The 115,343-nt window shown below is 43.6% G+C and carries 103 protein-coding genes, 1 pseudogene and 1 riboswitch; of the genes and pseudogenes, 70 read left to right on the forward strand and 34 right to left on the reverse strand.

Annotation, left to right across the window (positions count from 1 at the left end; translation table 11 throughout):
* Positions 1–118: 118 nt before the first annotated feature.
* Positions 119–1,024 (reverse strand): annotated as a pseudogene (locus ACINWC323_RS0118845) (LysR family transcriptional regulator).
* A 96-nt stretch (positions 1,025–1,120) separates the two neighbouring features.
* Here ACINWC323_RS0118845 and ACINWC323_RS20460 point away from each other — a divergent pair.
* Positions 1,121–1,246: a hypothetical protein gene (locus tag ACINWC323_RS20460; RefSeq protein WP_009510212.1), complete on the forward strand. Its 126-nt coding sequence runs from the start codon at positions 1,121–1,123 to the stop codon at positions 1,244–1,246.
* Between the two features lie 265 nt (positions 1,247–1,511).
* On the opposite strand, the gene ACINWC323_RS13970 is transcribed toward ACINWC323_RS20460, so the two are convergent.
* The gene (locus tag ACINWC323_RS13970) at positions 1,512–2,405 is read right to left on the reverse strand and encodes a LysR family transcriptional regulator (protein WP_009510107.1); all 894 of its coding nucleotides are present in this window, start codon (positions 2,403–2,405) and stop codon (positions 1,512–1,514) included.
* A gap of 94 nt (positions 2,406–2,499) precedes the next feature.
* On the opposite strand from ACINWC323_RS13970, the gene ACINWC323_RS13965 reads away from it, so the two are divergent.
* A complete protein-coding gene (locus ACINWC323_RS13965) occupies positions 2,500–2,952 on the forward strand; it encodes a PACE efflux transporter (RefSeq protein ID WP_009510171.1) in 453 nt (150 codons plus the stop codon).
* A gap of 65 nt (positions 2,953–3,017) precedes the next feature.
* Here ACINWC323_RS13965 and phoR read toward each other — a convergent pair whose 3' ends face one another.
* The 3 genes from phoR to ACINWC323_RS13950 form a co-directional block, all read right to left on the reverse strand.
* Positions 3,018–4,376 (reverse strand): phosphate regulon sensor histidine kinase PhoR, encoded by a 1,359-nt coding sequence (gene phoR, locus ACINWC323_RS13960; RefSeq protein ID WP_004776329.1) that lies wholly within the window; start codon positions 4,374–4,376, stop codon positions 3,018–3,020.
* A gap of 9 nt (positions 4,377–4,385) precedes the next feature.
* The gene (phoB, locus tag ACINWC323_RS13955) at positions 4,386–5,096 is read right to left on the reverse strand and encodes a phosphate regulon transcriptional regulator PhoB (RefSeq protein WP_004776327.1); all 711 of its coding nucleotides are present in this window, start codon (positions 5,094–5,096) and stop codon (positions 4,386–4,388) included.
* Between the two features lie 251 nt (positions 5,097–5,347).
* Positions 5,348–6,025: a TetR/AcrR family transcriptional regulator gene (locus tag ACINWC323_RS13950; protein ID WP_009510135.1), complete on the reverse strand. Its 678-nt coding sequence runs from the start codon at positions 6,023–6,025 to the stop codon at positions 5,348–5,350.
* Between the two features lie 314 nt (positions 6,026–6,339).
* On the opposite strand from ACINWC323_RS13950, the gene ACINWC323_RS13945 reads away from it, so the two are divergent.
* Positions 6,340–7,167: an SDR family NAD(P)-dependent oxidoreductase gene (locus tag ACINWC323_RS13945; RefSeq protein WP_005282314.1), complete on the forward strand. Its 828-nt coding sequence runs from the start codon at positions 6,340–6,342 to the stop codon at positions 7,165–7,167.
* A gap of 375 nt (positions 7,168–7,542) precedes the next feature.
* Here ACINWC323_RS13945 and ACINWC323_RS13940 read toward each other — a convergent pair whose 3' ends face one another.
* From ACINWC323_RS13940 to ACINWC323_RS13920, 5 genes are all read right to left on the reverse strand, one after another.
* The gene (locus ACINWC323_RS13940) at positions 7,543–8,910 is read right to left on the reverse strand and encodes an MATE family efflux transporter (RefSeq protein WP_009510125.1); all 1,368 of its coding nucleotides are present in this window, start codon (positions 8,908–8,910) and stop codon (positions 7,543–7,545) included.
* A 100-nt stretch (positions 8,911–9,010) separates the two neighbouring features.
* Positions 9,011–10,165: a pyridoxal phosphate-dependent aminotransferase gene (locus ACINWC323_RS13935; RefSeq protein ID WP_009510318.1), complete on the reverse strand. Its 1,155-nt coding sequence runs from the start codon at positions 10,163–10,165 to the stop codon at positions 9,011–9,013.
* A gap of 268 nt (positions 10,166–10,433) precedes the next feature.
* Positions 10,434–11,741, reverse strand: a complete 1,308-nt coding sequence (locus ACINWC323_RS13930; protein ID WP_009510109.1) for a DUF445 domain-containing protein — start codon at positions 11,739–11,741, stop codon at positions 10,434–10,436.
* A gap of 16 nt (positions 11,742–11,757) precedes the next feature.
* On the reverse strand, positions 11,758–12,315 hold the full coding sequence (locus ACINWC323_RS13925; protein ID WP_009510279.1) for a CC0125/CC1285 family lipoprotein: 558 nt from the start codon (positions 12,313–12,315) through the stop codon (positions 11,758–11,760).
* A 37-nt stretch (positions 12,316–12,352) separates the two neighbouring features.
* Complete coding sequence (locus ACINWC323_RS13920) at positions 12,353–12,892, reverse strand: DUF924 family protein (protein ID WP_005227995.1); 540 nt, start codon at positions 12,890–12,892, stop codon at positions 12,353–12,355.
* Between the two features lie 269 nt (positions 12,893–13,161).
* On the opposite strand from ACINWC323_RS13920, the gene gshA reads away from it, so the two are divergent.
* From gshA to ACINWC323_RS0118850, 9 genes are all read left to right on the forward strand, one after another.
* Positions 13,162–14,739 carry a glutamate--cysteine ligase gene (gene gshA, locus ACINWC323_RS13915; RefSeq protein WP_032881210.1) on the forward strand — a complete coding sequence of 526 codons (1,578 nt, stop codon included), beginning with the start codon at positions 13,162–13,164 and terminating at the stop codon, positions 14,737–14,739.
* Between the two features lie 53 nt (positions 14,740–14,792).
* Positions 14,793–15,299, forward strand: coding sequence for a disulfide bond formation protein B (locus ACINWC323_RS13910; protein WP_005227992.1), 507 nt, complete (start codon positions 14,793–14,795; stop codon positions 15,297–15,299).
* Between the two features lie 177 nt (positions 15,300–15,476).
* Positions 15,477–18,878 (forward strand): type VI secretion system Vgr family protein, encoded by a 3,402-nt coding sequence (locus tag ACINWC323_RS13905; RefSeq protein ID WP_009510315.1) that lies wholly within the window; start codon positions 15,477–15,479, stop codon positions 18,876–18,878.
* Between the two features lie 7 nt (positions 18,879–18,885).
* Positions 18,886–19,419: a hypothetical protein gene (locus ACINWC323_RS13900; protein WP_009510191.1), complete on the forward strand. Its 534-nt coding sequence runs from the start codon at positions 18,886–18,888 to the stop codon at positions 19,417–19,419.
* A gap of 2 nt (positions 19,420–19,421) precedes the next feature.
* Positions 19,422–21,866, forward strand: coding sequence for a hypothetical protein (locus ACINWC323_RS13895; protein ID WP_009510111.1), 2,445 nt, complete (start codon positions 19,422–19,424; stop codon positions 21,864–21,866).
* 2 nt (positions 21,867–21,868) lie between these two features.
* The gene (locus tag ACINWC323_RS13890) at positions 21,869–22,399 is read left to right on the forward strand and encodes a hypothetical protein (RefSeq protein WP_009510199.1); all 531 of its coding nucleotides are present in this window, start codon (positions 21,869–21,871) and stop codon (positions 22,397–22,399) included.
* Between the two features lie 248 nt (positions 22,400–22,647).
* Positions 22,648–23,388, forward strand: a complete 741-nt coding sequence (locus ACINWC323_RS13885; protein WP_009510309.1) for a lysozyme inhibitor LprI family protein — start codon at positions 22,648–22,650, stop codon at positions 23,386–23,388.
* 77 nt (positions 23,389–23,465) lie between these two features.
* Positions 23,466–23,960 carry a hypothetical protein gene (locus tag ACINWC323_RS13880; RefSeq protein ID WP_032881244.1) on the forward strand — a complete coding sequence of 165 codons (495 nt, stop codon included), beginning with the start codon at positions 23,466–23,468 and terminating at the stop codon, positions 23,958–23,960.
* Between the two features lie 111 nt (positions 23,961–24,071).
* Positions 24,072–24,551 carry a hypothetical protein gene (locus ACINWC323_RS0118850; RefSeq protein WP_249364856.1) on the forward strand — a complete coding sequence of 160 codons (480 nt, stop codon included), beginning with the start codon at positions 24,072–24,074 and terminating at the stop codon, positions 24,549–24,551.
* Between the two features lie 156 nt (positions 24,552–24,707).
* Here ACINWC323_RS0118850 and ACINWC323_RS13875 read toward each other — a convergent pair whose 3' ends face one another.
* On the reverse strand, positions 24,708–26,054 hold the full coding sequence (locus tag ACINWC323_RS13875; protein ID WP_004776311.1) for a PGAP1-like alpha/beta domain-containing protein: 1,347 nt from the start codon (positions 26,052–26,054) through the stop codon (positions 24,708–24,710).
* Between the two features lie 261 nt (positions 26,055–26,315).
* Here ACINWC323_RS13875 and ACINWC323_RS13870 point away from each other — a divergent pair, with 261 nt between their 5' ends.
* From ACINWC323_RS13870 to urtE, 7 genes are all read left to right on the forward strand, one after another.
* Positions 26,316–26,924 (forward strand): YqiA/YcfP family alpha/beta fold hydrolase, encoded by a 609-nt coding sequence (locus tag ACINWC323_RS13870; RefSeq protein WP_009510137.1) that lies wholly within the window; start codon positions 26,316–26,318, stop codon positions 26,922–26,924.
* The gene (gene parE, locus ACINWC323_RS13865) at positions 26,921–28,804 is read left to right on the forward strand and encodes a DNA topoisomerase IV subunit B (protein WP_009510201.1); all 1,884 of its coding nucleotides are present in this window, start codon (positions 26,921–26,923) and stop codon (positions 28,802–28,804) included. Before ACINWC323_RS13870 ends, parE begins: the two co-directional genes overlap by 4 nt.
* A 256-nt stretch (positions 28,805–29,060) precedes the next feature.
* Positions 29,061–30,341 carry an urea ABC transporter substrate-binding protein gene (urtA, locus tag ACINWC323_RS13860; RefSeq protein WP_009510133.1) on the forward strand — a complete coding sequence of 427 codons (1,281 nt, stop codon included), beginning with the start codon at positions 29,061–29,063 and terminating at the stop codon, positions 30,339–30,341.
* Between the two features lie 80 nt (positions 30,342–30,421).
* Complete coding sequence (gene urtB / locus ACINWC323_RS13855; RefSeq protein ID WP_009510242.1) at positions 30,422–32,044, forward strand: urea ABC transporter permease subunit UrtB; 1,623 nt, start codon at positions 30,422–30,424, stop codon at positions 32,042–32,044.
* Positions 32,045–32,048: 4 nt separating this feature from the next.
* On the forward strand, positions 32,049–33,119 hold the full coding sequence (gene urtC / locus ACINWC323_RS13850) for an urea ABC transporter permease subunit UrtC (RefSeq protein WP_009510289.1): 1,071 nt from the start codon (positions 32,049–32,051) through the stop codon (positions 33,117–33,119).
* Positions 33,120–33,947: an urea ABC transporter ATP-binding protein UrtD gene (urtD, locus tag ACINWC323_RS13845; protein ID WP_009510103.1), complete on the forward strand. Its 828-nt coding sequence runs from the start codon at positions 33,120–33,122 to the stop codon at positions 33,945–33,947.
* A 9-nt stretch (positions 33,948–33,956) separates the two neighbouring features.
* The gene (urtE, locus tag ACINWC323_RS13840) at positions 33,957–34,655 is read left to right on the forward strand and encodes an urea ABC transporter ATP-binding subunit UrtE (protein WP_009510140.1); all 699 of its coding nucleotides are present in this window, start codon (positions 33,957–33,959) and stop codon (positions 34,653–34,655) included.
* Between the two features lie 245 nt (positions 34,656–34,900).
* On the opposite strand, the gene ACINWC323_RS13835 is transcribed toward urtE, so the two are convergent.
* From ACINWC323_RS13835 to ACINWC323_RS13825, 3 genes are all read right to left on the reverse strand, one after another.
* Positions 34,901–35,641, reverse strand: a complete 741-nt coding sequence (locus tag ACINWC323_RS13835) for a hypothetical protein (protein WP_009510218.1) — start codon at positions 35,639–35,641, stop codon at positions 34,901–34,903.
* A gap of 83 nt (positions 35,642–35,724) precedes the next feature.
* A complete protein-coding gene (locus ACINWC323_RS13830) occupies positions 35,725–36,273 on the reverse strand; it encodes a GNAT family N-acetyltransferase (RefSeq protein ID WP_009510113.1) in 549 nt (182 codons plus the stop codon).
* Between the two features lie 135 nt (positions 36,274–36,408).
* The gene (locus ACINWC323_RS13825) at positions 36,409–37,146 is read right to left on the reverse strand and encodes an outer membrane protein OmpK (protein ID WP_009510184.1); all 738 of its coding nucleotides are present in this window, start codon (positions 37,144–37,146) and stop codon (positions 36,409–36,411) included.
* A 369-nt stretch (positions 37,147–37,515) separates the two neighbouring features.
* Here ACINWC323_RS13825 and ACINWC323_RS13820 point away from each other — a divergent pair, with 369 nt between their 5' ends.
* Positions 37,516–37,890 carry an HPF/RaiA family ribosome-associated protein gene (locus tag ACINWC323_RS13820; protein WP_005227968.1) on the forward strand — a complete coding sequence of 125 codons (375 nt, stop codon included), beginning with the start codon at positions 37,516–37,518 and terminating at the stop codon, positions 37,888–37,890.
* A 184-nt stretch (positions 37,891–38,074) separates the two neighbouring features.
* Here the strand turns inward: ACINWC323_RS13820 and ACINWC323_RS13815 are convergent, their stop codons facing one another.
* A complete protein-coding gene (locus ACINWC323_RS13815; protein ID WP_009510246.1) occupies positions 38,075–38,338 on the reverse strand; it encodes a hypothetical protein in 264 nt (87 codons plus the stop codon).
* Between the two features lie 166 nt (positions 38,339–38,504).
* Between ACINWC323_RS13815 and ACINWC323_RS13810 the strand changes: the two genes are divergently transcribed.
* The 4 genes from ACINWC323_RS13810 (at position 38,505) to ACINWC323_RS13795 (ending at position 42,480) form a co-directional block, all read left to right on the forward strand.
* Positions 38,505–39,050 carry an ankyrin repeat domain-containing protein gene (locus ACINWC323_RS13810; protein WP_005282353.1) on the forward strand — a complete coding sequence of 182 codons (546 nt, stop codon included), beginning with the start codon at positions 38,505–38,507 and terminating at the stop codon, positions 39,048–39,050.
* A 31-nt stretch (positions 39,051–39,081) separates the two neighbouring features.
* Positions 39,082–39,849 carry a transporter gene (locus tag ACINWC323_RS13805; protein WP_009510291.1) on the forward strand — a complete coding sequence of 256 codons (768 nt, stop codon included), beginning with the start codon at positions 39,082–39,084 and terminating at the stop codon, positions 39,847–39,849.
* Positions 39,850–39,928: 79 nt separating this feature from the next.
* The gene (gene dsbD / locus ACINWC323_RS13800; RefSeq protein ID WP_032881217.1) at positions 39,929–41,782 is read left to right on the forward strand and encodes a protein-disulfide reductase DsbD; all 1,854 of its coding nucleotides are present in this window, start codon (positions 39,929–39,931) and stop codon (positions 41,780–41,782) included.
* 2 nt (positions 41,783–41,784) lie between these two features.
* Positions 41,785–42,480, forward strand: a complete 696-nt coding sequence (locus ACINWC323_RS13795; protein WP_009510316.1) for a glutathione S-transferase family protein — start codon at positions 41,785–41,787, stop codon at positions 42,478–42,480.
* Between the two features lie 39 nt (positions 42,481–42,519).
* Here the strand turns inward: ACINWC323_RS13795 and ACINWC323_RS13790 are convergent, their stop codons facing one another.
* Positions 42,520–43,707, reverse strand: coding sequence for a GGDEF domain-containing protein (locus ACINWC323_RS13790; RefSeq protein ID WP_009510273.1), 1,188 nt, complete (start codon positions 43,705–43,707; stop codon positions 42,520–42,522).
* Positions 43,708–43,981: 274 nt separating this feature from the next.
* Positions 43,982–44,893 (reverse strand): alpha/beta hydrolase, encoded by a 912-nt coding sequence (locus ACINWC323_RS13785; protein WP_005227960.1) that lies wholly within the window; start codon positions 44,891–44,893, stop codon positions 43,982–43,984.
* Between the two features lie 204 nt (positions 44,894–45,097).
* Between ACINWC323_RS13785 and ACINWC323_RS13780 the strand changes: the two genes are divergently transcribed.
* The gene (locus ACINWC323_RS13780) at positions 45,098–45,535 is read left to right on the forward strand and encodes a DUF2147 domain-containing protein (protein WP_005227959.1); all 438 of its coding nucleotides are present in this window, start codon (positions 45,098–45,100) and stop codon (positions 45,533–45,535) included.
* Between the two features lie 67 nt (positions 45,536–45,602).
* On the opposite strand, the gene ACINWC323_RS13775 is transcribed toward ACINWC323_RS13780, so the two are convergent.
* Positions 45,603–45,953, reverse strand: coding sequence for an arsenate reductase (locus ACINWC323_RS13775; RefSeq protein ID WP_009510144.1), 351 nt, complete (start codon positions 45,951–45,953; stop codon positions 45,603–45,605).
* A gap of 437 nt (positions 45,954–46,390) precedes the next feature.
* Positions 46,391–47,215 carry an exodeoxyribonuclease III gene (locus tag ACINWC323_RS13770; protein ID WP_005227948.1) on the reverse strand — a complete coding sequence of 275 codons (825 nt, stop codon included), beginning with the start codon at positions 47,213–47,215 and terminating at the stop codon, positions 46,391–46,393.
* A gap of 41 nt (positions 47,216–47,256) precedes the next feature.
* Between ACINWC323_RS13770 and pyrE the strand changes: the two genes are divergently transcribed.
* The gene (gene pyrE, locus ACINWC323_RS13765; RefSeq protein WP_005209496.1) at positions 47,257–47,907 is read left to right on the forward strand and encodes an orotate phosphoribosyltransferase; all 651 of its coding nucleotides are present in this window, start codon (positions 47,257–47,259) and stop codon (positions 47,905–47,907) included.
* A 58-nt stretch (positions 47,908–47,965) separates the two neighbouring features.
* Here the strand turns inward: pyrE and ACINWC323_RS13760 are convergent, their stop codons facing one another.
* Positions 47,966–48,610: a hypothetical protein gene (locus tag ACINWC323_RS13760; RefSeq protein WP_009510157.1), complete on the reverse strand. Its 645-nt coding sequence runs from the start codon at positions 48,608–48,610 to the stop codon at positions 47,966–47,968.
* 53 nt (positions 48,611–48,663) lie between these two features.
* Positions 48,664–49,128: a hypothetical protein gene (locus ACINWC323_RS13755; RefSeq protein ID WP_009510310.1), complete on the reverse strand. Its 465-nt coding sequence runs from the start codon at positions 49,126–49,128 to the stop codon at positions 48,664–48,666.
* 910 nt (positions 49,129–50,038) lie between these two features.
* Between ACINWC323_RS13755 and ACINWC323_RS13750 the strand changes: the two genes are divergently transcribed.
* The 3 genes from ACINWC323_RS13750 to ACINWC323_RS20345 all read left to right on the forward strand — a co-directional run bounded on the left by ACINWC323_RS13750 (position 50,039) and on the right by ACINWC323_RS20345 (position 52,535).
* The gene (locus ACINWC323_RS13750; protein WP_032881220.1) at positions 50,039–50,470 is read left to right on the forward strand and encodes a DUF2231 domain-containing protein; all 432 of its coding nucleotides are present in this window, start codon (positions 50,039–50,041) and stop codon (positions 50,468–50,470) included.
* Positions 50,471–50,472: 2 nt separating this feature from the next.
* Positions 50,473–51,780 carry a PQQ-dependent sugar dehydrogenase gene (locus ACINWC323_RS13745; protein WP_009510150.1) on the forward strand — a complete coding sequence of 436 codons (1,308 nt, stop codon included), beginning with the start codon at positions 50,473–50,475 and terminating at the stop codon, positions 51,778–51,780.
* Positions 51,781–52,250: 470 nt separating this feature from the next.
* Entirely contained in the window at positions 52,251–52,535 is a 285-nt protein-coding gene (locus ACINWC323_RS20345; RefSeq protein ID WP_249364857.1) for a hypothetical protein, read from the forward strand.
* 55 nt (positions 52,536–52,590) lie between these two features.
* Here the strand turns inward: ACINWC323_RS20345 and ACINWC323_RS13740 are convergent, their stop codons facing one another.
* Positions 52,591–52,788, reverse strand: a complete 198-nt coding sequence (locus tag ACINWC323_RS13740; RefSeq protein WP_009510178.1) for a DUF3565 domain-containing protein — start codon at positions 52,786–52,788, stop codon at positions 52,591–52,593.
* A complete protein-coding gene (locus ACINWC323_RS13735) occupies positions 52,789–53,241 on the reverse strand; it encodes a MarR family winged helix-turn-helix transcriptional regulator (protein WP_009510230.1) in 453 nt (150 codons plus the stop codon). It abuts the gene before it with no gap.
* Between the two features lie 177 nt (positions 53,242–53,418).
* Here ACINWC323_RS13735 and ACINWC323_RS13730 point away from each other — a divergent pair, with 177 nt between their 5' ends.
* The 9 genes from ACINWC323_RS13730 (at position 53,419) to lpxC (ending at position 63,378) form a co-directional block, all read left to right on the forward strand.
* Positions 53,419–53,901 carry a glutathione peroxidase gene (locus tag ACINWC323_RS13730; protein ID WP_009510248.1) on the forward strand — a complete coding sequence of 161 codons (483 nt, stop codon included), beginning with the start codon at positions 53,419–53,421 and terminating at the stop codon, positions 53,899–53,901.
* A gap of 227 nt (positions 53,902–54,128) precedes the next feature.
* Positions 54,129–55,073, forward strand: a complete 945-nt coding sequence (gshB, locus tag ACINWC323_RS13725) for a glutathione synthase (protein ID WP_005227926.1) — start codon at positions 54,129–54,131, stop codon at positions 55,071–55,073.
* Between the two features lie 226 nt (positions 55,074–55,299).
* Complete coding sequence (gene murG / locus ACINWC323_RS13720; RefSeq protein ID WP_009510197.1) at positions 55,300–56,397, forward strand: undecaprenyldiphospho-muramoylpentapeptide beta-N-acetylglucosaminyltransferase; 1,098 nt, start codon at positions 55,300–55,302, stop codon at positions 56,395–56,397.
* Positions 56,398–56,410: 13 nt separating this feature from the next.
* A complete protein-coding gene (gene murC, locus ACINWC323_RS13715) occupies positions 56,411–57,856 on the forward strand; it encodes a UDP-N-acetylmuramate--L-alanine ligase (protein ID WP_009510142.1) in 1,446 nt (481 codons plus the stop codon).
* 47 nt (positions 57,857–57,903) lie between these two features.
* Entirely contained in the window at positions 57,904–58,830 is a 927-nt protein-coding gene (locus tag ACINWC323_RS13710; protein WP_009510155.1) for a D-alanine--D-alanine ligase, read from the forward strand.
* Positions 58,831–58,836: 6 nt separating this feature from the next.
* Positions 58,837–59,694: a cell division protein FtsQ/DivIB gene (locus ACINWC323_RS13705; RefSeq protein WP_009510313.1), complete on the forward strand. Its 858-nt coding sequence runs from the start codon at positions 58,837–58,839 to the stop codon at positions 59,692–59,694.
* A 61-nt stretch (positions 59,695–59,755) separates the two neighbouring features.
* Complete coding sequence (gene ftsA, locus ACINWC323_RS13700) at positions 59,756–61,018, forward strand: cell division protein FtsA (protein WP_005227908.1); 1,263 nt, start codon at positions 59,756–59,758, stop codon at positions 61,016–61,018.
* A gap of 164 nt (positions 61,019–61,182) precedes the next feature.
* Positions 61,183–62,364 (forward strand): cell division protein FtsZ, encoded by a 1,182-nt coding sequence (ftsZ, locus tag ACINWC323_RS13695; protein ID WP_005227906.1) that lies wholly within the window; start codon positions 61,183–61,185, stop codon positions 62,362–62,364.
* 111 nt (positions 62,365–62,475) lie between these two features.
* Positions 62,476–63,378: a UDP-3-O-acyl-N-acetylglucosamine deacetylase gene (lpxC, locus tag ACINWC323_RS13690; protein WP_005282399.1), complete on the forward strand. Its 903-nt coding sequence runs from the start codon at positions 62,476–62,478 to the stop codon at positions 63,376–63,378.
* 98 nt (positions 63,379–63,476) lie between these two features.
* Here the strand turns inward: lpxC and ACINWC323_RS13685 are convergent, their stop codons facing one another.
* Positions 63,477–63,917: a DciA family protein gene (locus ACINWC323_RS13685; protein ID WP_005227903.1), complete on the reverse strand. Its 441-nt coding sequence runs from the start codon at positions 63,915–63,917 to the stop codon at positions 63,477–63,479.
* Positions 63,918–64,022: 105 nt separating this feature from the next.
* On the opposite strand from ACINWC323_RS13685, the gene ACINWC323_RS13680 reads away from it, so the two are divergent.
* From ACINWC323_RS13680 to recJ, 11 genes are all read left to right on the forward strand, one after another.
* Entirely contained in the window at positions 64,023–64,727 is a 705-nt protein-coding gene (locus tag ACINWC323_RS13680) for a M23 family metallopeptidase (protein WP_009510127.1), read from the forward strand.
* Positions 64,728–64,932: 205 nt separating this feature from the next.
* Positions 64,933–67,650 (forward strand): pyruvate dehydrogenase (acetyl-transferring), homodimeric type, encoded by a 2,718-nt coding sequence (gene aceE / locus ACINWC323_RS13675; protein ID WP_005282403.1) that lies wholly within the window; start codon positions 64,933–64,935, stop codon positions 67,648–67,650.
* A gap of 2 nt (positions 67,651–67,652) precedes the next feature.
* Positions 67,653–69,620, forward strand: a complete 1,968-nt coding sequence (locus ACINWC323_RS13670) for a 2-oxo acid dehydrogenase subunit E2 (protein ID WP_009510101.1) — start codon at positions 67,653–67,655, stop codon at positions 69,618–69,620.
* 136 nt (positions 69,621–69,756) lie between these two features.
* Entirely contained in the window at positions 69,757–70,044 is a 288-nt protein-coding gene (locus tag ACINWC323_RS13665) for a hypothetical protein (RefSeq protein WP_009510183.1), read from the forward strand.
* A 34-nt stretch (positions 70,045–70,078) separates the two neighbouring features.
* Positions 70,079–70,220, forward strand: a riboswitch (yybP-ykoY riboswitch).
* An 83-nt stretch (positions 70,221–70,303) separates the two neighbouring features.
* Entirely contained in the window at positions 70,304–70,879 is a 576-nt protein-coding gene (locus ACINWC323_RS13660; RefSeq protein WP_005227893.1) for a TMEM165/GDT1 family protein, read from the forward strand.
* A 156-nt stretch (positions 70,880–71,035) separates the two neighbouring features.
* Positions 71,036–71,842: an oxygen-binding di-iron domain-containing protein gene (locus tag ACINWC323_RS13655; RefSeq protein ID WP_032881251.1), complete on the forward strand. Its 807-nt coding sequence runs from the start codon at positions 71,036–71,038 to the stop codon at positions 71,840–71,842.
* A 127-nt stretch (positions 71,843–71,969) separates the two neighbouring features.
* The gene (locus ACINWC323_RS13650) at positions 71,970–72,335 is read left to right on the forward strand and encodes a YkgJ family cysteine cluster protein (RefSeq protein ID WP_009510272.1); all 366 of its coding nucleotides are present in this window, start codon (positions 71,970–71,972) and stop codon (positions 72,333–72,335) included.
* A 141-nt stretch (positions 72,336–72,476) separates the two neighbouring features.
* Entirely contained in the window at positions 72,477–73,943 is a 1,467-nt protein-coding gene (guaB, locus tag ACINWC323_RS13645) for an IMP dehydrogenase (protein ID WP_005227887.1), read from the forward strand.
* Positions 73,944–74,071: 128 nt separating this feature from the next.
* The gene (gene glmM / locus ACINWC323_RS13640) at positions 74,072–75,409 is read left to right on the forward strand and encodes a phosphoglucosamine mutase (RefSeq protein WP_009510131.1); all 1,338 of its coding nucleotides are present in this window, start codon (positions 74,072–74,074) and stop codon (positions 75,407–75,409) included.
* 12 nt (positions 75,410–75,421) lie between these two features.
* Complete coding sequence (gene pdxH / locus ACINWC323_RS13635; protein WP_009510264.1) at positions 75,422–76,072, forward strand: pyridoxamine 5'-phosphate oxidase; 651 nt, start codon at positions 75,422–75,424, stop codon at positions 76,070–76,072.
* Positions 76,073–77,773, forward strand: coding sequence for a single-stranded-DNA-specific exonuclease RecJ (gene recJ, locus ACINWC323_RS13630; protein ID WP_032881224.1), 1,701 nt, complete (start codon positions 76,073–76,075; stop codon positions 77,771–77,773). It begins immediately after the preceding gene.
* Positions 77,774–77,820: 47 nt separating this feature from the next.
* Here the strand turns inward: recJ and ACINWC323_RS13625 are convergent, their stop codons facing one another.
* Entirely contained in the window at positions 77,821–78,588 is a 768-nt protein-coding gene (locus tag ACINWC323_RS13625) for a putative porin (RefSeq protein WP_009510210.1), read from the reverse strand.
* A 418-nt stretch (positions 78,589–79,006) separates the two neighbouring features.
* Between ACINWC323_RS13625 and prfB the strand changes: the two genes are divergently transcribed.
* The 5 genes from prfB (at position 79,007) to ACINWC323_RS13600 (ending at position 83,792) form a co-directional block, all read left to right on the forward strand.
* Positions 79,007–80,102, forward strand: a protein-coding gene (gene prfB / locus ACINWC323_RS13620; RefSeq protein WP_126687562.1) for a peptide chain release factor 2 whose coding sequence is annotated in 2 segments (ribosomal slippage) — positions 79,007–79,078 and positions 79,080–80,102 — 1,095 coding nt in all. Because the reading frame shifts where the segments join, the coding sequence is not laid out codon by codon here.
* 161 nt (positions 80,103–80,263) lie between these two features.
* Positions 80,264–80,566, forward strand: a complete 303-nt coding sequence (locus ACINWC323_RS13615) for an ArsR/SmtB family transcription factor (RefSeq protein WP_005403396.1) — start codon at positions 80,264–80,266, stop codon at positions 80,564–80,566.
* A gap of 26 nt (positions 80,567–80,592) precedes the next feature.
* Positions 80,593–81,657, forward strand: a complete 1,065-nt coding sequence (locus ACINWC323_RS13610; RefSeq protein WP_009510266.1) for an alkene reductase — start codon at positions 80,593–80,595, stop codon at positions 81,655–81,657.
* Between the two features lie 108 nt (positions 81,658–81,765).
* The gene (locus tag ACINWC323_RS13605; protein ID WP_009510282.1) at positions 81,766–83,085 is read left to right on the forward strand and encodes a 3-deoxy-D-manno-octulosonic acid transferase; all 1,320 of its coding nucleotides are present in this window, start codon (positions 81,766–81,768) and stop codon (positions 83,083–83,085) included.
* Positions 83,082–83,792: a 16S rRNA (uracil(1498)-N(3))-methyltransferase gene (locus ACINWC323_RS13600; RefSeq protein WP_009510152.1), complete on the forward strand. Its 711-nt coding sequence runs from the start codon at positions 83,082–83,084 to the stop codon at positions 83,790–83,792. Before ACINWC323_RS13605 ends, ACINWC323_RS13600 begins: the two co-directional genes overlap by 4 nt.
* Here ACINWC323_RS13600 and ACINWC323_RS13595 read toward each other — a convergent pair.
* Together ACINWC323_RS13595 and ACINWC323_RS13590 are read right to left on the reverse strand one after the other, a co-directional pair.
* On the reverse strand, positions 83,772–84,752 hold the full coding sequence (locus ACINWC323_RS13595; protein ID WP_009510227.1) for a mechanosensitive ion channel family protein: 981 nt from the start codon (positions 84,750–84,752) through the stop codon (positions 83,772–83,774). The genes ACINWC323_RS13600 and ACINWC323_RS13595 overlap by 21 nt on opposite strands.
* Positions 84,753–84,878: 126 nt before the next feature.
* The gene (locus ACINWC323_RS13590; protein WP_009510238.1) at positions 84,879–85,448 is read right to left on the reverse strand and encodes a DUF805 domain-containing protein; all 570 of its coding nucleotides are present in this window, start codon (positions 85,446–85,448) and stop codon (positions 84,879–84,881) included.
* A 352-nt stretch (positions 85,449–85,800) separates the two neighbouring features.
* Between ACINWC323_RS13590 and acs the strand changes: the two genes are divergently transcribed.
* Positions 85,801–87,744, forward strand: a complete 1,944-nt coding sequence (gene acs / locus ACINWC323_RS13585) for an acetate--CoA ligase (protein WP_009510129.1) — start codon at positions 85,801–85,803, stop codon at positions 87,742–87,744.
* Positions 87,745–88,009: 265 nt separating this feature from the next.
* Here the strand turns inward: acs and ACINWC323_RS13580 are convergent, their stop codons facing one another.
* Complete coding sequence (locus ACINWC323_RS13580) at positions 88,010–88,552, reverse strand: cysteine hydrolase family protein (protein ID WP_009510293.1); 543 nt, start codon at positions 88,550–88,552, stop codon at positions 88,010–88,012.
* Between the two features lie 105 nt (positions 88,553–88,657).
* Between ACINWC323_RS13580 and ACINWC323_RS13575 the strand changes: the two genes are divergently transcribed.
* On the forward strand, positions 88,658–89,071 hold the full coding sequence (locus ACINWC323_RS13575; RefSeq protein ID WP_032881253.1) for an Lrp/AsnC family transcriptional regulator: 414 nt from the start codon (positions 88,658–88,660) through the stop codon (positions 89,069–89,071).
* Between the two features lie 78 nt (positions 89,072–89,149).
* Here the strand turns inward: ACINWC323_RS13575 and sfnG are convergent, their stop codons facing one another.
* Positions 89,150–90,256: a dimethylsulfone monooxygenase SfnG gene (sfnG, locus tag ACINWC323_RS13570; protein ID WP_009510224.1), complete on the reverse strand. Its 1,107-nt coding sequence runs from the start codon at positions 90,254–90,256 to the stop codon at positions 89,150–89,152.
* A gap of 25 nt (positions 90,257–90,281) precedes the next feature.
* The gene (gene msuE / locus ACINWC323_RS13565; protein ID WP_005282455.1) at positions 90,282–91,022 is read right to left on the reverse strand and encodes an FMN reductase; all 741 of its coding nucleotides are present in this window, start codon (positions 91,020–91,022) and stop codon (positions 90,282–90,284) included.
* Between the two features lie 351 nt (positions 91,023–91,373).
* On the opposite strand from msuE, the gene ACINWC323_RS13560 reads away from it, so the two are divergent.
* On the forward strand, positions 91,374–92,024 hold the full coding sequence (locus tag ACINWC323_RS13560; protein WP_009510123.1) for a response regulator transcription factor: 651 nt from the start codon (positions 91,374–91,376) through the stop codon (positions 92,022–92,024).
* A 121-nt stretch (positions 92,025–92,145) separates the two neighbouring features.
* On the opposite strand, the gene omp33-36 is transcribed toward ACINWC323_RS13560, so the two are convergent.
* Entirely contained in the window at positions 92,146–93,093 is a 948-nt protein-coding gene (gene omp33-36 / locus ACINWC323_RS13555; protein ID WP_009510167.1) for a porin Omp33-36, read from the reverse strand.
* A gap of 690 nt (positions 93,094–93,783) precedes the next feature.
* Here omp33-36 and blaOXA point away from each other — a divergent pair.
* From blaOXA to ACINWC323_RS13540, 3 genes are all read left to right on the forward strand, one after another.
* Positions 93,784–94,620, forward strand: a complete 837-nt coding sequence (gene blaOXA / locus ACINWC323_RS13550) for an OXA-294 family class D beta-lactamase (RefSeq protein WP_009510276.1) — start codon at positions 93,784–93,786, stop codon at positions 94,618–94,620.
* Positions 94,621–95,148: 528 nt separating this feature from the next.
* On the forward strand, positions 95,149–96,870 hold the full coding sequence (locus tag ACINWC323_RS13545; RefSeq protein WP_009510217.1) for a GGDEF domain-containing protein: 1,722 nt from the start codon (positions 95,149–95,151) through the stop codon (positions 96,868–96,870).
* Between the two features lie 57 nt (positions 96,871–96,927).
* Positions 96,928–98,640: a P-loop NTPase fold protein gene (locus tag ACINWC323_RS13540; RefSeq protein WP_009510303.1), complete on the forward strand. Its 1,713-nt coding sequence runs from the start codon at positions 96,928–96,930 to the stop codon at positions 98,638–98,640.
* A 27-nt stretch (positions 98,641–98,667) separates the two neighbouring features.
* Here the strand turns inward: ACINWC323_RS13540 and uvrA are convergent, their stop codons facing one another.
* The gene (gene uvrA / locus ACINWC323_RS13535; protein ID WP_005282485.1) at positions 98,668–101,499 is read right to left on the reverse strand and encodes an excinuclease ABC subunit UvrA; all 2,832 of its coding nucleotides are present in this window, start codon (positions 101,497–101,499) and stop codon (positions 98,668–98,670) included.
* 244 nt (positions 101,500–101,743) lie between these two features.
* On the opposite strand from uvrA, the gene ACINWC323_RS13530 reads away from it, so the two are divergent.
* The 4 genes from ACINWC323_RS13530 (at position 101,744) to ACINWC323_RS13515 (ending at position 104,801) form a co-directional block, all read left to right on the forward strand.
* Entirely contained in the window at positions 101,744–102,346 is a 603-nt protein-coding gene (locus ACINWC323_RS13530; protein WP_009510189.1) for a TetR/AcrR family transcriptional regulator, read from the forward strand.
* A 4-nt stretch (positions 102,347–102,350) separates the two neighbouring features.
* A complete protein-coding gene (locus ACINWC323_RS13525) occupies positions 102,351–103,328 on the forward strand; it encodes a zinc-binding dehydrogenase (RefSeq protein ID WP_009510105.1) in 978 nt (325 codons plus the stop codon).
* 68 nt (positions 103,329–103,396) lie between these two features.
* A complete protein-coding gene (locus ACINWC323_RS13520; protein ID WP_009510148.1) occupies positions 103,397–103,750 on the forward strand; it encodes a DUF1304 domain-containing protein in 354 nt (117 codons plus the stop codon).
* Between the two features lie 319 nt (positions 103,751–104,069).
* Complete coding sequence (locus ACINWC323_RS13515) at positions 104,070–104,801, forward strand: hypothetical protein (protein WP_009510308.1); 732 nt, start codon at positions 104,070–104,072, stop codon at positions 104,799–104,801.
* Positions 104,802–104,838: 37 nt separating this feature from the next.
* On the opposite strand, the gene tenA is transcribed toward ACINWC323_RS13515, so the two are convergent.
* Complete coding sequence (gene tenA, locus ACINWC323_RS13510; RefSeq protein ID WP_009510209.1) at positions 104,839–105,519, reverse strand: thiaminase II; 681 nt, start codon at positions 105,517–105,519, stop codon at positions 104,839–104,841.
* A 172-nt stretch (positions 105,520–105,691) separates the two neighbouring features.
* Here tenA and ACINWC323_RS13505 point away from each other — a divergent pair, with 172 nt between their 5' ends.
* The 4 genes from ACINWC323_RS13505 to ACINWC323_RS13485 all read left to right on the forward strand — a co-directional run bounded on the left by ACINWC323_RS13505 (position 105,692) and on the right by ACINWC323_RS13485 (position 110,781).
* A complete protein-coding gene (locus ACINWC323_RS13505; protein ID WP_005227830.1) occupies positions 105,692–106,774 on the forward strand; it encodes a DUF475 domain-containing protein in 1,083 nt (360 codons plus the stop codon).
* Between the two features lie 157 nt (positions 106,775–106,931).
* Entirely contained in the window at positions 106,932–108,293 is a 1,362-nt protein-coding gene (locus ACINWC323_RS13500; RefSeq protein ID WP_009510287.1) for an MFS transporter, read from the forward strand.
* A gap of 51 nt (positions 108,294–108,344) precedes the next feature.
* Positions 108,345–108,920 (forward strand): single-stranded DNA-binding protein, encoded by a 576-nt coding sequence (gene ssb, locus ACINWC323_RS13495; RefSeq protein WP_009510314.1) that lies wholly within the window; start codon positions 108,345–108,347, stop codon positions 108,918–108,920.
* 427 nt (positions 108,921–109,347) lie between these two features.
* A complete protein-coding gene (locus ACINWC323_RS13485) occupies positions 109,348–110,781 on the forward strand; it encodes an amino acid permease (RefSeq protein ID WP_009510317.1) in 1,434 nt (477 codons plus the stop codon).
* 69 nt (positions 110,782–110,850) lie between these two features.
* Here ACINWC323_RS13485 and pdxR read toward each other — a convergent pair whose 3' ends face one another.
* Positions 110,851–112,350, reverse strand: a complete 1,500-nt coding sequence (pdxR, locus tag ACINWC323_RS13480) for a MocR-like pyridoxine biosynthesis transcription factor PdxR (protein WP_009510320.1) — start codon at positions 112,348–112,350, stop codon at positions 110,851–110,853.
* 154 nt (positions 112,351–112,504) lie between these two features.
* Here pdxR and gabT point away from each other — a divergent pair, with 154 nt between their 5' ends.
* Entirely contained in the window at positions 112,505–113,797 is a 1,293-nt protein-coding gene (gabT, locus tag ACINWC323_RS13475) for a 4-aminobutyrate--2-oxoglutarate transaminase (protein WP_009510100.1), read from the forward strand.
* Positions 113,794–115,242, forward strand: coding sequence for an NAD-dependent succinate-semialdehyde dehydrogenase (locus tag ACINWC323_RS13470; protein ID WP_005282516.1), 1,449 nt, complete (start codon positions 113,794–113,796; stop codon positions 115,240–115,242). The genes gabT and ACINWC323_RS13470 overlap by 4 nt, the downstream gene beginning before the upstream one ends.
* The last annotated feature ends 101 nt before the right edge of the window (positions 115,243–115,343 follow it).

Genomic DNA, 115,343 nt, shown 5'->3' on the forward strand with positions numbered 1-115,343 from the left:
AAATGATAAGTTCAGGCATCAGGATGTGAGATATGACAGGAGTTGTATCTAGTGAAAGGAATACGAAAAAGCCCGACAGGATGTCGGGCTTTTTCATTTTATTTTTTTAGAGTGCTGTTTAATTGATTGGCTTGGCATTGTAAAAAGCATTAATTGAGGCGGCACAGTGGTCAATCAGCAGGTCTTCATCCTTTTTCCAGATCAGTTTCACTTCACTGAGTGTGTTCTTGTCCTGAATTGGAATAAGCCTGACATTACTCGGCAGAATCACTTTAAATTCTTCAGGCACAATACAAATGCCAAAGCCATTGGCGACCAGTTCCAGTTGAGACCTTTTTCTTGAATAAATTCGGGTTCTTTTTGGAGAAAAACCATTGACCAGGCATAAGTTGGCGGCCAGATAGCTGAGACCACCACGCGCTTTATGCGGTACAGAAACAAAATTTAATGACGCTAATTCACGTATCGAAATACGTTCTTTTTCACTTAAAACCGGATCGGCAATATGGGCAGCCACATATAATGGGGCAGTGTATAAGCTAATCGAATTGACCTCATCTAAATTGTGATAAATCGGCGGCCGGATAAAACCCAGATCAATGGAACCATTTAATAGATATTCCAGTTGTAACTCAGAAGATAGAGTATTCATTTCGATATCAATATTATGGGTGTCACACAGCTGTTCAAAGACTTCCAGTTTATTCTGATCTAGTACGATACTGCTGGAATGGGCAATTTTAATAATTCGGCCTTCACCCCGACTGATACTTTGGGCACTGACAATGGAACTTTTTAAATGATCAAGATTGGTTTTTAAACTTTTATACAGTGCTTCGCCTGCAACCGTAAGTTTTATCTTCTTTTCAGAGCGATCGAAAATCTCAAAGCCTCATTCTTCTTCTAAATTTTTAATTTGCCTGCTCAGTGCTGATTGGGCGATAAACAGCTTCTCCGAAGCGGCAATAAAGCCACCGGTTTCGACAATCGTGATTAGATAATTGAATTGTTTGAATGTCCACATATCTCAAAATTAGATCAGTGCCTGCTTTTTCTATATTAGATGAGATGGAAGAAATCTTATATCTTTTTTATAGATTCTTGATTCAGGTGGCTGAAAATGACGATGAAAAACAAGATTGTGACCTTGATTGCTGCAGTAATGATTTGTTTACTGGTGCAGAGCTATGACCATTATATGGGCATACAGCCGATCTCACAGCAGACTGATTTATCAGGAGATTAGATAAACCTTCGCATCATGTTTGATGTCATGACCAATTTTATAAATGAGATGAGCGCATGGCGATGTACGTTTTTGCTTACACTGATTAGAGGAAATGTCCCATTTTCAACCCAAGCTCAATTGCCTAATATGAACTCATCAGGAACAGGAAGTTCCAGAACATAAAACAAAAATGATAAGTTCAGGCATCAGGATGTGAGATATGACAGGAGTTGTATCTAGTGAAAGGAATACGAAAAAGCCCGACAGGATGTCGGGCTTTTTTTTATTCTATATTGATTTGTTTGGTCCAGAGTTCAATCAGCATCTGAATGGTCTGGCTTAGAGGTTTGTGGCTCGGCCAGATGGCATGAATCGGCATATCCAGTCGATTGGTGGTGTCATGAAATTCCAGTCGAACCAGACTGCCTTGAGCAAAATGTTCTTGCACGATCGAAAGTGGAAAATTTCCCCAGCCAAAGCCCTGTTCCACCATATTAATTGCCATCAATAAACTATCGCTATACCAGTAAGAATCAGAGACCAGGACCCGACTATCCGGGAGAGGGTAGTGTTTGCTGGCGATAATAATCTGTCTGAGTTCAGAGAGCATGGTCAATTCATTTTTATGATTGTCCTTGAGCTGTTGTGCACTTTGAGGAGAAATTGCTGCAACAAATTTTTCAGTCCCCAAGAGTCGAAAGCGCTCATTCCGGTCGAGCTCGGATGAGCTATAGGCAATGTACAGATCGATTTCATTTTGATGTAAGCGCGCTTTTAATTCTTGTTGTGGGGCACTGACCATTTCAATGTCCAGTAGCGGATAGCGTTGCAGCAGTTGGGCAATAGCAGGCAACAAAAGTTTCTGGTTGACGTCTGCAGCCACACCAATTGCAATACGGGTTTCCAGTCCTGTTGAAAGTTCAGTTAAATGCATTTCCAGCTGGCGCAGTTTAGTCACAATCAATCGGACGTGTGGCTCGATGGATAAGGCAATGTCAGTGGGCGCAAGATGATTTTTACTGCGTTCAAATAATTTTAAATTTAGTTCTGCTTCTAAATTGGCAATCGCCATACTGACGGCAGAAGGTACCCGGTTCAGTGCCCGGGCAGCCGCTGAAAAATTACCTCGATCAATAATTTCAAGAATCAGATCGAGCTGTTCACTGGTTAATTTCATTTTAATTCTCTTGTCAGTTGTACTGATAACGATTGACTTTTTTTATCAAAATTAAAGCGTAAAATCCACTCATTATTGATTTTAAGGTGTGGTCATGCAAGGAACCAAGAGAAGAGTCACTTATGTGTTTTTCTATGAAGTTTTTAGCTTTTTTATCTGTGCAATGGTGCTGGCAGTGCTGTCAGGTACCACCATTAGTCATACCGGGCCTTTGTCGATCTTGATTGCAGTCATCGCCGTAACCGTGAACTTTTTTTATAACTATGTGTTCGAGATGTGGGAAAAAACCCAAACCTCGAAAAAGCGTACCGTGTTAAGACGTATTGCGCATGCGATTGGATTCCAGATTGTGCTGGTGATGATTTTGATTCCGTTGATTGCATGGTGGATGCAAATCAGTTTAGTTAAGGCGTTCTTGCTGGACTTCAGTCTGATGGTGCTGATCCCATGTTATACCTTTGTTTATAATTACTTTTTTGATCATATCTTTGGCTTACCTAGTCATTTGCTCGAGTCGACAGAGCTTAATGCAAACGCCAGCCACTGATTGCTATGATCCAGAATTGAAAAAGCCGATCCAGAAGGGTCGGCTTTTTTTATTGAAGCTAAAATTTATAGCATGCGATACAGACGTTCTTTCGGGAAGATCGCGGTAAAGGTTGAGCCTTCATTTTCTTTAGAGGTGATTTCTAGATGTGCGCCATGTTGCATCAGGACATGTTTGACAATGGCAAGTCCTAAACCTGTACCACCAGTTTGACGGCTACGCGCGCTATCGACGCGATAGAAGCGTTCAGTCAGGCGAGGTAAATGTTTTGGATCAATGCCGATGCCATTGTCCTGTACGGTAAAGGAAGCATGGTCACCCGCTTCATGCCAGCCAATGGTGATGATGCCTCCAGGCGGTGTATATTTAATTGCATTGGTAATTAAATTGCTGAAGGCACTGGCAATTTCAATGTCCGAGCCAATCAGGTCACAATGGCTATCAATATCCAGATTTAAAGTATGTCCATAATCAAGATTGTAGGCACGCGCATCATCAAAGATCTGGTTCATCAGATTGGCCATATCAATAATCTGATTTTTCGCGACTTTCTTGTTATTTTCCAGATTGGATAACAATAATAAGTCATTGACCAAGGCATTCATCCGCTTGGTCTGGGATTGCATTTGCGTGAAAGCACGTTTCCAGCGTGGGGTAATATCGTCTTGATCGGTAAAGGTTTCGATATAACCACTGAGTACGGTCAGCGGCGTACGTAATTCATGTGAAATATTATCGACAAAGTCTTTACGCATTTGTTCCAGATTATGGACGCGTGTGGTGTCATGTGCGACCAGCAAACGACTTTCACCCCCAAAACGGGTGAGTTTGACGTGTACATAACGTTCTTCTTCCATCTGCGCTTGCAGACGAATGCCATCAGGGGATTGATCTGGATTATTAAAATATTCAATAAAACTGGGCTGGCGTAAAATCGACAATAGGTTACGTCCGCGGTCCAAAGGACTAATCCCTAACAGCTTCTCGGCTGCGGGATTCCACCATTCGATTTGATGTTGGTCATCAATCAGCACCACGGCTTCTGCCAGAGCAACCAGAGAAGACTGGGCACGGTCAATGAGACCAACCATTTCTGCCTGAACAATGCGTTCCTGACGTTGAGCGCGATAAACATTGAACAGCAAAGCGCCCCAGATCCCATTTAAATTGGGTGGAACATCATAGGGACGGTTTGAAATCCATTCATTGACCAGATAAAGCGAGCGGAGCTGCAGGGCAAAAAACACCACAAAAGCAATAAAAATACAGCTCCAAAAGTAGCCAACCCCAAATCCAATTAAGCTTGCAATCAATAAGAAAAAAAGTAACAGCCTTAAATCTTGTTTTGCAAACGTCCATAAACTGCTGTAGCGAAAACGCTGGTGTTCACGTGCCAGTTCAGGGACCGGATAAGGTTCGTACATAAAAGATTTTTAACCTACTGCTAAATCGGCTCGTGTCGAAAAACGGTAACCTGTGCCACGAACCGTTTGCACAAAGCGGTCAACACCAAAAGGCTCTAGCACTTTGCGTAAACGACGGATATGCACGTCAATGGTACGGTCTTCAATATAAACATTGCCACCCCACACCTGATCAAGCAGCTGCGCACGTGTATAAGCACGTTCCGGATGGGTCATAAAGAAGGCCAGTAAACGATATTCGGTTGGACCCATGTCTAAAATACTGTTGCCAAAGCTAACACGCTGACTGACCGGATCGAGTAACAAGCCATTGGCATCAATCACTTTTTCTCCGCTCAGTGCATTGGCACGACGTAATACCGCCTTGATACGGGAAACCAGTTCACGTGTCGAGAAGGGTTTGGTCATGTAATCATCTGCACCGGCATCCAGACCTTGAACTTTATGGTCTTCTTCACCACGTGCAGTGAGCATGATCACAGGAATTTCAGACAGGTTCTCATCGCGTTTCAGGCGACGGCATAAGTCTACACCACTCACCCCCCCCGGTAACATCCAGTCCAGCAAGATAAGTGCAGGACGCTGATCAACGATAATCTGATGCGCCTGTTTGGCATCCTCGGCTTGTAAACATTGGAAGCCTGCCATATCCAAAGAGGTATGGATCATTTCGCGGATCGGTAACTCATCATCGACAATTAAAATATAGTCATCTTTCACAGCGCAATACCCTTAAAATCTGTAACGGTTTAACCGTTTTGTTGTTATGACAGGCTTATTACAAAGATTAATTATGACAATATCATTGCAAAAGAGGGAATAAAGTCGAATTTAGCAATAAATTGTGACAATTGTGGGGCAGAGTCATGACCATATGATGACAACTTGCCTGAGCATAAAGCAAATGAATTCATTGAGTTAATCAATCTGTCATGCGATGGTTGTGGCTGTCACAAAACTGTAAAACGATTTTAATTTTTTTGTGAGGTTGTTTCGATAAAGGACAAGAACACAGCACAACAGGCAGAAAGCACATCCTGCAGCGGCTGTTTAAAGCCCTCGGAAACCCAGCGAATAATAATATGGGTCACATAACCATTCAGGCCGGTTGCCATTAACGACACTTCTTCGGTGCTTTGCGGGGCATTGGGCATGGTAATCATCACAAAGCCCTGAATAATACGGTCAAACTGGGTCAGGGTTTCCTGAATGGTGGCCTGATTATGCAGGTCCTGCACCAGCATGGCATCGATATAAATAATCCGTGCCATACGCGGATCATCCTTAATCGCATTTAATAAGGCGGATAAACCGGCATTGACCATATTTTTAGGTTCAGGTGCTGCCATCAGTACCGCCTGAGTGAGGCAGGTCTGCATTTTTTCGATCATTTTCAGGAATACGGTCTGGAACAGATCTTCACTTTTCTTAAAGGATTCATAAAAGTAGCGTTCAGTCAGCTTGGCCTCATTACAGACATCCTTGACCGTGACCGAAAAGAAGCCATGGGTACCGTAAGTCGCAATACCCGCTTCAATCAGTTTGTCACGACGTGCCTGCTTGCGCTCAGTTAACGAGAGACCTTTGAATTGACGCTCTTTGGTTGCTGCCTTTTTTTTCTTGTCTGTCGCTTGCTCTGGAGTTGCCATTGAAAAACCGTTCCCTAAAACGTTGCTAAATCGGATATCACGTACTTTTTTACATTGCTGTCATTTGCTGCCGATCTAGCATAACCAAATTTTGAAAATATGCCTTGTCTCTTTTACACATCTTCGGTCAAGAATGTAAATAGGCCTATTATGACATGTTAGGTGTCGGTTATTGCCATTTGTCATAAAGCTTGACTGTACTATATTGACAACCTGTATTGTCAAAATTATATTGGTTACAGGTTAAACAGCACATGACAACGCATGATTGGGGCGAATATTGTGCATATCATTCGCAACACAAAGGATAGGCAATGAAAAATTTTAAAAATAAAGTCGCAGCGATCACTGGTGCTGGTTCTGGGATTGGACAACAACTGGCGATCTTGTTAGCGAAACAGGGCTGTCATTTATCGTTAAGTGATATCAATGAAAAAGGTTTGGCTCAAACCGTTGAATTGGTGAAGCCATATCCTGTAACAGTCACCACAAAAGTACTTGATGTCTCAAACCGTGATGCGGTAAAACAATGGGCGCAAGAGACGGTGCAGGATCATGGTTCGGTTAATATGATCTTCAATAACGCAGGTGTCGCACTTGGCTCAACGGTCGAAGGCGCAAGCTATGAAGATTTGGAGTGGATCGTTGGCATCAACTTCTGGGGCGTAGTGTACGGCACCAAAGAATTCCTGCCGTTTATCAAACAAACCAAAGATGGTCATATCATCAATATTTCAAGTATCTTTGGCCTAACCTCGCAGCCAACTCAGTCTGCTTATAACGCCACCAAATTTGCAGTGCGTGGTTTTACTGAGTCCTTACGTCAGGAGCTGGACATTGAGAAGAGCGGTGTCAGCTCACTCTGTGTCCATCCGGGCGGTATTCGTACCAATATTGCCAAAGCAGCAAAAATGAATGACAGCTTGAAGAGTCTGGGTATGGACCCGAGCAAATCGATCAAGCAATTTGACAAGTTCCTGCGTACCCCACCAGAAGAAGCAGCACGTCAAATTCTGAATGCGGTACAGAAGGACAAACGCCGTCTGTTAATTGGTACTGATGCGCGTATTGTGGATTCATTCCAGCGTTTATTCCCGACGGGTTATCAACGTATTGCAGCCCTTGCAACCAAAATGATGTAAGTCATTACTGCAGAAAAAAGCCATTCTTTGTGAATGGCTTTTTTATATCTGTCAGAACAAGCAGATATTAAACAATCTGAGTTCGGTTGAATTTCTCTCTAACCTATTGAAAATGATTAGCTTGGTGGAATCTTGCTATGTTCTCACCCAATTTTAGGATCAGCCACTACGTCTTGCACTTCAGTTGAAATATATTTCAACTTTGTTCAGGCTCGCCCTACTTTTGTTTTGGCAAAAGTAGGCAAAACCATGGTCATCTACAAAACCTGTTCTATTCTTGGATTTATTAAAATATATCGCAAAAACATTATTTTGTTTACACCACGCAGGTTGTAGATGACGTTTCCGAGTACCATATTCAGCCTCGCGCTCAGGTTAAATAAGGACTTTGATTTTTGATTTCTTCCAGAAGAATTGATAATAAAAGCCTTGGAAAATACATAAGCTGACGAAAGACAGCGCATAGGCAATCCAGATTCCGGTTAAGCCCCACAACGAACTAAACCAGTAGGCACACGGTACTTCGATCAGGAGAATGGTAAAAATATTGATCAGCATAGGAACATTGACCGTACCACTGGCACGCATGATCGAGGCAAAAATCGCACTGGCACCAAAGAATAAAATTGACCACAACACAATAAATAACAGTTGCTGCCCCAGTACAATCACGCTGTGATCGGTAATAAACAGCGCCATTAAATATTTAGAGAATAAATAGGCCAGAATAATCAAGGTCCCCGTAAACAGGAAATTCATGCCCAAAGCTGTACGGGTCACTTTGGCCAATAAATCAGGTTGACCTGCACCAATCGCTTGAGCCGCAAAAATCGAAGCGGCAATCGAAATCGACAAGGCTGGAAACTGGATATAGTTCAGTACCTGATTCACGGCACCATAGGCTGCGGTGGCATGCGCGCCATAATGATTAATCAGGCCGATAATCACCAGACCAGCTAAAGAGGTCGTCACCATCTGGATGCCGGTTGGAATCCCGAGTTTTAGAATTAATTTACTCAGCTCGGCATCATGACGAATATGTTGCAGTAATTGTCGATCAATCTTTAAGGGATGATTTTTATGGTTCAGATAAACCGTTAAAAAAATCAATACCAGGGCATAGCCCAGAATGGTGGCAATTGCGGGTGCGACAATTCCCAATGCCGGGAAACCAAAATAACCTTTCAGTAAAACGGGAGTGACTGCCAGACCGATCAGACTGGTCAGACTTAAGGCAATCAGGGGAGTGACGCTATCGCCGACACCACGCAGAATCGAGGTATAAATAATATAAACAAACAACAGCGGACTACCGACCAGCATCCATTGCACATAAGGCAAGGACAGATGCATCACCTTGGGATCAGTGCCCAGTAATTCCAGAATGTGCTTGGCAAATACCAGACCGAGTACGGCAATAATGCTCCCGCCGATCAAGGTCATAAACAGGGTCGAACCAATCACACAGCGGACTTTTTCAAGGTTTTGTGCGCCCCAGGCCTGTCCCACCAGTACAGTAGTACCCGCTGAAATACCGATCACGAAAGCCAGCAGAAAAAACAGGATCGGGAAGAATACGGAAACAGCGGCAATGGCATCTACGCCCATCATTTGACCGACAAAGATAGTATTAATCGTACCCGACAGGTTTTGTAAAATATTGGTGGCAATCAAAGGCACCAGAAACAGAAAAAATGTTTTCCAGAGATTGGGTTGCATCACCAGCGGTTGACGTGGAGTCATTCAGTTTCCTTCACCCTTCAGCCTGAAGCGTATCTATTTTTTCCAACATAGCATCATAAGTGATGCTGGGAACTTTATCGTTCGGTTTATTTTTTGTTGATCAACACTGTAAGAGGATTTCACCGGCACGTTGTAGGGTTTGATCGGTCTTGGCAAAGCAGAAGCGGATCAGGCGCAGTGATTCTGGCGCTTGTCGGTAAAATACTGAAATGGGAATCGCCACGATTTTATGTTGCTCGGCAAGGAACTGGCACATCTCGACATCATTTAAGTCTGGACGAATATTGCTGTAATCCAGATTCTGGAAATAGGTACCTTGAGACGGGGTAAATTGAAAACGTGAGTGTTGAAGCTGGGTATTAAACAGATCGCGTTTTGCCTGATAAAAATGAGGGAGCTCTTGAATATGCTCAGGGTGCTGTTGCATGTAATCGGCCAGCGCTAATTGACACGGCATATTCCCACAGAAATTGGCAAACTGATAAATCTGGCGGAACAGTCGCATCAGCTGCGGAGAGGCCACGCAATAACCGGTTTTCCAGCCAGTGACATGGTAGGTTTTACCAAAAGAGCCAATCACAAAACTGCGATCGCGTAATTCAGGAAATTGCAGTGCGCTAAAGTGTTTTTGTCCATCAAAGACCAGATGTTCATAGACTTCGTCTGAAAGCACCACAATATTTTTATCTTGAATCAGTTCAATCAGTTGTCGCCAGTCTTGTTCTGACCAGATTGCACCAGTGGGGTTATGCGGTGTATTGACAATAATCATGCGGGTTTTGGCATTGATACTGTCTTTGACTTTTTGCCAGTCCACCTGAAAAGACGGTGCTTCCAGATTGATATGAATGGATTTTCCACCAGCCAGTTGAACTGCAGGCGCGTAGCTATCATAGCTTGGATCGAAAATAATCACTTCATCTTCTGCATGGATGCAGGCTTGAATGGCACAAAAGATCGCAATGGTTGCGCCTGACGTGATAGTGATTTCAGTGGCAGGATCAAGTTGCAATTGATCGCGTTGTAAAAACTGTGTGGCGAGCTGTTCGCGCAGGGCCAATACCCCATCCCCGGCGGGGTACTGGTTATAGCCTGAGAGTGTGGCTTGGTTCAGCGCATCCAGCAGGGCAGGTGGCGCCGGGAAATCGGGGAAGCCTTGGGACAGGTTGAGAGCGTTGAGCCGGTGTGCGAGTTCAGTCATGATGCTAAAAATGGTCACGCCTTGGCTTGGGAGTTTTGACTGAAGTTGCAACATGATTGAAATTACCTAATTAAATTTTAATGAATTATTTATTGTGGCGATGTCTTGCCGAGTACTCACCTAATTTCAGGATAAGCCTTCAGCTGGAGTTACTTTGGTTTTGCCCAAAGTAACCAAAAGCATTGTCATTCGCAAAACCTGTTCACTTCTTGCATTGTTTCGATTACCTCGCAGAAACAACATTGAATTGAAACCACGCAGGTTGCGAATGACTTATCCCGCGTATCTTATTTAGAACAGGGAACAGGTTTTTTATTCGATATCACAAAACATTTTCCACAATAGCACGAATTACACCGAGTGCTAAACCAATAAAGGCACCGACAATCACGCCGTTAACGCGGATCATATGCAAGTCACCGCCAACCTCACTTTCGATTTTGGCAATCATTTCTCGTGAATCCCATTCATGGATACGTTCACTGATATAACGAATGATCTTGTCGCTATACTGCTCACTGAAATTGATCGCCAAGCCGACCATTTTTTCATTTAATACCTGACGTACTTTTTCATTCTGGATCAGGCTTTCACCCAGTTGTTGGATCGCCGCCTGTAAGTTGGTGGCAATGCCGGAATCTGGCTGCATTAAATCGGTCTTGATCGCATCACATAGAATCGCAACTGCACCACTGATAAAGTTCAGCACTTGTGGGCTATCCAGCAAGGCATCTTTGCCACGATTTAAACGCTGGCTGGCTTCACTGTCGGGTTCTGCCAGTTGCAGCATCAGATTGTGTGTGGTGGTTTCAATATCCTGACGCCATGGATGATCAGGATTGGCCAGCATCGACTCAACTTTTTCTATCAGCGAGTCAATGGTACGTTGCTGGACGTCAATCCCGATCCAGCTGGCGCCTTTGGCCAGTTTCCAGACACCAAGCTCCTGAAACAGTTTACGTGACAGGTCACGTGCTTCCTCTGGATGCGAGACCATCCATTCATGCGCCAGATCCAGTCCGCGTTGTAATACATCCTGATGGAAATCATTTTCCAGCACTGCACGAAGCATTTCACTGGCCAGCTTATTGACCTTGGTGCTTCTGACCCATTGCACACTGTTATTCTGGACAAAATGTGCAATTTGATCCTGACTGACAAATTCAAAGATTCTTGGCACGGTGTGCTGAATCATCTGCACCACCTGCTGGTTATTCTTTGGACTGGCCAACCATTGTCCTACCGCCAGACTGATATCGGCATTTTGTAAACTGCGTTCGACAATCTGTGGTGACAGGAAGTTTTCCTGCACAAAACGTCCCATCGACTCGGCGATACGTGCCTTATTCCGCGGAATAATTTCAGTGTGGTCACGTAATAACTTGGGTAAAGGCATTCTGCCAAAGGGGTTGCGGAACAGTACCGTAACCGCATACCAGTCGGCTAAGCCACCCACCACACCTGCTTCTGCACCAAGCATGAAAATATGGATGAGCCATTTATATTCAGGGAGAAAATGCGCCGCGACCATTAAAGCAATCCATGACACCACGGCAATAATCAGGGCCATGGTGGCGAAGTATTTACTTCTTTGCAGGCTAGGTACGTGGATTTCTTCGACTGAACTCATTGAGCCATCCTTTTAATTACTTTTTATTTTGAGGTGGTGCAGGCGGCTGCAACACGTCTCCTGTTGGACTCAAACCGTATTTTGACCCCAAAGATTGCAAAATCAGTTGTGCATCAAAGGCATCTGGTGCTTGCTGCTGAGTCTTGAAACACTCGATAGTATACGACACTTGGATTGGATCAATATTGACCACTTGTGGGATATCGTAGAAGGGATCCGGCCAAAAGGCGGGATGACGACGATAGTAACCATAAGGATAATACGACGGTGTCGGATAAATCACGGCCTGACGTGGCGCTTTATGCCGGGCATTACTCGGGTCATCCACTACAGTAAAGTAGCGGAAACCATTTTTAACCGTGGTTTGCGCTGCCTTAAGCAGGGTAATTTCCTCTGCTGTACCATAACTCAAATTATTATCCGCCTGAAAACCGACACGGTAAGTTTTGTTATTTAACGGATAAGCGGTGAACTGACCCAACTGGTCAAAGGTTCGGGGCTTGGCAGGGACGGTTGCACAGCCTGCAAATGTCAATGCGAGCAGAAGCGGTGTGCACATTAATAACGATTTCATATGCAATTCCTAATATCAGTGGTCGAGGGAGATCGACCTAGAAGCTACTATTGGGCTGGGTTAAAAACTCTGTTTCCTCTGGGGTAGAGTCTCGCCCTAAAATTTTATTGCGATGCGGATAACGACCAAAACGATCAATAATCACTTTATGCTTTTTCTCAAAGTTTAAATTAATTTCATTGCCGAGGCGCTGGAATAATTTGAGGGCAAATTCATGGATGCGTCTGGATTCGCTATGCATAAAGGGCATATATAAGAATGAGCGCTGATCAGGACTGAGTTGCGCATCGAGTTGTAAACTAATCGCTTCTTGTGCCAAAGCCAAGGCTAGGCTGTCGTAAGCAAAGGCCTGTGCCTGATCGCGGTATAAGTTACGGGAGAACTGGTCAAGCACGATAATTTCGGCCAGACGGCCTTCGGGCGTTTGCCGCCATGACCACAGTTCCGCCTGTGCGGCCTGTTGATGAATCTCTTGAAATGACTCGCGAATTTTTGCATCAAAATCATCGCTTTTGGCAAACCAGAGGGAGCGGTGTTCCGGGTCAAACCAAAAATTCAGAATGTCTTGCGCTTGCATGGGCGAGTCTCCTCTAGAAGATTTATTTTTCAATAAAATCACAATTTGAGCGTGTCTTATGTAACAAGATTGTGATAAAAATTGCCAGACTAAACAGGGATTTCTGTCGCAAGCATTTTTCAAATGTTCACAGAGCCTAGATGACTAGATCACAATTGTCGTTATAATTGGCTGAGTCGAAGGGATTGGCATTGTCATGATGCCTGTATGGTCGACGAAGTCGCTACCTTTGATGTGGTCGGCTGATCTTGAATAAGCGAGCCTATAATATGAATCAACCCAGCACACTTACTTCCTCTGTGATACCTACTTGGGTAGATGCATCGCTACTAAAAGGGATGTTACGCGGGATTGAGCGTGAAAGTTTAAGGATGCAAAGTAATGGATTTTTATCACAAAAAAATCATCCACAAGCTTTGGGTTCAGCACTGACACATCCACATATCACCACCGATTATTCAGAAGCCTTAATGGAGTTTATTACGACGCCGCAAACCACCATTGCTGCAGCTTTAAACGAATTAAGCGATATCCATAGTGTGGTACACCAGCAACTGGAAGCCGGTGAACGACTGTGGCCGTTATCGATGCCGTGTATGCTGGATGATAACGAAGAAAATATTAAACTGGCGCAATATGGCTCTTCCAATATTGGCCGTTTTAAAACACTTTACCGCCGTGGACTGGGAGTTCGTTATGGTCGCCGTATGCAGACCATTTCCGGCGTGCATTATAATTTATCTTTCCCAGACTCGTTATTTATTGCCTTACAGCAACATGAGCAAAATCCACAATTAAAACAGCTTAGCCTGCAAGATTATCGTAGCCATCGCTATTTTGGCCTGATCCGGAATTTTATCCGTTTAATTCCTCTGGTCATGTATATGTTAGGCGCAAGTCCCTCCGTATGCCGCTGTTTCCTGACAGGACGTCAACATCATTTACAGCCCTTGGTGAAAGGAACTTTGTATTTACCTGAAGCGACCGCCTTGCGGATGGGACGTCTGGGGTATCAGAACTCGGCACAGAAAGAACTGGGGATTCACTACAATGACCTGCATGATTATCTGGATGGCTTGCAGAAAGCGGTGCATACCCCTTATTCGGATTTTACCAAGTTAGGCCTGAATGATGAACAGGGTGAGCCAATTCAGATCAATGATCATGTGCTTCAGATCGAAAACGAATATTATAGTCTGGTTCGCCCAAAACAGGTGCCTCAAGCCGGTGAAACCCCTTCGCAGGCATTGAAAAACCGTGGTGTCGGTTATGTCGAATTGCGTGCAGTGGATGTGAATCCGTATAGCCCGATTGGTATTGATGAAGTTTCGGCCGGTTTTCTGGAGAGTTTGGCACTTTATTGCTTATTAAATGAAAGTCCAGATTTGTTTGCGAAAGAGCAGGAACAGATTGACCGGAATCAACTGGAAGTCGTGAATCGTGGCCGTGCAGCAGATGCACAGATCGAAGAAGGCGCCAGCTCGGTTTCATTAAAAGACTGGGCACAACGTCATTTAAATGCAATTCAAGACTGCGCAGCCTTATTAGATCAAATGGATGCAACCCGGCTGTATCAGGATGCGATCCAGATCATGCAGCAACGTTTAGATGATGTTGAAGACACCCTTTCTGCGCATGTGATTGCAGATACCTTGCAACATGGCGGTACCTGGAACTTTGGCAGTGTGATGGCACAGCACCATGTCGATCATTATGACCAGCATCCACTTAGCGAAGAAACCAAACAGTACTTTGCGCAGCTGGCAGAAACGTCATTGCAAAAACAGGCGCAACTTGAACAAGATAACGACATGAGTTTTGAACAATATCTTGCACAATACCGCTAGCCTGTTGATTGATCAGCAGGTCAACAGACCCTAATATTTTTAGAGGATTTCCCATGCGTTGGAATTACCGCTTAGTGAGTGCATTGTTGGTACTGACGAGCATTATTGGTATCTCATTTGCGTTGTATTTAGAACATGTGCAGGGTCTGGACCCTTGTCCACTTTGCATTTTCCAGCGCCTTGGTTTGATCGGTATGGGGCTAGTTGCACTGGTGGCCTTTATCCATAATCCTGTTTCAAGCGGATTCAAACGTTTTTATGCTTTTCTAGCGACCTTATCGATTGGCTGGTCGGTTGGTGTGGCAGCACGTCATGTGTGGTTACAAAGCTTGCCACCGGATCAAGTGCCAAGCTGTGGCCCAGGTCTGGATTATCTGGTAGATGCATTACCGATGAAAACCGTGTTGCAGGAAGTGTTGTCCGGTTCGGGTGAATGTGCGGTGGTGGACTGGACCTTCCTTGGTCAATCATTACCGGTGTGGTCTTTGCTTTATTTCAGTTTGATTTTATTGATCTGCCTATGGCAGCTATTTAGAAACTACAACGGCACAGCAAAATAATAACATCCTTGTTTGTTTATTTGCTAAAACCTGAAATATGGCAACATATTTCGGGTTTTGTTTTCTGCATTTCTCAACAGTTTGTGCTATTTTGTTGGCCAAAAGATTTTTTTGTGGACAGATAGGTCTGTTTTTTGTAAAGTTCAGCCGATTCCCCGTACGATCTGATTATAAAAAATGCTTTTTAATATATTTAATGTATTAGAAAAAATAGGGCTAAATGCACAGAAACGTGCCATTCACGTACAATTTTCTAATAATCTACTGAATAATCAAGTTTTTTTACAACGCATACAAGGCCAGCATCAACTCAATGTCGGGCTGGAAGCCGAATTGATTTGTCTGTCGACCAATGCCCAGATTTCTTTAAAACAATTTATAGGGGTTCAGGTCGCCGTGGATCAGGTCACTGATTCAGGACAGCTGTTCCGAACCACAGGAATCGTAACGGAAGCCAGTTACGGGCAGAGTGATGGCGCACTAACCCTGTATAAGCTGACACTTAAAGATGCGACCAGTTTATGGCATAAACGCCGTAACAGCCGTGTTTTTATGAATAAAACTGTTGTCGAGATTACTGAAGTTTTATTCAAGGAATGGCAGCAAAGAAGCGCACTTTTTGCGGCAAGTCTGAGCCTTGATCTGAATGGTTTAAGTCAGAATTATGATATTCGGCCATTTGTGATGGGGCACAATGAATCTGATTATGCCTTTCTCACTCGCTTGTGGCGCAGTGAAGGCATTAGCTGGCTAATCGATGAAGCCGAGCTGTTTGTCCCGCATTCAAGTACGCCCATAAAAGCGCAAAAGCTCAGATTAATGGATGACAATAGCGAATATCAGGCTTTGCCTCGACGAAGTATTCGTTATCACCGTAGCAGCGCCACAGAATTTCAGGACAGCATTACCGGCTTTGTGGCGGTGCGTAGCTTGCAACCGACGGCCATACACCTGCAACGCTGGCAACCCGATGCCTTGGCTCAAGAAGAAGGCGCAGGTTCAGTGGTTACTACTCATAACCATTCTGAAAGTTTTGATTCCGCCAGTTTGAGTCTGGAGCAGGCGTGGCATATCAGCCCGGCCTGGATGCAGGACTTAAAGGGTGAAGACCAAGCCACGGCTTCAGGCGGTAGTCAGTTAGAAAAACTGAATCAGCAACTCAATGATATGTATGCCAGCCAAGCCAAATATTTTAAAGCGTATAGTAGTGTGCGCGACAGTCAGGTCGGGTATTGGTTTAATCTCAGGGAACATCCTGAAATTGATCAACACGAAGGGGCCGATCAAGAGTTCCTGATTATTGCCAAGCATTTTTATAATCAAAATAATTTGCCCAAAGATCTGCAGCAACAGGTCAGTCAACTACTTAGCCAGAGTCGTTGGGATCAACATGGCGATGACGAGGCAGAGCGTCAGGGCAATGAACTGACCTTGATTCGCCGTCAGATCAAAATCATTCCTGAATATGATCCAGAGTTGCATCGTCCGGTTGCCTATCCGCAGCGTGCCAAAGTGGTCGGGCCTGAAGGAGAAACCATCTATGTGGATGAGTGGGGACGGATCAAGGTTCGCTTTCTGTTTACCCGCAGTGAGGATCATGGCCATGATGGTGGAGCAGGCAGTAATGACAATGACACCGACTCCGCATGGGTAGATGTGCTCACACCTTGGGCAGGGGAAGGCTATGGAGCACGCTTCTTGCCGCGTATTGGTGAAGTGGTGGTCATCGACTTTTTTGATGGCAACATTGACCGTCCTTTTGTGACTGGACGCATCCATGAAGCACAACGCTCCCCGACCAAGTTTGACGTTAAGGGACAACTGCCTGACACCAAAAAACTCAGTGGGATTCGCAGTCAGGAAGTCAATGGCAGTGGCTTTAACCAGTTGCGCTTTGATGATACCACCGGGCAAATCAGCACCCAGCTACAAAGTAGCCATGCAGCATCCCAGCTGAATCTGGGTAATTTAAGTCATCCCAAAACACAAGAAACCAGTGATGGACGTGGGGAAGGCTTTGAGCTCAGGACGGATGCCTGGGGTGCGGTGCGGGCAGGTAAAGGCATGCTGATTAGTACCTATGCCCAGGAACAGGCGGTCGCCGATCATCTGGAGGCTGCTCAAGCACAATCCTTGCTGTCGCAGGGCTATGACAGCATGAAAATGCTCAGCGAAGTGGCTGCAAAGCAACAAACTGATGCGCTGAATGTGATTAATCGTTTACCGAAGTTTATTCAGTCATTGGAGCTTAAAACCACGGGACAAGCACTGGATAGCACCTTAAATCTATTTAAACAAGGAATGAGTCAAGACCCGATTCATGCCTTAAAGGATTGCGGTGGTTTTATTGAAGATATTGGTGCACTCGGGGGCGATACCAAAGGCGCAGTGGAAGAGTTTAATAGCTTCTTTAGTGATGCCAAAGATGCGGTTGACAATCTAAAACAGTTTATCGAAAACGTCGAAGAGCATGGCGCTGATCTTGTGAAAGGCAAGCTTGCCAGTATTAAAGACCGAATTGAGCAGAATCCGTTCGAGAGTATTAAAGAAGTTGGTAAAGTCTTGGCCAATGTCGATATTAAAGATTTTGAGCTGATGAGTACCTGTGGGACTTTTAGTAAAGGGAGCAAGTTAGATATTACACCTTCTAAGGCATTGAGTTCATTACAGGGTTTTATGGAGGGCTATACCCAAGGTCTGGAAAGCAGTTCTGATGCCAAGCAGCAAGAACAAGGCAAGATTTTCAGACAGGCGCTGATGTTGTTGGCATCTCCGAATGGGATTGCATTAACGACACCTGAAAATATTATTTTGCAGGCTTCTCAGGATATTGCCGAGAGTGCCAGTGGTTCAATTAACCTGAGTGCACAAAAGAATATTATCGGACATGCACAGGATAAGATCAGTCTGTTTGCAGCACAAAAGGGCTTTAGAGCGTATGCAGCAAAAGGCAAGTTGGAGTTGCAGGCGCAGGATGATGCAATAGAGGCGATTGCAAGGAAGGTGATTAAACTGATTTCTACTGAGGAAAAGATTGAAATCACCAGTCCGAAAGAGATTGTCCTGACAGCAGGTGGTTCTCAGCTGAAGATCAATGCCAACGGTGTGTTTTCAACCACAGGCGGTAAGTTTGAGAGTAAGGCTGGGCAGCATCTATTTACGAGTGGCGCAACCGTAAATGCTGAACTGCCAAAAATGCCAGAAAGTGGAATCTTTAGCCGTCGATTCGATTTTAGCGAGTTGGTTAATGCTGATTTATTGAAAGATGGATTTAAATATAAAGTTATTAATCACGCTAAGAAAACAGAATACATCGGTTTTCTTGATCAGTTCGCAAGGACGGGGCGGATCTTTAGTGATAATCCTGACAGCGTCGAAATTCTTTTACTTGGTAAGAATGATGACAGTTCAGATAAGCTACAACTGGTTGAAGAAGTGATCAAGGAAGGGCAAGGTCATGGTTCAGATGAGGCCTGTTGTGGTGGTGATGATGATCATAACCATGAGCACGATAGTGATGATCATAATGAAGATGCAGATTTAAAAGCAGATTTTGAAAGTTTTGGACTTAAGGATTAATTTAATAATGAACACTGTAAAGTTAATGATTGGTGCATGTATTTTGCTAAATAGTATAAATTTACATGCAGAAAGTGCTAAAGAATGTATGAAATATTGGGATGAAAAGCCTGTTGTATCTATTAAAAAAATGGGTGAAGTAGAATGTGAACATATATGGGATTATGGAAAGAGTAATACTAGTCAAAATAGATTGAAATTATTAAGTCAACTAAATTTAAAATCAAAGAATAATCAATGGATGTCCACAGGAAATTGTGCCAAAGTTGTATATAATAAAAACAATTATTATATTTATCGAGCTTATTATAAAGAAGATAAAGATGAAATATGGATTGCTTATAATAATAAAAATGCATTTTCTTACTTTAGAAAAGTAGCTACACCCCAGAAAGAAAATGAGAGTTCTCGCGTAGAGCTAAGTTGTGCAAAGAGTGGAGATTATGAAGAGGCAAAAACTGTTTTAAATAGCTATTTAAAGAATAATACATTAGTAAATATGAGTTTTTATAAAGTGGGTGATTGGTATAAAGAGAATTGATTATGAAAAAAACAATTAACTTTAAAAAGTCAAGTAAAAGTTTTGAAACTAATTTAGCAGGATTTATTGAAGCTGTTAGCTTTAAAGAGTCGTCATCAGATTTAAAATTACCTCTCAATCATCCATTTAATATGGAATCAGCTAGTATTGTAAATAAAAGTGGTTTTATGGGGTTGTTTCAATGGGGAGAAGAGGCTTTATACGATTTAGGTTATTATCTAGGGGATCAAGGTATTTCTTATGCTGATATCAAGAATGCAGATAAAAACTCGTCTTTACGTACAAGTTGGAAAAATCAATTTAACTCTAATAACTGGGTAGGTAAGTGGTCTGGTAAGAGGAATATCAACTCAAAACAAGATTTTCTAAAAAGTCCTGAAACCCAATATGAAATTATTAAGGAGTGGGTCAAATATTTATGTAATCAACTTAGAAAAAATAATTTTAATGAACATTTTGGTAGAACTATTCAGAATGTAGAAATTACAGAGTCAGGTGCAATTGCAGGAATGCATCTTGTTGGAATTGGAGGCCTAGGTGCCTTTTTAGGGATTTCAAAATTTAAGGGTATAAAACAAGTAGATGGCAATGGAACTCATATTAAGAAGTATATTGAGGATTTTGGTGGATTTGATTTAGAACAGTGTTGTAATAGAAAAATTTATATTAGCTTAAAAGATGTAGATAAAAATATATTGGCAAATAAAGAGGTCGTGGTTGTTTCTAATTATATGGGAAAGAGCTTCTCGGGTGAAACCAAAGTAAAGGTTAAGAGTGATGAGAATGGTAATCTTCCTGTTATTGTTAGACATCCTAATACAGAAATAAAAATTGTTGCTGATGGAAAAGAGTCGAATAGTATTATTCAAAAAGCAAATGAAAAACAAAAAGCAACTTTAAGTGATTTTAAAGTTACAAGCCATTCAGCAACTTTAGCGACAGATAGTACGCCTCAACCGAGACCTCAGGTTAATAAAACACCTCAAGAAGTAAGAAATGAACAGGGACAATCTTCGACTTCTCAAGAGGCAGAGGCAACTCCTGCATCTAAGGATGTAAACTTTAATATTGAAATAGTCGAAGGAGATTCTGGTAAGGCAATCTCTAATATGAATTTTTTTCTTACATATAAAGGTAATATTAAAAAACATACAGCTGATAGTCGTGGGGTCAAGCAAGGTATTATTGCTGAGGAAGGACAAGATGTTGAGGTTTCAGTAGAAGGTGATGGGCAGAAACAGGTAATTCATCATTTTCAAGTTACTACGGCATTAAAAAGTACAACGGTCAAAGTGAAGCTTCCAGTACATTCTTTTAATATCTCAGTAACTCAAGACGGCAAACCTGTCCCTAACACATTATTTAGTCTCTTTTACCGAGGTCGAGAAATACCGAAAAGAACAAATAATCGCGGTGTAATGAGTGTGCGAATGTTAACCGGTTTTGTTTTTGGCTTTGGTATAAAAGGAAAAAGTCTAGTTTTAAGTCGTGTCGAAAAATCAAGTTCAACTAAGCCATTTACTGTAAATGGTAGCGCTGTGCAAGCATCGAAACTATATGAAGCTGCAGATGCAAAACGTAAACAGGCTGAGGATCTAAAGAAACAGCAACAGCATAAAGAAGCTCAAGAAAAGAAAGCAAAAGAAGAAGCAGAAAAAGCAAAAACTGAAGCAGATAAGAAGAATCAAACGAAGCAAAATAATACGTATACTGAAAGTGGAGGAAAGCCATTAACAACGGTGAGTAATCAATCACCGCCAACAAGCGATACGACTCGATATCATATTTATCATGATGGAAAAATCAAAAGAGAGAATAAAGCGGCAACTGGTTTTGCTGAGTTCATTTATTATGACCAAAATGGTAAGACTCATAATTTAGGGAAATCTAGATATGTAGTTGCTAAAAGATGGGATAAAAAAGATGTTCATGGTAGTGGAAATATTTTCTTAGTAGATGTTAGGTCTTTTTCATCATATCGTAGTGGAAATGTTGGGTATAAAATGTTAATGAACTCCCAGCAACAAAGATACTATTTAGGTGGTGTCGAAATGGCTGCATTTCTTGGTGGCTTATGTAAGTCTGGTTATGATGATATTTCATTTAATGGTTTTAGTACGTCTAATGGATCACCAGGAGAAAGCTCTTCGCATATCAATGGAGAGGCTGGAGATATAAGATATTTGAGGAAGGATAAAAAAGCTGAACCTGTTATTCTACAAGATGAAGTTTATGATCATCAACGAAGTTTGGAGCTTATAAATAATTTTATAAGCTTTGGATGGGGACGTTCTAAATTAATGATAAGTGAATATTTTACTAATGTAACTGCGGGAGTGAAAAGTAACTATATTTTTCCAAAGTGCTTTCAGTTGAAAAGTAAAAAACCAAGACATAATAATCACTTGCATATGCAAGGGCTTTCGGCTTATATAGAGGATATTTGATTTTGAAAAAGGCTAGTTTATTTCTATCACTAATATTATTAGTTAGTTGTGCAAAAAATGAAGTTCATGCTTTAGATAAAGATAGTTTGGATTTTCATAAATTGAATGGGATTTCTTTGGGAAGTAATTTAGAAGACTTTGTAAAAAAATACAAAGGAGATATTTTAGTTCAAAATTACAAGGATATTAGTAATGTAGTAGGCTGTGAGAATTCAAAAAATATTATTATAGATAATAATGAGACAAACTTAGATGTTAATAATAAAGGTTTCATAACAGCGATAAATACCACGAATCCAAGAGTGATAGATGCAAATGGAATAAGTGTTGGGCAAGATTCAAAAAAATTACTAGAATTGAAATCGATTAATAAATTAAAGAAAATAGATAACCAAGAAGGTGGTTCTTATTACGAATACAAGTTGGTTTCACAGGACTCTAAATTTTATTATATTTATACTGCTAACCAAGATGATAAGATTGACTCCATTGGATTGTTTTCTAAGGATCATATAAATTGCTATGAGGATTAAGTGTTTTATATTTTGTAAGGAAAGAGTTTTATACTAATGAATAATTTTTTATTTGCCACTATGTTTTATTTAGCTTCATGCAATATCAAAGGGGATATTCATGAGGAAAGTATGTCATAATATTAATTTTTCTGAAATGCTTATTATGAATAAAAATTTCTCGTTATCATTATACTTAATTTTGGTAGTGTATGTTTTTTAAAATGTTGGAATGGTGAATAGCAATTGCTTACAAAAAGGAATAGGTGATGCAAGGCATTAATATTAGTTTTCTTAATGTATTATTAATTTTTGGTTTGAGTGCATGCTCAAATGCTGCAGATTATAAAAATCAAAGATTAGATGGGAAAACTATATATGGCAATAGTGAGCATGATTTGAATAGTATATATTCTGATATTAAAGGCTATATTAGTGACAATAAAAAAGAAGTTGACTATCTTGTTGCAACTCAGCGTTCTTGGCTGAAAAATAGAAATTTAAAATGTAGTTTTAATGGAAGAGAAGCAAATAATGAAAACTATAAGTGTCTAAGTGAATTTAATAATTCAAAAATTAAAGACTTGAAGAAGTCATATTTGGATTTTGATAGTTTAGAAGGAAGCTTAATAAAACCATTCAATTATAAAGATGGTGTTGTAAAAGAATTGGAAGTTGGTGGGTGTTATTGTGCTGAAAATACAATTAAAATTTTAAACAACAAGATTTATGTATATCAAGCTTGTGACAAAAGTTTAAGTGAACCACGTATATATAATGTGGTTGGTAAGACAAAAAATGAATTTTCAGTAGAATATCAAATTGATACTAATAAAAATAAAGTTCAAGAATTTAACTTGGTCTTTCTCACTAATGGTAAAAATGTTTGGAATATTGTTCCCAAAGTTTTTAGAAAAGAAGACTTATTGAAATTAAATTTTAAAATTCGTTATACAACTGATGTTAGTTTAAAGAGTAAAGATGTGAATTGTGATGATCATGATGAGTAATAATTTTTATTAAATTTTAGCCTTTTTTGTAATATAAATTGAGTGGGTAGGCTGTGAAAGTTTTTAATCATGAAAAAATGTATTTAGTTATATTGATGCTAATCCCTGTTTTAGGTTGCTCAAGTAGTTCATCAGTTGCCAAAGAATTTAATAAAACAGAGGGAAATGTTAGAGTAATTAAATATCCTATATCATCAAATTTTTATTCAGAATGTAGAGAAAATAAATCTGAAAAAGAATGTAGAAAAATAAGTAATATAAAAGATTATTCTTATCAGTCAACGAAAATTTTAGATGAACTTCCATTGGAAGGGAAAATTTTATCAGATAGTAGGATAAAAGATCTAAATGTAGATAATTTTAGATTTATATCTAAAGGTAATGATATAGTTTACTCTATAGCTGAAAAATATGTAGATACAGATGAGGAGGCTAAATCAGAATTTTATTTGATTAAAATTAAGCCAAAACTAGAAATAGAAAAAATAGGTAACTATTACTCAATTGATAGCTCTAGGATAATTAGTTATAAAGATGAGTATGGAAAAGTATTAAAGAAAAATTTAAAATAAAAGTATTATTATATTGTGTTTATATTCTAATGATTTTGTTTTTTATTTTTATAATGTTATGAATATAATATTGCTGTTAATAAATGGCTTTTAAATAATCGGTGTTTCCTAATGGTAAATAAAGTCTTTTTAAAATTATGCATGATTGGTCTAGTTAGTTTGTCATCTTTCTGCATTTCAGCTGCTAATACGAAAAATGAAGTAGAGTGTTTTTTGAGTTCAAAAGATCTGATAAAAAATTTATATGCGACTTTTCCTATCGATGGGAAAAAAGTTGTTGAAAGTTCTGACAAAAAAATAATATCTAAATTCTTTTCGAGTGATCTAACTAATATGTTGTTAAGTGATTATAGGTGTAGAGAAAAAACTGGTGGTGTATGTAATATAGATTTTAATATATTAAGTAATTCTCAAGATGATCTTGGAGAGTTTAAAATATTGCAAGCAACAAACAATGTTGTGACTGTGAAATTTGATACGCCAATGCATGGAGAGTTTATTGATTTTTATATAGAAAATAAAGGTCTTTGTAAAGTAATTAAAGATATAGAATATAATAATACTAACTTGTTAAATATTCTAAAAAAATAATATAAATTTCTATCTAAAGAATCCGATAAAGATCAGAAATTTAATTCAGATAAAAAAGGTGAGTATGTTAATTAAAAGGATGTTCATAATCCGATTAAGCTTGTTACAAATTTTGACAGGAAAAGCTCAGCTAGAACCTAACTGAGCTTTTATCTTTTAGGTCTCAACAATCCCTTCTAAGTCATCAAAGGTATAATTGTTCGGTACATTGATCATATGGGTCTGTACGCCAGCTTCCACTTTCTCTCTCGCATCAGGATACAACCAGCGTGTAATCTGCTCGGCTACGCTCGAGTGATACTGGATTTCAAAATGGTTCAGCCCGTAGAAAACAGCTTTATGCGTATCGGGTAGCTTGAGTTGAAAACGTGGATTTGGATGTTCGCCTAAAGCACTTTTGACACTGACCAGATAATCACCAATCACAGAGAGTGCTTTATTACGCAGCTTCTCAAATTCTAAAGTTCCTGCAATCAGGAACGTATTGATATGTGATGGGAGTGGCGCAGGCTTACGATTGTCATCTGCAAAACCGATACGTGCATCATTATGTTCCCAGTCATCATCACGAACGCTACCGTGACGCAGATCCAGAATACCGTTACTGCGCACATTAACCAATTGACCAATTAGGCTGATAAATGGAAATGCACCAAGTTTATCCTGTAAGACAAAGCCAAAACGCTCCAGTACTGCACCATGATGTGGTGAACCAATACAGACCAGGTTCTCGACCATATGCACCCATTGATACAGATTCTGTTTGCCATAAAACAGGGCACTGCGGGAAACCAGACCGCCCATACTGTGCCCAATCAGGTCAATACTGGTAATACGCGGATTACGCTGGACCAGATCTTCCAGCGTATTGGCAAAACTACGGCCATTGGCGGAAATCCGGCGACCTGTATTGTAGTTCAGATACAACATGGTGTTGTTATCACGTTGAGCCAGTAGGCGCTCGCCAATCCCGCCATAACGATGATTGGACCAGGTCAGATGGTTCATGCATAAACCATGCGTCAGGATCACCACACGGCCGGTTAGTTCCCCCTGCTGTAAAGAACCATAGTGATCATAAAGCACCATGGGCAAGGCCATTGGATTATGCTGCTTTAAAAAGAAATCGCCGAAGATGCCATTCAGGGCACCGACTGCAAAATGTAAGGTCGGTGTCAGCGGTTTATCATGCAGGATTGGAAATTTAGCGATAATGCGGCGTAAATTAGGGGCAAGAAAATGACTGCCGTATTTTTGCAGGGCCACATAAGAAAACTGGTAGAACTTTTGCAGTTGCGGGTGCTTTTGTAAATTCTTAGCTTTTTGTGCACTTAAACCGAGCGTTGTCCGTAATACTTCAGTTTGTACCAGTTGCACCAATTCGTGTACCCCGCTGAGGCTGGTACTGACCAACTGGGCCAAACCCTCCAGAACATCGGCCTGACTCGGGGGCGTACGGTCCCACTTGCAGTAGGTTTCATGCAGCGGTGTTAAACTTGGCATATTGTTTTCCCCATCCTTGATATATACCGAAGATTTGAAGTGATTCACTTGATACTGTTTAGGTAAACTACAACAAACGTTTACATCTTATGTCTTTCATAACTAATTTTTTTAGAATACTGATGAACGGAGTCCAGTATCGTTTTTTATGTCTGACAATGTTGAGCTTATCTGCATGTTATATTGTTATTTGCATAACAATTAAGCAAAATAATGTGATTTATTTCACTTTAAGTCAAGCCGCTGTCTTTTTTGGTGCATATGCAAATTATTTATTTACATGGTTTTCGAAGTAGCCCGATGTCGATCAAAGGACAACAGCTGCAACAATATTGTGCAGGACGCGATGACGTTCAGGTGCATATACCTGACTTAAATCGTGCACCTGATCAGGTACTTGCACAGCTTTCTCAGCTTTTCGAAAATTTACCACATGATAAAGTGGTTTTGGTGGGAAGTAGTCTGGGAGGCTTCTATACGACATACCTTGTCGCAAAGTACGGTTGCCCTGCTGTACTGATCAATCCTGCTATGCAACCATGGCAACTCTTTCAAGATTTATTCGGTATTGAACAAATCCCGCTCAAAGTCACTGAATCATGGACACTTGATACAGATCAATTGCAGCAATTACAATCGATTGCTGACACGAAGTTAAAGCATGCTGATAAAATTCTGGTGCTGTTGCAACAAGGCGATGAAGTCTTGGATTATCATCAGGCTCAACGCTATTATAGTGCAGTTCATCCATCCTCATTGATTTTAACTGACGCTGGTGGTAATCATGCAATGGATGATTTTGAAGAAAAATTACCTTTAGTACTTGAATTTTTATCGGCAGCCCTCCAAAAAGGAAGTCCAACTCAGTGACACAATACACGGCCCAATCCCTTGAAGTTCTTTCTGGTTTAGATCCTGTTCGTCGTCGACCAGGCATGTATACCGATACCTCACGTCCAAACCATTTGGCGCAAGAGGTGATTGATAATGCAGTCGATGAAGCACTTGCCGGTCATGCCAACCAGATTTGTGTCACGGTCTATGAAGATGGTTCATTGTCAGTTGAAGATAATGGACGCGGCATGCCAGTCGATATCCATCCGGAATATGGGCAAAGCGGTATCGAAATTATTCTGACCAAGTTACATGCTGGCGGTAAATTCAGTACCGATAACTATCAGTTCTCTGGTGGTTTGCATGGTGTCGGTATTTCCGTAGTCAATGCCTTGTCGACCCGTGTTGAAGTGGCGGTACAGCGTCAGGGTAACCTGTATCAAATGGCCTTTGAACAGGGCGAACCGGTTGCCCCCTTATCGGTTTTGGAAGGCAAGGTGGCAAAGCGTGCCACAGGAACAACCGTTCGCTTCTGGCCGGAAGCCAAGTATTTTGACAGCCCTAAATTTGCGCTAAAAGCCCTCAAACATAATTTAAAAGCCAAAGCGGTATTAGCTGCAGGCTTAAAAATTATTTATGACGATAAAATCAATAAAGAAAAAATTGAATGGCAGTTTGAAAATGGTCTGGTCGACTATTTGATGGACGAACTGCAAGATCGTGAAATTCTGCCTGATCCTGCCTTTGTCAGTCATGGGCAAGCGGACCGTGCAGCCTGTGAATTTGCGATTTGCTGGAACGTGGAAGGTGGCGAACAGATTCAGGAAAGTTATGTCAACCTGATTCCCACTGCACAAGGCGGTACTCATGTCAATGGTTTACGTTCAGGTGTAACCGAAGCGCTGCGTGAGTTCTGTGAATTACGCAATTTATTGCCACGTAATATGAAATTGTCTGCGGAAGATGTCTGGGATGGGGTAAATTTTATTCTATCGCTGAAATTTCAGGAACCACAATTCTCAGGACAAACCAAAGAACGTTTATCCAGCCGTGAAGCCTCTAATATTGTATTGAATATTGCCAAAGATGCATTTGCCTTATGGTTGAACCAGCATGCCGAGATTGCGACCCAACTGGCTGAAATGGCGATTGCCAAAGCGGGACGTCGTCTCAAAGCAGCAAAAAAAGTCGAGCGTAAAAAGATTGTCGCAGGTCCAGCCTTGCCTGGAAAATTAGCCGATTGTGTGGGCCTGACCCGTGAAGACAGTGAACTGTTTATTGTCGAAGGGGACTCTGCAGGTGGCAGTGCCAAACAGGCACGCGACAAGAATTTTCAGGCGATTATGCCGATTCGCGGAAAAATCCTGAATACCTGGGAAGTTTCTTCCGATGAGGTCTTGGCTTCGCAAGAAGTGCATGATATTGCCATCGCGATCGGGGTTGATCCGGGCAGTGACGATTTGTCTGAATTACGTTATGGCAAAATCTGTATTCTGGCCGATGCGGACTCGGATGGTCTGCATATCGCAACCTTATTATGCGCCTTGTTTGTAAAACATTTCCCGACACTGGTGGAGGAAGGTCATCTGTTTGTGGCGATGCCACCACTGTATCGTATTGATATTGGGAAGGATGTGTATTACGCCTTGGATGATGATGAGCTAGAGACGATCTTGAAAAAAGTCAAAGGCAATAAAAATCCGCAAATCACCCGATTCAAAGGTTTGGGCGAGATGAATGCCAGTCAGTTGCGTGAAACCACCATGGACCCGAATACGCGTCGTCTGGTGCAACTGGATCTGGACGATGCCCATTTAACGGCTGGATTACTGGATAAATTGCTGGCGAAGAAGCGTTCTGCCGACCGGAAGCACTGGTTAGAGCAAAAAGGTAATTTAGCAGATATCAGTGTCTAAATTCCCCTTAGAAGATCGAGATCAGCCAGACAAATGTCTGGCTTTTTCTTTGTGTAAAGTCTTTAGATTTGGGCTGAACAAATCTGCATCATTTTAGGTCGCTGCGTATTTTTTGTATGCAATGTTGTATACAAGATCAAAAAAAGCATCAGTAAAATTTATTAAAACTAAATAAAAACAATAACTTGTTGTGTTGGCATAGAAATTGAATAACACCATCCAGTAAAAATCACAATATTGATGGGTGGAGAGAATGATGCAAAACAAATTGATGTCGATGTCAGTGCTCATGGCAGCCATGATGGGGATTGGTCTGGTGGGCTGTTCAAAACCAGCCGAAAAAACAGAACAAGCAAAAACGCAAGCCAAAACTGCACCTGCAGCCAGCGGTGACACCATCAAGGTTGGGATTCTGCACTCGCTTTCAGGCACGATGGCGATTTCTGAAACCTCACTGAAAGACACCGCCTTGATGACCATCAATGAAATCAATGCCAATGGTGGGGTACTGGGCAAAAAACTGGAACCTGTGATTGTCGATCCAGCTTCTGACTGGCCCCTGTTTGCAGAAAAGGCGCGTCAGCTGATTACCCAAGATAAAGTTGCGGTTATTTTTGGCTGCTGGACCTCTGTGTCGCGTAAATCCGTATTGCCTGTGGTGGAAGAGTTGAATGGCTTGTTGTTCTATCCAGTGCAGTATGAAGGTCAGGAACAATCGAAAAACATCTTCTATACCGGGGCGGCTCCGAACCAGCAAGCAATTCCTGCAGTTGAGTATTTGATGGGAGAGGAGGGCGGGAAAGCAGAACGTTTTGTGTTGTTGGGCACCGATTATGTCTATCCACGGACCACCAATAAAATTCTTCGGGCCTTCTTAAAATCGAAGGGCGTCGCTGATACCGACATCATGGAAGAATATACCCCTTTTGGTCACAGCAATTATCAAACCATTGTGTCCAATATTAAGAAGTTCTCTGCAGGTAAAAAGACGGCAGTGATCTCGACCATCAATGGTGATTCCAATGTGCCGTTCTATCGCGAACTGGGCAACCAAGGCATTAAGGCATCCGATATCCCGGTCATGGCTTTCTCGGTCGGGGAAGAAGAATTACGTGGTATTGATACCAAACCCTTGGTCGGTCATTTAGCGGCATGGAACTATTTCATGTCGGTCAAGAATCCGAAGAATACCGAGTTTGTGAATAAATTCAAACAATATGCAGTGCAATACAAACTGCCAAATGCCGACAAAGTGGTGACCAACGATCCGATGGAAGCGACCTATGTCGGGATCAATATGTGGAAGCAGGCGGTTGAGAAAGCGGGCACCACCGAGGTGGATAAAGTTCGTGATGCGATGGCCGGTCAGACCTTTGCGGCTCCATCAGGCTATACCCTCAAAATGGATGAAAGCAATCACCATCTGCACAAGCCTGTGATGATTGGGCAGATCCGTGGCGATGGCCAGTTTGATGTGGTCTACAAAACCCCGCAAACCATCAAGGCGGAGCCTTGGAGTCCGTATATCCCTAAATAATTCGCTTCACGCCTGTTGTGTTGGCAGCAGGCATTTCTATTTTTCTGATCCATTTAAACCGTAACCATAAGGGGAGTTCTATGGCGAAACATTTTGTTTTGGCACTGCTCTGCATCATGGCACAGCTGATGTTGAGTCCAGCATGGGCAGAGGCCACATCCACAGCACCTGTGACGTCTACAGCTTCTCCAGATGCCATTCAGACCTTTGTAAAGGCTGACTTTGCCACGCGTCGTGCCATGCTCAATCAGTGGCCTGCCAGTATTGAACAACTGGATCAACTGGTGGCCTATATTGATCAAAATGAGTTATATAGCGATAGTTCAGGCAATACCTATCTGTTAAAAAATGATGACAAGCTGTTTAGCTATCCTGAGCAGCAGGCGCTGCAACAATGGCCTGCCGATTTATCCCAAGTGACGTTGGTCAATACCTTACGCAAGGCCCTGAATTTTGGTCAAGCCAAAGCCAAACTCAATTCTACAGATGCTTCACAACGTTTAGCTGCGGTCGATATTTTAGAAAATAATTTGGCTGAACTTGATGTGGCGATGGTGAAGCAGCTTTATCTGAATGAAAAAAATGATCAGGTCAAAACGCGTTTAGCACAGCTCAAAGCCCGTCTGGATTTTAACAGTGCTGATGAATTTACCAAGCTTGAAGCCGTGAAAGTCTTGGCAGATTCCAATCGGCCTGACGTATTCGCTTTGATCACTCAAACTTTAGAACAACCGCAAAGCAACCCTGCATTAAAGGCTGCCTTGCTGGATGCACAAAATAAAATTAAAACCCGTTTACAAATCAGTGAGTGGTCAGGCCATGTTTTTTCAGGTCTGAGTACGGCCAGCATTTTACTGCTTGCTGCGCTTGGTTTAGCCATTACCTATGGTCTGCTTGGGGTGATTAACATGGCACATGGTGAGCTGATCATGATCGGTGCCTATACCACTTACCTGATCCAGAGCTTTTTTAAAACCCATTTTGCAGGGTGGGTGGATTGGTATCTGATAGCAGCGATTCCTGCCGCATTTCTGGTGAGTGCCTTGATCGGTATGTTGATTGAACGCACCGTGATTCGCCCGTTATACGGTCGTCAACTGGAAACCTTGCTTGCTACTTTTGGGGTGAGTTTGATTCTGATGCAACTGGTACGTATGGTCTTTGGTGCGCAGAATGTCGAAGTCTCAAATGTGAGCTGGTTGAGTGGCGGGATCGCGATGACACCGAGCCTGATGCTGCCGTATAACCGGATTGCCATCATTGCGTTTACCGTCGCAGTGTTATTGCTGCTGGTGTTCTTACTCAATAAAACCCGTTTTGGCCTATTTATCCGTGCGGTCACGCAAAACCGTCAAATGGCACGTGCGGTTGGGATTCGCTCTGCCCGAATTGATATGCTGGCTTTTGGTCTGGGTTCAGGTCTGGCAGGTTTGGCAGGCTGTGCCTTGGCACAGGTCGGCAATGTCGGGCCTGATCTTGGTCAAAACTACATTATTGATGCTTTCCTTGTCGTTGTGGTCGGTGGCGTTGGCCAAGTCTGGGGGGCGGTACTGGCAGCACTCGGATTGGGCATCAGTGGAACAGTGCTGGAAATTGGTTTAGGTGCAGTTCTGGCAAAAATTATTCTCTTGATTCTTGTGATTTTGTTTATCCAAAAGCGTCCACAAGGTTTGTTTGCCATCAAAGGCCGTTTTGTGGAGTAAGCCAATGAAAATCACTTCTTTATTTGCTGACAAGCCCTATAGCGCGGTGGCGATTGCAGTTTGTTTCGGCGTGTTATTGCTGTTGCCATGGCTACACCTGTTGTCTCCTGACTCGGCATTTTACTTGTCCGCTTATTGGATCACCCTGATTGGCAAGATTATGTGTTTGGCTTTGGTGGCTCTTGCACTGGATCTGGTCTGGGGCTATGCCGGGATTCTAAGCTTGGGACATGGTTTGTATTTTGCCTTGGGCGGTTATGCTTTTGGCATGTACCTCATGCGTCAATCCGCAGGCGATGGTCTGCCTGATTTTATGCGCTTCCTCAGTTGGACCGAGTTGCCTTGGTATTGGATCGGCACGCAGCATATTGCCTGGGCCTTGGCACTGGTCGTGCTTGTTCCTGGATTGATTGCATTTATTTTTGGTTTTTTTGCCTTTCGCTCCAAAATCAAAGGTGTGTATTTCTCCATTATTACTCAAGCCATGACCTTTGCCGCAGCCTTACTGTTCTTCCGCAATGAAACAGGCTTTGGTGGCAATAATGGCTTTACGGGTTTTAAGACCATTCTCGGTTTTGATATTACCTCGGCACCAATGCGTGCAACGCTGTGCTTTGTGACTGCGTTGATGTTGATGTTGTGTTTCCTCGGTCTGCGCCAGTTGATGAATCGTCCTTATGGTCGCGTGCTCGGCGCAATCCGCGACAGTGAAAATCGCTTGCAATATCTCGGCTATCGCACGTTGTGGTACAAGCTATCCGCATGGGTATTGTCTGCGGTGATTGCAGGTATTGCAGGGGCGTTGTATGTGCCACAGGCGGGCATCATCAATCCAAGTGAAATGAATCCCGTCAATTCGATTGAAATGGCGGTGTGGGTGGCTGCGGGTGGACGTGGCACTTTGATTGGTCCGATTTTGGGGGCAGGTCTAATCAATGCCGTGAAAACCTATTTCACAGTGGCTGCGCCAGAAGCATGGTTATTGATCTTGGGTGCGCTGTTCATCGTGGTGACCTTGTTCTTGCCTAAGGGTGTGATTGGTGTATTCGACCGTTTTAAAAAGGAGCGTGATTAAATGAGTGATGTATTAATAGACGCTGCTCAACATGGCGGTCAGCTGGGTGAAGGCTATGGACGGGCCAAGACGCAAGGTGCGGATTTTAGTCACGGCATTGCCTTATATCTGGAAAAAGTCAGTGTCTGGTTTGATTCATTTCGGGCCCTGAATGATTTGTCGTTGTACATTGCCGAGGGGGAATTACGCTGCATCATTGGGCCGAATGGCGCAGGAAAAACTACCCTGATGGATGTGATTACTGGTAAAACCCGTCCAAGCACAGGCACCGCATTTTTTGGGCAAAACTATGATCTTGCCAAAATGAGTACCGAGCAAATTGCGGAAGCAGGGATTGGACGTAAATTCCAGAAACCCACGGTATTTGAAAATTTTAGCGTGATGGAAAATCTGCTATTGGCAGCGCCACGCGATAAACGGGTGAAGAAAAGCTTTTTTTCCCGTTTAGACCCAGAAGCGCAGCTGGCCCTAGATGAAAGTCTGGAGCAGATCCGTTTAAAGGAATTTGTAAATAAGCCCGCAGGTCTGCTCTCACATGGACAAAAACAGTGGCTGGAAATCGGCATGTTGCTGATGCAACGACCCAAGTTGATTTTGCTGGATGAGCCTGTTGCAGGTATGACCGATGCTGAAACCGAGCGCACGGCTGAACTGTGTCTGGAACTGAAAAAAAATCACACGTTGGTGGTGGTGGAACATGATATGAGTTTTATTGACACCATCAGTGAAAAAGTCACGGTACTGGCGCAAGGGGCGATCTTGGCCGAGGGTACATTGGCAGAGGTTCAGGCCAATGAAGATGTGATTGAAAAGTATTTAGGACGTTAGGAGAGGCACATGTTAGAAGTGAAACAAATTAATCAGTTCTATGGTGGCAGTCATATTCTACGTGATGTGTCTTTTAATGCGCCTGTGGGTGAATGCAGTGTGGTCTTAGGACGTAATGGTGTGGGCAAAACCACCTTATTGAAATGCCTGATGGGGATTCTGCCGATCAAGTCTGGACAAATCCTGTTAGATGGCAAAGATATTGCCAAAATGTCCCCTGAGCAACGGGTGCGTGCGGGGTTGGCCTATGTGCCGCAAGGTCGCGATATCTTTTCGACTTTAACGGTAGAAGAAAATATTTTAATTGGTATGGCAAAATTTTCGGGTGCCAAGACACGTAAAGTGCCGACGCATTTATATGAAATTTTCCCCGTACTCGATGAAATGAAACACCGCCGTGGTGGTGATTTATCCGGAGGTCAGCAACAGCAGCTTGCGATTGCCCGGGCGTTGGCTTCTGAACCACGCGTATTGATTTTAGATGAACCGACCGAAGGGATTCAGCCTTCAATTATTAAGGATATTGGTCGGGTGATTCGTAAATTGGCGGATCAAGGGAAGATGGCGATTATTTTGGTGGAGCAGTTTTATGATTTTGCCGAAGAGTTGGCCGATGCGTATACCGTGATGGCACGTGGGCAGGTGATTGCGCAAGGGCGGGGGGAGGAGATGCCTGAGAAAGGGATTCGGGAGTTGGTGGCGATTTAGTATTTCTTGGCTAACAGTTACTTTATCCTTGTTCTAAGGAATGTATCTTTAGGATGGACCTTACTTTTGAGAGATCAAAAGTAAGCAAAAATCTTTTGTTCGACTGACGGTACATCCTGAGCAATTCTAAAGCATGGCTTTGGAAGCAGCGTAAGGCAGTCGAACATGGCGACATCCATATCGCCTATCACGATAGTGAATGTTGAGAAAATGCAATTTAGAACATTAAAGGGTTGGCACAAGGTTTATTTGTCTTCAACCTTATAGAACGTACCGCCAGCATAGACATTATGTCCAAAGCCACATGAGGACTCGCCATTGTGCTGTTCAACCTCAATTTTTTGTCCAAGCTTTGCGTCATTGGCGAATTGAAGTTTGATTTGGCAATCTTCATAGCGGTAGCGGGCTTGTTTTGACTTGATTGGCATGCTGGTTTCAAACTGTCCCATATTGGGACCATAGATTAGGCCGCGTGGACCAAAATAGTAGCCATCGAAGCCAATCTGATATTGATTCTGTTTTTTGCTGACCTTGATATAGTCCCATTGCCCAAAGCCATTGGCGCGGACATAAGTCCCTTGTAGATCAGAAAGTAGTTTTGGCTTGGGCAATTGTTTTAAGTTGTATTGACTGGTTTTCGAGTCTTTATCACGTAAAAACCAGACTCTGGCCCATTGCGGCTTACCGAGTTTAGCATAACTTAAACCGACATTATTATTGGCGATTTCAATCTCTCGATCACTGACCTGAATCCCGCTTTCATCTGCATTGGCCTGACAGAAATGTGCCCATGCGGCTTGGTCTTCAAATTGCTTGGCTGCTTTGAGATATTGCTTATGATCGTAAAACTTTTTACCTGCTTGAGCATATTGTTTCACTTTGGCGCAGCCCTGTTGCAATTCTTGCTCGAAGGAAAGTTCTGCAAAGCTGGCACTTGAAGCAAGGACGATTGTGAGGCCTAGGCCGAGTTGGGATGTTTTAATCATTGTGGCTATTTTTAAAATAAAGTATGTCTTTCATTTTAAATCAAAAATTGCTGTGAGGATCGTATTACAAAAGTGATATTTTATTAGGCTTCTGTGAGTTGTAGTTGCATCCAGACCAAATCCCGCCATTGTCCAAACTTTTGACCCACTTGTGGCATATAGCCTGTTTGCACAAAGCCCAATTGTTCATGCAACACGATTGAACCCTTATTTTCACTGTCTATGGCGGCGACCATGATATGCATATTTTGCTGTTTGGCCAGATGAATGAGCTGTTGCATCAGCGCTTTGCCCAGACCTTGGCGAGCATAACTTGGGTCAACAAAAACAGAATGTTCAATGCTTTGGCGATAACCACTGATCGCACGAAACGCGGCGTAATAGGCATAACCAGCCACTTGATGGCTATTCAGGTCTTCGACCACAATCATGGGGAACTGCTGTTGCTGCATGCCGTAAAAACGTTGCTGATAATCCCCGAGTGAGACAGCCTGATCATTCCAGTTGGCTGTGCCATTTAAAATCTCGTGATTATAAATCGTGAGGATGTGTTCGAGGTCATCTGTTGTGGCAAAGCGAATGTGGAAATGTGCGGCTAAGGTCGAAGCGGCAAGTACGATATTTACAGACATAAGCAAAGGTCATCAAATTAGACAAAATAAACAGATGGGATGCTGACAGGACAAAAGATCAACTGACATTTATATTCGGGGATGCAAACAAAAACAGCAAGGAAATCCTTGCTGTTTTTTAACATTCTAATCTGATTAGAAGTGGTATTTGATCAAAGCGCTGACATTGTTTTCGTCACGGTTTTTCATACCGAACTTGTTATTCCAGACTGAATGCTCAACACCTAAATAAAGGCGTGTATCTGGTGAAATGTGTTTACCCACATTCCATTTATATTGTGTCGTCCAGTTCAGTTCACTGGCGTGACGCTCTTTGCTGTCATGGGCTGCACTTGACCAGTCAAGAAAACCATCGACGAGGAAATCTTCATTTGATACTTTAAATGGCAAAGCATAAGCAATGGTCATTTGGTAGTCATCAGCGGTATTTTCATTGTTGGCACGGTAGAAGTTCACATTTGCATATTGGAAATATGGAACTGCAAGATCAAAGCCTACGCCGTACAAAAAGTTGTCAAAACTGGAAAAGTCATCATTGTTGCTTTCCCAAGTGGTTGAAATCAATACATCTTTAATTGGACCAAAAGCAAGTTTGTGACCTGAAATCTCGCCTAAGCTAAAACGCGGAGAGAGTTCGAAATAAGTCACTTTATGGTCTTCATTACCACGCATGCGATCCATAAAGAAAAACACATCGGCATATTTGACTTTTGCCGCATATTCAACCGTTAAGGTTGTTTGTTTTTCATCAACAACTTCGTAGTTTTCCCCATACAAACCGGTCAGGCTAAAGTCCTGCCAGATTGGCTTTGCCTGTGCGAAAGCTGCTGTAGATACCAATAAACATGCTGCTGTAACTTGCTTCAATTGCATTTAAAAATCTCCCCCCAAAAAGGCGTGTAAAGCATACAAGGTATTAAGCAAAAATAAAGCCAAATTTGACCAAAGGTACAAAATAATTGTAGAGCTCGGGCCAAAAATAAAGTCGTGTAAAGTTAAAGCTGTTTTTGTTTAAGTTTTAATAAAAATGTCAAAAATCAGCTTGCATATTTCTGAGGAAAGACAGATATTGGAACTATAGAAGATCTTCTTACATACTGAAAATCAACAGATGCTAAGCGAGGAGACCACAAGCATTTACATAATCAAAATATACAACTGCACTGAATGACCGCATGCTCAAAGTGTGCTGAATAACAAAGTTTTGTAGCACCGTCTCACAGAAAAGAGAGGAAGATATTTATGAATATTGAAATCCGTACAGATAAAAACATTCAAGGTAGTGAACGTTTAATTAGTTATGTTCGTGCAGAACTTACACAGGAATTCCAACGTTATAGCGAGCGTATTACGCACTTTTCGGTTCATATTAGTGATGAAAACGGGGACAAATCGGGCGATCATGACAAACGTTGTATGATTGAAGCCCGTCCAGCAGGCATGAAACCTGTTGCAGTGACACATAAAGCGCCAAATATTGATCACTCGATTCATGGTGCGATTGATAAATTAAAACGCAGTCTGGAGCATCTTTATGAGAAGAAAGATCATCACCGTGGCGGTTTACCAGAATATGTCGATGCAGATGAAGGTGTCAAAGTAGACGACGAAGCGTAAAAATAAACGCATAAAAAAGGCCTTAATATGAGCTGATCTCAATAATTTGAGCAGTTTGATTAAGCAGCTTTTAAGGACCGAGTTCTGTATATAGGTAGGACTCGGTCCTTTTAATTTAAGCTTGAATTTATTGTGACTCTAATCGTGAATATATTTCTTATGGTTAGCTTTAGATCTTCACTTATTAATTCCAATAAGTATCAAACATTTCTTTAATGCCATCTTCATTCTCCATATACTTATCAGGGGCTATTTTTAACCCAATACCACTTAAATAGAGTACAGCCTCCCATAGAAGATCCTCTGTTGTAGCAGGATCAAAGAACAATTCGTTGTTGTCCAAGGCATTCATCCTTGTTGCTGCCCACGCTTCAGCTTGCTCTCGACTAATTTTATGATTTAGCACATCGGTGAATACTTTTTGTACATCCAATAAAGTTATTTTCATTCCGACACTGTCCATTCTCATTAAACAAATAATGTGTTATTAGACTAATTTAAGGCTTTTTTTATGCCTGTATCAAATTTCTACATGATTTTTTAGATGGTTTTATAAAATCCTGTCAGGATATTCGGCATAATACATTCATTAAAAAATATTGTGAGAACTGGTCATGTTAAATAAGCAACAGCAGGCCTTGGTGCAAGCCATACAACAACTCGATTTAGACCAAGTGCAATCTTTACTTGCTGAAGGACTCGACCCGAATTTTATTGATCCTGAACAGGGGCCGCCTGTATCGGTGATTTGTGATGGTTTATTCACCTGGTGGGAAACAATTTGTGAAGCGTATGAGGCAGGCCAGCCATTAAGCGAAGAAGAAAAGCAACAAACGCTTCAAGTCTATCTGGATATTTTGGATGCGCTGATTCAGGCCAAAGCCAATTTGCATTTATGGGATGCTGAAGAATTTTATGGCCCGCTTTGGGATGCAGCAAGTTCGGCTTGTGTGCCTGTGGTACAACGTTTACTCGAAGAAAAAGTAGATCCAAATACCCGTGATGAAGAGGGTTTAACTGTTCTATCTTCAATTAGCCAATTATTCTTTGATTGTGAATTTGATGAAATTGACTGGTCAGAATCATTGCCAGAAGAACGTGCAACACTGGAATTGTTACGTCAGCATGGCGCAAAAATGTCAAAAGAGCTAGGCGCTTAAGCCCAGCCGATATAACAGAACGAGGAACATGATGAAAATACTTCAAACTTTAAGCGTGGTTGCCGTATCGATGCTGGCAAGCAGCGCTTTTGCGGCTGATTTTTCTTTTGACCGTCCTGGTGCCGGTATGGGCACAGGCATTACCCCGGTTGGTAAACTGGCATGGGAACAAAGCTTGCCAAGCGTCAGTTATCAGGAAGGTAATGTCGATGGGGTAAAAGATAAGACCCTGACCTTAAATGGCGATATGTTGTTGCGTACCGGTCTGGCAGATGGCCTGGAATTGCAATTGGGTTGGCAAGGTCCGGTCTGGCAGCAATACAAGCGTGCCGGCATGAAAAAGGAAACCAATGGTTTAGGTGATGTCAGCATTGGTTTGAAAAAAGCCATTGATCTCAAAGATGACCGTTTATCTATGGCTTTGTTGGCAGAAGCCATCATTGCGACCGGTAATGATGAATTTACCAACCATGATGATATTTATAGCCTTACCTCAGCGGTTGCTTATGAATTTAGCGACCTGATCGGCACCTCGATTACCATGCGTTATGAAGCGCAAAACAGTGATTGGGCGGTGACTGCGATTCCAACCATTGACTATAAAATTGCAGGAAAATTATCAGGTTATTCAGAATTTGTTTACCGTAAAGCCGAGAGCCAAGACTATGAATATGGTCTAGGTACCGGTCTGGTTTATGCCTTGAATAATCGCACCCAGCTGGACGCTAGCATTGGGGTTGATCTCAATGGCGATCAGAAAAGCTATAACGGTGGCCTCGGCGTATCGGTCTTATTCTAATAATCATGCTCCTGAATACGCTTAAACTTACTTTTATAGAAGTGCCCAGCAGTTTCGGGAGAAAAATAGCGAGATGAGAATGAAAAGCTCTGTTCAAGGTGGAGACGGTTCTTCACTGATGCATTATTTTCTTGGGACCTTATTGTTGTTATGTGGGTCACTGACCTATGCCCAAGAGAATACATCGGCACCCTTACTCAGTCCTGAACAGGCATTTGCATTTACGGTTGAATCGACGCAAGCGAATCAGGCACGGTTACACTGGTCGATTCAGCCCAATTACTATCTCTATCAGCATAAATTTGAGGTAAAGCAGGGCAATCAACCGGTTGCCTTGAATCTGCCTAAAGCGGTTGAGCAATATGATGAAAACTATGGTCATAGCCAGGTTTATTATCAACAAGCTGAATTCAGTATCCCGACTCAGGCATCACAACACTACCGCGTGACTTGGCAGGGGTGTGCCAAAGACCGTATTTGCTATCCACCACAAAATATTGAGTTTCAAACCGATGCCGATGGTTTGGTCAGTGCCCAGAATGTCAGCTCCAATACGCAAAAAAGCTTTCTGGACGTGGCCCGTTCATCCAGTGTATTGAATGCACAACAATCAGCCAGCGATGATGAAGTACAGGCTGAAACAGCTACAGAATCAACCTCACAAGGCAACTCGGGTGTGATGGCCCAAGACCAGAAATGGTCCAGTGCACTGGAACAGCATTCCCTGGCTTATAGCATCTTATTGTTCTTGGGCTTAGGCATTCTGTTGGCTTTTACGCCGTGCTCTCTACCGATGTTACCGATTCTGACCTCGTTGATCGTACGTGAAAACAAAGGTGTGAAAGCATGGTCAATTGCGCTGACCTTTGTGGTCAGTATGGCGCTGGTCTATGCGGTCCTCGGTTTAATTGCTTCCGCAGCAGGTTTGAATTTTCAGCGCTGGTTACAGCAACCTGCGACCCTGATTGCATTTAGTTTGCTGTTTGTGGTGTTTGCCCTGAATCTGTTTGGCCTGTTCGAGTTGAAATTGCCCCAGCGTTGGGTCAATCGACTTGATCAGATGCAATCCAATCAAAAAGGCGGTACCTTGGTGGGTGCCAGTGTCATGGGCATGATTTCAGCCTTGCTGGTTGGGCCATGCATGACGGCACCGCTGGCCGGGGTATTACTGTTTATCTCGCAAACGCAGAGCCAATGGCAGGGTGCATTATTACTGTTTACCCTGGGTTTTGGCATGGGCATTCCATTGTTACTTGCCAGTGTTTTGGGGGCCAAAGCCTTACCGAAAGCCGGTGACTGGATGAACCAGATCAAGGTGATCTTTGCCTTCTTGATGCTGGCCCTGAGTCTTTATTTTATTCGTCCTTTATTGCCGGAACTCGCCATTCAAATCCTGAGTTTAATTCTGGGTCTGGCATTTATTATCTATGCGGTTTATCGTCTGTTTGGGCAGAAATCCAAGCTGCAATGGCTGTATGCGATTTTGCTGATTGTCGTGATTCCGGGCTTGGCTTTTAACCAATACCAGCACATCCAAAGCCTGAGTTCAGTTCAGGCAGACAAGCTGGCTGAATGGCATGTGGCACACACTGCGGACGAGTTTCAGCAGATTCTCGCCGATGCACCGAAAGATCGCGGTATCGTGATTGATGTCTATGCAGACTGGTGCGTGGCTTGTCAGCCAATTGAGCATCGTATTTTAAAAGATGCCGAGGTGCAGCAGGCGTTAGCGGGATATTATTTAATTAAACTGGATTTAAGCCACTATGATGCATCGCATCAGGCACTTTTAGCACAGTGGGATATTTTAGGTCCACCAACCTATTTATTCCTCGATCAGCAACAACAAGAAATTCGCTCGCTACGTTTAACGGGTGCATTCCAGAAAGCCGAGCTATTACAACAACTGGCCTTATTTAAAGGAAAAGAATAACAATGTACCAACTCTTTATTGGCAACAAAAACTATTCAACCTGGTCCATGCGTCCGTGGATCTTATTGAAACAGGCGGGCATACCATTTCAGGAGCAGCTGATCCGGTTTGATAGCTTTGAAGCAGATAGCCAGTTTAAAACCGAAATTCTTAAACTGAATCCAACCGGGAAAGTGCCTGCACTTGTGGATGGAGAACTGGTGGTTTGGGATACACTGGCTATTTGTGAATACTTGGCAGAACAACATCCTGAGCATGCCTTATGGCCACAAGATAAAAGCTTACGTGCCAGAGCGCGCTGTATCAGTGCCGAGATGCATAGTAGCTTTCAGGGATTACGCAATCTTTGTCCCATGAATGTCGAAGCAGACCTGACACATATTGGTCAGCAGCTCTGGTCTGAGCATGCGCAGTTGCGTGCTGATGTGGTCCGTATTGAACAGATCTGGTCACAACGTCCAGGTGACGACAGTTTTTTGTGTGGCGAATTCAGTATTGCAGATGCATTTTACGCGCCGGTGGTGATGCGTTTTGACTGTTATCAACTCCCCATCTCGGCTTCTAGCCAAAGCTATATGCAGAAAATATTGGCTTTACCTTCAGTACAACAATGGATTGCTGAAGCCAAGCAAGAACAGCAGTTTGTGCCTTTTGATGAGCCTTATCGTCAACAGCGGGAAGAATTTTTAAAAGTCTGATTGGGAATCAAGTGAAGGCAAGTCAAGGCCTTCACTTTGCTAACGGGTGATCAGGTCAGTAAAGATTCTAACCTGATTACGTCCCGCCGCTTTCACCGCATATAGGGCCTGATCTGCCTGACTAATAATCAGATGTGGCTCATCGGCACTAAACGAACTGCTAATACCGAAGCTGGCACTGATACTGAACTCTTGCTTATGTTCGGTAATAAAACGTAATTGAGATATCGCCTGCCGACAGCGCTCTGCAACCTTTTGTGCTTGGGCGGTATGGGTATCGGGTAGCAATAAAATAAACTCCTCCCCGCCAAAGCGGCCAATCATATCCTGCTCTCTAAGATGGGTGGTCAGACACTGGGCCACCTGAATCAGCACCTGATCTCCCATGCTATGTCCAAAATGATCATTAATATTTTTAAAATGATCTAAATCGAGCACCACAATCGAATATTGCGGTTCTGGTTGCTGGTGTAATCTGTCCAGATAATTGCCAATACTGCGCCGGTTCAGGACATTGGTGAGGGGGTCGAGACGGCTCAACATCTGGATGGTCATTTCGCGAGTCCGCCATTGGGTCAGTAAAATTTCAAATAGAAATAAACAGGCCAGCAAGATCGGAACCAGAAAAAACAGCATACTGCCGACCCAGAAGGGATGCATGGCCACCTGATTCAGATGTTGCATGTTAAATAATGGTGCGTAGGTCAGGACCCCGACCATGCTCAGGTAATTGCAAAAGAACAGGGCCAGTGTGGCTGGAATCAGGGCGCAATACACCATACGGCGATCAAACAGCACCAGACCGACACCCACGACACTGACATAGCCCACCATGGTGGCAGGGCTAAAGCTGCCGACCAGATAGCTGTTATGGCACAGCATGGCAGTAAAGACCTGCACACTGAGAATCGGGAGGACTTCCTGTGCCCAGTGTTGTTCCCTGAACACATGGCAGGGAATAATCAACAGGATCAAAACCACCAGCATAATCAGGCTGGTCCATAATTGTGAGCGGACCAGCTTGAGATGGACCCATTCCGAATAAACAGGATTCATGAGTACGAAAATGTCCCAGCTGATCCAGAACAGGTTCATTAATGCAGCAAGTATAAGTAATAAAATGCTTTTTTTAAGCATGGTCCAATTGACGACAATATGATGTTCCCAAGAAAGCCGAAAGCCCCATCGTTTTGCGTCAGTTGACCTATTAAAATGAATCTTCACCATTGGCATGCATCCTTTTATGCAATGAGATTCCTAGGAACTGTATATCCGTCATCAAAATACGGAGGAACGCTTATTCAAATAACAATAGCATCTTTAGAATGAGAAAAAAGTCTGTATCTGGCGGATTTAGTGCAAATCAGGACGGGAAAAATATTTTGAAAAATAAGCTGTTATCAGAATATTCAATGATTTTTATTTGTTGATGACCAAACTGAATCAAGAGTGACAAGGGTCAGCCTAAGCTGACCATTTTTTACACAGATTTTGAGATGGCTTAGTCGCGATCTAAGGCATGTGCAAATTCAGCAAGATCGGCCAAGGCTTGTTTAGCCTCAGGGAACCAGGCATTAAACATTTGGAAGTTATGCCACATGCCGGTATAGAGTTTAAAGTTCACTTCAACATCGGCTTTTTCAGCTTTTTCTCTAAAGCGTTTTGAATCATCCAGCAGAATTTCTTTAGAACCGACTTGAACGAGTGTTGGTGGTAAGCCGGTCAGATCATCAAATAATGGTGAAACGCGTGGATCATCTGCCTGAATGCCCTCTTTCAGATAATGATTGATACCTGCCTGTAACGCTTCAATCGAGAGCAAGGCATCATGTTTCTGGTTGAAGCGCAGTGATTCACTGGTCAAGGTTAAATCCAGATAAGGCGACATCAGGATCAGGCCGCTTGGCATCAGTTCAGGTTGCTGTTTCAGGCGCAAGCACAAGGCCAGGGCGAGGTTGGCACCACAAGAATCCCCCGAGATAATAATATCTTTAGGTTTGATCCCTTGTACCAGCAAGGCCTGATAGACATCAAAAATCGCATCAATCGCTTCAGGAAAAGGATGTTCCGGTGCCAGCGGGTAATCGACATGAATCACCTGCATTTGCGTACGTGCTGCGATATCGGTCATCAATGCACGATGAGTATTCAGGCTACCTAAGAAGAACGCACCGCCGTGAATATGTAAAATCAGTTGTGTTGCCGCAGCTTGCGCTTTAATTTCCTCACCACGAACACCTGCTAAGCGTAACGGTCGAATTTGTACTGTTGGATTGTGTGGAAATAGGCGACAGAGTTGATCCAGTAACGGCCGTAAAGCATTGGGCGCCAGATTAAATTGGCTCGGTGTCCGAATCGTGGCTTTAAGTAAAGATTCAGTAAAATAATATTTCCAAACAGTAGCAAATTTCATAATTTTTCCATATTGTTAGTTGGGTATACCAATAAGAAAGTTCTTGAATATAAGTCGCGCCTAGACCTCATGATAAAAACTGAAAAATTGTGCGCTATGTCACTCTTACGCAGGTTATACCAAATAGTCATAATCAAGAATTGCAATATTGATTGAACTTCTCAATACTTTCAGTTTAAAAGACCCCTTAAGGATATTACAAAAATGAAGAAAATTGCTCTAGCATTTGGATTGCTCGGTTTAACAACTTTTGCCAATGCAGCGGATGCGCTGAATGGCAGTGTTTGGCAAACCATTGATGATGAAACGAAACAGCCGAAGGCGATTGTGAAGTTTACTGAGCAAAAGGATGGAACCCTCACCGCATCTATTCAAAAATATTTAGTGGCAGGTCAGGAAAATGCATGCTCTAAGTGTGAAGGACCTTATCACAACAAACCGCTGAAAGGCGTGACCATCGTGCATGGCCTGAAAAATGTAGGCGGTACCAGCTATGATGAAGGTTCGATCATCGATCCTAAAAATGGCAAAACCTATAAGTTAAAAGCTGAAATTCTCGATGGCGGTAAAAAGCTGAAATTACGTGGCTATATTGGCGTTGCAGCTTTAGGTCGTAACCAGACCTGGATTCGTACCAACTAAGCACAAGATAAACATAAAAAAACCGAGCCTGATGACTCGGTTTTTTTATCGCTGCGATTTATTGGTTTTAAGCCGATAAATCCTGATAGGTTGTTTCATCGAACCCAATCACAAAGCCGTTAGGGGTTTGTAGGACAGGACGCTTAATCAGGCTAGGCTGGGCCATCAGTGTTTCAATCAGGTTATGTTCATTGCTGGTTGCGTGTGTTTGCTCGTCAGCAGTTAATTTGCGCCAGGTCGTGCCTTTTTTATTTAGGACTTTATCTGCGCCAATTTCTTTCAACCAGATTGCTAAAGTGTCAGCATCAATGCCTTGTTTTTTGTAATCATGGAACTGGTAATTGATACCTTTTGCCTGTAACGCATCAAAGGCTTTTTTCATCGAATTACAATTTTTAATGCCATAAATTTTAAACATGAGAAAAAACCCTAGAAAGAGTGAAAAATATGGATGAAAGCCTAACGTAAAAAGCAGCCGTTGCGCCAGTTGAAATTTTTTATTAAGTTTATCGGTAGAGCGGTTCAATCATGATGTAATGATCAAAATGCACATGTTTTTTGAGCAAAATGGCGAATGACACAATAAACAGAAAATATCTAATATCAAAAAAGAGAAAACCCGCATTTAATCTTCCTGATTATGCGGGTCTCATTTCAACGTCCAATGTCTCATCCATGCAAATAAACTTGAATCAAGTTTATTTTATCTTCCTACGGCGTCCTATCCCTTTCTGGTCATCCTGACCGCTTCCCTGTGCCGTGAAGCTATAATGCCGTTCTAGCTGGTAAATAAAAATACACAAAAGCGACAAGTTCTGTAAGCTAAAGAAGCGGTTTAAGTGAACATGTGTTCACTTATTCGTGTATTTTATAGTCGATAATCACCGGTGCATGGTCGCTAAACCATTGTTCTTTATAGACCCATGCATTCGCAGTACGTGCTTTCCAGTCTGGAGAGCAGGCATGATAGTCAATCCGCCACCCGACATTTTTCGCACGCGCCTGACCGCGATTTGACCACCATGAGTACAACTCTGCTTCAGGTCGTACCTCACGGAAGGTGTCCACATAACCCAGCTCGTCATAGATATGATCGAGCCAGGCACGTTCATGCGGCAATACGCCAGATGACTTCTGGTTCCCTGACCAGTTTTTAATATCGATGCGTTTATGCACGATATTGTAGTCCCCACACACGATGATGGATTTATTTTCGTCGCGCCATTGTTTAAGTACTTGCGCGTACTCTTTTAAGAACACGTCTTTGCGTGCCTGTGCTTCATCGCCGCTTGATCCTGATGGCAAGTATAACGAGGCAATATGAACGGTTTGTGACAGTCCTAAATCAAATTCAGCCGAAATAAAACGGCCTTGGGTATCGGCTAGTTCAAAACCCAAGCCATTGGTCACCGAGACGAAAGGCAGTCGGCTATAGATTGCTGTACCCGCATAACCTGCGCGTTCAGCAGGGAATAAGTGGGTGTACCATCCTTCAGGTTTAAATTTATCGGTCCATTGCTCATGAGTAATGCGGCTTTCCTGCATACACACCACATCTGCACCAGACTGTTCTAACCATTCGAGCAGGCCTTTGGTGACAGAAGCACGCAAGCCATTTACGTTAATTGAAACGACTCGAAGAATTTTTACATCACTTGGATAGCTATCCTTTGGTATCATACGTCTGTTTAACCTCAATTGAAGAATTTGGAGCACCTTATATGACAACGCCTGTGTCATTTCATCCGCAAGCTTTTATCGAACTCGCATTATCACGTGGAGTGCTTAAATTTGGTGAGTTTACCTTAAAATCAGGCCGTGTCAGCCCTTATTTCTTTAACGCAGGTTTACTCAATGATGGTGAAGCACTGTCTTTATTAGCGCAAGGCTATGCCGACAAACTGGTGCAGTGTGACAATGTCGGTGTGATTTTTGGTCCAGCCTATAAGGGAATTCCTTTTGTGGCAGCTACCGCGGTGGCTTTATCACAGGTCCATGGCAAAAGTGTACCGTGGGGCTTTAACCGTAAAGAAGCCAAAGATCATGGAGAAGGTGGCGTGTTGGTGGGTGCCTCAGTTGCCGGTCAAAAAGTCTGGATCATTGATGATGTGATTACGGCTGGTACTGCGATTCGTGAAGTCGTGACCATTTTGAAAAATGCCGGTGCTGAAATTGCGGGTGTATTGGTTGCGCTCGATCGCCAAGAACGTGGTCAAGGTGAGCTTTCTGCGATTCAGGAAGTACAAAAAGAACTCGAAATCCCGGTGCATGCCTTAATTACGATGAAGGACTTGATGGATTATCTGGATGCCAAAGGTGAAAAAGACGCTTTGGCGAATATGCAGGCTTATCGTGAAAAATATGGCATCTAAGTTTTAGCTGTAAGAGAAAAGGAAGCGAAGGCTTCCTTTTTTATTTTCATCAAAAGCTTTACAAACGCGTGCCCATCCACAGATGAGACAATTCCCACGCTTGGTCGGCAAATTTAAATTCATAGATGATTGCATCTGAAGGTGCCATTTTAAACATGCCATACCAGACCCGGACATGGGTCGGAGATAGGACTTCCCAGAAAACCACCGAGTTTGAGACTTGTCGAGGATGTAATCCAAACATATTGACTTCAACTTGTTTGGCTGGAGTAGTGGAAAGCAGGGTAGCCTCTTCGAGAGACCATTGTCCCAGTTCTTGCATACCAGAATAGCTCACCAGACTAAAGGGAAGCGGGTCCTGAATCTGATTGGCAAAGACGCTTAAACTGACTTGCTCTTCCTTGTCGGCCGGTGCACAAAACATATTCTGGAAAAGTGACAATAACGCCTGATCCTGCTGAATGGACAAGCGACCTTTCAATAAAGTCGTAAAAGGTGAGGTCTGTTTCCGGCAAAATAAAGCTTCAACATAGACACCATTTCTTGTCGGCGTGATTTGAGTGCCTTGAGGCTGACCTGAAAGCAATGCCCCGATATCTTGATAAACGGCTTTTTCTTCAGGACGTATTTGGTTCTCTGCAAAACTGTTTGCTGATTGCAGCAAAATCAGGCTAATGCATATATATTTGAATGTGCTTTGCATATTTGATGTTCCGTGTAGATCTATTGTTTGATTTTTTGATCTCGATAAGGAGATTATTTATATAACTCGATATAAATAATTTTTCCGCTGTCCTGATCAATTGCAACACTGGCGTTTTCCGTCTCAAATTCTTTTACGTTTCGATGAGGATTGGAATTGGTGTCTATATCGGTCTTCAGTTTTTCCGTCACTTCTTGTTCAGTATCATCACTGAAAAGACCGAGTGGTAATTGATGACCTTTATAATTGGCAAATGTAATTTCAGGATCAGGAAGATAAAGCTTAATCGAGACAATTTTCTTATTCTTTAACAGCATTTCGATGCCATTGAGAGGAAACATTAAGCTTTGATCATAGAAATCAAGCTTGGGAAACTCTTCATTCCAGAATTGATTAGTGAGCTGGGGCATTTCTTTGGGTTCAAGTTGATTGACAAAGTTTTCAAAAGCTTTGCTTTCTGTGCTTTCGCCCAAAAGATCGAAATATTGATCTGGATGATCAATATACTTGGTATTCATGCAAGCTGTAGATAAGCAGCATAAAAATAGAATTAGAATAATTTTGTACATCTTGAATTTTGAGTTGATCTAATCGTTTTGGAAAAATGAACTTAAAGATATTCATTGCAAGCAGATAGTATACAGATGTGTCTTTCTAAAAAATACAATATAAAACATTGATGAGGACAATGTTTGTATAGATCATAATTTAAACACTTTATTCCTGTAGCTTAGTCAGCTTTCTTTAACGCAAATGAATTTTATGGAGCTAAAAGTAAATATTGTATGGCATGAAGCACATCAGCCAGCAGGAGAGAAGAACAGTTTTTATTCTAAAACTATGTCAATCAAGGGATCTCAAAGTTTTTTAATCGTGACTGCGATTTGTCTCGGCGCAAACTGAGTTACCGAGAAAACCATTTCTTTATGAGGTGATTTATCCCTTGCACCAGCTATTGGACCGACCAAAATGGTTTTGGCAATTATGATTTTATTGATATCTGTTGCAAAAGTATTTAAAAGCTTAGTAAGGGAAAGCGAAAACTATATTACTAAATGGTCCATTTTATTTAACATTATAGGCCGTTTTTACAAATTATTACTCAGTAATTAATTCGTAATAAATTATCTTAAAATTTAACGCTAAGTAAAATAAGATTACTAAAATATAAAAAATTTCTTATGCCAAGTTAAACATAGCCCAAGGTGTTAAATAAAAATATAAAAAATGTTTATCTTTATCCTAATAAGTCATTAGCTTTATTTTTTTAGAAAAGATTAAACATATATCTCCCATTCATTATTTTTGACAGAAAATGAATAGTCCATTTATAGTGGATGAAAATTATACTAGATGATTTATCAATAAATAATGAGATTTTTACGCTGTATTGAATAGCCATAAATAATCTAAAAGTAAGAGGTTTGAATGAAAAAAAACACTCCAAGATCTTGCATTTTGTATGCCATCTATATGCTGTTGAACCCGCTTCCCTTTGGCTTTTTTGTCGCTGGCTGGATTTTTGATATTTTCTATAATCAGACTGCTGAAATGTTATGGGCGAAGGCTGCCGCATGGTGTATTACGTTCGGTCTGCTGATCTGTATTATTCCACGTTTTATCAACTTGTTTTATGTCTGGTTTCGTCCCGTTGTTGAGCAAAGAAAAGCTGATATTGTCGGCTTCTGGCTCTATGGTTTTGCCATTATTGCAGCGACCTTTAATGCCTTTGTGCATAGTCGTGACGCCTTTGCCATCGCGCCAGCAAATCTTATCCTGTCTACCCTAACCATTGTCCTGATTGCACTGCATTATTTATATCAATCCATCCATATCCACAACAGACTGATTGGAGAATAAACGTGAAACGATCAAATACATTATTCTTTTCAGCTTTGCTGGGTATGGGTTTATTCGGCTGTTCTGGTGGAAAGCCGCTTGACCCGCAAACACAATATGGCCCCGATCCGGAATTACCTGAAGCAAAGAACTTTCTGGTTCCTCCAATGAAAGTACCAAATGGTGTGGGCTGGAAAGCCAATCAGACACCTGTGGTTGCCGAGGGTTTAAAGATTGAGAAGATTGCTGATCAGCTCGAGCATCCACGTCAGTTATATACCCTGCCGAATGGCGATATTCTGGTGGTTGAATCTAACAATCCTGGAGAGGCGCCACTGACCGCACCAAAACAGGTGATTGCTAATTTTGTTAAAAAATCTTCAGGCAAAGGGGGTAAAGGTGGAAATCGAATCACTTTACTTCGCCTGGAAGCCGATGGCCAGTGGAAGAAATATAAGTTTCTGGAACACCTGCATTCTCCATTTGGGGTGCAATTGATTGGTAATAATCTATATGTGGCAAATACCAATAATATTATGAAATACCACTATGACGAGAATGCAACTCAAATTACTGATCAGGGCGAGGAACTGTCTGATTTACCGGATACAGTTAATCATCACTGGACCAAAGCATTATTGGCCAGTAAAGATGGACAGAAGCTATATGTCGGTGTGGGCTCAAACAGTAACATCACCGAAAATGGATTGGCGATTGAATATCGCCGTGCAACTGTTTTAGAAGTTGATGTCGCCACAGGTGCAAGCCGTATTTTTGCCAGTGGCATTCGCAATCCAACCGGACTGCAATGGGAACCTGAAACTGGAAAATTATGGACGATTGTCAATGAACGGGATGAAATTGGTGCCAGTCTAGTGCCTGATTATTTAACCTCAGTCCAGGAAAAAGGATTTTATGGCTGGCCGTATAGTTATTATGGTCAGCATGTGGATGAGCGGGTTCGTCCACAACGTCCAGATCTGGTTGCTAAAGCGATTAAACCTGATTATGCCTTGAGTTCTCATGTTGCACCCTTAGGTTTATGGTTTGCTTCAAATACAACCCAGCTGTCTGATCAGTTTAAAAATGGCGCATTTGTGAGTAATCATGGTAGCTGGAACAGAGATCCGCTCAATGGTTATAACGTGGTCTTTATTCCATTTAAAGAGGGTAAACCGAATGGCAAGCCTGTTAATGTGGTTCAGGGTTTTTATTCAAAAGATGAAAAAACTTTATATGGCGCGCCTGTGGGTCTTACTGAGGATAAAAGCGGTGCTTTGTTGATTGCGGATGATGTTGGCAATACGGTATGGCGTGTTTATTCACCTTGATAGATTTGCTGGCTGTTTTAAGGCTTAGGTCAATCTGGATTGGCCTAAGTCTTTAGACATTTGTATCTAGCATTGCAGGCATCAAGATCTCTTTCGAATGACGTATCAATCTATCCGTACCTCTTAGATTAAGAGACTATTGTAAATTGCTTAATTTGGCTTGAGGACAAGAGTATAATATATAGAGTCAAGTAATCGAATTTTGATATTATTAATCCTTTATATTTAAGATTGGTTTGGTTACTACTGGCTTGAGTGATTTTCTTATATAATTACTTTACTTTTTAGGCTGATTATTCATTATGATAAAAACTAAATTATTACTTATCACTTTTTTAGGCTTGAGTATTGTCCAATTAGCATAGTCAGCACTTCCAGAGAATAATAAAATTGCTCCAATTCTGAAAGCTGAACTTAGCGATAAAATATTAACACAGGCTGAAATTACACAAGGTGCAGATCAGACACAGATGCTTTACCAATACTGTATCCAAGAAACGGTTGAGAAACTTAAAATGATGTATCCGGATGTGGATCAAAACACTATTATCCATACAGTAAATAGTTCTTGTGTATATTCTGAGGATCATTTTAATCTTTATAGTATATTATTGGCAGCTTCGAGCATGAAAAAGCCAATATCAGAAAAACAGGCGGCAGTGTTTATAGAAAAAAATTATGCAAAAGATGGTCGTGATCAGAATAATGCTGCACAGCGCAAGGATATTTATAAAAAGTTAGGTTTGTTGGAGTAATATTTCATTATTATCTCATTGAGATAGGTCCCGCTAGTATTGAGTAAAAAACGACTTATTGAGACTTTTTCTCCTCACACTTCTTACATTCCAGCATTATCCCTAATTTCTCTTTGCGTCCTTGCTCGGTCAACACCCAAGGGCGATTTTGCCAAGGTGGATCATGACGCACATGTTGCCCATGCCCACAGGCAAGCTCTGCAACCCAATGTCCTTGCTCATCGAGATGAAAGCTCACAATCGCTTGCTGCATTTAATTGTCCAGACTCTCAAGTTTAGATTGTTCCAAACCTTTTAAAAAACGATGACAAAGATTATGGATTGCCAGCAGGTCATTCTGCTCCATGCCTAAAGCGCAGGCGAGTTTAAACGGAATCGCGGTAATTTCATCTTTTGAAACCAGTGCTTTTTCTAGCAACACTACTTTTTTCATCCGCTCATCTTCTTTAACTGCCACACGTTTTAAAAACTGCTTTTCTTCAAGTTTTTTAATAATTGGCGTTAGCGTTCCCGAATCAAAAAAGGTCTTTTGTCCAATCTCTGACAACATCACATTGTCTTGTTCGTACAGGGCCAGCAACACAATAAATTGCGGATAGGTCAGATCATATTCCTGCAGCAACGGACGATATTGGCGAATCATGGCATTGGTCGCGGAATACATGGCAAAACATACCTGATTATCCAAAAATGAAACTTCAGCCATGATGTTTTTCCTCGACTTGATTGTTGAACATTCAGTATAAATTGGATTGTTTAAAAAGTACATTGCGTATAATTAAATTGTGCACAATATAATTGTGTGCAATATTAAATAGACAAGCTGAATGATTAAGCAACGTAGTTTGGGTAAGTCCGCAATTTGATTGATGAGAGTATGTGTATGAGCAAGATTTATGATTTTCAGGCTGAACTGTTAGAAGGCGAACAAAAGAACCTCGCCGATTACCAAGGCAAAGTGTTATTGGTGGTGAATACGGCGAGCCAATGTGGCCTTACGCCACAATTTGAAGGTCTGGAAAAGTTATATCAGGATTATCAACAGCAAGGACTGGTGATTTTGGGTTTCCCATGTAACCAGTTTGCCAATCAAGATCCATCCAGCAACGAAGAAATCGGCAGCTTCTGTCAGCGTAATTATGGCGTATCTTTCCCGATGTTTGCCAAGATTGATGTGAATGGCCCAACCGCACATCCTCTGTACCAATATTTAACTTCTGAAGCCAAGGGAATTTTGGGCAGTGAAAGTATTAAATGGAATTTCACCAAATTCCTGATTAATCAAAATGGTGAGGTGGTCAAACGCTATTCGCCGATTACCAAACCTGAAAAAATTGCCAAAGATATTCAACGCCTTCTTGGCTAAAGCAGTTTTAAATTAGGGAGAGTGGAAATGACTGGTTTATAAGTTGAGTCAACTGGTGGTTTCCTTCTTCTCAACAAATTACATGATAAAGCTGAATATTTTTAATATGTTGTAATTAATTGAACAAAATAGATTTTTTAATCTTTAAGATTTATACAACTTGTTTCACGATTGCCTGCAAACTTGGTTATACTTTTTGCCAAGATTAAAAATACGAGCGTCAGATTATGCGTGTACTGGTAGTGATGGACCCGATTGAAACCGTGAATCTCAAAAAAGATTCCACCATGGCGATGTTATGGGCGGCCAGCCGTCGTGGTCATGAACTGGGTTATGCATTGCAGCACGATTTATATATCGATCAGGGTAAAGCGTTTGGTCTGATCTCTCCTTTGCAAGTATTTGAAGATTACAATCATTATTACGAGTTAGGTGAGCAGCGCAAAGAGTCGCTGGCCGATTACGATGTGATATTGATGCGTAAAGATCCGCCGTTTGACATGAACTTTGTCTATACCACCTATATTCTAGAACAGGCAGAACGTGAAGGTGCGTGGATTATCAATAAACCGCAATCGCTACGTGACTGTAATGAAAAGCTCTTTGCCACCCAATTCCCGGAACTGCAAGTCCCGACCTTAGTGACGTCTCAACAAAGCCTGATCCGTGAATTTATCAAAGAACATGGTGATGTGATTGTGAAACCGCTGGATGGTATGGGCGGCATGGGGATTTTCCGTTTGTATCAAGATGGGGTGAATATCGGTTCAACGCTGGAAATGCTCACGGAAATGGGGACACGTCCGATCATGGCACAGCGTTATATTCCTGAGATTGTAGAAGGGGATAAGCGTATCTTGATGGTCAATGGCGAACCGGTTCCCTATTGTCTGGCACGTATTCCGCAAAATGGCGAAGTGCGCGGTAACCTGGCAGCAGGTGGCTTAGGTCAGGCACGTCCGCTGACTGAAAATGATAAATTGATTGCGGCAAAAGTTGGTCCGTTCCTGCGTGAAAAAGGTTTGGTTTTCGTTGGTCTGGATGTGATTGGTAATTACGTGACTGAAATTAATGTGACCAGTCCAACCTGTATCCGTGAGATTGATGCACAATTTGGGACATCGATTGCGGATGATCTATTTGCCGTGCTGGAAGCAGGGTCTAAAAACTAAATAATTCTTATTTTTTGACCAAACTGCCCGTTTGTATTGCCTCGAATTTTGGATGCAAATGGGCTTTTAGATATCGGCGGTCTCTAGTTTTTAACAAACAATCGAAAAAAGCTCAGCTTTCTGTTGTAAACAAGTGAAATTCGCTTTTCGTGAATGAAGCTTTAGGATTAAAATAACGCTCGAAAACAATAGACGATAACCTTTTTTTGAGTTGAAGAATTAAACCGTGACCAATTCACCCCAGAACAAACCCAAACATGTCATGATGATGGCCGCTGGTACAGGTGGACATGTTTTTCCTGCGCTTGCTGTTGCCAAACAACTGCAACAAGAGGGCTGTCAGGTCTCTTGGTTGGCGACCCCGACAGGAATGGAAAACCGGTTACTTAAAGATCAAAATATTCCAATTTATCAGATCGATATTCAAGGCGTGCGCGGTAATGGCCTGATCCGTAAACTCAGTGCACCATTTAAAATTTTAAAAGCAACCTTAAGCGCCATGCGCTACATGAAGCAGCTGAAAATTGATGCTGTCGCGGGTTTTGGCGGTTATGTCGCCGGGCCAGGTGGCTTGGCTGCACGGTTGCTGGGTATTCCTATTTTGATCCATGAACAGAATGCGATTGCAGGCTTTACCAATACTCAACTGGCGCGTATCGCCACAACCGTATGTCAGGCTTTTCCAGAGACATTCCCAAGTAGTGATAAAGTGGTGACCACAGGCAATCCTGTGCGTGCTGAAATCACTGCGATTCTGAATCCGTCATGGCGTTACCAAACCCGTGAACAGCAACAATTGCCATTGAATATTTTAATTGTGGGCGGTTCATTGGGGGCGCAAGCGTTAAATGAGCGTTTGCCGGAAGCATTAAAAAAGGTCAGTGTACCGCTGAATGTATTTCATCAATGTGGTCAAAATAAGCAGGATGCGACGCGTGCCCTCTATCAAGGTGCAGCTGAGCATTTAAAGGTTCAGGTTGAGCCGTTTATTCATGATATGGCCAAAGCCTATAGCGAGGCTGATTTAATTATTTGTCGTGCCGGTGCTTTAACGGTAACTGAAGTCGCAACCGCAGGTCTGGCAGCGGTTTTTGTTCCTTTACCGATTGCGGTGGATGATCACCAGACTGCAAATGCCAAATTTTTGGCAAATGCAGGCGCTGCAAAGATTTGCCAGCAAACAGAAATGACCCCTGCTGTTTTAGATGAGTTATTTGCCAGCTTGCTCAATCGCCAGCTCCTCTCTGAAATGGCAGTTAAAGCACGTCAACAAGCACAACCGGATGCGACGCAGCATGTGGTTGATCTGATTAAAAAATTGTAATTCGAGTTTATCTATGTCTCCTACAAATCCAAACCAAGCCAAAAAGCTGATTAAAGTGCCAGAAATGCGCCGTATTAAAAATATCCACTTTGTTGGTATTGGGGGTGCGGGGATGTGTGGTATCGCCGAGGTATTGAGCAACCAGGGTTATAAAATTTCGGGCTCGGATATCAAAGCCTCAAAAACCACGGCTCAACTCGAAGCCAACGGCATTAAGGTGTTTATCGGCCACTCGGCAGACAATATTAAAAATGCCAATGTGCTGGTGGTGTCGACAGCAATTGATCCTGAAAATCCAGAGATTAAAGCTGCAATTGAACAACGTACCCCGATTGTGCGCCGTGCAGAAATGTTGGGTGAGTTGATGCGTTACCGTCATGGTATTGCGGTTGCGGGAACGCATGGTAAAACTACAACCACAAGTTTATTGACCACCATGCTGGCGGAAGAAAATCTCGATCCAACCTATGTGATCGGTGGTTTGCTGAACAGTACCGGGGTTAATGCAGCCTTGGGCGAAAGCCGCTTTATCGTGGCGGAAGCAGATGAGTCGGATGCTTCATTCCTGTATTTACAGCCGATGGCCGCGATTGTGACCAATATCGATGCAGATCACATGGACACTTATGAAGGCAGCTTCGATAAGTTAAAAGATACCTTTATCCAGTTCCTGCATAACCTGCCATTTTACGGCTTGGCTGTGGTCTGTGGCGATGATGCCAATATTCGTGAGATTTTACCGCGTGTCGGTCGTCCGCTCTTAACTTACGGTTTTGACGAAGGTAACGATATCCGTGCCATTGATGTGGCGCAGGAAGGCATGCGTTCGCACTTTACCGTATTACGTAAAGACCGTGAGCCATTACGTGTCACCATTAATCAGCCAGGCTTGCATAATGTCCTAAATGCGCTTGCTGCGATTGGTGTGGCAACCGATGAAGGCGTTTCTGATGGTGCGATTTGCCGTGCCTTGGAAGGCTTTAGTGGTGTGGGTCGTCGCTTCCAGGTTCAAGGTGAATATGAAGTGGGCGAGGGCATGGTGAAGTTGGTGGATGATTATGGCCACCATCCAAAAGAAGTTGAGGCAACCATTAAGGCTGCCCGTGCCAGCCATCCGGACCGCCGTTTGGTGATGTTGTTCCAGCCGCACCGTTTTAGCCGTACTCGTGACTGTTTTGATGACTTCGTAGATGTGTTGTCCCAAGTTGATCAATTACTCTTGTTAGAAGTTTACCCGGCAGGCGAAAAACCGATTGTGGGTGCGGATAGCCGTGCCTTGGCACGTAGTATTCGTCTGCGTGGCGAAGTGGAACCGATTCTGGTTGATCCAGTGGAAGGGAATTTACCAGGTGTTTTACAAAAAGTGTTACAAGCTAATGACCTGTTATTAACACAAGGCGCGGGTAACGTGGGTGCAATTTCGGTAGAATTGGCCCAGCATCGTTTGTATGCCCAATAATTTTGTGTTTTGAATATTAAAAGTTTTACAGTTTTAAGGATATAAACGTGTCAAATGCTGCGAAATTCGGCAAAGTTGCTGTGTTATTTGGTGGGAAATCGGCTGAGCGTGCGGTGTCATTAGACAGCGGTCAAGCCGTTTTAGACGCATTGTTGCGTTCGGGTGTGCAGGCAGAAGCATTTGATCCGCAAGATCGTAGTGTGACTGAACTGGTCGGTTACGATCGTGCTTTTATCGTATTGCATGGTCGTGGCGGTGAAGATGGCCAGATTCAAGGCGTATTGGAATGGTTGAATATTCCGTATACCGGGACTGGCGTGCAAGGTTCTGCTATTGGTATGGACAAAGTCAAAACCAAGCAGATCTGGCAAGGTAGCGATTTACCGACTGCGCCTTACCGCATTATTACCAAAGATACCGATCTTGAACCTGTAATTGCTGAATTGGGCTTGCCTGTGATTATCAAGCCAGTACATGAAGGCTCGAGTGTTGGCATGAGCAAGGTTGAAAAAGCCGAAGACTTTGCCGCTGCGATCGAAAAAGCGACCCAGCATGATGCAGTGGTGATGGCTGAAAAATGGATTACAGGTCGTGAATTCACGATTTCATTCCTGAACGGTCAGCCGTTGCCGGTGATTCGTTTACAACCACCCGCAGATGTTGCTTTTTATGACTATGAAGCAAAATATCAGCGTAATGATGTGGAATATGGTATTCCTTGCGGTCTCAGCGAGTCAGAAGAGAAAAGTCTACAGGCATTGTGTTTACGTGCTTTCCAGGCCGTGGGTGCAGAAGGCTGGGGCCGTATTGATGCGATGCAGGATGAACAGGGTCATTTCTGGTTATTGGAAGTCAATACTGTTCCAGGCATGACCAGTCATTCTCTGGTACCAAAAGCAGCGCAAGCCGTTGGTTATAATTTCGATCAGCTCTGTGTTGCGATTTTAGAGCAAACTTTAGCACAGTCGGCTTAATTATTTATGGCTCAACTTCCTGCATCTATGCGTCGCAAAACGCGACCAGCCATTAGCTCGATTCACGAGAAACCGCCTTCGCCTAAACAAAAGATGGTGAATGCGGGCGGCTGGGCATTACTTGTTATTGCATTCGCTGTACTGGCATTAGGTCTGTTTGGCTTATATAAAGTCATGACCGATGCCAAAGTTGCAGAGTTGCAGGTGGTGGGCACCAATTCTGAAGTTGAAAATCAGCAATTGATTAAATACCTGAATCCTGTCATTAAAGATAATTATTTCACTTCGGATTTAGAACAGATTCGGGATCAGGCATTAAAGGTTTCTTGGGTGGACCGTGTGGTGGTATCACGAGCTTGGCCAAATGCAATTCGGGTGCGGGTGATGCCGCGTCATGCGATTGCACGTTGGGGAACAGGGCGTTTGCTGAGTGATAATGGTGAGGTGTTTAGTGAAGCGGTTCCGCAAGCACATCCAAATTTGCCACTGTTACATGGGCCAGCCAGCCAATCCAAAATGATGATGCGTCGCTATAATGAAATTAACCAGTTATTTCATCCAGCGAATTTAAGATTAAAAGAACTGTATTTAACTGAGCGCATGACCTGGTTTATGCAGTTTGATTCGGGTTTACGGATTATCGTGGATCAGGATCAAACCATGAACAAGCTGCAGCGCTTAAGCCATTTGGCACAGACAGATCTAAAACCTGCATGGTCTAAAATCACGGCAATTGATCTGCGTTACCGCAATGGCCTGGCCATTCAATGGAAAAACGCAGCTCCGCCGAAGATTGTGAATGGTCAGTTAGTTGTAACGATTGATGACACAAGCCTTGCAGGGGCAATTCAGGCAAAGCCATAATACGTGGCTTAAAATAAAGGGCAGTGGTCCTAAACAACACTAAAGATATGGTATTGAAGTAATGAGTGAAGCTGTTCCCTCAGTTGTTGCGATTGATATTGGGACCCATAAAGTCTCAGTCTTGATTGGTAAGGTCCATGCACCGGATAAGATCCAGGTCATTGGCATGGCAACTGCTCGCAACCGAGGCATGGTTAAAGGCAAGATTGTCAGCTTGGACAAGGTCATTGCTGCGATTAAAAATGCAGTATCCGAAGCAGAGGATATGGCAGAGTGCCGTATTCATAGCGCATGGGTGTCTATTCCGAGTACTGAATTACAAAGTTTTTATGCATCAGGCCGTACCCCTGTCGCCAACCACGATCATATTATTACGACAAATGAAGTGGTGCGTGCGCTGGAGTTGGCCAAAGCCAGTCATGTTTCACCGGATTATTATCTGGCCAGCGCTGTGCCATTGGGCTTTGAGCTCGGTGATTCGGCTGAGTGGGTGCAGAATCCGGTTAATATGTCTGCACATAGCATGACAGGCCATTATCAGTTGATGATGATGCCGATCAGCACCATGCAAAACCTGGATCGTGCCATGAAAGGGGCCAATATCGGGGTGGAGAAAATGGTGGTGTCTTGCTTGGCAACGGCTGAGGCAAGTCTGCTCAAAGATGAAAAAGAATATGGGGTTTGTCTGGTCGATATTGGCGCAGGCATTACCAATATTGCAGTGTATCTGGATGGTCGATTGGCACTCGCACGGACCTTGCCACGTGGTGGTGAGAATGTCACCCGTGATATTGCAGCTGTTTTACAAACCACCACTGAAGAAGCGGAACGCATCAAGATTTTACATGGTTGCGTCGATCTGAGTGTGGTGAAACCAGACCATATGATTCAGGTGCAAGGTATTGATGGTACACAAACCATCAGTCGTATTGAGCTTGCAGAAATCATTATTGCGCGTTATGAAGAAATTTTTGCTTCAATTCGTGAAGAACTGGAGCATAGCGGGGCGATTCATGGTTTGTATCATGGTGTGGTGCTGACCGGAGATGCCTGTCAAATTGAAGGCATGGTGAATCTGGCGCGTCGTACGCTCGGTGTGTCTGCGCATCTGGGCAATCCGCCACTGCAAGTATATGCGGAGGATCAGCACTTACCAGCATTGCGTCGTTCAATGTATGCTACTGCAGCAGGTTTGTTGATGTTTAGCCAGAGTGATTTGCAGGATACAGTCGAAGAACCAGAAGAGGCCAGCGATCGTAGTTTTGTTGATCGGGTTGCCAATGGTTGGAATGCATTAAATAGCAAATTAAAGGCCATTTTTTAAGTTGTAGTTATTTTTGGGAAAATTTGTTAGGAAGTTGTTCTAAATCTGCCACTGTACTTGACAATCTGGTGATTATTGAACAGCATCCTAAACATCAGTTGTTTAAAAATCAGGGCAGTAACGGGCTGAAGTAACTGCCATTAATATTAGGAAATCTAAAGGTCATGGCCTCATTTGAATTTATAGAAGATGAACTAGACAATGGCAACGGTCAAGCCCGTTTCACAGTATTTGGTGTGGGTGGTGGCGGTGGTAATGCCGTGCAACACATGGCCCAGTCGGATATTCAAGGTGTCAAGTTTGTTTGTGCCAATACAGATAAACAGGCACTGGACAGCATGAACGCGCCATTCAAAATTCAATTGGGTGAACAAAGTACGCGTGGTTTAGGCGCGGGTGCGAATCCGGAAGTGGGTCAAATTGCAGCTGAAGAAAGCCGTGATGTGATCCGTCAGCACCTTGAAGGTACTGATATGGTCTTCGTTACTGCCGGTATGGGTGGTGGTACCGGTACAGGTGCTGCACCAGTTGTTGCTGAAGTTGCCAAAGAAATGGGTATCCTGACCGTTGGTGTGGTAACCACCCCATTTAACTTTGAAGGCCGTCGCCGTCAAAAGTCTGCTGAAAAAGGCATTGATGCTTTAGAAGCACATGTTGATTCACTGATTATCATTCCGAACCAGCGCTTACTCAGCGTCTATGGCGATATCTCAATGAAAGATGCCTATAAAAAGGCAGATGATGTATTGTTGAACGCAGTTCGCAGTATTTTTGACCTTGTGGTCAATCGTGGTCATATTAACCTCGACTTCGCCGACTTGAAAACAGCGATGAGTACGCGTGGTTATGCCATGATGGGTGCTGGTTTAGGTCGTGGTGAAGATCGTGCCCGTCAGGCAGCTGAACAGGCGATCCGTAGCCCATTGCTTGATAATGTGAATATTATCAATGCGAAAGGTGTGTTGATCAACATCACCGGTGGTGATGATATTACCTTACGTGAAACCGAGATCATTACCGATGTGGTGAACCAGATTGTTGACCTGGATGAAGGTGAAATCTTCTACGGTACAGTATTCGATCCGGATGCGCGTGATGAACTTCGCGTTACCGTTATCGCGACTGGCTTGACCCGTAATGCCAGTGAAGTGGACCAGAAACGACGGACTGCTGCTTCGCATGTAAGTTCTGCTCAAGTGGCACAACAACCGGTTGATGAAGATGACGTTCCAGCGATTAGTAAACGAGCAAATGTAGACGCTCCAGCAAGTGCTACCGCAAGTTCTACGCCACGTTCATCGCCAATGAGCATTCAAGACTATCTGAAAAATCAGCAACGTAAATAATAAAATCAGTTATTTAGAGAAAGGAGGCAATCAATTGCCTCCTTTTTTATTTTTTTAAAATGGCAAAATATGCTAAGTTATATCGGTTTTTGCAAATGAAGTTGGTATGGCATGTTGAAACAACGTACTCTCAAGCGTGTGGTGAAAGCGAGCGGGATTGGTTTGCACAGTGGTCAAAAGGTGCTGATCAATTTTGTTCCACACCATATTGACGGAGGTATTGTCTTTCGCCGTATCGACTTAAATCCCCCTGTGGATATTCCGGCCAATGCCTTGCTGATTCAAGAAGCATTTATGTGTTCGAATCTGGTGCGTGAGGACATCAAAGTGGGCACCATTGAGCATGTCATGAGTGCGATTGCTGGATTGGGAATCGATAACCTGATTGTTGAAGTGTCTGCTTCTGAAGTGCCGATCATGGATGGCAGTGCAGGACCTTTTATCTATCTGCTCATGCAGGGTGAGCTGGCAGAGCAAGATGCGCCAAAGAAGTTTATCCGCATTTTAAAGCCCGTCGAAGCTTTAATTGATGACAAAAAAGCGATTTTCACGCCCCATTCGGGCTTTCAGCTTAACTTTACCATTGATTTTGATCATCCCGCCTTTGCCAAAGAATACCAGTCAGCGACCATTGATTTTTCAACAGAAACCTTTGTCTATGAAGTGAGCGAAGCCCGAACTTTTGGTTTCATGAAGGATCTGGATTATCTCAAAGCCAATAATCTGGCCTTGGGTGCAAGCCTGGAAAATGCCATTGGTGTCGATGATACCGGTGTGGTCAATGAGGAAGGCTTGCGTTTCGCCGACGAGTTTGTGCGACACAAGATTTTAGATGCAGTCGGTGACTTATATTTGCTTGGTCACCAGATTATTGCCAAGTTTGATGGCTATAAGTCGGGTCACGCGCTGAACAATCAGTTATTACGCAATGTTCAAAATGATCCAAGCAGCTATGAAATTGTAACATTTAATAACGAGAATGATTGTCCAATTCCTTATGTGAGTGTAACATAAGTCATTGTCTTTTATTAGCTATGTTATATTATAACAAATGAATCTGAGAATTTTGTCACAAAATATAATGATGTATTTCGATACTGAATGTATGAAGTTTACTTTTTATTGCTTGCCAAACGTAGTAGAGCTTGGCTAAGCTTAGGGTCGCTCACATATTCAGCGGCGCTACGCAATTGCTCTTGGGTCTCTGATGTAAGTGCTTTTGTTGGGGGAGAGGGTTCACGAGAGACAACTGTTTTGTTTCTTAAACGAACTTGAATTTTTCGTAATTCCTTGAGTCCTTCGAGCTGAGCTAACTGCGCAACATAGTTGCTTTGTAAATAGCTGAGTTGACTAATCATGGCCTGATTTTCACCAGTAATGATCAAAACACCATGTTGATAACAAACAACTTGCCATTGCTCTGGTTGGGGCAATAACGGTTGAATAATTTTCGTAAGTTGTTTCCATTGCGTAACTTGCGTTGTCAAAAACGTTAAGTTTCCAGTTTTTATGTGTTGTCCTTTCTGTTGGAAAACGTTGTTAGGCTCAGACATAGAACTTCCTCGGAGGTAATGTGTCCATCTTAAGCGTTTGGTTCAGCTGTTATCAAGGAAGAGATGATAAAGGAACGTTTGAAGGACGGTTTCAAGAGGTTTTTTATGCATCATACGCGTCGTATTTTACTCGCATTTTCATTGGCTGCTTCAGCTGCTTCGGTTGCTTTTGCAGACTACCAGAATATTGGTCAGTCAACAGGTGATGACCGTCTAGAGCAATTATCAAAGACTCTCGCTCAAGGTTCTTATACTCATTCTGCAGATATGGATCTACCTGCTATTTCGAATGTGTCAGTTAAATTACGTGAAAAAACCATTGAATTGAACAATGCAACGATCGAAAAGAAATACGGTCGTTCCGCAGTTTCATCTCAAGATAATGCGCCTTCTTCGTTCTCTGCAAATACCGGTTATTCTTGGTTGGTCAGTCATCCATTACAGGAAGGTCGCGTGAGTTCTTCTTGGGGAACACGTACTTTACTCGGTTCAACCCGCCATCATTCAGGGGTTGATCTGGCTGCACCTTCAGGCACACCGATTTATTCAACAGGCCCTGGTGTTGTGACCAAATCAGGCTGGGGCACGGGTTATGGTCAATATGTTGAAATTGATCATGGCAATGGTTATATCACTCGCTATGCCCATGCATCACGTTTAATCGTGAACGCAGGCGATCGTGTTAGCGCAGGTGAGCATATTGCCAATGTTGGCTGTACTGGTCGTTGTACTGGTCCGCATTTACATTTTGAAGTTGTGAAAGATGGACAGCGTAAAAACCCTTCAACTTACCTCGCAATGTTGCCTTAATGTAATTTGTTAACAGTTGTATATAAATGTTAATTGAAAATCGCCTTTATTGGCGATTTTTTATGTGTTTTGTTTCAGTTCGGTCAATGACTATTTTGTCAGAAAATAATATAGCGTTTCCCATTCAGCTAGGGCCATACCCCTTATAAAGCAAAACATGATAAAAATAGGGTCGACAAATAACTTAAGGGAAAAGGTGAATTGTATGGCGTTTTATGGCGACTCTGACGCGCAAGAAACCCAAGAATGGCAAGAAGCATTTGATTCTGTATTACAACACATGGGCACGGAACGAGCTGCTTTCTTACTAGAAAAACTCTATCAACGGGCAATTGCGAAACATGTGCCAATCCAGCGCTTAAATACACCTTACCTCAACACCATCTCAGTTGATGAACAACCTGCAATGCCAGGTGATCAGGATATGGAGCGCCGTATCCGCGCTTTGATCCGCTGGAATGCTTTGGCAATGGTATTACGTGCGAACAAGACTGGGGATGATCTGGGTGGTCACCTTGCAAGTTTCGCATCGTCTGCAACCTTGTATGATGTTGGTTTCAACCATTTCTTCCGTGCTGCCTCGAACAACTTTGGCGGCGACATGATTTATTACCAAGGTCACTGTGCCCCAGGTATCTATGCGCGTTCTTTCCTTGAAGGGCGTTTAAATGAAGAGCAGCTCAGTAATTTCCGCCGTGAAGTGGGCGGTAACGGTTTACCTAGCTATCCACATCCCTATTTAATGCCAGACTACTGGCAGTTCCCGACCGTATCAATGGGTCTTGGTCCGATCATGTCGATCTATCAGGCACATATTCAGAAATATCTGATGAATCGTGGCCTGATCAAAGAAGAAGACCGTAAAGTCTGGGCATATCTAGGCGATGGTGAGATGGATGAGCCAGAAAGTACAGGTGCAATTTCACTGGCAGGTCGTGAAAAGCTTGATAACCTGATTTGGGTGGTGAACTGTAATTTGCAGCGTCTAGATGGTCCGGTACGTGGTAACGGTAAAATCATTCAAGAATTAGAATCGTTATTCCGTGGTGCGGGCTGGCGTGTGATTAAGGTGGTCTGGGGCCGTCATTGGGATCCGCTCCTTGCTAAAGACAAGTCTGGTGCTTTAAAAGCTGTGATGGATGAAACCGTTGATGGTGAATACCAACGCTATCAAGTCAAAGGCGGTGCATATACACGTGAGAAATTCTTTGGCAAGTATCCAGAAGCTGCGGAACTGGTCAAAGATTTAAGCGATGAAGACATCGACAATCTTAACCGTGGTGGTCATGACCCGTACAAAGTTTTTGCTGCCTATGCCGAAGCAATGAAAGCCAAAGGTCAACCAACCGTTATTCTTGCGAAAACGGTTAAAGGCTATGGTTTGTCTGAAGAAATTGAAGCGGTGAACAAAACTCACCAAATCAAGAAAATGCAGATCGACTCTTTGAAATATGTACGTGACCGTTTCAACCTGCCATTTACAGATGATAAGTTAGAAGAGCTGCCATTCTATCGCCCAAGTGAAAACTCTCCAGAAATGAAGTACATGAAGGCGCGTCGTGAGGCATTAGGCGGTTACCTACCTGCACGTCGTAAAGAGAGTGAAACTTTAGCGATTCCTGAATTATCAGTATTTGATGCGGTATTAAATGGTTCTGGTGGTAAAGAGCAATCGACCACGATGTTGATGGTGCGTTTAATTGCTGCTTTACTGAAAGAAAAAGCTATTAAAGACCGCGTCGTGCCAATCGTTCCAGATGAAGCACGTACATTTGGTCTGGAAGGGATGTTCCGTCAGCTCGGTATTTATGCCGCTCACGGTCAAAAATATACCCCAGAAGACCAAGAACAGTTAATGCATTACCGTGAAGCAAGTGACGGTCACATGCTGCAAGAAGGGATTAACGAAGCGGGTGCGATGAGCGCTTGGGCTGCGTTGGCAACCAGTTATTCAACCAATAACTTGCCAATGATTCCAATGTACATGTACTACTCAATGTTTGGTTTCCAGCGTATTGGCGACATTGCATGGGCTGCGGGTGACGCACAGGCACAAGGTTTCTTGTTGGGCGCGACTGCTGGTCGTACCACATTGAACGGTGAAGGTTTACAGCACCAGGATGGTCATTCACATATCTTGGCAAACACGATTCCAAACTGCGTATCTTATGATCCATGTTTTGGTTATGAACTGGCTGTGATCGTTCATGACGGTTTACAACGTATGTATGTCAACCAAGAGCGTGTGTTCTATTACTTAACCGTAATGAATGAAAACTACGAGCATCCTGCAATGCCAGAAGGCGCTGAGGAAGGCATTAAACGTGGTATGTACCTGTTCGAAAAAGATGACAAAGCTACGGTTCAATTAATGGGCTCAGGTGTCATTCTGCGTGAAGTGATTAAAGCTGCGAAAATCTTACGTGATGAATACCAGATTCATTCAAACGTTTGGAGTGTCACCAGCTTCAATGAGTTGTCACGTGACGGTATGGCATGTGAAGAATACAACCGTTTACACCCACTGGCTGAAGAAGTGAAAGAGTCTTGGGTATCGAAACAGTTACGTGGTACCGAAGGTATTGTTGTTTCTGCGACAGACCATATGCGTGCGTATAGCGAACAAATCCGTGCCTATCTTCCAGATGGTCGTCCATTTGTTGCATTAGGTACAGATGGTTACGGTCGTTCAGATACACGCGCGAACTTACGTAGTTTCTTTGGTGTTGATGCTGCACATATCGTTGTTGCGACGTTGAAAAAACTCGCTGACGAAGGTGAAGTTGATGCGCGTTTGGTGAAAGATGCCATTTCTAACTTTGAGTTAGATACAGATCGTCCAGTTGCATGGGCGCCACAAGCGCATCCGGAAGTTCAGGCTGTTGCTGAATACAATGAAACACAAACAGGTGAGGGGAAATAATCATGCAAATCCAAGCACCTGATATTGGCGTAGATAAAGCGCTCGTTGCAGAAATCCTGGTCAAAGTAGGCGACCATGTTGCAGTTGACGATAGTCTTCTGGTGTTAGAATCAGATAAGGCAACGGTTGAAGTGCCAAGCACGGCAGCTGGTATTGTAAAAAGTATTCTGGTTCAACAGGGCGATGAAGTTACTGAGGGCGTCGCATTGATCGAACTAGAGTCGGAATCTGCTGCGGAAGCACCTGCGAACGAAGCACCGAAAGCGGAAGCGCCAAAAGCAGAACCAAAACCTGTCGAAGCTGAAACAAAAGCACAGCCCGCTGCTGCTCCAACAGCAACAGCAAGCCAGGTTGTGGATGTCAAAGTTCCAGATATTGGTGTAGAAAAAGCCTTGGTCGCAGAGGTGCTGGTCAAAGTCGGTGACCAGATTGAACCGGAACAAAGTATTGTTGTGGTTGAATCGGACAAGGCGACGGTAGAAGTACCAAGCTCGGTTGCGGGGATTGTAGAAGCGATCCAGATCAAAGAAGGCGACAGCATCAAAGAAGGTGTGATCTTAATTCAGGTGAAGACAGCTGCTCATGCAGCATCGGAACCGGAACCGCAAGCTGCCCCAGCTCAAGCAGAAGCGCCAGTCACAACGACTGAAGCACCAGCTGCAAGCAATACCTCAACAGGTAATGTTGAAATTGAAGTGCCTGATCTGGGTGTAGAAAAAGCACTGGTTTCAGAAATTCTGGTCAATGTTGGCGATCGTGTTGAAGCTCAACAAAGCCTATGTGTGGTTGAGTCAGATAAGGCGTCGGTTGAAGTGCCAAGCTCGGTTGCAGGGATTGTGAAAGCAATTCATGTCTCTGCCAATCAAGAAGTACGTCAAGGCGTGGCTTTGGCAACGATTGAGGTGAGCGGTCAGGCTGCTGCTCCAGCAGAAGCGAAAGCTCAACCTGCCGCAGCACCTGCGACTCCAGCAGCACCAGCAAAACCACAGACAACAGCGACCGTAGCACCGAATGCGCCAGCGCAAGCAGAAAAGCTGACCAAAGAACAAGAAGCTGAAAATGCGAAGGTTTATGCAGGTCCTGCGGTGCGTAAACTGGCACGTGAATTAGGCGTGATTCTGGGTCAGGTGAAGGCTTCAGGTGAACATGGCCGTGTAATGAAAGACGATGTTTTTGCTTATGTAAAAGCGCGTCTCACTACAGCTCAGGCAGCGCCTGCTGCGCAAGCAGCGCCAGTAGCGTCGGGCTTACCGAAGTTGCCAGACTTTAGTGCCTTTGGTGGCGGTGAAGTGAAAGCCATGACGCGTTTACAGCAAGTGTCTGTACCGCAATTGTCATTGAATAACTTTATCCCGCAAGTCACACAGTTTGATTTGGCCGATATCACCGAGCTTGAAGCGTGGCGTGGCGAGCTGAAAGACGGCTTTAAAAAGCAGGGTCTGAGCTTAACCATTTTGGCCTTTATTGCCAAAGCAGTCGCACACTTGCTGAAAGAAGAGCCTTATTTTGCTGGCCATCTGGTGGATGATCAGAAGTCAGTATTGTTACGTAACGAAATCCATATGGGTATTGCGGTTGCGACCCCAGATGGCTTGACTGTTCCAGTACTGCGTAATCCTGACCAGAAATCAATTAAGCAAATCGCGACTGAACTGGCTGAACTGAGCCAGAAAGCACGTGACCGCAAATTGTCGCCGAAAGATTTACAAGGTGCCAACTTTACCATTACCAGCTTAGGCAGTATTGGTGGAACCGCATTTACGCCGTTGGTGAACTGGCCACAAGTTGCGATTTTAGGTATTTCACCTGCAACCATGCAACCGGTATGGAATGGTAAAGACTTTGATCCACGTTTGATGTTGCCATTGTCATTGTCTTATGACCATCGTGTCATTAACGGTGCGGATGCAGCACGCTTTACCAATAAGCTGACCAAGTTACTCAAAGACATTCGTAGCTTATTACTGTAATCGTTTTTGAATCTAGAAGACCTCGCATCAGCGGGGTTTTCTATTTTTAAGGTGACAAAAATATGGCTTTATTTGAGAATACTTTTGCCTAAAATAAATTGGTATTGATAACGATTTTTTGGATCAAGGAGTAAGGATGTTAGTGATTTATCGGATGATGCTACCCTTATTACTCATCGTTTTTGTATTAATGGGCTTATGGGTGAGTTTCTTGCATTTCCCTTGGGATTGGGTCATGTACGCCGTTATGGGGCTGGAAGTGCTGGTGGCGACCGTGGTGATGGCAATCGAGTATCAGGCACAGCATGTCGGTGGTGCAAGTGGCTGGGGTAGTTCTGGTTTTCTCGGTCTTAGTACCTGTCTGGCATTTGTTCTGGGGCTGGCCCGTCTCTTGGTCTGGAGTTACCAAAAATTTTGGGCTTAAGCATTCAAAAGCATTTTATTGTTTGCTAGAATAGCGTTACTTCATTGGGGAGTAGCCGCTCTTTACGCAAAGTAAAGAGGTGATGATCAACATAATTGTTCAACCGAACATGGTCATCATAGCAAAGAACCAAGAACAGCTTTTCAGCTGTGCTTTTGTTGGCAAGACCTTTGATTTACCACTCTGCATCAATCTATTTGATTTTGGCTAGCAGGAGGGGTAGGTCATCGGTATATTTTGCTAGCCAGAGCATTCAACTATGTATGAATTCCTCATCTCCACATCAATTGTTGCCCTTGCTGAAATGGGCGATAAAACCCAATTGCTGGCATTATTACTGGCGGCGCGTTTCCGTAAACCTGTTCCGATCTTGATTGCCATCCTTCTTGCGACCACCATTAACCATGGTATTTCGGCTGTGTTGGGGCAATGGATTACCACCGTACTCAGCCCTGAAATTCTGTTGTGGATTCTCGCACTAGGCTTTATCGGCATGGCGATCTGGATGCTGATTCCGGATGAATTAGGTGATGAAAGTGAAAGCATCAATAAATGGCAGAAATTTGGGGTTTTTGGTGCCACCTTCATCTTATTCTTCTTGGCTGAAATTGGCGATAAAACCCAGATTGCAACCGTGGCTTTGGCGGCACGTTTTGACAGTGTGTTCTGGGTCATGTGTGGAACCACATTCGGCATGATGCTTGCCAATGCACCCGCTGTGTTTATTGGCGATAAACTCGCGGATAAATTACCGATTTCCTTGATCCATAAAATTGGTGCTGCAATTTTCCTGGTGGTGGGTGTCTCAACCTTAGTGCAGCATTATTTCTTCTAATTGAGCTAGAACCTGAAAAAACCCGTCCAGTCGTGACGGGTTTTTTTATAAATAATGATAAAAATCTAAACTCTGATTGAAACATGCATTAAATCCCATTATTTTATTATGGAATTAAAAAATATTTCATATTTAAAGAATTTTTCCGGGGTAGTTATGAGTTTCGAGCGCACAACGTCACAAATATTATTTGATAATGGCACACATAAATGCATCAGTTTTACCAGTCTGGTCAAAGGGGAAGGCATTCAGGCCAATCAGTTTTTAATTATTGACCATGATCGGGCCGCGGTTTTAGATCCGGGAGGTGATCTGACCTATGTCCCTTTAACCATGGAACTGAACCGTTATACCAAACTAAAAAATCTGGACTATGTGATGGCCTCCCATCAAGATCCTGACATTATTACCTCGATGCCGCGCTGGCTGGTGTATACCGATGCCAAAGTGGTGGCTTCCAAGTTATGGGCACGCTTTTTACCACATCTGAATTCGGCCTTTATGAGTGACCGTATGAAAGGCAATTGGGAGGAGCGCTTGATTGAGCTATCAGATACAGGGCAAGTCATTCCTCTCGGTGAAGCTTCGATTGTGGCTGTGCCTGCGCATTTCTTGCACTCGGTTGGAAATTTCCAGTTCTATGATCCGACTGCAAAAATTTTATTTTCAGGTGATATGGGGGCTTCCATTGTCGAAGATGCCAGCTTACCGATTACTGACTTTGATGGCCACATCAAAAAAATGAAAGGTTTTCACCAGCGTTATATGTGTTCCAATAAAGTCATCCGTCTCTGGGTCAATATGGTTCGGCAGATGGATCTTGAAATGATTGTGCCTCAGCATGGCACCGCTTTTGTTGGTAAAGCGATGATCAATCAGTTCCTGGACTGGATCGAAACGCTGGAATGTGGTGTAGATCTGATGAATGAATATGTGTTCAGTTTGCCAGCTGAAATGAGCTAAATGTCCGGGGTTGCAAAATGACTGGAAAATACATCAATCATTGATCAGACACTCTTGTCGGCAGGCATAAATTTTCTTAGGATTTATCGGATCAAGGATTGAATCTGATAACGAGAATTTTAACAAAATGTTGTCTCAAATTGCGACCCCCGATGCCTGTGTCATTTGTGGTGCCTGCTGTGCAAATTACCGTGTCTCTTTCTATTGGGCTGAGGCAGAACTGATCCCGGAATATATGGTTGAGCCGTTGACCGCGGTCTACTCATGCATGAAAGGGACCAATCAGGCACAAGTTAAATGTGTGGCCTTGCAAGGTGAGGTGGGGCAGCACGTCAGCTGTTCCATCTATCCAGTTCGGAGCTCAAGTTGCAAGGAAGTACAGATTGCCGATTCGCATTGTAACAAGGCACGGCTGGCGCATAACCTGATCCCGCTGGTCGCGATTGACCAGCAGCCCTCTGAAAATAATGACAATTATGATCAGGTTTGCTAACGGAATGTATTTGATTCGAAGGGTAAAACTCTCTAGCTGAAAGCTTTTTAAACAACGATTGAAATTATTTTCATCATAGAAAATGAAAATCACATCGAAATTTGTTTATAATAGCTCACGGAAATTACCAGTGAGATTGTTATGCTGACCATCGTTCAAGAAGCGTTAACCTTCGATGATGTCTTATTACTTCCTGCCTACTCAACTGTTCTCCCAAAAGATGTCTCCTTAAAGACACGTTTAACTCGCGGAATTCAACTTAATATCCCTCTCGTTTCTGCTGCAATGGATACCGTGACTGAATCACGTATGGCGATTGCAATGGCGCAAAACGGTGGTATAGGTATTTTGCACAAAAACATGGATATCGCAGCACAAGCTGCTGAAGTCCGTCGTGTGAAAAAATTTGAAGCAGGTATGGTGAAAGATCCAATCACTGTATCACCTGAGACAACAGTGCGTGAACTGATTGCGATTACCCAGGCCAATAATATTAGCGGCGTGCCTGTTGTGAAAGACGGCAAAGTGGTGGGTATTGTCACCGGACGTGATACACGTTTTGAAACTAATCTTGAACAGCCTGTAAGCAATATCATGACCGGTCAAGATCGTTTGGTGACTGTTCGTGAGGGTGAATCAAAAGAAAATATCCAAGCTTTGCTACAAAAGCATCGTATTGAAAAAGTGTTGGTGATTGGTGAGAACCATGAGCTAAAAGGTTTAATTACGGTCACCGATTTCCGTAAAGCCGAAAGCTATCCAAACAGCTGTAAAGATGATTTAGGCCGTTTACGTGTCGGCGCTGCAGTCGGTACCGGTGCTGAAACTCCAAGCCGTGTAGAGGCTTTGGTTGAGGCGGGTGTCGATGCGATTGTAGTTGATACAGCGCATGGTCATTCTGCAGGTGTGATTGAACGCGTACGTTGGGTAAAAGCCAACTACCCGCAAGTTCAAGTGATTGGCGGCAACATTGCAACGGGTGATGCAGCGTTGGCCTTGCTTGATGCTGGTGCAGATGCGGTCAAAGTCGGTATCGGTCCAGGTTCAATCTGTACTACACGTATCGTTGCTGGTATTGGTATGCCACAGATTTCGGCGATTGACAGCGTTGCCAATGCACTGAAAGATCAGATTCCTTTGATTGCAGATGGCGGTATCCGTTTCTCTGGCGATATGGCGAAAGCAATCGGCGCGGGTGCGAGTACGATTATGGTCGGTTCACTCCTTGCTGGTACTGAAGAAGCGCCTGGTGAGGTTGAGTTCTTCCAGGGCCGTTACTACAAAGCTTACCGTGGTATGGGTTCATTAGGCGCGATGGCCGGTGTATCTGGTTCTGCGGACCGTTACTTCCAGGACGCTAAAGCAGGTGCTGAGAAATTAGTTCCAGAAGGCATTGAAGGCCGCGTACCATATAAAGGCCCAATGGGCAACATCGTTCATCAAATGATGGGTGGCTTACGTTCATCTATGGGCTATACCGGTTCATCTGTGATTGAAGATCTTCGTCAAAATGCAAAATTTGTGAAAATTACTTCAGCCGGTATGTCTGAATCACATGTGCATGATGTAACCATTACCAAGGAAGCACCAAACTACCGAGTTGGTTGATTTTTGGTAATTTTGCCGATCGAAAAACCGTCAGTGTACTGACGGTTTTTTTTGTTTTGGTGTAAAGTGAACAGGATGAAGAAGGATATGGTTACAGGCCATATAAAAGATAAGAAAGTGAGTAAAACATGAGCTATTTTGGTACTGATGGAATTCGAGGCAAGTTTGGACAAATGCCAATTACCCCAGAGTTCGCATTAAAACTAGGTTTTGCCGCAGGAACAGTATTAAAAAGAAATAATCCTAAAAGTAAGCCGATTGTGGTATTAGGAAAAGATACCCGTTTATCTGGCTATATTCTGGAAGCGGCTCTACAGGCTGGCTTGAATGCCGCAGGTGTTTATGTGCATCTGTTAGGTCCTTTGCCAACACCAGCGATTGCGCATTTAACCCGTGCACTACATGCGCATGCGGGTATCGTCATTTCAGCATCGCATAATCCATATTTCGATAACGGGATTAAATTTTTCTCCAGTGAAGGCAAGAAATTACCTGATGCAATCCAGGATCAGATCAATCAGGAATTAGAAAAAGAGCTGGTTATTGAAGACACGGCAAATCTCGGTAAAAGCGTACGTGTTAAAGATGCCAATGGTCGCTATATCGAATTTTGTAAATCGACTTTCCCCTACCATTTCGACCTGCGTAATTTGAAAATCGTGGTGGATTGTGCCAATGGCGCTGCCTATAGCGTTGGGCCATCGGTATTCCGTGAATTAGGCGCGAAAGTTATTCCGCTCTTTAATGAACCAGATGGTTTAAACATCAATGAAAACTGTGGTTCAACTCATCCTGAGCAATTGCAAAAAGCAGTAGTAGCGCATCAGGCGGATCTGGGGATTGCGTTTGATGGTGATGCAGACCGTGTGGTCATGGTGGATAAAAATGGTCAACTGGTTGATGGTGACCATATCCTGTATATTCTGGCAACACAGGCAAACCACAAGCCAGCAGGCGTTGTCGGTACCGTGATGAGTAATATGGCGCTGGAACTGGCCTTACAACAGGCTGAGGTTGGCTTTGTTCGCGCCAAAGTGGGTGACCGCTATGTATTACAGGCGTTAGAAGAAAATAACTGGGTCACAGGTGGCGAACCTTCAGGTCATATCCTGACGCTGGATAAGAGTACTACTGGTGATGCGATCATTGCAGCACTTCAGGTATTAACCGTGATGGTGGAACAAGGTAAGGCTTTACATGAACTGGTTGCAGGTTTTGAACTATTCCCGCAAGTCTTGGTCAATGTGCGCCTACACGACATGATTGACCCTTATTCTATTCCTGCCCTGGTTGCAGAGTTTGAAAAAGCAGAGCAGCAACTCAAAGGCCGTGGTCGACTCTTGATTCGTAAGTCAGGCACTGAACCTGTTATTCGTGTCATGGTGGAAGGCGATCAACAGCAAGAAGTTGAAGCATTGGCGAACCATTTGGCTGATGCGGTCCGTGCTCACGCCCAAGCTGCTTAAGAGAGTTTCCGCATGAATGATGTGATTAAAGACCTGAGTGAATTGCGTTTAAGCTATGAACAAGGTGAATTACATGAAACCCAAGTGAGCGATCAGCCTCACTTGCAGTTTTTAAACTGGTTTAATCATGCCCTTGCCGCGAATTTGCATGAACCCTATGCCATGTCTTTAGCCACCGCAAATGCACAAGGCCGTCCACATGTACGTACGGTTTTGTTACGTGGTGCCACAGAAGCGGGTTATGACTTCTATACCAACTATGACAGTCAGAAAGGATTGGACCTTGCGGAAAATCCTTATGCTGAATTGTTATTCTATTGGCCGAGTCTGGAGCGTCAGGTCCGCATTGCTGGCAAGGTGGCCAAGATTTCTGAACAGGAATCGACCGACTATTACCATAAACGTCCGCGTGATAGTCAGATTGCAGCGCATATCAGTACACCACAAAGTGGTGTGATTGAGAGTCGTGAAGTACTGCAACAACGCTTTCAAGCATTACAGAGCCAAGCCCAGGCCGAGCTGGATAAACCTGAGTTCTGGGGCGGTTACCGCTTAGAAGCGGATTATTATGAGTTCTGGCAGGGGCGACCAAATCGCTTACATGATCGTTTGAGTTATGAAAAACAAGACGACCACTGGGCCCTACAACGTTTGATGCCATAAATGACACAGATGCAAATTCAAAAAAGACCTTTAATCACACGCCCTGAACAGTTTCAGGGCGTGCCTGCTTTTATTGCTGAAATTCTGGCCAGACGGGGCGTGCAGTCAGAACAAGAGCTTGAACTGAAACTGAAACATTTACTGCCCCCAGCATTAAAAGGCCTGGAGACGGCAGTTGAGTTGATAGATCAAGCCATTGATCAACAAAAACAGCTCGTGATTGTTGGGGATTATGATGCGGATGGTGCAACCAGTACTGCCTTGATGGTACTGGTTTTGCAAGAAATGGGCGCCAAGGTCGAGTATCTGGTGCCTGACCGGTTTAAGTACGGCTACGGTCTGACACCGGCAATTGCCGAATTGGCCCAGCACAGTTATCAGCCTGATCTTTTGATTACCGTGGATAATGGTATTTCCAGTCATGCAGGGGTGGAAACTGCCCAAGCGCTAGGTATGCAGGTGATCATCACCGACCACCACCTCACCACTAAACCGACCCCAGTTGCCGAAGCGGTGGTCAATCCGAACCAGCTGGGCTGTAACTTTCCCAGTAAAGCCCTGGCTGGTGTTGGGGTTGCTTTCTATGTGCTGGCAAGATTGGCAAGTTCACGGACTCAGCAAGGGAAAAGTAGCGCTAAAGTGACGCAATATCTGGATCTGGTGGCTTTGGGCACCTATGCCGATGTGGCGACACTGGACTATAACAACCGCATTCTGATTGACGCGGGATTAAAGCGGATTCAGCAACAGCAGTGTCGTGCTGGTATTTTGGCCTTACTGGATATTGCCGGGCGTGATCCTGCCAGCTTACGCGCACAAGATTTAGGTTTTGTTGTTGGTCCCCGCATTAACGCAGCGGGACGGATGGAAAGCATGCGGATCGGCATTGAATGCCTGCTGGCCGCCGATATGGCAACGGCTTATCCGCTGGCGCAACAGTTGAACCAATTGAATACCGAACGCCGTCAGGTGGAAAATGAAATGAAGCAGCAGGCAATGCAAGCGCTGCAACATATTCAACTGGAAACGATCCATCTACCGGCTGCCCTAGTGATGTTTGATGAACAATGGCATCAAGGGGTGATTGGCATTGTGGCAGGGCGCTTAAAGGAACAGTTTCATCGTCCCAGTCTGGTGTTTGCCCCTGATGAAGATGGTGTGCATATCAAGGGTTCGGCACGTTCGATTGAAGGCATTCATATTCGCGATACCATTGAGCAGGTGGCTGAGCAGTATCCGCATCTGGTCAGCCATTTTGGTGGTCATGCTGCGGCAGCCGGCTTAACCCTGAAAAAAGAACATTTTGAGACGTTTAAAAGCGTGTTTACCCAGTCGATTGCCGAGATGGATGAGGATCTATTTCAAGCGACTTTGTGGACGGATGGTGAATTGACCGATGCCGATCTGCATTTGGGAACCCTAGACTGGATCGAACAATTGGGACCGTGGGGACAAAAATTTCCATTACCTCAATTCGAGGGACGCTTCAAAGTCATTGATTATCGCTGGTTGAAAGAACAGCACCTGAAATTAAAACTAGCGGTCGGGCCACATTCGGTCGATGCCATTGCCTTTAATGCCAAAGATCGTTTTGAATTTGATCCCATGCTGGGCCATGTCGATCTGGTCTATACGCTGGAACGTAATGTCTTTAATGGCAATACCAGTCTGCAGCTGCAAATTGCCTATTTAAAACAATAAAAAAATCCGCTCATTTGAGCGGATTTTTTTAAAGCAATTCGGCTTGATTAGAAGCGATATGCACCACGGATACCATAAGTATTATAGTCATCACCGAAACCTACACGGCCTTCAACACTCACTTGCTGATTCAGGAATTTCTTGGCAGAAATACCCCATTCATCACGGTCAGTCAGGTCATTATTATAGTAATCAGCACCTACGCTTAAAGTTTTATCAAGGTAGTAATCGCCTTTAACGCGGTATTCGTCAAGATCACCGAAGGCACCATAAGCTTCAAGGTTGATATCATTGCCGCCGACCTGCGTTACGTATTTTGCACGAACGGTAGGATCTGCGCCATCTTTACCATGCTTCTCATCGTAACCTTTCACACCTAAAGCAAGTAATAAACCTGGTGCTGGTAAATAACCAATTTCAGCGCCATATGTCGTTACTTTTTTATCAATAGAAGTGTTATCAACTTCGAGTTCGTCACGGCCGATATTACCACTCAAATAGAAATCACTGTTTGGTACGAAGTATTCTACACCCACGCCGTACTGTGAATTTTTGATACCGTTATTGTCAGCATAATTCACTTTTGCTTTGGCATTACTAGCACGATTTAAGAACGCAGCTTCAGCGAGTGGCGCATTGCGTGTTTGTACTGGATTGAAATAATAAGTACCATCTACACCAAAATTATGGGTTCCATCAAAATCATCCCAATCAGTATAAGTGTATGAACCACCGACTTCAGCTTGATAAGCATGAGCAGTGCCTGTTACTGCCAAAGCAGAGAGTAGTGCTGATGCAATTGCTAATTTTTTCATGGTTATGCCCCTTTTGAGATAATGAACCAGATGAATGTTAATTACATGTTTTGTTACAACTACCAGTCTAATTGAAATAACAGGAGCGTCAATCGCAGGAACGTAAGCAGAGTGTACAAATGTAATAGACTTGTAAAATTGACAGAACAAGATTTTGATATTTAAAAATAAATTTCAATTGTTTTGAATTATTAAAACTTAGTAGAGATTGTGTTTTTGGCTATTTTAAAGACTAATTTAAGTGAATTGTTAAGAAATTTTAATCAAAATTAAGGCCTAAAATATAGTTGATTTAGCAGCCCAGCTTACTTTTGAGATTATTTTTTTAAACAGATTGAGCCAGAATAAGGGTGCTGTGTCGACCAAAACAGTTATGTTAAAATAGCGGATTAAGTGAGAAAATTGTGAGAAAACACGCGTGGAAATTAATCCGTATTTAGTCCAATTGAAAGATTTATCTGATCGTAGCCAAACACTACGGGGGTATCTTTGACTACGATCTAAAGGTTGAGCGTTTAGAAGAAGTTTTAAGAGAATTAGAAGACCCTGCGATCTGGAATGACCAAAGTCGTGCTCAGGCGATCGCGAAAGAAAAGGGCAGCCTAGAAAATACCATTGGTGTATTTGATCGTCTTGCAGAACAGCTCGATGATGCCAAAGCGATGCTTGATCTTGCTGTTGAAGCCGATGATGAAAGCCTGCTGGTCGATGTACAAACTGAATTAGACAGTGCTGAACAGGCTTTAGGTAATCTTGAATTCCGCCGTATGTTTAGTAATCCGATGGATCCAAATCCTTGCTTCCTTGAAATCCAGTCAGGTTCTGGCGGGACAGAGGCACAAGACTGGGCATCAATGTTATTGCGTATGTACTTGCGCTGGATCGAGCGTCACGGTTTTAAAGCGGAATTGATGGAAGTGTCGGATGGCGATGTGGCAGGGATTAAATCTGCGACCATTCGTGTCGATGGCGAGTTCGCTTATGGCTGGTTACGAACTGAAAGCGGTGTTCACCGTTTAGTGCGTAAATCACCATTTGATAGTAATAATAACCGTCATACGTCATTCTCGGCGGTGTTCATTTCACCCGAGATTGATGACAATATCGAAATTGATATTAATCCTTCTGATGTGCGTACCGATACTTACCGTGCATCGGGTGCAGGTGGTCAGCACATTAACAAAACTGACTCTGCGGTCCGTTTAACTCACGCCCCAACCGGTATTGTGGTGGCATGTCAGAACCAGCGTTCACAACACGCCAACCGTGACCATGCCTGGAAACAGTTACGTGCCAAACTCTATGAGTTAGAGATGAGCAAACGTAATGAAGCGGCGCAGGCGCTGGAAGATTCAAAATCTGATATTGGCTGGGGCAGCCAGATTCGTTCTTATGTCCTGGATGATTCACGTATTAAAGACTTGCGTACCAGTGTGGAAACCTCTAATACCAAAGCAGTTTTAGATGGTGACCTGGATAAGTTTATCGAAGCAAGTTTGAAGCAAGGTCTATAAGTTTTTATCAATTAAAATGGCAATCTCGTTCAGTATCGACTGGTTAATCGAAAAAATATGATATTAATATCGAAAAAATTAGATATTAATATTTGAAAATTTCGATATACTGGATTTAGATGCTGAACAAAGCTTTGCCTGTTGAGAAGCGTGGTGAGTCTATGGATATTGATGTAATAAGCAAGGCCTTAGCCAATCCATTACGTCGACAGATTTTGCAATGGTTAAAAGAGCCTGAGCAATTTTTACCGGTACAGGAATGTGGTGGCAGTTTCGAACGGGGCGTATGTGCCGGGCACATCGAACGTTTAGGAAAAGTTGCACAGTCGACCATGTCGAATCATTTGTCTGTCTTGCAACAGGCAGGTCTGATTAAGGTCGAAAAATATGGGCAATGGTCATATTTCACCCGTAATGAAGCTTTGATTCAGCAATATATCGAACATTTAAAACAAACACTTTAAATCAACAAGTGTAAGTTGAGGCGATCATGGCTGAACTAAATTCTGCGTTAAAAGTAGGTGACTTTACTATTAAAAACCGTCTGGTTTTAGCACCTCTGACCAGAGCACGGAGTGGTGAACACCGTATTCCGAATGATTTAATGGTGGAATATTATCAACAACGTGCCAATGCGGGCCTAATTCTTACTGAAGCGACCGTCATCAGTCCGAAAGCAGCGGGTTATGCCAATACCCCTGGCCTGTGGTCACAAGAACAGGCTCAGGCATGGCATAAGATTGTTGATGCTGTGCATGCACAGGGTTCAAAAATTGTGGTTCAGCTCTGGCATGTTGGACGTATTTCACATCCGGACTTACTGGATGGTGATATCCCTGTCGCACCAAGCGCGATTCAGCCCGCAGGTGAAGTGAGCCATCTTCGGCCAAAACGTTCTTTTGTAACCCCTCGTGCTTTATCGCATGAAGAAATTCAGGAAATTGTCGCACAATATAAACATGCGGCTGAACTGGCAAAAGCTGCTGGTTTTGATGGTGTTGAATTGCATGCGGCCAATGGCTATCTGATCGATCAATTCCTGCAAAGCACCACCAACCAACGTGATGATGAATACGGTGGCCCAATTGAAAACCGTGCGCGTTTATTATTGCAAGTAGTCGATGCATTTATTGAAGTATGGGGTGCTGGTCGCGTTGGTGTACATCTTTCACCACGTAGCGATTCGCATGACATGGGGGATGAAAATCCGTTGGCAACCTTTGGTTATGTGGTGGAACAACTGGATCAGCGTAATATTGGATTTATTTTTACGCGTGAATATGAAGCAGAAGATAGCCTAATGCCAAAATTACGCCCTAAATTTAAAGGTGTATGGATTGCCAATGAGGGCCTAACTGCTGAATCTGCGCAACGTATTCTGGCAACTGGTCAGGCAGATGCGGTTTCATTCGGTAAACAGTATATTGCCAATCCGGATTTGCTAGATCGTTTGCAACATGATTTGCCGTTGAATCCGCCTCAACCACAAACATTTTATGGTGCCGGTGCGGAAGGTTATACCGATTATCCGGTATTTGAAAAGCTAGAAGCTTAAGCCGTATTAAATGCTACAAATGACTCATGTAATTTACCAAAATTGCATGAGTTTTTTATTTAAATTCCGCATAATGAGCGGGAATCAAATTGTCAATGATGGTCTCGGATGGCGCAGCAAAACGCAGTACAGCAAACCCCGTTCTGGTATAACTTTCTACTGACATGTCTCAAACCGTTATATCGTTGGAAAATCAAACAGCGGGCGGAAAGTGATGCACTGTTTCAGCAGGAATGTCTTGAACGTTTTGGTCCATTCCAGCCCGTCAAAAATACGGGAGCAATCTGGTTTCATGTTGTTTCAGTCGGGGAAACCAATGCCGCCCAGCCTTTAATTGAACATTATTTAAAATTAGGCCATCCCGTTTTGGTCACCAATACCACCAAGACCGGGCAGGCACGGGCAAAATCACTGTTTCAAAAAGCACCCTATTTGGATTTATTTCAGGCAGTGTATCTGCCTGTGGATCAGAAGCCCTTACTCAAACAGTTTTTTCAGCGTTATCAACCGAAAATACTGGCTTTGGTTGAAACCGAAATCTGGCCGAACCTGATTGCCGAAGCCAAACGACAGCAGATTCCCTGTATTCTATTAAATGCCCGCCTTTCTGAAAAATCGGCCCAAGGTTACGCTAAAGTTCGCCGTTTAACCCGGCCCATGCTGCAACAGTTGACCTGGATGCTGGCTCAAGATGAGGCTACGCAACAACGTTATGTCAGCTTGGGATTTGATCAGGCTAACAGTCAGGTGGTCGGCAATATTAAATTTGACATTACCGCTCCGGAACATTTTGTCGCGCAAGCACGGCAGCTGAAACAGGCTTGGCAATTGTCGGGACGTCAAATCATCACGCTGGCCAGTACTCATGCGCCTGAAGAACAAAGCCTGTTGCAACAGTTGCAACCATATTTAAATTCAAATCCGGATTTACTCTGTATCGTGGTGCCACGACATCCGGAACGCTTTGATGAGGTGTTTCAAGTTTGCCAGCGTCTAAATTTGAAAACGCAACGCCGTAGTTTACAGCAGCCGGTTCAGGCGGATACCCAAGTCTTTCTTGCTGACAGCATGGGCGAAATGTGGCTGTGGTATGCCTTGAGTCAAGCCTGTTTTGTTGGTGGTTCACTGAATGAGCCAGGTGGCGGACATAATATCCTAGAGCCAATGGTACTGGATGTGCCGACCGTGATTGGACCACGGTACTTTAATTTTCAAACGATTGTGGATGAGTTCGTGGCAGAACAAGCGATCCTGATCGGTGAGGATGCAGCGCAGGTGGTACAGCAGTTATTGAGTTGTTTGGAGAATTCTGTACACGTCTCGCAACGAGTTGAACGTGCACAACAGGTGTTGCAACGCAATCAGGGTTCCTTACAAAAACATATTCAGTTACTTGATCATTATTTAGCACAAGCCACTTTGCCATGAATATCGTTTTACTTGACCCCGAGCAGATTGCTGGTAGTGATGCATGGAAAATTGAGTCCCCCCGTCAATTACAGCATTTACGGCAGCATCTTGATTTAAAAATTGGCGATACCTTGAAAGTGGGCATCCGCCAAGGAGCGCGTTATCTTAGCGAAGTGTTGGAGATTTCAGAGCAGTGCATTCTGGTGAAACCTGTTCGATTAGAAACCGTGCCGGAAAAGTTGCCTGTGCATTTGATTCTTGCCTTGCCTCGCCCCAAAGTCCTGCGTCGTATCATTATGGATGCCGTGACGATAGGCGTTGAACGGATTAGCCTGATTCATAGTTATCGGGTGGATAAAAGTTACTGGCAAACGCCATTTTTACAACAGCTGGATGATTATGTGACGCTGGGACTGGAGCAGGCAGGCGATACCATTGCTCCCGAGATCCAGTTATATAAACGTTTTAAGCCCTTTGTTGAGGATGTCTTGCCGACCTGGATCAATACCGAGCGACCTGCTTATGTGGCGCATCCTTATGCGGAACAACACATGCCTTATGCGATTCAGCAGGGCTGTAGCCTGATTATTGGGCCAGAAGGTGGATTTATTCCCTATGAAGTTGAGCTGCTGAAAAAAAACGGCTGCCAAGCAATGAGCGTAGGCAACCGAATTTTGCGGACTGAAACAGCCGTATCGAATATTTTAGGTCGTTTGTTTGTCTGAGGAATCAGCCTGCTCTGATTGATCGCCACGATAGACTTTGACTTCCTGTACTGGATAGGGAATAGAGATCCCTTTCTCGTCAAAAGCCGTGACTACCTGTTCCTGAATTTCACTGATTGAGGTCGAGGTCGAGGTTTCAGTGGTATTGACCCACCAGCGTACGGTCAGGTTAATCGAAAAATCTGCAAGCGCCGTGACATTGACCGAAAAGCCCGGCTGGCTAAGCACATTCAGGTTGCGATCCAGAATATCCAGAATGATCTGCTTGGCCTTTTGCATATCGTCTTCATAGCCAATGCCGACCACAAATTCGCAACGACGGCGCTGATAGGCATTATTGACTGTGACCGCGCTGGTATAGACGGTTGCATTCGGAATCACGATACGGCGACCATCAGGCGAACGTAAAAAAGTCGCGCGAATCTGGATATCTTCGACATTACCTTCCATGCCATTGACCACAATATCATCGCCAATACGGAATGGTTCACCGATCAGAATCAGGATGCCTGACAGCAAGTTCTGGAAAATATCCTTAAAGGCAAAACCAATCGCAACGGAACCAATCCCCAAGGCACCAATCAGTTGGCTGGGGGTGAAGCCTGGAATGGCGATGACCAGGGCAATCAGGAAGCCGAAGAAGATAATAAAGGTGCTGCCGACACGGTTCAGGACCAGCACCAGATTCTGACGGGTATAGCTGCGATTTTCTAAAGTCTTGCGAATAAACAGTTTAAATAATTTGGTCAGAAGCCAGAAAATAACGAAAACCGTAATCGCAATCCCGATATAGGGCAAGCGCTCCCAAAAGCTATCCATGATTTTATCAATCGTGGTATAGGCATCGTGATATTTTTCAGTATGAGCGAGTACGGTCTGGGTGGTTTTGGTCCCTGCCTGATGAATCAGCTCACCCGTATCTCTTGCCACTTCAGTCAATGTTGTTTGTTCATTCGCCACAGGAAAATCTCTATTTCGCAAAGGATGGAGTCAATGAGGGAAGCAATCATAATGAATTTCTTGCGAATACGCATGCATAATTCATAGACCTGATCCCTCTAATTATCCGCTACCTTTTGTTATATTCTAGAAATAATCGGTTGTATTTTGAATCATTTGTGTTGGGGCTTCCCACAGGTCAGGGCTGGCAAAATAATAAGCAAAAGTGAACAGGCCAAACATCATCAATACTGTGACCAGAATCATGAGCCAGGCCAGCAGTTTTTCCCAGCCACGGGAAGGACGTACATCACCATAGTCATTGCGATGTGGTGTACCCGGTGCCAGTAACACATATAGGGTAAAGAAGAATTGCAGCAGAGGTACCAGCATCAGCAGGCTGAGCCAGCCTGTTTTATTCAGGTCATGTAAACGACGGATCAAGAACACAATTTGGAAATACATTGCCACCAACCACAATGCGATCAGGGCAAAGACCGAAAAGCCAGAAAAGGCCGACATTATCGCAGCATCAATATTGACCTGATTCATGCTAAAAAGCCCGGTAAATGCAAACAGGCCAAGAAAAGCAGCCATGCACAGCAGACTGAGTAATCCGTACCAGCCAATATAGCTCAGGCGATTAAAACGGCCGTTTGGCGACAGCGGATGGTCGTTTAGTGGTGGGGATGAGGTCGGGGTATCGGGGTTGAACATAGGTGGGTCCTGTTTTTTTGTTTATTAAATCTTTTAAGCTTGCTGCAATGATCAAAATAATCACTTATTTTAAAAAGAAAAAGCATAGACAAGCAGTTCAGATTTAAATTATTTTGAGTAAATTTTTGAAAATAAATTAGGGACTGTTGACACTTCAGCCATGCATTGAGAGCTTTAGCTTGCAAGGTGAAATGTTAACAGCCCATAGTCGTAACAGAATAACATTCCTACGACCAAAGCCGCATTGTTTGCACTTGTAAATGATGCACATACTGCTAAAGAGAACAAAACATATCCAGAAGAATAGATGAGAGCATCTAGGATATGAAATAAAAGACCAAGGAAGTAAGCTATGAAAGACATCTACCCAGTGCCTGATAAATTCAAAGAAACGGCAAGAATCTCGGAAGCAGACTATTTCAAACGTTATCAGGAATCGATTGAGCAGCCCGAAGCATTTTGGGCAGAAGAAGCAAAAAATATTGACTGGATCAAACCGTTTACTCAGGTAAAAAATACCAGTTTTCAGCAAGATAGTTTTAAAATCGAATGGTTTGCAGATGGTGAACTGAATGTCTCTGCAAACTGTTTGGACCGCCATCTTAAGGATAATCCATTAAAGCCAGCGATTATCTGGGAAGGTGATCATCCATCACGTCACAAGATTATTTCTTTTGTCGAACTGCATGATGAAGTGTGCCGCTTTGCCAATGTCTTGAAAAAACACGGGATCAGCAAAGGCGATCGTGTGGTGCTGTATATGCCGATGGTACCAGAAGCTGCAATTGCGATGTTGGCCTGTGCACGGATTGGTGCAGTGCATTGTGTGGTATTCGGCGGCTTCTCGCCAGATTCACTGGCCAGCCGGATTGAAGACAGTCAGGCCAAACTGGTGATTACTGCCGATGCCGGCATGCGTGGCGGCAAGTTGCTGCCATTGAAAGAAAATGTTGATGCCGCATTAGAGATTGCAGGAACTGAAAGCGTGCAGAATGTGATTGTGGTGCACCGTACCGGTAATCCGATTCAGTTTAATGCAGCACGTGATATCTGGTATCACCTTGCCATTATGGAAGTGGATGAGCATTGTCCACCTGAGCCCATGAAAGCGGAAGATCCGTTATTTATTCTGTATACCTCAGGTTCAACCGGCAAGCCTAAAGGTGTGTTGCATACCACCGGCGGTTATCTGGTTTATGTCAACAGTACCTTTAGAGAAATCTTTGATTTAAAAGAAGATGATGTGTACTGGTGCACCGCAGATGTGGGCTGGATCACCGGACACAGTTACCTACTTTATAGTCCACTCAGTAATGCCACCACAACGGTGATGTTTGAAGGCATTCCGCAATATCCGACCTGGGCGCGTATCGGGCATGTGATTGATAAGCACAACATCACCATTCTGTATACTGCACCCACTGCAATTCGCGCCATGATGCGTGAAGGTGATGCTTATGTGCGTGAAAGTGATCGCAGTAGCTTGCGCTTACTCGGTTCTGTCGGGGAGCCGATCAACCCAGAGGCATGGAACTGGTACCACGAAGTCGTCGGTGAGGGACGTTGTCCAATCGTCGATACCTGGTGGCAAACTGAAACAGGTGGCATCCTGATTTCCCCATTACCAGGGGCAACAGCACTTAAACCGGGTTCGGCAACACGTCCATTCTTTGGGGTGCAACCTGCCTTGGTGGATGGTGAAGGCAATGAACTTGAAGGTGCGACTGAAGGCAATCTGGTAATTAAAGATTCATGGCCGGGCCAGATGCGAACCATTTGGGGAGATCCGGAACGCTTTATCGAGGCCTATTTCTCGACCTTTAAAGGTAGTTATTTTACCGGTGATGGCGCGCGTCGGGATGAAGATGGCTATTACTGGATTACCGGACGTGTTGATGACGTACTTAACGTCTCTGGGCACCGCCTGGGTACGGCTGAAATCGAGAGTGCGTTGGTGGCACATGAAGCAGTTGCTGAGGCGGCTGTGGTTGGTATGCCGCATGAGATCAAGGGACAAGGCATATGTACTTTTGTCACCTTGCAGGCTGATGTTGAAGAATCGGAAGAGCTACGTAAGGAGTTGGTGAACTGGGTGCGTAAAGTCCTTGGGCCAGTGGCAACGCCGGATGCCTTACATTGGGCACCAGCCTTGCCAAAAACACGTTCAGGTAAAATTATGCGCCGTATCTTGAGAAAGATTGCTGCCAATGAACTGGATACACTTGGTGATACCTCAACACTGGCAGAGCCTGCGGTGGTGGATCACTTGATTGCAACGGTGTACCCGAACCGATAACCATGTTTGAATTGAAGAAGAGCGTTATCGAACGCTCTTTTTTTCTGCATTAAAATTCTTGCATAAGTCATTTTAAGCTGTATTGAGTTCGAAATGAAAGTTCCCTCTCCTTTTTAAAGGAGAGGGCTAGGGAGAGGATTAATATGAAGAATTCTCTCATCCTCTTGCAGAATTGCAGCCCTCATCCCAAAGGGAGAAGGAACTTTCAAAACTAATTTTTTACCAATGATTGATCATTTTTTGACTTTTGAAAGAGCTCTATTATTTAATGCTGTGCTAAAAAATCAGCCGTATTTTGTACCGTAGCAAAGAAACCCAGTGCTGATAAAAATGCAGTTTGGACATCTGCTGCTTTTACTGTTTTACCGTCATATTCGAGATCACGGGTTGCAGTGGCATCTGCAATCACAATCGGTTGATAGCCCAGCTCTTTGGCAGCACGTGTGCCCGAATCAATACATACATGGGTCATCATGCCCGTAATCACCAGTTGCTCAACCTGATGCTGTTCAAGAATGGCCTGTAGATTGGTGTCTACAAAGCTATTTGGAACATGTTTTTCCACGATAATCGAGTGATTGTTTAGTTTTAACTGTGGATGTAGTTCAGCACCGACAGTATTTTCCTGAAAAAAACTGGCAGTGGCCGGGCTAATATGCTGGATATAAATAATCGGTAAATTATGCTGGATAAAATAATCTTCTAAGATGTTGGTTTGGGTGAGCGCGTGGTCTGGATTGACCAGTTCCATTTTACCATGTTTAAAATAATCATTTTGAACATCAATAATCAGCAGGGCTTGTTTCATGGTTTTTACTTCCAGTGTTAAGTTAAAACAAGAGTAGGGCAAGCGTGAAAAATCGGCTATATTCAGGTGAAAGCATTGTTGCCGGTTTTCTTTCGTCATGAAAAAATGAATATTGAACTTGATCCCATCGACTTAAAAATTATTGAACTGCTGAAACAGGATTCGCGGTTAAGCCATAAACAGATTGGCCAACGGGTGCATCGTACAGGGCAAGCTGTGGGGGCACGTATTGCCCAACTGATGGATGCTGGCATCATTAAAAATTACACCATTGCCCTGCAATATGAACACAAGCAGTTTATTCAACTGTTTATGAATGATCAGCAGGCTTTTATTGAGGTTGAGCAATTGGTCAAACAATATGAGCAGGTCGATGAATGCTTCAAGATTCTCGGAAATGCCTGTTACATGATTGTCAGTCACTTTAATCCTGCGCAGCTGAATGATTTCATTGAGCAGTTGTCCAAATGGTGCCGTTATTCGGTTGAAACGGTGATGCGGGAAATTGCAACCACTTAAAATAAAAGACCCCAAGCCGAGTCTTGGGGGAGAGTATTTGCCCTATCTTTTCTTTTTCTTCTTGTTTCCTAGTTAAGATTAAGCTGATTTTTCGATCAATAGCGTCTCCTGTTGTTGCTCCAGTTGACGAACCAGAGGTAAGACTTTCTCTCCGAAATATTCGACTTCCTCAATGAAATGCAGAAAGCCAGAAAGCACCAGATCAACGCCGACCTGTTTTAAGGCCACAATACGTTCTGCAATCTGTTGCGGTGTACCAATCAAGTTGGTTTTAAAGCCATCGTTATATTGCACCAGATCATCGAAGGTCGATTTGGCCCAGTTGCCTTCACGTTCAGGCGCCGCTGCGCCTGCTTCACGTGTGGCATCACCAAAGGCATTGACGGCTTCAACATTGGCCTGAGCAATAATCTCATTCAGCACTGCTTTGGCCTCTTCTTCAGTATCACGGGCGATAATAAATGCATTGACGCCAATTTTAACCTGACGATTTTCTAACTTGGCTTTTGTTCGGACATCCTCAATCTGTTTTTTGATTTCTGCAACGCTGTTGCCATTGGTAAAGTACCAGTCGGACACACGCGCTGCCATATCACGCGCAGCACGCGAGCTACCGCCCTGAAATACTTCGATATGGGGTTGTTGCAGGGGTTTTGGTTTGAGGGTGTAATTCTGGAACTGGTAATATTTGCCGTCAAAACTATAGTTGTCTGTGGTCCAGATGCCTTTCAGGGTACGGATGAACTCTTCCGAGCGTACATAGCGTTGATCATGTTCAGGCCACGGTTCGCCAATGGCATCGAACTCACCACGGAACCAGCCGCTGACCACATTAATGGCAATCCGCCCTTGGGTCAGATAGTCAATGGTGGCCAGCTGTTTGGCTGCAAGTACGGGCTTCCAGGGGCCAGGCAGGATGGCTGCGATCACTTTAAGTTTTTCGGTTTTTGCCAATAAGGCATGGCTAAAACTGACCGATTCATGTTGATATTCAGCGCCGTATCCCGCGGTAAAACGGATCTGGGTCAGTGCATATTCAAAACCGTTTCGTTCTGCAGCCCGAGCAAGGCGCACATTATAATCATAACTCCAGTCGGTACGTTGCTCGATATTACTCACAACCAGACCACCGCTTACATTGGGAACCCAATAGGCAAATTTGATTGCAGATGTTGTTATTGTCATCGTTGTACCCTCCATAAACTATGGCTTATGCGACGTGCGTTAAATTCTTTGCAGACTTGGGATGCAGGCGTGATTCAGCCACATCCAGATTCGGTACAGCAGCGGATGGCAAGACCTCTGCCTGTTCAATCTGTTTATTAATGCCCAGGTTTTGATTGGCCTGCTCGGTTTTGGTTTTTATGGCTGCGGCACGCTGGCCTTTGGCGGGTGCCCATTCCAAAATCGGTAAAGCACGGGCAACAGCCAGAGTAACCCGGTCCGCCAGTTGCTCACTTTTGACCGTATATTCAGGGGTAAAGTCCCGATCTGTTGCATAAACGCCAATCGGTAAAGTCTGTGCCTGAAAGAAGCTAAAGAGGGGTCGTAATTGATGTTCGAGCACCAACGCATGACGGTCACTGCCTCCTGATGCAGCCAATAGGACAGGGACATCCACCAGTGCAGTCTGTTCGACAAAGTCAAAGAAGTGCTTGAACAGGCCAGTAAATGAGGCACGATAAACTGGGGTACCGACAATCAGGGCGTCTGCTGCTTCTACGGCTGCCAGATCATCCTGAACCCGCTGCGGCAATTGATTACGGTAAATGGCGCCGCCCAATAATGGCCCAATTTCACTGAGTTTGACAAAATGTACCTTGATATCAATGGCTTCTGAAAGCTCATCTAAAATGGCCTGAACCAGACTTTCAGTTTTTGATGGACTATTTAAACCACCAGAAACAGCAACAATATTCAGGGGAGTCGATACGGTATTGCGATTGGACATAATAACTGCCTAAAAAGATCATTTCGAATTGCTATTTATTTATCTATATCGACAGGGGGGCTGTAAAATAAGGAAATGCTGCAAGCTTATCTTTTTTATAGATATATCGATGTAATCGCCTTCATTTAAAATGATCCAGCTTTAATCAACTGTTTATATTCAGAATTTTATATATGCTTTTTTAATTGAATATGATTTAAACGGGTTATATCAATATTTGATTTATTTTGCGGGAAAAAGAAATAAATCAATGCTTGTGCTTGACCTCAGCGCTAATTGAAAATAGGCTTAGACGGATTGAATTTAAATAAACATCGTACAGTGACGTACTTGCAGACAGCTTAAGCGCTTATGAATATTTTAATTGTAGACGACCATCCTCTCTTTAGACATGCCTTGATTCAAGCGGTTCGTTATAGTTTGCCTCAGGCACAGATTCAGGAGACGGCTGATGTTGATGAATTCTATGCACGCTTAGAACATGGTGCGGAACCTGATCTGGTGTTACTGGATTTAAATCTACCAGGAGCTTCCGGTTTCTCTGCTTTGGTATATGTGTGTGCACAATACCCTGCCATTCCGATTATCATCGTTTCAGCCCATGAAGAAGTGTCAATCATCCAGCGTGCCATTGCACATGGCGCCATGGGCTATATTCCGAAATCTTCACATCCAAGCCATATTGGTGAAGCAATTAAACACGTTCTGGAAGGTGAAATCTGGCTACCGCCGAATTTACCGACGCATGCCGGTTTTGACCCAAGAGCCGCGGATGAAACCGCTTTGGCAGAACGCCTGCAATCACTGACACCACAGCAGTTCCGTGTGTTGATGATGGTGGCAGAAGGTTTATTGAATAAGCAGATTGCTTATGAACTGGAAGTCTCTGAAGCAACCATTAAAGCACATGTCACGGCCATCTTCCGTAAATTGGGTGTACAGAACCGTACTCAGGCAGTGTTGGCAATCAGCGCTTTAAATATTGAAGACAAGAAGATGTAAGAGATTGAATGATAAATTCGATTTTTAATTTTATTGAAGATCAGAAAACAAAAAACCAGTTCTTTCGAACTGGTTTTTTATTATGAATTTATTGTTCTATTACTAGAACCAAAATCCAATATTAGAAACGGAACTTCGCGTTTACGCCAACAGTTTGCGTATCACCTAAATCAGCATCAGCATGTTTAGCATTAGCATTTACGTAGCTAGCACCAACAGCAATTGCTGGAGTGATGAAGTAATTTACGTTTGTACCCCAAGCAGACTTGATTTGACGGAAGTCTTCATTTGTTGGGTTTTTGCTAAAGTTTGCTTCTGCATATGAAGCACCAACGCTTAACTTAGGTGTTAAATAAAGATCAGTTTTTAAACCGTAAGCTTGGTTATCGCCGTATACAAGACCAGTTTCAAAACCTACAGCCATGTTTGTACCGTCGATGTTACCAACGTATTTAGTACGTGCAGTTACAACGTCTTGTTTATCACCAATTGTTGCTGCATCAGCAACAGCGCTGAATACGCCATTTTCAAGAGCTTTGTTTGCATCTAAAGCAATTTGGTCAGCAACGCGAGTATAACCTACAGCAACCAAGAAGTTAGGTAAAACCATAGCACCAAGTTCTACAGAATAGCGGTCGCCATTGTCTTTTTCGTCTTCAAACTTAGTTTGAGAGTGGCTATATGCAGCGCTTGCGTAAGCAGGTACATAAGGAGTCGGAAGGTAAACTTCACCTTTCGCACCGAAAGAGTTGTTCTTAACAGTTTCGATTTCATCGCCACTTACTTTTGCAAAGTTATATGCAGCAGAAACATTCGAAGCTTGGTTTAAGAAAGCCGCTTCAGCTAAAGGACCTTTAGACGCATCTACATTTTTAAAGTAGTAAGTACCTTTAGCAGCACCAGTAAAGTCTTTATCATTTGCAGTTGTATCTACATATTCAGATTGACCTTGAACTTCGACTTGGTATGCATGAGCACCGGTCATGGCTAAAACTAGAGCAGTGGCTAAACCGAGTTTTTTCATAATGATTTCCAGCTTTAAAACAAGAAAGAGTAAATTTGCAGCCATTGTATTGTAACAATTTATGAAGTCAATGTAATAAATTTGCCCTTCCGATAAACGTTCAAAATGTGACTCGGTATCGTTTAAAAATTGAACATTTAATTGAATTGTTGTCAACCATTTATAAAGTATATAACTAACAATGAGATAAGCTTATATTTTGTGTTTTTATAGAATATATTCAGTATGTCGTAAATAAATAGTTTAATTGGTTTGTTCGATTATTATAATCGTTTTTTCCGTTAAGTTGTGGCTTTATTTTGTCATAAAAAGGTAATCAAAAGCGTGAGCTGAAATAGCCTTATTTCGATATTATGCGAAGCGGTAGGCAAAAAATTGCGTTTTTTCAAGTTGGGTTAATATAACCGAAAATAACTCATAAATCTGGTTTTTAATAATCAATTAGCAAAAACGATTGGAAATTTAATTCCGATCTATTTAATCAACTTTACTTTTCGAGAAGCAATTCACATAATAATTAACAAGAGGTATCTAATTTGCATTTTAATATCTCATAACATTTTCTTGAGTATTCTGATGTTCTAAACATCAATGTTTTACTAGCTCGGCTTTCCCCAAGGCTGAGCTTTTTTTTGTCCGCAATGGCCCATTTTGTCTAGTAAATAACGCTACAGTATAGATACATGAAAAAGCTTATAGTCATAGGTTCTTTCTGTGTTGTTCAATTTTATAGTCATGCCGAAAAAATTAAAATTACTCGCTCTATCTGTAGTTGTGATGCCCTCAATAATATTGTTGGGCTGCCAAAATATTCAGCCACACGTTCAAACTTTAGTCACGCAGAAACAGACTGAAGATCAGATCGCAACTGCATTTGAAAATATCCAGACCTCTGGTGTACTGGTCACTTATGATGGCAAAACTATTCAAACATATGGCAATGCGCTTAACCGGGCCGATCAGCGTTATATTCCGGCTTCCACCTTTAAAATGCTGAATGCCTTGATTGGTATCCAGCATCATAAGACTTCACCGAATGAAGTATTTAAATGGAATGGACAAAAGCGGGCATTTACCAGCTGGGAAAAAGACTTAACCCTGGCAGAAGCCATGCAGGCTTCGGCTGTACCTGTGTATCAGGAACTGGCGCGCCGTATCGGTCTGGAATTAATGGCTAGTGAAGTAAAACGGGTCGGGTATGGCAATCAGTCGATTGGAACGCAAGTGGATAATTTCTGGTTAGTGGGACCTTTAGAAATTACCCCTGTGGAGGAAGTAAAATTTGCCTATGCCTTGGCGAAAAAACAACTTGCATTTGACCCATCAACCCAGCAACAAGTTAAAGATATGTTGCTGATTGAAGATATTCAGGGCACCAAAATCTATGCCAAAAGTGGATGGGGCATGGATGTAAATCCTCAGGTGGGATGGTGGACAGGTTGGGTAGAACAACCCAATGGTCAAGTCACTGCTTTTTCACTGAATATGGAAATGAAAAAGGCAGCACATGCAGAAGCACGTAAAGCTATTGTGTATCAGGCCTTACAACAACTGGGTCTATTGCCCCAATAATATTTAAAAAAAGACCCAGCTTTTAAAATCAAGCTGGGTTCGAAAAAGGATGTTTTACATTGGGGAGAAAAACATCCTTGAGGGTTTCTGGCTAATAAAAGAATTTCTCTGCTTGATTAAATTATGTTCTTTAGAAAGTAATTTGTGAAATTGATAATTTTTATTTTTAAGATAGGGTTTTTCGATTGAGAATAGGGTGAGTTGTTTATTTAAAAATAAATATAAATCAGGGCTTAAATAAAATAAATTTAAATTATTATTCTATCTTTTTGAATTTTATGAATTAAAAATTTATTTCTTTTACCACATAAACCTTATTTAAAGACCTAAATATTAATAAAAATTATTCTCAATCGATAATATTTTTAATCATTATCGACTTGAAAATCAGGAATATTGAATGAAGAGAATTGAATATATATAAAAAACTCTGCTTGATCATGGTCGTGTGATTTAAAATTCAGGTAAAATTATGCACTGTTGAAAATGCAATCGAGATCATTTTTTGAAAAAGTGTAAGGTGTGTTAATGGGGCAACACTTGAAAAGCTCGAAATTACGTTCTGAGCAAATTAGTCGGCGCCTGTTTCTCTGCATGCTTGTTATTATTTTTTCTATCTCTTATTTGTCTATTCCGCTTATTATTAATAGTTATCAAGAATATATAAGAACTAATAAAACCTTAATCGAGATCATTAGCCTGCGTAGCCTGGTGAAAACTGCCAATAAAATTTCACGGGAACGTGCTCCGTCCAATAAAGTCATGTCCAGTCAGCCGCAGGATCTGGCCAAAAACCGTCAGGAATTGCAAGAATATCGCAAGGTCGTCGATCTGCAGATAGAACAAACCATTGAGACTTTAAAACGAAATGGTTTTGGCATGATTGCCGAAGATTTGGATACCGATCTCAAGACCAAACTGGCGCAGGCGCGTAGCACGGTCGATGCTTATGCAAATACTCCAACGCCTCAGCGGACCTCGATCCAGTTTGATCGTGCCATCCTGTCCATGTTTGATGTCTGGGATGAAAGCCGCGAGTTGCTCAAATGGTTAATGGTCTTGTCTGAAAGTAAAAACAGTAAAATGTCGAACTACTTTACTTCGATCCTGATTTTAACTGATATGCGGGATCAGGCTGGGCGAGTCGCTTCCAATATTATGGCGCCTGTGACCTTTGACGAGAAAATTTCCGACGAGAATCGGGCGCGCTCCTTACAGACCCAGCATCAAGCCATTTATCTATGGGGGCTGGTGGATACTATTCAGCCTGAACAGTCCAAATCAACTGAATATGTCCGTTTATATTTACGGGTAAAAACAGAGTTTCTGGATAAAGGTCTGCCTATTATTTCGCAGTTACTGGATGAAAGTAAAAATCATCAGGCCTACTTTATTACCGCGAATGAATTGACTGATCAGATGGTGGGTAAATTTACCACGGTCATGGATTTGCAAAACTATATTCTGGACGACAGTATTGCGGTTGCAGACGAACAAAACCGGCGTGCAAAACTGCAATTTATCTTTACGCTGTGTATTTCCAGTTTATCGTTACTGATTGCCATCTTTACTATGATTTATGCCAAGCGCAGGGTGTTTGGTCCTTTGATCAATGCACGCAATATGATTCTGCGTCTTTCCGGTAGCTCGGATGAACTGACTCAAATGCGCAAAAACAAGGAAGAGTTTTTTTCATTATTTGAAGCCATCGATAAACTCAGAGGGATGCTGAAACAGCGCGACAGCATGGAGTTGCAACTCAAGCAGATTGCGAACTCTGATGTACTGACAGGTGTGGCGAACCGTTTGGCCTTAGAGGAGTATATTGCTACACTCGAGGCCAAAGCTGAGGGTTTGTCGCATACCTGTGTGATCGCCATTGATATTGATAACTTTAAGTTTGTGAATGATCAGTACGGGCATATTGTCGGTGATCAGGTAATCAGCATGATTGCGGATCAGCTTAAGCGCCATGTGCGGACCTCTGACCTGATCGTGCGTTATGGCGGTGATGAGTTTCTTATTGTGCTGGAAAATATTCAGATGGATGCTGCTAAAGCGATTGCGGAAAATATTCGTGAAGGGGTTGCAGGGCAAGGTATTCTGCTTTCGGGTATGGCCGACGAGATTCAGGTTTCGGTGAGTATTGGTGTTGCGATTGGTGCAAATAGCTGGTTAGCCCTGTTAGAAAAAGCAGATCAGTCGTTGTTAAAAGCTAAAGCAAAAGGGAAGAATGTGGTGGAGACTTGATTCACACAATTATTTAATTATTATAAAGTTTTATAGTTAAATGTGAACAAAAGAAAGATGGATATCTTAGAGAAAGAACAAAGGCTAAAACAATTATTAGAACATAATATTCGAAATGAGAAAGTTGGGACAGCGATTGCTATTACAGGGCCTTGGGGAGTTGGGAAGACATTCTTCTGGAAAAATTTTTTAGAGAAACAACTATCTGAGGAACGTATTTATAAAAAAGATAATTTATTCAATCGTAAATACGCTTATGTTTCATTATTTGGACTTGAATCCTTAAGTGATCTTAAGACTCAGATTTATAGCAGTGTAGAAAGTTATCATTCCACAGTAGAAATCCCTAAATGGATTAAAGGATTACCATCAATTTTTAAAGATACAAAAATTTCTCAATTTGGAATAAATGCACCTGTAAAACTCTTTGACGGCTTAATGTTCGCACAAATTAAAGATGCGATTATTTGTTTCGATGACTTTGAAAGAATGTCAAAGAAGCTAGATATAAAAGATGTTATGGGTTTGGCAAATCAACTTAAATTAGAAAGAAATTGCCAAATTATTTTGATTTTGGATGAAGATAAGGCCGAGGATGGCAATAAACAAAAGTATGTTGAATATAAAGAAAAACTGGTGGATGAAACACTTATTATTAATTCTGTGACACCTTTGATCCGTGCAAAATCTGTAGAAGTGGGAATTGATGAACCACTTATTGAACTAATGATTGAGTTTGCTGAGACTTTGGATGTTCACAATTTTAGATTTTTTCAAAAGGTAATTAAGCTATATCAGCAATTTAGAGATGAGTTACCTTTAGATATTGCTCAGTCTACTAAAGAAATTATTTTGATAAGAATTATTCAGGGTTACTTGATTCATGACTTTGCAAATTTTGAGTACGACTGGAATGATTGCCAATATTATTCTGATAGGGATCGTGAACATTGGAGTGAAATAAAACAAAAGAAGTATGAGGCGCTGAAAAAAATTAGCTATGACTTTATTCAAGATGATTTATGGTTTTATGAATTTAAAAAATGGTTTGAACAAAAAGACAGAGTGGATTTCCAAACGCTTACAGAACTAGCTACGTCTGAGTTGATATCAGAGGAACAGAATCAACTTACTAAGGAAATAAGGCAGCTAATGATTCAGTGGAGAAATATTGAGATAGAAAAGAATTTTTGTGAACGGCTACATTCTTGCGCTATTAAAAAGATTGGTTTTGAGAGCTTAGAAAATTTAGATTTTAGCAGAGTTTTATTGATTAAGTTTGGTAGAGCTGATCTATCAAAGGATTTAAAAATTAATATAAAACATTGGATAGAAGCAAGGGTACAGGCCAAAGGAAAATCATTTTCTGAAGAAGTATTTGGTTTTGGTTATAAAGAAAGCAATATATTTCATCGTTACATAAGAATTTTAGTTAAACACAATCCATTAGCAGGTTTGCCTAATCTTATCGAAGTCGTGAAGCAATATGTTATCCATGATACTTATAATAGTGAAACCAGTGCTCTTGTTTTAGAACAAGCTGATAAAGAAGATTGGCATAAATTGCTCTTTGAAGTTTTTAATGAAGATATCGACTTTAAAGAAATTAATAGGTTGGATTTTATTAAAAAAATAATTACACAACCAATTAAGCCTGATTTGAATCCAAAAATAAGACAAGAAATTTTAGAAATATTACAAGAAAAGGCAACGGAATCGGAATTAATCAAATTGAATGTAGACTATATAATTACAAGATTAAACGATTAAAAAAAGGCTCATATGAGCCCTTTTTTATCATTTCAACATCGGTTTCAAGAAACGCCCTGTATGTGAAATCTCAACCTCGGCGACCTGTTCAGGTGTACCTTCGGCAATGATTTGACCACCACCAGAACCCCCTTCAGGGCCTAAGTCAATCACCCAGTCAGCGGTCTTGATTACATCCAGATTATGCTCGATCACCACAATGGTATTCCCCTTATTGCGGAGCTCGTACAAAATGTCGAGTAACTTGGCAATATCATGGAAATGCAGACCTGTAGTCGGTTCATCCAGAATATATAAGGTTCGACCTGTATCGCGTTTTGCCAACTCGCGTGCCAGTTTCACCCGTTGCGCTTCACCGCCAGAAAGGGTAGTTGCAGCCTGACCCAAACGGATATAGCCCAAGCCCACTTGCGTTAAAGTATCTAAACGACGATGAATCACCGGAATAGCACTAAAGAATTCCGCTGCATCTTCCACAGTCATTTCCAAGACATCAGAAATGTTCTTGCCTTTATAACCAACTTCTAAAGTCTCACGGTTATAACGCTTGCCATGACAAGCATCACAAGGCACATACATATCTGGCAGGAAGTGCATCGCCACCTTGATCATACCGTCGCCTTCACAGGCTTCACAGCGACCGCCTTTGACGTTAAAGGAGAAACGGCCTGCGCTATAACCACGCGCTTTGGCTTCCGGTGTTTGCGCAAACAATTCACGAATCGGTGTGAATAAACCGGTATAGGTGGCAGGGTTGGAACGAGGGGTACGCCCAATTGGACTCTGGTCGATATCCACCACCTTATCCAGATGCTGTAAGCCATCAATCGAGTCAAACTTCTCTGCAGTTAGCGTGGTTGCACCATTCAGTTGCGTTGCTGCCAACGGCAATAAAGTCCGGTTAATCAAGGTTGATTTACCCGAACCAGACACCCCGGTGACACAGGTCATAATGCCTAATGGAATGGTCAGATCAACATTCTGCAAGTTATGTCCGCTGGCACCAGACAGCTTAATCACTTCATCTGGACGAGGAGACTGGGTGCGTTGTTTCGGCACTTCGATTTTTAACTTACCTGATAGATATTGACCTGTCAGTGAGTCGGCATGATCTGCCAGTTCTTGATAAGTCCCTTCGGCAATTACGGCACCGCCATGGATCCCTGCGCCTGGACCAATATCAATAATATGGTCAGCGGCACGGATGGCATCTTCATCATGCTCAACCACCAGAACGGTATTTCCCAAATCACGAAGGCGAATCAGGGTTTGTAGTAAGCGATCATTATCACGTTGATGCAGACCAATTGACGGTTCATCCAGCACATACATCACGCCCATCAGACCGGCACCGATCTGTGACGCCAGACGGATACGTTGGGCTTCCCCGCCTGAAAGGGTTTCGGCTGAACGAGCCAAACTCAAATAATTCAGGCCAACGCTGACTAGGAAGTGTAAACGCTCACGAATCTCTTTAAAGATTTTATCGGCGATTTCACCTTTGGCACCTTCAAGATTGAGGTCCTGATAATAATTTTCCGCATCACCAATCGACATTTTGGTGATCTGGGCAATGGTCTTGTCCTTGACCCGAACATGGCGGGAAATTTCATTCAAACGTGAACCGCCACAAGCATCACACGCGGCATTCGACAAGTATTGCGCCAGATCATCACGGACATAATTCGATTCAGTCTCGCGGTAGCGACGTTCCAGATGCGGCAAGATGCCTTCAAAGGCTTGTACACGGGTGTGCTTACGACCACGTTCATCAATATAACTGAGGTCGATTTTCTCTTTGCCTGTACCTTGCAGGAATTTCTTTTGCGTATCTTTATCGAGTTTGTTCCAAGGCTCATCCAGATCGATACCAAAATGATCCGCGACTTTTTGCAGCATGGTGTAGTAATACGGACGCTGTCTATCCCAGCCACGAATCGCACCCTGGCTGATCGAAACCTCCGCATTCGGAATCAGTTTATCTGCACTGAAATGACTACGGGTCCCGAGACCGTCGCAGACAGGGCAGGCACCGAAGGGATTGTTAAATGAGAACAGGCGTGGTTCCAGTTCAGCGACGGCACGATCACACTCAGGACAAGAGTGCTTGGCTGAGAACACACGTTCCGGATGTTCACCATTCATCCAGGATAACACCGCAATATCGCCGCCTAGACGTAGTGCAGTTTCAAACGATTCTGCAATCCGGTTACCCAGATCATCACGTACTTTAAAGCGGTCCACCACCACTTCAATGGTGTGCTTTTTCTTTTTGTCCAGCTCGGGTGGGGTATCGATATCAATAATTTCCCCATCAACACGGGCACGAACAAAACCTTGTCCCTGTAACTGTTCAAACAGTTGGGTATACTCACCTTTACGCTCCCGCACTACAGGCGCAAGCAGCATCAAGGCGGTGCCTTCTTCCAGACTCTTGACTACATCGACCATTTCCGAAATGGTTTGGGCCACCATCGGCAGGTCATGTTCAGGGCAGTAAGGTGTACCGACACGCGCGTAGAGCAAACGTAAATAGTCGTAAATTTCGGTAATGGTTCCCACGGTCGAACGCGGGTTATGACTAGTCGACTTCTGCTCAATGGCAATCGCAGGGGATAAACCTTCAATCGAATCGACTTCCGGCTTCTCCATTTGTGACAGGAACTGGCGTGCATAGGCCGATAGTGATTCGACATAACGGCGCTGGCCTTCGGCATATAAGGTATCAAAGGCCAAGGATGATTTTCCTGAGCCAGAAAGTCCCGTAATCACCACAAACTTGTCTCGTGGAATATCGAGCGACACGTTTTTTAAATTATGGGTACGTGCGCCTCGAATACGGATATGACTTTGACTCATAAATACATCTCAATAAGCTGAACATGAAAACATGTATATGATAACGATTTAAAATTGTTCAAGTGATATAAAAATAATTAAAACGACAAATTGTGACGGTTAATGAACTGGTTCACATTTATTGTTGCTAATATGCCTCGTATTTTGAGCTTTCCCTAGGCCAAATTACGACTTATCAACACGGAAGGAATAAAAATATACAAATTACTAGACGACTGGTCTAATATTGATTTATAGTGTGCTGATGAAACGATCAATTAAAAGTGAAGCCACGCGACAACATATTCTCGATACCAGTTTTGAACTGGTGTTGCGTAAAGGTTTTGTCGGGGTGGGCTTGCAAGAAATTCTCAAGACCTGTGCTGTTCCGAAAGGGTCGTTCTACCATTATTTTGCTTCTAAAGAAGCCTTCGGCTGCGCCTTACTGGAACAGTACATGGCGGACTATAAAATTCGGGTCGAGCAGCTTTGGCAACAGACAGAAGCAGATGCCTATGCGCGTCTAATGGCGTTATGGCAGGCCTGGATTGATGATCCTGTGTATGGCAGCTGGGCCGAGAATTGCCTGATTGTGAAATTAGGTGCAGAGGTGGCCGATTTATCCGAGGACATGCGTGAAATTCTCAATCTTGGTGTGCATCGGCTGACACAACGTGTGGCCTTGCTACTACAAGAAGGGCAACAACAAGGCTCCATTCCAATGCACCTTGATCCATTTAAAACGGCTCAGGTGATGTATCAGTTATGGCTGGGTGCAGCCCTGATGACCAAACTAGCCCAAGACAAAGCACCGCTACATCTGGCCCTGGAAACCACACAACAGCTGTTACAACCGATTAAGGAATAAAAAGATGCAAAGTATTATCCATCACAGTTTTGGTGAACCTGCCGAGGTGTTACAGCTGGCAGAAATGCCACAGCCTGAACCGAAAGCCGGTGAAGTTCGTATTAAAACCATCCTGTCTCCCATGCATAATCACGATATCTGGACTGTCCGTGGCAGCTATGGCTATAAGCCAACCCTTCCTGCCATTGGCGGTAGTGAAGCGGTCGGTATGGTCGATGCGGTAGGTGAAGGCGTTGATCAAAGTAAATTAGGACAACGCGTGGCAGTTGCTGGTGTGCATGGCAGCTGGGCAGAATATTTTATTGCACCTGCACAGGCTATCATTCCCTTAAATGATGCCATTGATAATGAAACAGCGGCTCAATTGATTGGTATGCCGATCAGTGCCTTGATGCTGCTGGATTTTGTCAATATTCAGCCCGGTCAATGGCTGATCCAGAATACCGCCAACGGTGCGGTGGGAAAAACGGTTGCCATGATCGCTCAGGCGCGTGGTCTGCAAGTCATTAATCTGGTGCGCCGTAGCGATGCAATTGCCGAAATGCAGGCCCTCGGCATCCAGCATGTGGTGGCAACGGATCAGGACGATTGGAAAGCGCAAGTCAAAGCCCTCCATGCAGATCAGCCTTTAATTACGGGAGTGGATTCAATTGGTGGCAGTGCCAGTGGTGAAATGTTGAATTTGCTGAGTGAAAATAGCCTGTTGGTTTCCTTTGGTAGCATGACTGGGGAAACCATGCAGATCTCTTCAGGAGACCTGATCTTTAAACAGGCGACGGTAAAAGGTTTCTGGGCCAGTGTGGTGAGCAAAGAAATGCCAGCAGAACGCAAAAAGGCATTATTTGTCGAACTCCTGACCCTGGCGGCGCAAAAGAAACTGATTCTGCCTGTTGAAGGCGTATTTGGCTTTGACGAAATCAAAACTGCTGCACTCAAGGCAACCCAAGGTGCCCGTCAAGGTAAAGTGTTGTTGAAGCCATAAATTAAAAAGCAATGACCAGCCGAGCGGCTGGTTCAACCCGATGTTGTTATTATAAAAAGGATAATCAGATGCTTGGACAACTGCTCATTGGACTTATCGCCTTATTACACATCTATATTCTCGTGCTGGAAATGTTCTTGTGGGACAAACCCTATGGCTTAAAAGCCTTCGGCAATAGTCCAGAAAAAGCACAGCTCACCAAGGTGATGGCACAAAATCAGGGGCTATATAATGGCTTCCTTGCAGCCGGTTTGTTCTGGTCATTACTGGCGCCTGCAAGCTATGCCCTCGCGATCGCCAATTTCTTTTTGGGCTGTGTGCTGATCGCTGGCATCTATGGGGGGTTAACCGCCAGCAAGAAGATTATTTACATTCAGGCCATCCCCGCATTGATTGCTTTAATTGTAGTGAATATTTTTTAGCCGAGAGATATCAGTAGGCAACTGGATGGATTTATGTTTTAATGCGCCTAGTTTGAGATGAGCCTCATACAGTATATCGGACGATACGATATACGACTAAGCCCCTTAATTGGGGCTTTTTTATGTCTGTTTTTCAGGGCAGGAGCTGCTTGCAGGCAATCAGCACATGTTGACCTTGAGCCAGATTGGGAACTAAGGATAACAGAATGCTACAAGCTGTCATTTTTGGTCATCCTGCCTGAAGAAAATCAGGAATTATCTTCTGGACTATCAAATAAATAAATTAAAATGAATAACATAGAACACATGAGCAATAATAATGTTAAAAAAACTGATGGTACTGGGGTGGGGCATGTGTCTGAGTTTAAGTCTCATGGCACAGGAAACAAAAATCATTGGGTTTGATCAGGTCTTTAATTTAAATCACGATGAGGCCTATGAGTTTGAGCTGAAAAACCTGAATCCGGGCGCACAGCTCTGGACTGCCTTTTATCTGGTCGGTGTACCCAAATCTGCCTCGAATAATAGCCAGGCCGATTTCGTGGTTAAGGGTGAAGGCGTGATTAATAAGGCGCATCCTGCCAATCCGACAGAGCGGGTGAATCTGGTCGCAAATCATTTGCCGGTCCGCCAGAACTATTCCTTTCATGAATTTGAAGATCTGGTGGATGAGATTGAGGAGCAAACCGGGAAAAAGATACAAGACCCGGTCTTGGGCACAACCGATAATGTTCGTGTATATGGCCAGATTATGGACTGGATTCCGGAATATAACTCCAGCACACCTGCCAAAATCAGTTTTGGGATAACCAACCCACAGGACCTCGAAATTAAAGCAGCCTATGTGGTGATTGGCGAGGCAGAAAAAACACCGCAATTACTGGCGCTGGACATCCATCCGCTGGATACCCAACAGCTTGAGCCATCCTTGCAGGAACAAAGTCATCGTCAGCAATTCAGTATTGCCCGATTTGAAGCCAAATTCCTGATTTTCCTGACCTTGCTGGGGGCTGCCATTTTTCTGAACTGGGGCAAATGGCGCAGAAACTAGCTTTGCTCATAAAAGAAGGAGGCGTATGCCTCCTTGGTTATGGTTTTATCTGATCCAGACCTAACCACTGACGTTGCTGATAAGCACTGTCCCAGAATAACCACTCCAGTTTTGCCCCCATGGTATAGGCGGCATGCATTTTGGCTAGGGTATCCGCATCACAGCGAGCAGCGACTTTATCTATGGTCGCAATCACATTCCGTACGGCCGTATTAAATTCCTCGCCCGCATAGGTATCGATCCAGGCCTGATAAGGATTATTGTCAACAGACTGGCTGATAATGTCTTTGCCCACTTCGGCATAAATCCAGAAACATGGCAGTAGTGCCGCCAGAATGACAGGATAGCTTTCAGACCACGCCGTTGCCGTCAGGAAAGACGTGTAATGATGGCAGGCCAGAGTCAGAGGTGTGCTTTCAAACTCGGCCTTGCTGACATCAAATTCCTGCATAAAATCATGATGCAAACTGCGTTCTACAATAATGGCGATTTTTGCGGCTTCTGAAAACTGAATCACATCATCGGCATCATAGGCTTTTGCCGCAGCCACAGCCAATGCCCGACCATAGGCCAGTAAGTAATGCGCATCTTGAATCACATAATGACAAAATACCTTGCGATCTAATGTCCCTGCTGCAAGTTCCTGATTAAAAGGCAAGGCTAATATTTTTTGATATAAGTCTTGATTGCGTTGCCATACATCTTGAGAAAACGTCATGGATTGAACCTATTAAAAAACATGCTAAATAATGCTGTCAGCACTATAACAGAGTCTGCCAGAGATAAAATTTTCTTCAAAATAAGTGCAACAATCTTTTGTCTATTTCATCGCAAACTCGCCTACAATAGACACATTTTTATCACCCGACTATTTGAATAAAAGGCTGCTCATGAAGCATTTTCGTTTCTCAATTTTCTTTACGGTGGTGTGTCTTGCACTATCGGCCTACTGGGGCTATACGCACGGGCCTGAAGCAGGTGTAACTACCATGCTGAAAGCCCTGACCATTACTGCGATTCTGGCGGTGATGGAAGTCTCTTTATCGTTTGATAATGCAGTTGTAAATGCCTCGGTACTACGTGGTTGGGATCATTTCTGGAAGATGATTTTCTTAACCGTAGGGATTCTGATTGCCGTATTCGGTATGCGTTTGATTTTCCCTGTAGTGATCGTGGCCGTGACAGCAGATATGGGCATGATTGAAGTGGCAAAACTGGCCCTGAATGACCCAAAAACCTATTCCGAACGTTTAATGGCACATCATGCTGAAATTTCAGCCTTTGGTGGTACCTTCCTATTGATGGTGTTCTTGAATTTCTTCTTTGACGATGGCAAAGAAACCCATTGGTTTAAATGGTTAGAAGCCAAACTGGCGCATTTGGCCAGCGTACCTGCGATGTCGGTTTTCCTTGCCCTGATCGCCATGATCATCATGGCAGCTAACGTGGAAGAATCGGTGCGCCTGGCGGTCACCATGGCGGGAATCTGGGGGATTGTGGTGTACATCGGTGTTCAGGTGTTGAGTCATTTATTGGGTGGCGAACCTGAAATTGATGATGAGGGGAATGCTGTCACCCATGATTCAAATGGTGCTGCTGCGGGTGTGGTCAAAGCCGGTTTTGGTGGTTTCCTTTACCTTGAAGTGCTGGATGCCTCATTCAGTTTTGATGGTGTGATTGGTGCCTTTGCGATTACCAGCGATGTGGTGGTCATCATGCTCGGTCTGGCGATCGGTGCGATCTTTGTCCGTTCGATGACTATTTATCTGGTCGAGAAAGGTACTCTGGATGCTTATATCTTTCTGGAGCATGGCGCACATTATGCGATTGGTGCCTTGGCCTTTATCATGATTGCCAGCGGTACCGGCTTACATGTACCTGAAGTGGTGACTGGCCTGATCGGGGTGGCCTTTATTGTTTGGGCGGTGATTGCTTCGATTCAGTACAGCAAGCGGGAACAACAGGCTTCTTAAGCTTGTTTTCAGCTTGAACAGCTATGTTAAATAAAGGAGCGATATTCGCTCCTTTATTTTTCCCTGAAGAAAGATTGTGATTTTCATGATCTAACTTACAACCTTTGCAGGCGAATGGCTTATAATTCGCTGAGCCCGTTATAGTGTCTTATCAACAATGAATGCTTTAGAACGCCGTTCAACCTTTGCCTTAAGTAGCATTTTTGCCTTACGCATGTTGGGCTTGTTCATGATTATTCCTGTCTTTTCAGTGGCAGGACAATCCTATCAATACGCCACGCCAGCCCTGATTGGTCTTGCGGTCGGGGTATATGGCTTAACCCAGGCAATTTTACAGATTCCATTTAGTTTGCTGGCAGACCGTTTTAGCCGTAAACCGCTGGTGGTGCTTGGACTGTTGCTGTTTGCAATCGGTGGGGCAATTGCGGGTTTGTCGGACACCATTTATGGCGTGATTATCGGTCGTGCCATTGCCGGTGCCGGTGCCGTTTCAGCGGTGGTGATGGCATTACTGGCGGATGTGACCCGAGAGGAACAACGCACCAAAGCCATGGCTGCGATGGGCATGAGTATTGGCCTGTCTTTTGTGGTGGCGTTTAGTTTGGGGCCGTGGCTGACCAGTCTGGTCGGTATTTCGGGGCTGTTCTTTGTGACCACGATTATGGGGCTGGCGGCCATTTTAATGTTGCTGTTGGTGCCTAAAGTCACCCGTCATCATCGAAACTACCAGCAGGGCTATCTGAATCAGCTCAAACAAGTCATCCAGATGGGTGAATTGAACCGCTTGCACGTCTCGGTGTTTGCGTTGCATCTGTTGCTGACCGCCATGTTTATCTATGTGCCTTCACAGTTGATTGAATACGCACAAATTCCATTGGCGAAGCACGGATTCGTCTATTTGCCGCTCTTAGTGATCAGTCTGTTCTTTGCGTTTCCAAGCATTATCATTGCGGAAAAATATCGCAAGATGCGCGGCATTTTTCTCACTGCGATTGCGGGGATTATTGGCGGCCTGTTGATTCTGATTTTTGGCTATGAATCAAAATACGTGTTACTGGCCGGCTTAGGCCTGTTCTTTATTGCATTTAACGTGATGGAAGCCTTATTGCCGTCCTGGTTGTCCAAGGCTGCGCCGATCCAGTCGAAAGCGACTGCGATGGGGGTCAATGCCAGCAGCCAGTTCCTCGGCGCTTTCTTTGGCGGTACCTTGGGCGGGCAACTTTTGATGATGCAGAATACTGCGCTCGGGTGGAGTGTGCTGACCGGGATTGCTATAATATGGCTGCTGATTAGTTTTGGGTTGGCACAGCCAAGATATCTGTCCTCAATTGTATTGCCTTTACCTCAGGCGATACAAACAGACGAATGGACTTCAAAACTTTTGGCAATTCGTGGTATTGAAGAAGTCGTGGTGATGCCTGAGCAACAAGTTGCTTATATTAAAGTCGATAAACAGTGCATTGATGATGCTGGACGACAAGATTTAACGCACTTGATTGGCAAAGAGGTAGCCATTTGATCATAACTCTTATAAAGTGAAACATATAAATATATAGGATGAAGACAGCTAATGCGTGGTGTGAATAAAGTTATTTTAGTAGGTACTTTAGGACGAGATCCAGAAACAAAAACCTTCCCGAATGGCGGGTCGCTTACTCAGTTCTCGATTGCAACGAGTGAGTCGTGGATGGACAAGAGTACAGGTGAACGTAAAGAGCAAACGGAATGGCATCGTATTGTATTGCATAACCGTTTAGGTGAAATTGCTCAGCAATATCTGCGTAAAGGTTCTAAAGTCTATATCGAGGGTTCATTACGTACCCGTCAATGGACCGACCAGAATGGTCAGGAACGTTATAGCACAGAAATCCGTGGCGACCAGATGCAAATGCTGGATACGCGTCAGCAAGGCGAGCAAAGCGGCGGCGATTTCAATCAACCACGCTTTAACAACAATAATAATAATCAAGGCGGTGGCTACCAGAACACGGGTTATAACAATAACAACCAGAATGGTGGATTTAACGGCGGTAACCAAGGTAATTATGCGGGCAGCCCTCAAGCAGGTAATGGTTTTAATACACCAAAAGCAGCACCGCAACCTGCTGCAGCACCTGCGGATCTAGACGACGACTTACCGTTCTAAGCCCAAAGCAGATGTTCAAAAGCGAGGATAACTTCGGTTATACCTCGCTTTTTTATTGCCTCATTCCCTGCATCACTTATCCGTAAAATCCTCTTGCTAGCTCATATCTTGGAAAAAATTCAGTGCTTTATTGCTAAAAAATAAAACAAGAATGCCCTTAAAAACATACTTTAAAAAAAGTCCCGCTTGTGATGAGAAATCCTGCAATTGGCCCTCGGTTTTATTCTCAAAATGGCTCTCGTTTCTTGGCTGTCGAAGCGACACATTAAATCTATTGGACGTATGCATACGGAAGCGTCGGTTTAGTCATAGAAAGATCCAGGCATGGATGATGAACAAAACGACTAAATTTTTTGAGGGTATTTTCTATTTCAGAATGCACTATTCTGGGACCGGAAGATGCGCCTGAAGTGAAGGAAGAACAATAATGACAGCACACCCTGATCGTTCCGAAGCCAAACAAGCCCACGGCTTACAAAGTGGATTAAAGTCGCGCCATCTCACCATGATCTCGATTGCCGGAGTGATTGGCGGTGCATTATTTGTCGGTTCTGGTAACGTCATTTACGCCGCAGGTCCCGCGGTTATCCTGGCTTATGCCTTAGGCGGATTACTGGTGCTGTTCATCATGCGCATGCTCGGTGAAATGGCAGTGATGAATCCGGATAGCGGTTCATTTTCGACCTATGCTGATCGTGCCATTGGACGTTGGGCCGGGTTCTCAATTGGCTGGCTGTACTGGTGTTTCTGGACCCTGTTGATGGGATGGGAGGCCTATGTCGCCGGTAAGATTCTGCATAGCTGGTTTCCGTTTATGCCAATCTGGGGCTATATGCTACTGGTGATTGTGTCCTTGGTCTGGGTCAATCTAAAAGACGTCAAAAGCTATGGTGAATTTGAGTTCTGGTTTGCCCTGATCAAAGTGGTGGCGATTATTATCTTTTTGGTGATTGGCAGTTTAGCCATTTTTCATCTGTGGCCGTGGGGCGATCTGGCTCAAGCAGGTTCAACCGGATTATTCCAACAAGAATTTATGCCGCATGGGATTGCACCAGTAATTACTGCGTTATTGGGAGTGATGTTTGCCTATGTCGGTGCTGAAATTGTCACGGTGGCGGCTGCGGAATCCAAAAGCCCGGAAAAAGAGATCCGCAAAGCATCTAATTCGGTGGTCTGGCGGATTTTATTGTTCTATGTCGGCTCCATGTTAATCACGGTCTGTTTGATCCCGCATGACAATCCTTTATTAAAAGATCCGACCTGGGGCACGTATAGCGTTACCCTGACGGCACTGGGGATTCCTGAAGCACGGCATATTGTCAATTTTGTGGTACTCACCTCGGTATGTAGCTGTTTTAACTCGGCACTATACACCTGTTCGCGCATGCTATTTTCGCTCTCCAAGCGTGGCGATGCACCTAAATGTCTGGCGCTGACCAACCGTCAGGGCAGTCCATGGATCGGGGTGGTGTTTTCCAGTCTGTTTGCTGTTGTCGCCGTGTATTTAACCGCAACTGAAAGCATGAATGTCTATGATGTGCTGATGATGGCCACAGGTACGGTGGCTTTATATGTGTATCTGGCGATTGCCTGTTCCCAGTTACGGATGCGTAAAAAGTATGAGCGTGAAGGCAAGCAGATCGATTTTAAAATATGGCTGTTCCCCTGGATTACCTATGCCGTGATTTTTATCATTATTGGATCACTACTGGTGATGGTGATTGAAGGGACTTATTTTAAAGAGGTGATCTACACTTCCTTGCTGGCCTTGTCGATTGTAATGATTGGGGTGCTGGTGCAGAAACTGAATAAGGCTAAAGTCAGCAACAATGCCCTGATCCAGAAAAAACAATCGATCTAAACATGCATGAATCATCGTTTAAATCCAGAGAGAATCCCGGGACCGGGATTCTATATTTTTCATTTGTGCTTAAGGCAGGGTTGCAACCCCTGCTTCACGTAGGCATTGCAATAACACACCAAAGGCCATGACCATATCTTTTTCGTTGACACAGGCAAAGCCCAGCAACAGTCCGCGCTGGGCGTGTGCATGAGAGTGCATATAATATTGTGACAGGGCACGCACCTTGACACCACGTTCCAGCGCCGTGGCAGCAATGGCGACATCGTCACAGTGGGCAGGCAGTTTAAGTACCAGATGTAAGCCTGCTGCTTCATCATATTCATGCAAAAATGCTGCTCCCAGATAGCGATTAATCAGGCTGACCAGATAATCGCGTCGTTTGCCATAGAGCAAACGCATACGACGGATATGTGCTTCATAATGGCCTTCACGGATAAATTCGGCCAAGGCTTTTTGTTCCAGCAGATGTCCACCCCGGTATAACTCAGCTGCCACAATCCGTAAAGGCGAAAATAGCGGCTTCGGCACTACCACATAACCAATCCGTAATGAGGGATAAATGGTTTTGCTAAAGGTGCCCATATAAATCACCGGCGCATCATTTTCCAGACCTTGCAGGGAAGGATAAGGCTGGCCAGAGAAACGGAATTCACTGTCATAGTCATCCTCCACAATCCAGCTGTGATGTTGACGCGCGATCTGGGTCAACTGTTTTCTTCGGTCCAGACTTAAATGCGAACCGAGTGGATATTGATGTGAGGGGGTCACAAAAATCAGTTTAGGCGGTTCGGCTGGCTGTTCTTCGGGAATAATCCCTTCGGCATCAACCTGCATGGCCTGAATATCCAGCCCGTTGATCCTTAAGGTATTGCGCATGCCCCAATAGGCCGGGTCTTCAATCCAGACACGATCGCCAATATCACTGAGCGCCCGTGAAACCAGATCAATGGCCTGATGGATGCCTTCGGTAATAATGATCTGGTCTGCATCGCACTGCACGGAACGGGCAACACGGAGATAGTCGGCCAAGGCGCTGCGCAGTTCAATACAGCCACCGGCGCTGCTATAAATCAGCCGGTTAATATCGGGTTCACGGCTGAGACGGGCCTGGATACGGCTGAAAATATGATGCGGAAACTCGGTGACATCAGGAGCACCCGGGACAAACGCTCCCCATTGATGTGGAGAAGCCGCAGCATAGCCCAATAAGCTTGAGCCGCGTTGTGACAGTACAACGGAGGTTTCTTGCTGGGCAACAGGCGCTTGTTTTTTATTGATCTTGGTATTTAAAAAGGCTTCAGGAAGCTGTTCTGCCACCCAGGTTCCATGTCCGGTACGTGCCTCCAGATAGCCTTCTGCCTGAAGTTGTTCATAGGCTGAAAGCACCGTATTACGGGACACATGAATTTCACTGGCTAAGTCACGTGAAGCAGGCAAGCGGGTTTTCGGCTGAATGACGCCTTCGATAATGGCCCCGCGTAAACAGCGAAATAGGCGTTGATGTAGTTTTCCTTCCATGTCCTGTTGGAGACGTTGTAATAAATGGTCTCCAAGTAAACTACGCAATTGGCTCTCTCCTTCAATTTAAAAGTGGCTCTCGTCACTGGCCTTCATACGCGCGAAATTACAGCTATAGACAGTCATTGTAAAACATCCTGGAAAAAATCGAGCTGGATGTCGGGCAACGCTGTAATAGATGATGAAAATATGAGGGAATTAAATGAACGCTCAACATTCTGCACTTAACACACGTAAACAGCAAGCCACTCCACGTGGTGTGGGCGTAATGTGCCAGTGGTATGCGGCAAAAGCGGAAAATGCCACAATCTGGGACAAGGATGGCAATGCTTTCATCGATTTTGCAGGTGGCATTGCAGTGCTTAATACCGGTCATCGTCATCCCAAAGTGATTGCTGCGGTGACTGAGCAACTGACAAAGTTTACCCACACGGCTTATCAGGTCACGCCTTACGAAAGTTATGTGGCGCTGGCAGAGCGGATTAATGAACGTGCTCCAATTGCCGGTGCTGCCAAGTCTGCTTTTTTTACCACGGGTGCAGAAGCAGTTGAAAATGCGGTGAAGATTGCCCGTTGTTATACTGGCCGTCATGGCATTATTACCTTTGGTAACGGATTCCATGGCCGCTCTTTCATGACCATGGCCATGACCGGTAAAACAGCGCCGTACAAACGTGATTTTGGGGTGATGCCAGCAGGGGTGTTCCATGCCCGTTATCCTGTGCCAGCCAAAGGCATCAGCGTCGATGCAGCTATTGCCAGTGTTGAAGATATTTTCAGTGAAGACATTGCCCCGCATGACGTGGCAGCGATTGTACTGGAGCCGGTGCAAGGTGAAGGCGGTTTCAATGTGGTACCTGCCGAGTTCTTAAAGCGTTTACGTGCCTTATGTGACAAGCATGGTATTTTGCTGGTGGCCGATGAAGTCCAAACCGGTTTTGCACGTACAGGTAAACTGTTTGCCATGAACCATTACGAGACCCAAGCCGATCTGATCACCATGGCAAAAAGCCTGGGTGGCGGTTTCCCGATTTCAGGTGTAGTGGGACGTGCCGACGTCATGGATGCACCAAACCCGGGTGGTCTGGGCGGAACCTATGCAGGCAACCCGATTGCGGTTGCGGCAGCCCATGCGGTGATTGATGCGATCGAACAAGAGCAACTGTGCGAACGTGCCAATGAACTGGGGGCCGAGCTGGTCGCTGTACTTAAACAGATCCAGCAGGCATCGGGTGAGGTGGTGACCGATATTCGTGCACTCGGATCGATGGTGGCGGTTGAACTGGAAACGGCTGAGCAAGCAAAAGCTGTACAAAATTATGCAATGGAAAACGGTTTGTTACTCCTGACTTGCGGTAAATACGGTAACGTTATTCGTTTCTTATACCCATTAACTATTCCTGCTGCACAATTCCGTCAAGGTTTGGAGATCTTGAAACAGGGTTTTGTCGCATTGAATCCACAGCGCATAACAGCAATGGAGCAACCTGCATGATTCAAAACAATTTGCAGTATCTGTTAAAACATCCCGATATTGCATTTAATCAGCCTGCATCCAGTGATTATATTGAAGTCAACGATGCAGCAACTGGCGATACATTGGCTTGGGTCAAAAGCTATGACCGAGCGGCCGTTGATGCGGCGATCCAGCGTTCTGCCCAGGCGCAGGCAGCCTGGAAAAAGCAAACTGCACTGGCACGTGCCGATGTATTGCTGAGCTGGTACAACCTGATGCTCGAGCACAAGGAAAATCTGGCACAGATTCTTACTGCCGAACAGGGCAAACCGCTGGCGGAAGCCCGTGGTGAAATTGCCTATGCCGCTTCTTTTATTCGCTGGTTTGCAGAGCAGGCACGCCGTATTGATGGTGAAGTGTTAACCTCAACCCAGCCGAACCAGCGCTTGCTGGTGATTAAACAGGCCATTGGGGTAACGGCGGCCATCACACCGTGGAATTTCCCTGCGGCAATGATCACCCGTAAGGCTGCGCCTGCAATTGCGGCGGGTTGTAGCATGTTGGTTAAACCCGCAGAGCAAACCCCATTAACCGCTTATGCCCTCGAAGTCTTGGCCTTACAGGCCGGCTTGCCCGCCGATATTTTAATCAATATCAGTGGGGATGCGATTGAAGTCGGCAAGACCTTATGCGAAAGCGATATTGTGCGTAAGCTCAGTTTTACCGGTTCAACCCAGGTCGGTCGTATCTTGATGCAGCAATGCGCACCAACCATTAAAAAGCTTTCGCTGGAGCTGGGGGGGAATGCACCGGTACTGGTATTTGATGATGCCAATCTTGAGCAGGCCGTGCAGGGCATTATGGCCAGCAAATACCGCAATAGCGGTCAGACCTGCGTATGTGCCAATCGTATCTATGTACAAGATGGCATTTACGATGCTTTGGCAGATCGTCTGGTGGAAGCGGTGTCTAAGTTGAAAGTGGGCGATGGCCGTCAGGAAGGTTCAACTCAGGGACCGTTGATTGATGAAGATGCGATTGCCAAAGTTCAGTCGCATATTACTGATGCAACTGGCAAAGGTGCGACGCTACGCATTGGTGGACAACGTTCGGCTTTGGGTGGAACATTCTTTGAACCGACCGTGTTGACGGGCGTTACCCAAGACATGAAGGTGTCCAAAGAAGAAACCTTTGGGCCACTGGCTGCTTTATTCCGTTTTAAAACCGAAGACGAAGCGGTGGCAATGGCGAACGATACCGAGTTCGGCCTGGCGGCGTATTTATTTACCCAGAGTACAGCCCGTCAATGGCGAGTCGGTGAAGCACTGGAATACGGCATGGTCGGCATCAACACCGGTGCGATTTCCAATGAAGTTGCGCCATTTGGTGGTGTGAAACAGTCGGGCTTAGGTCGCGAAGGTTCAAAATTCGGTATCGAGGAATATACCGAAATGAAGTATCTGTGTGTGGATTTATCTGAATAAGACATAAAAAACGTTTTATGTCTTAGTTTAGCGATGTGCTACACAGCACAAGTTTGATAAAAAGCCAGTCATGCCCATTCATGACTGGCTTTTTTCATTCT

Source organism: Acinetobacter sp. WC-323 (assembly GCF_000314615.1).
GTDB classification, from domain to species: domain Bacteria; phylum Pseudomonadota; class Gammaproteobacteria; order Pseudomonadales; family Moraxellaceae; genus Acinetobacter; species Acinetobacter courvalinii.

Excerpts from the sequence above, each read along its gene's own strand:
- sfnG (WP_009510224.1), bottom strand. The coding sequence starts at position 90,256 with ATGACAATAACAACATCTGCAATCAAATTTGCCTATTGGGTTCCCAAT.
- msuE (WP_005282455.1), bottom strand. The coding sequence starts at position 91,022 with ATGTCCAATCGCAATACCGTATCGACTCCCCTGAATATTGTTGCTGTT.
- ACINWC323_RS13900 (WP_009510191.1), top strand. The coding sequence starts at position 18,886 with ATGAACACTGTAAAGTTAATGATTGGTGCATGTATTTTGCTAAATAGT.
- ACINWC323_RS13615 (WP_005403396.1), top strand. The coding sequence starts at position 80,264 with ATGGATATTGATGTAATAAGCAAGGCCTTAGCCAATCCATTACGTCGA.
- ACINWC323_RS13940 (WP_009510125.1), bottom strand. The coding sequence starts at position 8,910 with ATGACTCCACGTCAACCGCTGGTGATGCAACCCAATCTCTGGAAAACA.
- ACINWC323_RS13835 (WP_009510218.1), bottom strand. The coding sequence starts at position 35,641 with ATGATTAAAACATCCCAACTCGGCCTAGGCCTCACAATCGTCCTTGCT.
- ACINWC323_RS13775 (WP_009510144.1), bottom strand. The coding sequence starts at position 45,953 with ATGTTTAAAATTTATGGCATTAAAAATTGTAATTCGATGAAAAAAGCC.
- urtE (WP_009510140.1), top strand. The coding sequence starts at position 33,957 with ATGTTAGAAGTGAAACAAATTAATCAGTTCTATGGTGGCAGTCATATT.
- ACINWC323_RS13965 (WP_009510171.1), top strand. The coding sequence starts at position 2,500 with ATGCAAGGAACCAAGAGAAGAGTCACTTATGTGTTTTTCTATGAAGTT.
- ACINWC323_RS13950 (WP_009510135.1), bottom strand. The coding sequence starts at position 6,025 with ATGGCAACTCCAGAGCAAGCGACAGACAAGAAAAAAAAGGCAGCAACC.
- ACINWC323_RS13755 (WP_009510310.1), bottom strand. The coding sequence starts at position 49,128 with ATGAATACCAAGTATATTGATCATCCAGATCAATATTTCGATCTTTTG.
- ACINWC323_RS13945 (WP_005282314.1), top strand. The coding sequence starts at position 6,340 with ATGAAAAATTTTAAAAATAAAGTCGCAGCGATCACTGGTGCTGGTTCT.
- ftsZ (WP_005227906.1), top strand. The coding sequence starts at position 61,183 with ATGGCCTCATTTGAATTTATAGAAGATGAACTAGACAATGGCAACGGT.
- ACINWC323_RS13485 (WP_009510317.1), top strand. The coding sequence starts at position 109,348 with ATGACAGCACACCCTGATCGTTCCGAAGCCAAACAAGCCCACGGCTTA.
- ACINWC323_RS13735 (WP_009510230.1), bottom strand. The coding sequence starts at position 53,241 with ATGGCTGAAGTTTCATTTTTGGATAATCAGGTATGTTTTGCCATGTAT.
- lpxC (WP_005282399.1), top strand. The coding sequence starts at position 62,476 with ATGTTGAAACAACGTACTCTCAAGCGTGTGGTGAAAGCGAGCGGGATT.
- ACINWC323_RS13820 (WP_005227968.1), top strand. The coding sequence starts at position 37,516 with ATGAATATTGAAATCCGTACAGATAAAAACATTCAAGGTAGTGAACGT.
- ACINWC323_RS13805 (WP_009510291.1), top strand. The coding sequence starts at position 39,082 with ATGAAAATACTTCAAACTTTAAGCGTGGTTGCCGTATCGATGCTGGCA.
- ACINWC323_RS13895 (WP_009510111.1), top strand. The coding sequence starts at position 19,422 with ATGAAAAAAACAATTAACTTTAAAAAGTCAAGTAAAAGTTTTGAAACT.
- phoR (WP_004776329.1), bottom strand. The coding sequence starts at position 4,376 with ATGTACGAACCTTATCCGGTCCCTGAACTGGCACGTGAACACCAGCGT.
- ACINWC323_RS13825 (WP_009510184.1), bottom strand. The coding sequence starts at position 37,146 with ATGCAATTGAAGCAAGTTACAGCAGCATGTTTATTGGTATCTACAGCA.
- ACINWC323_RS20345 (WP_249364857.1), top strand. The coding sequence starts at position 52,251 with ATGCTTTACCAATACTGTATCCAAGAAACGGTTGAGAAACTTAAAATG.
- ACINWC323_RS13920 (WP_005227995.1), bottom strand. The coding sequence starts at position 12,892 with ATGCAAGCGCAAGACATTCTGAATTTTTGGTTTGACCCGGAACACCGC.
- ACINWC323_RS13560 (WP_009510123.1), top strand. The coding sequence starts at position 91,374 with ATGAATATTTTAATTGTAGACGACCATCCTCTCTTTAGACATGCCTTG.
- ACINWC323_RS13520 (WP_009510148.1), top strand. The coding sequence starts at position 103,397 with ATGCTTGGACAACTGCTCATTGGACTTATCGCCTTATTACACATCTAT.
- ACINWC323_RS13780 (WP_005227959.1), top strand. The coding sequence starts at position 45,098 with ATGAAGAAAATTGCTCTAGCATTTGGATTGCTCGGTTTAACAACTTTT.
- ACINWC323_RS13610 (WP_009510266.1), top strand. The coding sequence starts at position 80,593 with ATGGCTGAACTAAATTCTGCGTTAAAAGTAGGTGACTTTACTATTAAA.
- dsbD (WP_032881217.1), top strand. The coding sequence starts at position 39,929 with ATGAAAAGCTCTGTTCAAGGTGGAGACGGTTCTTCACTGATGCATTAT.
- pdxH (WP_009510264.1), top strand. The coding sequence starts at position 75,422 with ATGAATGATGTGATTAAAGACCTGAGTGAATTGCGTTTAAGCTATGAA.
- ACINWC323_RS13885 (WP_009510309.1), top strand. The coding sequence starts at position 22,648 with ATGCAAGGCATTAATATTAGTTTTCTTAATGTATTATTAATTTTTGGT.
- ACINWC323_RS13670 (WP_009510101.1), top strand. The coding sequence starts at position 67,653 with ATGCAAATCCAAGCACCTGATATTGGCGTAGATAAAGCGCTCGTTGCA.
- ssb (WP_009510314.1), top strand. The coding sequence starts at position 108,345 with ATGCGTGGTGTGAATAAAGTTATTTTAGTAGGTACTTTAGGACGAGAT.
- ACINWC323_RS13525 (WP_009510105.1), top strand. The coding sequence starts at position 102,351 with ATGCAAAGTATTATCCATCACAGTTTTGGTGAACCTGCCGAGGTGTTA.
- ACINWC323_RS13730 (WP_009510248.1), top strand. The coding sequence starts at position 53,419 with ATGAGCAAGATTTATGATTTTCAGGCTGAACTGTTAGAAGGCGAACAA.
- gabT (WP_009510100.1), top strand. The coding sequence starts at position 112,505 with ATGAACGCTCAACATTCTGCACTTAACACACGTAAACAGCAAGCCACT.
- gshA (WP_032881210.1), top strand. The coding sequence starts at position 13,162 with ATGAATCAACCCAGCACACTTACTTCCTCTGTGATACCTACTTGGGTA.
- uvrA (WP_005282485.1), bottom strand. The coding sequence starts at position 101,499 with ATGAGTCAAAGTCATATCCGTATTCGAGGCGCACGTACCCATAATTTA.
- pyrE (WP_005209496.1), top strand. The coding sequence starts at position 47,257 with ATGACAACGCCTGTGTCATTTCATCCGCAAGCTTTTATCGAACTCGCA.
- ACINWC323_RS13740 (WP_009510178.1), bottom strand. The coding sequence starts at position 52,788 with ATGCAGCAAGCGATTGTGAGCTTTCATCTCGATGAGCAAGGACATTGG.
- ACINWC323_RS13815 (WP_009510246.1), bottom strand. The coding sequence starts at position 38,338 with ATGAAAATAACTTTATTGGATGTACAAAAAGTATTCACCGATGTGCTA.
- urtD (WP_009510103.1), top strand. The coding sequence starts at position 33,120 with ATGAGTGATGTATTAATAGACGCTGCTCAACATGGCGGTCAGCTGGGT.
- ACINWC323_RS13870 (WP_009510137.1), top strand. The coding sequence starts at position 26,316 with ATGCAAATTATTTATTTACATGGTTTTCGAAGTAGCCCGATGTCGATC.
- ACINWC323_RS13770 (WP_005227948.1), bottom strand. The coding sequence starts at position 47,215 with ATGATACCAAAGGATAGCTATCCAAGTGATGTAAAAATTCTTCGAGTC.
- urtC (WP_009510289.1), top strand. The coding sequence starts at position 32,049 with ATGAAAATCACTTCTTTATTTGCTGACAAGCCCTATAGCGCGGTGGCG.
- acs (WP_009510129.1), top strand. The coding sequence starts at position 85,801 with ATGAAAGACATCTACCCAGTGCCTGATAAATTCAAAGAAACGGCAAGA.
- omp33-36 (WP_009510167.1), bottom strand. The coding sequence starts at position 93,093 with ATGGCTGCAAATTTACTCTTTCTTGTTTTAAAGCTGGAAATCATTATG.
- ACINWC323_RS13795 (WP_009510316.1), top strand. The coding sequence starts at position 41,785 with ATGTACCAACTCTTTATTGGCAACAAAAACTATTCAACCTGGTCCATG.
- ACINWC323_RS13500 (WP_009510287.1), top strand. The coding sequence starts at position 106,932 with ATGAATGCTTTAGAACGCCGTTCAACCTTTGCCTTAAGTAGCATTTTT.
- glmM (WP_009510131.1), top strand. The coding sequence starts at position 74,072 with ATGAGCTATTTTGGTACTGATGGAATTCGAGGCAAGTTTGGACAAATG.
- ACINWC323_RS13575 (WP_032881253.1), top strand. The coding sequence starts at position 88,658 with ATGAATATTGAACTTGATCCCATCGACTTAAAAATTATTGAACTGCTG.
- ACINWC323_RS13910 (WP_005227992.1), top strand. The coding sequence starts at position 14,793 with ATGCGTTGGAATTACCGCTTAGTGAGTGCATTGTTGGTACTGACGAGC.
- ACINWC323_RS13650 (WP_009510272.1), top strand. The coding sequence starts at position 71,970 with ATGTTGTCTCAAATTGCGACCCCCGATGCCTGTGTCATTTGTGGTGCC.
- ACINWC323_RS13545 (WP_009510217.1), top strand. The coding sequence starts at position 95,149 with ATGGGGCAACACTTGAAAAGCTCGAAATTACGTTCTGAGCAAATTAGT.
- ACINWC323_RS13790 (WP_009510273.1), bottom strand. The coding sequence starts at position 43,707 with ATGGTGAAGATTCATTTTAATAGGTCAACTGACGCAAAACGATGGGGC.
- ACINWC323_RS13540 (WP_009510303.1), top strand. The coding sequence starts at position 96,928 with ATGGATATCTTAGAGAAAGAACAAAGGCTAAAACAATTATTAGAACAT.
- ACINWC323_RS13660 (WP_005227893.1), top strand. The coding sequence starts at position 70,304 with ATGTATGAATTCCTCATCTCCACATCAATTGTTGCCCTTGCTGAAATG.
- ACINWC323_RS20460 (WP_009510212.1), top strand. The coding sequence starts at position 1,121 with ATGACGATGAAAAACAAGATTGTGACCTTGATTGCTGCAGTAATGATT.
- ACINWC323_RS13705 (WP_009510313.1), top strand. The coding sequence starts at position 58,837 with ATGGCTCAACTTCCTGCATCTATGCGTCGCAAAACGCGACCAGCCATT.
- tenA (WP_009510209.1), bottom strand. The coding sequence starts at position 105,519 with ATGACGTTTTCTCAAGATGTATGGCAACGCAATCAAGACTTATATCAA.
- ACINWC323_RS13875 (WP_004776311.1), bottom strand. The coding sequence starts at position 26,054 with ATGCCAAGTTTAACACCGCTGCATGAAACCTACTGCAAGTGGGACCGT.
- gshB (WP_005227926.1), top strand. The coding sequence starts at position 54,129 with ATGCGTGTACTGGTAGTGATGGACCCGATTGAAACCGTGAATCTCAAA.
- ACINWC323_RS13655 (WP_032881251.1), top strand. The coding sequence starts at position 71,036 with ATGAGTTTCGAGCGCACAACGTCACAAATATTATTTGATAATGGCACA.
- ACINWC323_RS13580 (WP_009510293.1), bottom strand. The coding sequence starts at position 88,552 with ATGAAACAAGCCCTGCTGATTATTGATGTTCAAAATGATTATTTTAAA.
- recJ (WP_032881224.1), top strand. The coding sequence starts at position 76,073 with ATGACACAGATGCAAATTCAAAAAAGACCTTTAATCACACGCCCTGAA.
- ACINWC323_RS13470 (WP_005282516.1), top strand. The coding sequence starts at position 113,794 with ATGATTCAAAACAATTTGCAGTATCTGTTAAAACATCCCGATATTGCA.
- urtA (WP_009510133.1), top strand. The coding sequence starts at position 29,061 with ATGCAAAACAAATTGATGTCGATGTCAGTGCTCATGGCAGCCATGATG.
- ACINWC323_RS13515 (WP_009510308.1), top strand. The coding sequence starts at position 104,070 with ATGTTAAAAAAACTGATGGTACTGGGGTGGGGCATGTGTCTGAGTTTA.
- ACINWC323_RS13505 (WP_005227830.1), top strand. The coding sequence starts at position 105,692 with ATGAAGCATTTTCGTTTCTCAATTTTCTTTACGGTGGTGTGTCTTGCA.
- urtB (WP_009510242.1), top strand. The coding sequence starts at position 30,422 with ATGGCGAAACATTTTGTTTTGGCACTGCTCTGCATCATGGCACAGCTG.
- ACINWC323_RS13600 (WP_009510152.1), top strand. The coding sequence starts at position 83,082 with ATGAATATCGTTTTACTTGACCCCGAGCAGATTGCTGGTAGTGATGCA.
- ACINWC323_RS13665 (WP_009510183.1), top strand. The coding sequence starts at position 69,757 with ATGTTAGTGATTTATCGGATGATGCTACCCTTATTACTCATCGTTTTT.
- ACINWC323_RS13925 (WP_009510279.1), bottom strand. The coding sequence starts at position 12,315 with ATGAAATCGTTATTAATGTGCACACCGCTTCTGCTCGCATTGACATTT.
- ACINWC323_RS13680 (WP_009510127.1), top strand. The coding sequence starts at position 64,023 with ATGCATCATACGCGTCGTATTTTACTCGCATTTTCATTGGCTGCTTCA.
- ACINWC323_RS13590 (WP_009510238.1), bottom strand. The coding sequence starts at position 85,448 with ATGTTCAACCCCGATACCCCGACCTCATCCCCACCACTAAACGACCAT.
- aceE (WP_005282403.1), top strand. The coding sequence starts at position 64,933 with ATGGCGTTTTATGGCGACTCTGACGCGCAAGAAACCCAAGAATGGCAA.
- ACINWC323_RS13970 (WP_009510107.1), bottom strand. The coding sequence starts at position 2,405 with ATGAAATTAACCAGTGAACAGCTCGATCTGATTCTTGAAATTATTGAT.
- ACINWC323_RS13530 (WP_009510189.1), top strand. The coding sequence starts at position 101,744 with ATGAAACGATCAATTAAAAGTGAAGCCACGCGACAACATATTCTCGAT.
- ACINWC323_RS13880 (WP_032881244.1), top strand. The coding sequence starts at position 23,466 with ATGTATTTAGTTATATTGATGCTAATCCCTGTTTTAGGTTGCTCAAGT.
- ACINWC323_RS0118850 (WP_249364856.1), top strand. The coding sequence starts at position 24,072 with ATGGTAAATAAAGTCTTTTTAAAATTATGCATGATTGGTCTAGTTAGT.
- ACINWC323_RS13935 (WP_009510318.1), bottom strand. The coding sequence starts at position 10,165 with ATGTTGCAACTTCAGTCAAAACTCCCAAGCCAAGGCGTGACCATTTTT.
- ACINWC323_RS13810 (WP_005282353.1), top strand. The coding sequence starts at position 38,505 with ATGTTAAATAAGCAACAGCAGGCCTTGGTGCAAGCCATACAACAACTC.
- ACINWC323_RS13785 (WP_005227960.1), bottom strand. The coding sequence starts at position 44,893 with ATGAAATTTGCTACTGTTTGGAAATATTATTTTACTGAATCTTTACTT.
- ACINWC323_RS13930 (WP_009510109.1), bottom strand. The coding sequence starts at position 11,741 with ATGAGTTCAGTCGAAGAAATCCACGTACCTAGCCTGCAAAGAAGTAAA.
- ACINWC323_RS13625 (WP_009510210.1), bottom strand. The coding sequence starts at position 78,588 with ATGAAAAAATTAGCAATTGCATCAGCACTACTCTCTGCTTTGGCAGTA.
- blaOXA (WP_009510276.1), top strand. The coding sequence starts at position 93,784 with ATGCCGAAAAAATTAAAATTACTCGCTCTATCTGTAGTTGTGATGCCC.
- ACINWC323_RS13905 (WP_009510315.1), top strand. The coding sequence starts at position 15,477 with ATGCTTTTTAATATATTTAATGTATTAGAAAAAATAGGGCTAAATGCA.
- ACINWC323_RS13830 (WP_009510113.1), bottom strand. The coding sequence starts at position 36,273 with ATGTCTGTAAATATCGTACTTGCCGCTTCGACCTTAGCCGCACATTTC.
- ACINWC323_RS13750 (WP_032881220.1), top strand. The coding sequence starts at position 50,039 with ATGAAAAAAAACACTCCAAGATCTTGCATTTTGTATGCCATCTATATG.
- ACINWC323_RS13685 (WP_005227903.1), bottom strand. The coding sequence starts at position 63,917 with ATGTCTGAGCCTAACAACGTTTTCCAACAGAAAGGACAACACATAAAA.
- guaB (WP_005227887.1), top strand. The coding sequence starts at position 72,477 with ATGCTGACCATCGTTCAAGAAGCGTTAACCTTCGATGATGTCTTATTA.
- ACINWC323_RS13760 (WP_009510157.1), bottom strand. The coding sequence starts at position 48,610 with ATGCAAAGCACATTCAAATATATATGCATTAGCCTGATTTTGCTGCAA.
- ftsA (WP_005227908.1), top strand. The coding sequence starts at position 59,756 with ATGAGTGAAGCTGTTCCCTCAGTTGTTGCGATTGATATTGGGACCCAT.
- ACINWC323_RS13605 (WP_009510282.1), top strand. The coding sequence starts at position 81,766 with ATGGCGCAGCAAAACGCAGTACAGCAAACCCCGTTCTGGTATAACTTT.
- murC (WP_009510142.1), top strand. The coding sequence starts at position 56,411 with ATGTCTCCTACAAATCCAAACCAAGCCAAAAAGCTGATTAAAGTGCCA.